Genomic DNA, 92,633 nt, shown 5'->3' on the forward strand with positions numbered 1-92,633 from the left:
TACATTAATAGGTGAAAAATAATAATTTATACGAAAAGAGCCTTTTATAAAGACAGGAGTGATATTATTTTGAAAATTGGCTTAGCAGGTATAGGTAAGTTAGGTGCGGCGATGATGACTCACTGGCATCAATCAAACTTTTCAATAGGTATTTTTCATCCCGACAGGTCAAAGGCAGAACAATTTGCTGAAAGGTATCCTAACGCAAATCCTGTGACTGTTAACGAGTTGAGACATTTAGATATTATTCTGCTCGCATTGCCGGCTGGAAAAGTGATTTCTTTTATGGATAGCATAATTCCAGAGAATTCTTCGATTACCTTCATTAATATGGCGACCGCGCTTCTAACGAAAGAAATTAAAGAAAGGTTCCCTTCCTGTAAAGTGTTTGGGTTGAAATACATGGGGCATTCAAGAGACTTAATGGAGAATGGAAAGGGATTATTTATTACTGAGGACCATCTCCCCGCTCCTGTCCAGGACCTATTCAGACCAGTAGGGGAAATCATAAAAGACAGTGAAGAGAGAGTAGCAGAAATAAATAAACTGGCAACCTATTATGCTGTCAAAACGGCTGTTGAAATTGAGAATGATTTAACAGGAAAAGGGTATCACCCAGCCTATGTTAAAAGGGCGCTGACTTCTCTGGCACCAGAAGTCATCCGGTCTTACAGCGAAGGCACTTTGGGGCATTTTGCAAAAGAGATTGTGAAGGAAATACAGGAATCTAATAAAAAAGCTGCTGATTAATTTTCAGCAGCTTTTCCTATTAGAGCAATCTTTCCAGCAAAAACAAATAGAACATTACGCAGGCAACATATACTGCCGCAAAAGGAAGATTCCAGCTGGAGACTTTGTAGGAATCGACTTTGATAATGTTAGACATGAGACCAAGAGTTGCATTATATGGACCTACTAAGAAGGCGGAAACCGCCCCGGACAGCATGGCGACTGTCAGGATATGAGGAGAAATTCCGATGGCATCCGGGTTTACTCCTTCAATCATCAATGCCAGGGAAACGGCTGGATGGAGGCCCAGAAAGGCCAGCCCTAAAGGAATCAAAGGCAGGAGAATCAGGAAAATCTCGACTCCGGCTACACTTATAAAAGCTGCAATCCAGTCAAAAAGAAGTTCATTTGCCTTCGAAATATTAATCGCTGAGATAAAAAAGCCTGTTGATAAAAAGATAAAAAATTGATCTTTCATACTCATAGCGAAGGAATTGAAATGATCTGACAGCTGATGGCCAAATTCTTTTCCTTTACGTAACAAAAGGGACCAGCTGAAAGCAAATGGAATGACGATTAGTGAAACAAGAATTAAGAATGGCAACGAAACTTGTGTCTCTGCAAGGGATACGAGGACATTAAAAATAGCGATTGCCACCAGGATTTGAAAAACCCTGCCCGGGCGGTCGTCATTGGTCACTTCCAGGGCTGCAGCTGTTTCATGAACAGATTCTTCTGAAGAGTGCGGGAGTTTCATTGGCTGAGACTGACGGGATCCAATAAACCAATCCATTGCTAATCCAAATATGCTTAGCGGAATGACATAAGGGAGGATGGACCCCCAACTGACCCCCGTCATCGTTATCACAATTCCCACAATAGGAGTTACAGGTGCCCAAATTAAAGGCATCGCAAACCCTCTGGATATGGCCCTGCTCATGAACCGCTCCTTATTCCTTACCGGGAAGCTCCCCAAAGCCGGCCTGATGGAATAATAGGTCATGGGCAGGGTGGCAAGATTCATGAAAATACTGAAAAAGTAAGAGATTCCAGAAGTCATCATATACAAATGACCAGATGTTTTTACACGTTTTTGAATGATAGCCTGGATACCTTCCCCGTATCGTCCCAGTTTAACAGGAATCCCCAAAATGGGTATTAAAGTAAACATGGTAAGCAAATCAAGCATTGGTCCAAAAGCAAAAATATACTGCTGCCACTCTGAGTTGCTTGTCCAGAGCAGGACTGCACCAAAAGTCAGGAAAACTCCCCCGAGAATCTGAACAAATTTCTTTGTCAGCCGGAATGTCAAAACGACGATGATAAAACACAAGATAGAAAGGAGAGAATCAATATTCCACTGCGGAAGCAAGGTGGACAGCAAATATAATGTGATCACTGCCATAAATAAAACTCTTAGCATATCAGACACCCTCATTTAATTGAATTCAAACTTAAATTGTATACCAAATCCTCGTTTTTTATCTATTTGTTCAAAAATCAGTCACAAATGTTCATTTATTTTGGTATTTGGTATACAATTTTATTGTAAATTTAAAAAATCCATCATATAATAATGATAACAGGTAAAAGAAAAAAAGGAGGCTGCCCCGATGTTCCATTTTCTATTTGGATCCAAATATGCAATTGAGAAAACTGAAAGAAAATTAGCCCGTTTAAGGAGAACATTAAAATTCTAATTTTGCCGCCATGCTTTGGCGGTTTTTTTCTTTTATATGTGTGAACAGCAAACCCGGAAGAAGATCGGCTTCCTCCGGGTTTAAAAAAATTTCTTATATTGCTACTTCATCAGATTTAACCAGCTTCGAATGAATGGAGTCTTCACTGTTGCCGGATGCCTTTACAATTTCATCCAATTCCTCTCTCGCTGCTTCCAGCGTTTCAAAACGTTCAAAGAATTTTACACCGATATGATTTACATACTCTTTTCCTTCATATTCTTCATATAGTTGTATTTTCATATTCTCATCCAAAACTTCTGCAATAGTGTATTTAGCCTTCAGATTTTCGAAAAAATAGAAATGATACGTCTCAACCACCTTTAAACCTTCGTTTTCAAGAATAGTCTGGAAAGTATCTTTATTTGTTAATACAATGTATTTACCCAATTAAAACACTCCTTTTTTATTTTAGATTTTCAAATATAAATAATAAATATGTAATTAGGCAGCATACCTCCCTTTCTTTTGGAATATTGTATACCACAAACTTTAAATGTATTTTATACTAAAATTTCAAAAGATACAATGATATATTCTAAATTTTTTAATTATTCGGTTAAAAACACCATACATACGATCCTTTCCAACTAAAAAAAACAAATTTGCTAATCTTCAAGAAAAATTGTATACTTTGAAAAAGTATCTAAATTTTTAGAATAAACTGAAAGGGGTAATAGTATGCCGAAGGTTACGCTACATGTGGATGGAAAGATAGTGGAGAAGCAGGTTAAGGATAATGCCAATTTGGTTGTTTTGGCAGGGATTCGCCAGTTTCCGGAATTAAAATATGGGTGTGGGATGGGAAGGTGCACAAAATGCACTTGTATCGTATTAGACGCGGGAGATGATCTCGGACCGCCAAATTGGAAGGAAGAAAAAATGCTTGGCGATAAAGTGAAAGAAGGGTACCGGTTAACCTGCCAGATGACTATTCAAAGCGATATAGAAATATCCCAGGAAAATATCTCTGTAAAACCTCCCAAGAAAACAACAGCAGCTATTACAAAATAGTATTTTTATTTTTGCCAATTCAAGGTATACAAAATACCGAAAACAAGCGGGGTATAAAGAAAATGAAATGTTATGATCTTACCAAGATGACGTGGAAGGAAGTTGAGAAATCCTTAGAAACTGCAGAATTTGCTATTATTCCTGTTGGAGCACATGAGCAGCACGGCCCTCATATGGAGGAAAGCTGCGATGCCGTGCTTGCAGAAAGAATGGCGACTAAACTGGGGCAAAGAATGTTTCCCTATGCGATTATCACGCCAACTGTTAACATGGGTGTTTCTGAACACCATATTCATTTTCCCGGTACAATCAGCCTTCAGCCGTCTACTTTGATTGCTGTTCTGAAAGATATGGTCTCTTCGCTGAAACAGCATGGCATCAAGAAGTTTCTATTTTTGAATTCCCATGGCGGAAACCAATCTACACTGAATCTCGCAGCAATGACTATCACAAAGGAATTAGAAGTAGAAGTCTACTATGCAAAGACCACAGCCTCTGCCAGGGAATCTATCGGGAAATATGTTAAATCCCCTCTATTTGGGCACAGCTGCGAAAGGGAAGTATCTGAAGCTCTGTATCTGGCTCCGGAACTGGTAAGAGAGGAACTTTTGGAAAAAGGAGAAATCAAGAAGGGCGGCAGATGGGAAAAGTTGCGTCCGGGGAAGGCAGTCCAGGGATTTTATTTTTACGAAGAAATGACTGGCAACGGCTGTATAGGTGATGGACGCAGAGGGAGCAGGGAAATAGGAGAACAAATTGTAGAAGAAGCCCTGGATAATCTTACTCAGGAGCTTTCCGAACTGCTTGATCTGAAAAAAGAGCTTTCTTATTAAATCTATCAAACTAGCAACCGAGAAAAAATAATCTTTAAAAAATTCTAAAAATTGTGTTTACATTTGAAAAAGAATAGGTTATGATTTCATTAAGGTATACCAAAGACCAAAAAAACAAGATTAATAGGCCGTATATTAGCAGCCTATTATTTTTTAAAGTGAGTTTGGTATACAAAATATCAAATGCCGATAGGCTACATAAATTTCGAGGAGGAGTTTACACATGCCAGAATTATTATCTAAAGATGAATTTCGCAAAGAACTAGAGGAAGCCATTAAAGGAAACCACAGTCAGAAAGCTCCATTCACTGTAGCTTGGGCTGAAGGAAAACTGGAAAGAAAGCATTTTGCAAGATGGGCTGAAAACCATTACCACTATGTAGGGCCTTTTGCAGACTACTTAGCGTATATCTACCACAACACTCCAACCGATCCGAAGTTTGAAGCAGCAAAAGATTTCACACTTCAAAATATGTATGAAGAAGAAATTGCGGCTGACCGCCATACAGACCTGCTGATTCGTTTTGCAGAAGCATGTGGAACGACTCGTGAACGCGTAATCAATCCAGAAAACATGGCAGCTACAACATTAGGCCTGCAAAGCTGGTGTTATGCAGTTGCGGCCCGTGAAAACTTCGTTGTGGCTACTGCCGCTCTTGTTGTTGGGTTAGAATCACAGGTACCGGACATTTATCGAAAGCAGACTCCTGCTCTTCGTGCACAATACGGATTCACTGATGAAGAAATTGAATTCTTCGATCTTCATATCGTATCCGATGAAATCCATGGAGAACGCGGCTATAAGATTGTTTTAGATCATGCCGACACTCCAGAACTGCAGCAGCGCTGTCTGGAAGTAGTTCGCACAGGTGCGAAGATGCGCCGCATGTACATGGATGGCCTATGGAGAGAATATCTTGAACAGGATCTTGGCTCTTTAGTAGAAGCAAAATAATATCTATTATCCAGGCCGTCACACTAAATCTTGTCATACGAGGTCTATGTGGCGGCCCTTTCTATAACCAGAGAATTTGGCGCAGTAAAGGGAGAAATAAACAGAGAGTAAGGTGATTTCATTTGATTACAACAAAAGTAGAAACTTTCCATAATTATATTAATGGTGAATGGCAGGAATCAGGGAGCCAAAAGAAGTTTTATAGTGTTAACCCGGCAAATACTGAAGATGTCGTCGGCGTTTTTCAGGCATCCAATGAAACAGATGTCAAGCTGGCGATTGAAGCCGCGAAGGAAGCATTCCCGGGCTGGGCAAAGGCAGCGCCATCCAAGCGTGCAGCCATTTTAAACAAAGCAGCAGCATACCTTGAAGAAAATGCCGCCCAATTTGCAGAAGAACTGACAAGAGAAGAAGGGAAGCATGTCAGTGATGCAAAAAATGAAGTGCTCCGTTCCGCACAGACTCTTCGTTATTATGCGGTTGAGGGACAAAGCTTCACAGGTGAAACCTTCCCTAATGATGATCCCAATATGAGAGTTTCAACGGAAAGAGAACCGCTCGGCGTTGTAAGTGTCATCACGCCATGGAACTTTCCAATCTCCATTGCTGCGAGGAAAATTGCTCCAGCCTTAATTACAGGAAACACCGTTGTGTTCAAACCTTCATCAGATACCCCTCTGATTGCTGTCCGGCTTGTAGAAGCACTGCACGAGGCAGGTATTCCAAAAGGGGTCTTAAACTTTGTTACAGGGAAGGCTTCTGATGTAGGTGATTTATTAGTCACCCATCCTGCCGTCAAAGCTGTTACATTCACTGGTTCGACAGCTGCAGGTGAGGATATCCACAGCAAGAGCTCTTTCACCACCCGAACTCAAATGGAGCTTGGCGGCAAAAATCCGCTTTTAGTTATGGAAGATGCTGACCTTGAACTGGCGGCTACATTAACAGTAAATGGCGGGTTTTCTTTAACAGGGCAAGCCTGCACTGGAACAAGCAGAGTCATTGTGATGAAGGAAGTAAAGGAAGCATTTGTAAACAAATTGATTGAAAAAACAAGTGCTCTTAAAATAGGAAACGGTTTTGAAAATGGAGTTAAAATTGGTCCGCTGGCAAATGAAAAGCAGCTGAACAATGTTCTGAAGTATATTGAGTTTGGAAAAGAAGACGGTGCAGATCTTGTATATGGCGGTGAACAGCTGACTGAAGGCCAATATGAAAAAGGATACTTTGTTCAGCCGGCCATTTTTACGAATGTTAAACCGAATCACCGTATTGCCAAGGAAGAGATTTTCGGACCGGTTATTGCCGTGATCGAGGCAGATACATACGAAGAAGCCATTGCGGTTGCGAATGACGTTGACTACGGATTATCTGCTTCCATCGTGACAAATAACTTAAAAACAGCCAGCCAGTTTACAAAAGATATTCAGGCGGGCACGGTAAAAGTAAACCGGACTACGACCGGAAACTTAATCAATGCCCCATTTGGCGGATTAAAGCAATCCAGCACAGCAACGTTCCGGGAGTCGGGAAGAGTCGGCCTGGAATTTTTCACTCAAGTAAAAACCGTTTATATCGGGTACTAAAACTAAAGGAGAATGAAAAATGAAAACTGCTTTAAAACTTGAACTGGAAGAAGCAAAATTGATGATTGAAGCAGCAAAGGAAAAATCTGCAGAAATAAATGTGTTCGAAACGATTGCGATTGTCGATGACGGCGGAAGTGTCATTGCCCTGGAACGCATGAATGGAGCAAGAATCACCGGCCCGGAAATTGCGATTGCTAAGGCATACACTGCCGCCGGCCACAAACGCTCCACCCACCTATTCAATAAAGAACCGAACGGGCCTGCCCTGCCTGGCAATGAAGCATTTGGCATCCAGCATATGCTTGATGGCAAATTTGCTGTGTTTGTCGGTGGGTTCCCAATTGTGGTAAATGGTGAAGTTGTAGGCGGAATCGGCATCAGCGGAGGAAACGGCGAGCAGGATACCGCTGTAGGGACTGCTGCACTAAAAGCCCTTCAATTTTACCTGGAAAAAGACGGCTATGAAGTTGTAACAGAAGCAGATATAAAAAAATAATAGAAAGGGACCTCATTCGTTATAAATAGATAGCGGAATGAGGTCCTTCTTCAGTCAAAAGCACCTATAAAAGGGGAGGATCGCATGAAGCCTTATCTTGAATTGGCGGTTGGATTTGCACGTACCGGTGTGACCGGGTATGGAGGAGGTCCTTCGACAATACCGCTGATCGAATTTGAAGCAGTCAAGAAATATAAGTGGATGACGGAGGAGGAATTTGGAGAGACTCTGGCGCTGGCCAATACATTGCCCGGACCGATTGCAACGAAGATGGCTGCCTATATCGGCTATAAAGTCAAAGGCAGCTGGGGTGCCACTGTAGCCATACTAACGCATATTCTTCCATCCATTATAGCCATGATTGCATTACTCGGGGTTTTATACTCCTTCCGCCAGTCCCCGATTGTCAGCGGAATGGTGCAGGGAGTGACACCTGTCATCGGTTTTATGCTGGCAGAAATGGCGTACCGTTTTTACCAGAAAGGCAGCCAGGGCTTAGGATTGCCTAAAAACCTTATATTGGCCGCAGTGTCATTAATTTTTGTGCAATTTTTGGAGTGGCATCCCGGTATTTTAATTGCAATCGTCTTAAGTACTGCTTTTTATATTGCCCACCGGAAAGAACAGGCGAATAAAAAGGCAGCTGAAGAGTACATGCCAGTAAGGGAGAAAAGTTCATGATCTATTGGGATATCTTTTGGGCATTTTTTATAGCGAATTTATTGGGTTACGGCGGGGGGCCAGCAACAATTCCCCTCATACAAATTGAAGTAGTCAATAACAATGGCTGGATGACACTCTCTGAATTTGGTGATGTTCTCGCCATAGCAAATGCGCTTCCGGGTCCCATAGCAACGAAAATGGCTGGTTTTATTGGCTATGAACTAGGCGGAGTATTGGGTGCGGCAGTGGCATTAGCCGCAACCATCCTGCCGTCCGCTTTGGCAGTGATTGTGCTGTTTAAGTTTGTGAATTTATTTAAAGATTCCCCTAAAGTGAAATTAATGACCAAATCTGTACAGCCGGTCATTGCTGTCCTTCTGGCTGTCATGGCTTATCAGTTCTTTATGTCAGCCTTCGAAAAAAGCGGAATGCTTCACCTTATGCTTCTTGCAGCTGTCAGCTATTTAACTTTAATCAAATTCAAGGTTCATCCTTCTCTTGTTATATTCGGAGCTTTATTTTATGGAGGGATCTTTTTATCTTAAACAGGCGGTGAAACAATGGAAAAAACATGGGAGGAAACCAACTTAATATCTATACGCGAACATGCGTATTTGTATCTGAAAAAACTTATTTTAGAAGGAGAATACCAGGCAGGAGACAGACTGGTAGAAAGAGAACTTGCAGCCAAACTTAACATCAGCCGAACACCGATCCGTGAAGCGTTATTCAGGCTGGAATCGCAGGGCTTCGTGAAAACAGTTCCCAGAAAAGGGGTTGTCATCTCCAATATCTCAGAGGATGAAGTATTGGAGGTCTTTACCATCCTTTCTTCTCTTGAGGTGCTGGCTGTAAAGTTGGCAGCGCAAAGAATGGATACAGGTACACAACAAGAACTGGATCACAAGATTAAGGAACTAATTGAGCTAAGTGAAAAGGATGAAGAAAACTTCAATTCTGAACATATTCAGATGAACAGGCTGATTAATAAGGCATCCAAGAGCCCAAAGCTATATGAAATCCTATCAGGCTTGATCGATTTCATTCACATGGCCGCCAATATGGGATATGAAACACCTGGGAGAAGAAAGGACTCATTAAAGGAACATATCGATATTATGAAAGCACTTCGCGACAAAGATGCCGAAATAGCGGAATACCTGATGAGAATTCATATTGAGAATTCGAAAAGGGCATACATGGCCTATGTGAACCGAATTAAAAAGAGAGGGACTGTTAAAAACTAAGAAATATTTAAAAGTTTAGTATTGTCTGAATATTGTTAATGTGGTATATTGTATACCAAGAACTAAGAAGCGAAATCACAGGGAGGAATTCATTCATGCCAAACATCCATTTTGTCAACAGCAACAAAACTCTGGAAGTGCCTGAGGATTCTAATATATTAAGAATGTCGCTCCGCTATGACGGTGATCTGCCAAATCGCTGCGGCGGGGGAATTTGCGGCACATGTGTTTTTAAAACGGAAGAAGGGTCCGAATATCTGGATAACGTGAAAATCCAGGAAAGAAGAAAGCTGGGAGAAGAGTGGCTGGAAAAAGGCTACCGTTTAGGATGCCAGACGTTTGTAACAAACGGGGATATTTCCATTTCCTGGGATGATAAAGTAACAGATCAGGTTAAAAAGAGAAAGCCGGATAAATTGAAGCAAGCCGTCTCTACAGGAAAATGAGATCCCGAAGACTGCATTCTGTAATGAAGGAACTTAGCTTCTGTACGTTACAGAATGCAAAATAAATTTCAAATAATATAGAAGAAGGTGAAATTATGTGGGTTTGCAGCAGTCATTTAAAAGAAGCCATGCAAATATTAAAAACTCCTCATATTCGAAAAGCTCCTTATGAAATTAAATGCTCACTTTGTGAAAATCATGCTTTCGCCAAAGTGTATTATACTCACCGCTCATTTAAATTCACTAAACAACTTTATTCTTCATTAAAACAAAGTGTTTCCCAGGAGGCATAGTGATGGAAGGGGTAAAAAAAGGAATTGAAGAAAGACTGGAAGAGCTGAATATCCAGCTCCCTGAATTGACTGATATCCGAATGCCTTTTGAACCGGGCGTTATCTCAGGAAAGATTGTTTATTTATCCGGGCAAACACCCAGAGTAAATGGTCTCCAGAAGTATACCGGAATTGTCGGGGCAGGCATTTCGATCGAAGAAGCAAAGGATGCGGCACGAATTTGTACCCTGAATTTGCTGGCAGCCCTTAAAGGAATCATTGGAGATTTAAATAAAGTGAAAAGAATCATCAAAATGGATGGATATGTTGCCTCAACAAGTGACTTTAAATATCATCCGATCGTCATAAATGCATCTTCAGAACTGCTGCATGATATTTTCGGCAAGGAAAATGGACATGCACGTAAAGCAGTGGGATTGGCTTCACTGCCGGGCGGGGCCCCAGTTGAGATAGAAATGATTGTTGAACTCGAATAATTTTCTTGAGAGGGCTGCTCAAATTAGAGCAGTTTTTTTATTTTATAAAAATAATTTCATAGATTCCATGTCATGGTAAAATGATTGAAGATATTGAAGATAAGAAGGAGGGTACTATGAAAAGAGCATTACTGCTAGTCGTAACTATTATTCTTTCTGCAGTATTTCTTATTGCATGCAGTTCAGCTGAAGAGAATAAGGACGATAAAAAGGAGTCTGATCAAAACAAATCAGCTGAAAATATGGAAGGGGCTGAGGGAGAAGATTCTCAGCAAACTGTAAAAAATTATCCTTCCATTCCCAAGTCTTTTAAAGAATCTGCAGAATATGACATGACAGGAGAATTTGCAGGAGAAGAGTTTTCAGAAGAGGCAAAAAAGAAGCTTAATGAGCTTTCTGAAATTAATAAGGATTCGTCAGAGGAAGAAATAGAGGCAATGGAACAGGAAATATTTGCGCTGTTTAAAGAAAATCTAAATTTGCCTCATTTGCCAATTGACCAATGGGAAGCAATGAAGTTTGCTGACCCAAGTGCCGGGGCGCAAGGTCCACAGGTTAAGGGAAATTATAATGTGGCTATATTGCTGGATTCTAGTGGCAGTATGGGTGCAATCGAGAACGGGCGGACAAGAATGGATTTAGCCAAAGAGGCCATTCAGCAATTTGTTGAGAGTTTGCCGCAAGAAGCTAATGTCTCTCTTAGTGTTTATGGACATGTAGGCACAGGGCAGGAAAAGGATAAAGAAAAGTCCTGCAGGAAGGTTGAAGAAGTTTATCCGCTTTCAGCTTATAACCCCGTTGAATTTTCAAGCTCATTAAATCAGTTTAAGCCTGCAGGGTGGACACCTATGGCTAAAGCGGCCGAGCAGGTGATGGACAATTTAAAAGAATTGGATGGAGAGAATAATACTAACATAATCTACATAGTCAGCGACGGGATTGAAACATGCGGAGGAGATCCTGTTAAAGTTATGGAAAGCCTTGGTGATCCAACCTTAAGCCTGTTGTCAATATCATTGGCTACCAGGTAGACAATGAGGGCCTTAATCAATTAAAGGAAATGGCAAAGGCCGCCAATGGCCAGTTTGTGAACGTTCAAAATGAGCAGGATCTAAAATCTGAATTTAACAGGACAGCGGAAATGGCTAAAGTTTGGTCTGAATGGCATGAAGACACCAATGCAGCCATTAATAATCTGTTTAATACTGTACAATCACAGTTGAACGATTGGCACAAGACAGAGCAGGAAAAGATGAACAGGGAACACAAAAATCTCCAATCAGCTGTAAATTATTTGAATGATCAAGAAAAAATTGATACAGATATTTTCTTAAGATATGATGATCATTACCGGGATTATTTTTTGACAGTGGATCAGGAGGCGCGTGATTTATTCTTAGAGCTCGATAGCCTAAATCGCAACTCATTCCTTGATAATTGGGATGAAATAACAGATCGATTTTTAGAAAATGTTAATAAGTAATTATATAAAAAGTCTGCTCAAAAAGTATTAGGAGCAGGCTTTTTCTATATAAAAGACTAAAAAGGATTCTCTTCACTTTTATCGAATTAAAGTATAACAGAATCTTTCATGTAATTTGTCTTAATAAAAATGGGGAATATTGAAATTCCCATCTTGTTTAAGTTCCTATTAAGGGAGCTGCAAATCCCCCAGGCAGCAAGTGTGTCGTGCGAAATTAACTGGCTTAATTTATATCCAAAAACAACAATTTAATAGAAAGACTATTTTTATTTATCGCAGTCTAACGGGCAGTAAGACCCCCACTTCAAGACTCAGAGGCTTAGTTGAACCAATCGTGTTCGTTGTGTCGATTGATCGATCGCTAGCGTAGATTTTAGCGACACTAGAACGCGATTAAAAATCAGTGGGGGATAAGGAAAACCCCCACTGATTAAAGTTTCACTTTATGAAAATCCTATTCAAGGAGGCTATCATGAACAATTTTTCTGTCAATCTATCAACCGTTTTTACTGAAGTTCCTTTTTTAGACCGTTTCAAAAAAGCCCGTGAAGCTGGTTTTGATCTTGTAGAATGTCAATTTCCATATGCATATACAATAGAAGAAATAAGAAATGAGCTTAAGCTCAATGATTTAACAATGGTTTTAAGTAACCTGCCTCCCGGTCACTGGGAAGAAGGGGACAGGGGACTCGCTGCAGACCCCAATCGCATAGAAGAATTCAGGAAATCAGTTGAAATCGGGATCCGTTATGCGAAAGGCCTTGGGGTAAAGAAGATTCATTGCATGGCGGGGGTACACTCGAGTAATAATCAGAATGTTTTTATTGAGAATCTCTCTTTTGCGGGCAATGCAATGTCTAAGCACGGAATTAACTTATTAATTGAGCCAATCAATTCATTCGACATGCCTGGCTATTTCTTAAATGATATCCGGCAGGCTGAAGAGATAATTAATAGTGTCGACTTGCCGAATGTGAAGCTGCAATTCGACTTTTATCATATTGAAAGAATTCATGGCCAGGCTCTTTCTTTTTTTCAAAAATATGCTGAGCTGGTTTCACATGTACAGATTGCAGACAATCCGGGCAGACATGAGCCGGGGACGGGAGAAATGAACTATAAAGAGATCCTCCTATATTTGCAGAAACACTATAAAGGCATTATTGGTCTTGAATACAATCCGCAAGGCAAAAGCGCTGACAGCCTTGCTTGGCTGAAAGAGGTGACCTCATGAAGATCGGGTTTATTGGAACAGGCGTGATGGGCTCCAGAATGGCCCGGCGGCTGCTAGGCCATGGTTTTCAAGTGGCAGTACATAACCGGACATTCCAAAAAGTAAAGCCACTCATAGAAAATGGAGCGATTTATGAAGAAACAGTAAGTGCGCTTTCCAAACAATGTGAAATTATATGCACGTGTCTTTCGATGCCTCAAGATGTTATGGCCGTTTATATGAGTAAAGAAGGAATCATTGACAATGCCAAGCCAGGAACGATATGCATTGACCTTACTTCTGTAGGGGCAGATACGAGTAAAACCATCTATGGGATAGCAGGTGCAAAAGAAATCAGTTATCTTGACTGTCCTGTCAGCGGCGGACCAGAAGGGGCCGAAAATGGCACTTTAACGATCATGGCTGGCGGCGGGGAAATGGCCTTTCAGAAAGTTAAGCCGGTACTTGATGTGCTCGGTGAAACTATAGAATATATGGGCCCTTCGGGGTCAGGCAGCATTGCCAAGCTGATTAATCAGTATCTTGTTGCTGTCCACTCGCTGGCTGCATCAGAGGCAATGGTCACCGGAGCTGCTTATGGATTGGACTCTGAACAGCTTTTTAATGTATTGAAGGCAAGCTATGGCGACAGCCGAATCCTCCGCAGGCATATGGAACAATACGTATTCGACCGCCATTTCACACCAGGTGGGGCAGTGAAATACGTTCACAAGGATGTCCGGCTTGCCAACCAGCTAATGCAGGAAGCAGGACTTAATCAATTCACAGGGCAGATGGCGGAAAAAGCATTCCAAACAGCAGCAGAGAAAGGACTAAGCGAGCAGGATATGTCGGCAGTCATAAAGCCACTGGAGGAAGAGGGAGGAATTATGGTTATGAGTAGAAATAACAAATAAAAATCCAACAATATCTATAAAGTATTTTCCAGCTTCTCTAAAGGAGCTTTTCTATTAAAATATCAGTATTTTCTGCTATAATAATAATCTGAAATAATAATAGAGAAACCGGGAGTGCAGCAATGAAGCGCAGAAAAAGCAAAAAGCGTATAAAACGCAGTTCAAATATAGCCTTACTGTTATTTTTTATGGTTTTGATTTTCGTCTTATTTGATCAATTCAAGCAGATTAATATAAAGGAAACTGCAGTTTCTTTGCTGCCAAATATGGTATCTAAAGACGTCCAGAATTACACACCTTTACTTGAAATGGAATTGAAAGAGGTCAATCTCGAAGAATACACACTTGTTCTGGCAGCGATCATGCAGCAGGAAAGCAAAGGGAAAGGCGGGGACCCCATGCAGGCCTCCGAATCAGCAGGACTGCCACCTAACTCCATTCAGGATCCGGAACAGAGCATCAAACAAGGTGTTAAGCATTTTAAGCGCGCTTTAGACTACGGCAATAACAAAAAGGTAGATTTTCCAACCATTATTCAGGCTTATAATATGGGAATCGGATATATTGATTATGTATCCCAGAAGGGCGGGAAGCATAGCGAGGAGATTGCAAAAGAATTTTCTCTTGCCCAGGCCGAAAAGAATCCGCAGATTTATAACTGCGGTGGCGACAAAAATAACTTCCGCTACCCATATTGCTATGGGGATTTCAGTTATACGACGAAGGTGACAAAGAGTATCGAAAGTTTAATTGCAAGCAATAATGAGGATATCCCGCTGCAATTCCAGGATATTTAGTTTTGTTTTAATCCTCTTCTTTTTGGAAGGGGTTTTTATTTTTATCCCGCTAGATGAAGTGATTGTTTAGAAATATAGATAAATGTTATATTTATTATTAATTAATAGATTTGCAGCAATAAAACATACACCTGATTAATTGAGTTATAAAATATTCATAAAGAAGGTGAGCACATGAATAAGCTTCGCAATAGGTGGGAGCCGTATTTGCATTATGGTCAATTATTTAACGCAGATAAGAATAAGGTGATTTATCGCCAGGGTGAAAAAGGTAAAGGCTTCTATTATTTACGTAAAGGTGAAATAAAGATTACCCTCCTATCTGATAAAGGAGATGAGCGTATTATCAATATAGTTCCCTCAGGCATGCTATTTGGTGAACATGGAATTCAAGGCGAACAATATCTTACAAGTGCGATTACCATACTTCCCTCTGAAATCTATTTCTTCTCTGATGATGTCTACACTACTATTTGTAAAAAGCATTCTAATGCAGCTGAAATTTATACCGATTCTCTTATTTATAAATTCCGGACGCTAGCAGATATAATCACCTTCATGGATAGTCCTGTTGAACACCAGATGGCCTATTATCTTATCAAATTGGCAGAAGAAAACGGGAAGGTATCCATGAATCAGACTGCATTTTCCAAATATATTGGGGCTTCAAGGATTACTGTAAATAAAGTGATTCAAAAATGGAAAAAAGCAAATTACATAACATTAATAAACAGGCAAATCCTTATTAAGGATATGAATAAATTAAAAGCTATCATCGATAATGATTAATATGACTGCTTGACTAGGTTTCTTAGGAAATCTGGTTTTTTTATGTAAAATTTTTTATTGTCTGTGTCTATAATGCCCTTCTCTTTCCATTCTTTTAAAACCTTATACACTGTTATTCTAGTTAAACCAGTACAACTGGAGAGATCCTGCTGTGATAGTGGTATTTCGTAATTTTTGAATTCATCACAAACATTCTGAAGAAGCAATGCAACCCTCTGTTCGGATGTAAGCGCATTCATATTTATCCGATCTAAAAGAATCTTCATTTTGTGTATGACACTTTTTGAAAAAAGCTGATTTAAATCCGGATATTGAACCATGAAATCTCTGAATTCCTCAGATGAGAAGTGATAGACAACGGAATCTTTTACCGCCACAGCAGTCGTAAAATGTTTTTTTTGGTCTAATGATTGAACTCCTAAAAGCTGATTAGGGATCACAATATTTAAGACTCTTTCTTTCTCAGTTGCTGTTACAGTAACAATTTTGACAAGACCTTTATGAAGAAAATAAAATCCATCCCCATTTGTTCCCTGAGTATAAATATGTTCTTTCTTTCTGATAAACCTCCTTTTACCCAACTTTAAGTAATCCTCCCAATGAAAAACATGTTCATAGACAGTAACCAAGTTATTCCCTCCTAATGAAAATGTGTGTGTAATCATCAGCGAAAATTTTTGTCTCAGAAATTACTATTATCATAGGGGAAATTGTAGAAAAAAACTATGGGATTTTAGACTATTTTAATTGTTTAGAAATTTTAAATTAATTTTATGTTAAATAGACTACAGTTACTTAAAAAATTTAATATTACAATTCAAACTGAAAATAACAAAAAGTTGGAGGTAAGATATGGGAATCAGAACTGGTGCTCAATATATCGAAGCTATTAAAAAGCGTAAACCCGAGGTTTGGATGGCTGGTAAAAAAGTAGAAGATGTATTTACAGAGCCTGTATTTAAACAGCCAATACTTGAAATTGCCAAATTATATGATATGCAGCATGAACCTGAATATATGGATAAGATTACCCATATTTGTGAGGAGACCGGAGAGAGAGTGAATAATGCTTTCCTCGTGCCGAAAAGCTTTGAAGATTTAAAGAAAAGGAGAGCAATTTTTGAAGCTTTTGCCAAAGCTACCTACGGATTGATGGGCAGAACACCTGACTTTTTAAATGTTGTCTTAACGTCGTTTTATCATAATGCCTGGTTTTTTGAGAAGTATGATAAATCCTGGGCAGAAAATGTACGGAATTATTATAAATATGTACGTGATAATGATTTATTTCTGACACACGCAATCATAAATCCTCAGAATGATAGAAGCAAATCTTCACATGAACAGAAGGACACTTATACTCATCTGGGAGCTGTAAAGGAAACTCCGGAAGGATTAGTGGTCCGAGGAGCTAAGATGCTTGCAACACTTGCACCAATTACAGAGGAGGTCATCATTTATTCCTTCCCTGGATTTAGTCCTGGAGATGAAAAATATGCATTAGCTTTTGCTATTCCACTTGATACACCAGGTATTCGTATTATTTGCCGAGAAGCCATGCAGGATGGAACACGTTCCGTCTTTGATCATCCGCTTGCTTCCCGGTTTGAAGAAATGGATGCGCTGCTTGTTTTTGATGACGTAGTCGTTCCATGGGATCGAGTGTTTTTATATAACAATATCGAAGCTGCGAACAAGCTGTATCCTCTGACAGGTGCAGGACAGCAGCCTGCACATCAAACGGGGGTAAGAGGACTGATAAAATTGCAATTTGCTACAGAAGTAGCTATGAAGCTAGCAGATGCAATTGGGGTAGATGGGTATTTAAATGTGCAAAATGATCTGGCCGAAATTATTCAATCACTTGAATCCATTAGAGCTTTGCTGGATGTAGCAGAGTATAACTACTCCATAACAGAAAATGGCGAGGCGATGCCTGATTATGTACCTTTGGAAACGATAAGGGGTTTACTGCCGAAAATGTACCCAAGGGCAATCGAAGTGATGCAAATAGTTGGAGCAGGCGGGCTGCTCATGTCCCCTACTGGAGCCGACTTTGAAAGTGCATTGAGAGAAGATATTGAGAATTACTATGTTGGCAGAGCAGGTGTATCTTCCCTAGAAAGAGTGAGTATTTTCAAACTTGCATGGGATTTATGCGGTGAGGCTTTTGGCCAAAGGCTGCTGCAGTATGAAAGATATTATACTGGAGATCCAATTCGCAAAAGAGGAATCTTTTTTAATAATTATAAACGCCTCCATACTCACGATATGGTGGATGAAGCATTAAAGGTATGTACGCTGGATAAAGAAGTTGCAGCTAACTAGTTCGAAAAGAGAGGGAGGGGGGGGCCAAGTGGAAACACATATCTATTCTTCTCTAGCATTGCCTTGTTCTGTCATTGCTGTGGGTGCCTTTGACGGCGTGCATCGTGGCCACCAGGAGGTAATAAAGCAAGCTGTTAAAAGAGGAAAATTTTTAAATGCACCCAGCCTTGTCTATACCTTTGACCCGCCGCCGCGTGTTTATTTTCAAGGAGCATACATGCTGAGTTCGATCCAAGAAAAATTACCGAAATTAGAAGTGCTAGGTGTTGATAAAGTGGTAATTGCTCGTTTTGATCATGTGTATGCTCAAGCAAGTGCTGAGGAATTTATAGAAACCTTATCAAAATTAAACCCGCTTGAAATTATCGTCGGGGAAGATTTCCGTTTTGGAAGGAATCGTGACGGAGATATTCATCTATTACAAAAGTATTTTACTGTACGGGTCATAGAACCAGTCTGCTGTTCAAGCGGGAATCGCATCTCATCTACAAGGATTCGGCAATTGCTGTCAAGAGGTGAGGTCCAGAGTTCCCACTCTCTTCTCGGCTGGCCAGCGGGAGAATAGAAAGGGGAACAAAAAATGAAATTGTTGGGTATATCCGGCACAATCATAGGTGCCAAAACAGGGATTGTCGTAAAAAAAGTTCTGGAAGAAGTGGAGCTGAAATATCCGGATATCGAAGTTGAATATTTAGACATGATGGATTATGATGTTCAATTTTGTGATGGCCGTGATCCTAATACTTATTCAGAAGATACAAAGAAGGTAATTGAAATGGTTTCTTCTGCTGACTTTTACATTATTGGTACTCCTATTTTTCAGGGGTCGATTCCGGGCGTCTTAAAAAACCTCTTTGACTTAATCAATCCCAATGATCTTAGGAACAAAGTTATGGGGTTTACTGCAAATGGGGGTACCTACCAGCACTACCTTGTTATTGAGAATCAGCTTAAGCCAATAGCAGGTTTCTTCCGTGCTTTTGTTGCACCAAGCTACGTTTACGCAAATAGAGATCATTTTAATGAAAAGAATGAACTCAGCGATCCAGACGTTCTGCAAAGAATTTCACATCTTGCTGATGAAGTGGTTCATATGCAAAAAACATTAAAAAAAGAATATGCGCAGGTCAATGAATAAAATTGAAGGGAGCAATTGATTATGAAAGTGAAAAGCAAATTTATGCCTATCAATCTAATGCAGTTTATTGAGGAAAATAAGGACCAATTAAAGCCGCCAGTCAATAATAAGGTCATTTGGAAGGATGCTGAATTAATGGTGATGCTGCTTGGCGGCCCAAATAAAAGACGTGATTTCCATGTGGATCCATCAGAAGAAGTCTTCTATCAAATCAAGGGCAGCTGTTATGTAGAGGTCATTAATGATGAAGGAAAGCGTGAAGTTATTGAAGTTAAAGAAGGAGAAATGTTCCTTCTTCCAGCAAATGTTCCGCATTCTCCACATCGTGTTGCAGATACGATTGGATTGGTTATTGAACGCAATCGTGCAAAAGGAGAGTTGGAGGATTTCGTTTGGTTCTGTGATGAATGTGACCATGAGCTCCACAGAGTCAAAATTCAGCTGACGAATATTGAAGTACAGGTCAAAGAAGCAATTGCTGAATTTAACAGCAGTAGGGACCTGAGAACGTGCGAACATTGCGGGCATGTCATGGCGCCGGAAGCGAGTGAATGGAAATGCGAGTAGACTTTCATACTCATATAATCCCAGAGAATTTCACTGAATTAACAAAAAATTTAATGGGAGATAAGTGGCCAGCTCTTGAGCGAACATGTGCCTGCGGTGCAAATATCATGGTAGGTGGCAAGGTGTTTCGTGAAGTGACAGATCAAGTATGGAGTCCTGAAAAGAGAATACATGACATGGAAAGAGAACATGTGGACATTCAAGTGCTCTCTCCTATTCCCGTAACCTTTTCTTACTGGGCGCCTGCTGAAGAGGCATCTATTCTTGCTCGAATACAGAATGATTTTATTGCAGAGACTGTAAGTCAAAACCCTTCTAAATTTATCGGTTTAGGTACAGTCCCTTTACAGGATGTGCAGGCTGCGATTCGTGAAATGGATCGATGCATCCATGAATTAGGCTTAAGGGGTATTGAGATTGGCACTAATGTAAACGGTAACAATCTGGATGATCCATCTTTAATCGAATTCTTCGAGATGGCTGAGAAGTGGGATGTGCCGCTTTTTATACACCCTTGGGAAACCTTGGGGAAAGAGAGAATGCCAAGGCATAATCTGATGTACACTGTTGGAATGCCAAGTGAAACTGCACTTGCAGGTGCAAGCTTAATTTTAGGTGGAGTGATTGAAAAATTCCCGCGTTTAAGAATTTGTTTTGCACACGGCGGAGGTTCTTTACCATACTTATTGCCGCGTCTTGATCAAGGCTGGAAGGTTTGGCCTCATTTAAGGCTGCTGGAGAAACCGCCTAGTTATTATGCGAAGAAGTTTTATTTTGATTCCTTGGTAAATGATCCTATTAATTTAAACTATTTGCTGCAGAATTTTGGGCATGAGCAAATCATTATGGGTTCAGATTATCCATTTCTATTAAGGGAAATACGGCCTGGTAAAGTAATAGATGAAACCCTTGATCTTACAGCTGAACAAACAGAAGCTATGCTGGGAAAAAATGCTCTTCGATTTTTAAATGTGCCTGCTAAGGTTGGGAGTTGAAAATATGGTTAATGGAACGGTAAGTCCTGAACAAAAATTAGAGGAGCTAGCGATCAAGCTGCCGCCAGTCCGTTCATCCGCAGGAAACTATGTCAGCTGTGTCCGAACAGGAAACCTTCTATTTACGTCTGGGCAAGGGACAGATGAATACCGGGGGCGGTTAGGAGAAGATCTCCCGATAGAGGTTGGGTATGAAGCGGCCAGACAATGTATGTTAAACCTATTGGCTGTTGTAAAACAAGAGGTTGGCGACCTTAACAAAGTAAAAAGAATCGTAAAAATTCTTGGCTTTGTGAATAGTGCTGATGATTTTACCGATCAGCCCAAGGTCATGAATGGCGCTTCAGATTTACTTGTTCAAATTTTTGGAGATAAAGGCCAGCACGGAAGGTCAGCTGTCGGTATGGCTCAACTGCCAAACAATAATGCCGTGGAAGTTGAGATGGTGCTTGAAATAGAGGGGCAGGAGGCGATATGAAATGACGCAATTACAGCAGAAGGTTATTAAGGACGCAAAACTCTTTATTAATGGAGAATACCGTGACTCAGTTTCAGGAGAGAGCTTTGACACCCTTGATCCTGCCACGAACCAAAAACTTGCATCTGTTGCCAAGGCAAATGAGGAAGATGTCAATCACGCAATTGAAGCAGCTCAGCGTACTTTTGATAGCGGAACCTGGAGTAAAATGCCGGTTGCTGAAAGATCTGAGATCTTATGCAGGATGTCTGACCTTATAATGGATCGAGCTGACGAAATAGCTCGTGTTGAAACACTGGATGTGGGAAAACCGATCAAGGAGAGCCGGGGGTTTGATATTCCGAGAGCGGCAGCAAACTTAAAGTTCTTTGCCGAAATGGCAAACTACATTCACCATGAACATTATGATCAGACAAAATATATGTCTTACTCCAAATACGCCCCAGCCGGTGTAACAAGTTTAATTATTCCCTGGAACCTGCCTTTTATGCAAATGACATGGAAGGCATCTGCAGCAATGGCAGCAGGAAATACAGTCGTTGTGAAACCTGCTTCCTATACACCATTAAGTGCAGTAATGCTCGGAGAAATTGCCAATGATGCCGGGCTTCCTCCAGGTGTGCTTAATATAATTACAGGTCCAGGAGGGACAGCCGGTACAGCAATGACCAAACATCCATCTGTACGGCGCATTTCGTTTGTAGGTGATAGCACAACCGGCAGAACGGTCATGAAAAATGCTGCCTCGCAATTAATCCCAGTTTCGCTGGAGCTTGGAGGCAAGTCTGCAAATATTGTGTTTGAAGATGCAAACCTGGATGAAGCCATTGAAGGTTCAATTGATGCTATTTTTAGAAACCAGGGTGAAATTTGTTTAGCAGGATCCCGTTTGCTTTTACAAGAAAGCATTTATGATCTTTTCCTCGACAAGTTTGTCCAAGCCGTTAAAAAAATCAAGGTGGGGGACCCGCTTCGTGAGGATACGGACATGGGGGCATTGGTTTCAAAAGGACATCTTGAAACAGTGGATGAGTATGTTCAAGCGGGAATAGCCGAAGGTGCTAAGCTTGCCATCGGCGGTAAGAAAATTACCTCGCTCGTTGAAGGCAATTTTTATGAGCCAACTGTCCTTTATGATGTGGATAATAAAATGAAGGTAGCTCAGGAAGAAATATTTGGTCCGGTTTTATCTGTCATTCCATTTAAAACAGAAGAAGAAGCTGTCCAAATTGCAAATGATTCTATCTATGGTCTTGCAGGTGTTGTTTGGACAAACGACCTCCGCCGTGCCCATCGGGTAGCATCAAGCATTAATTCAGGGTTATTTTGGATTAATTGCTGGTATTACAGAGATCTAAGAACACCTTTTGGAGGTTCAAAGGCAAGTGGAATTGGCCGTGAGGGAGGCCGCCATAGTTTCGAATTTTATACGGAAGCGAAAACCATCACCATGAAACTATAAAAGAGTGCTTAACCCGCACTCTTCTTTTCCTTAATTAACGATTATAAGAGAGAGTGAGTATATGAATCTGCTAATAAATGAAATTGTAGAAGATTTACTGGAAGCTGAATTAACGAAACAGGCAATGACTCCGCTTACTCAGAAATATTCAAACCTGAATGCAAGGGATGCATACCATATCCAACTGGAAGTGATAAAACAGAAAATTAGCTCAGGCCGCAGGATCATTGGCAAAAAGGTTGGACTGACAAGTGTGGCTATGCAGCAAATGCTTGGTGTAGATGAGCCTGATTACGGACATTTGCTTGATGATATGAAGGTAATGAGTGATGGAAAGGTTAAGATGAATGATCTGCTTAGTCCCAAAGTGGAGGCTGAAATCGGATTTATCCTTGGTGAAGATCTGAAGGGGCCAAATGTAACCTGGCTGGATGTAATGATGGCTACAAAGTACATAACTCCAACTCTTGAGATTATTGATAGCAGGATAGCCGATTGGAAAATTCAGCTGATTGATACAGTTGCAGATAATGGCTCCTCGGCAAAAGTTGTAGTCGGGAAGCAATTAACCGAAATAGACGGAATGGATATGCGCAGCATCGGGATGAGCTTGTATAAAAATGGCGAGTTGATCTCTACTGGATCAGGTGCTGCAGCACTTGGCCACCCAGCTCAGGCTATTGCATGGCTTGCGAATAAGCTCCATGAATTTGACATTACCTTAAAAGCCGGGGAACTCATTCTTCCAGGAGCTCTAAGCGGAGCGATAACAGCAGAAGCAGGTGATACTGTGTCCGCCCATTTCGGACGCTTGGGTTCTGTTTCAGTCACATTTGAATAATGAGGGGTGAATATTTTGGCTAAAATCAAAGCAGCAATCATCGGTTCTGGCAATATAGGCACCGATCTTATGTATAAGCTGGAAAGAAGTGACGTTATTGACCTCACAGCAATGATCGGGATTGATCCAGAGTCTGAAGGGTTAAAACGTGCAAAAGATTTGGGTTATCCAATTTTTTCAAATGGTATTCAAGCCTTAAAAGAAAATCCGGATTTGGCTGATATCGTTTTTGATGCAACGTCAGCGAAAGCACATATTAGACATGCGGAAGTATTAGAAGAATTAGGAAAACTGGCAATTGATTTGACTCCCGCTGCAAAAGGTCCATTTGTCAGTCCTGCTGTAGAAGCACCTATTCATAATGAAGCTTTAAATGTAAACCTGATAACTTGCGGAGGACAAGCAACCATTCCTATTGTTCATGCAATAAATTGTGTTGCTGATGTAGCTTATGCTGAAATCGTTGCAACTATTTCAAGCAAAAGTGCGGGACCGGGGACGAGGGCAAATATCGATGAATTTACAATCACTACCAAAAGAGGGATTGAGGAAGTTGGAGGGGCTGATGAAGGAAAAGCCATCATTATTCTAAATCCAGCGGAACCGCCTATCCTGATGCGAGATACCATTTACTGTGAAGTTAAAAATATGGATCAGGATGCAATCCTTAAATCGATAAATGAAATGGTCGAGACGGTTAAGGAATATGTACCTGGATATCGTTTGAAGCAAAAGCCGTTATTTGATGAAAATCGTGTGACCGTATTTATAGAAGTAGAGGGTGCTGGTGATTATTTTCCTATTTACGCAGGCAATCTCGACATTATGACAGCTTCCGCAACTCGTGTGGCAGAAAACTTCGCCAAAAATTTACTGGTTCAGAATGTAATAAGTGGTTGATAGAAAGGCATGGTGACACAGTTGATTCGAAAAAGTGACAAGCCTATTAAAATAACAGAAGTGTGTTTGCGGGATGGAAGCCATGTCGTTGCACATCAATATAATGAAGAACAAGTCCGTCGAGTTGTCAAAGAATTGGACGATGCCGGGATGCACTATATCGAAGTCAGTCATGGAGACGGATTAGGTGGTTCTACCCTTCAGTACGGAAGGTCACGTGTCAATGAAATGAAACTCATTGAGGCTGCAGTTGATGAATGCAAACAGGCGAAAATTGCTGTGCTGCTAATTCCAGGGATTGGAACCTGTCAAGAATTAAAGCAAGCTCATTCTATAGGAGCAGAATTAGTTAGAGTGGCCACTCATGTAACGGAAGCTGATGTATCTGCACAGCATATTAGCGCAGCACGAGAATTGGGAATGGAAACATTAGGCTTTCTGATGATGGCCCATATGGCACCAGTTGAGAAATTAGTTGAACAGGCAAAGTTAATGGAAAGCTATGGAGCACAAGCTGTATATGTAACCGATTCGGCAGGAGCCCTTTTGCCGCATCAAGTTCGTGAAAGAATTGCTGCACTTCGCGACTCCTTGAATATTGAAGTAGGGTTTCATGGCCATAATAATTTATCTGTTGCTGTTGCAAATACATTAGCGGCCATTGAAGAAGGGGCTACCAGGATCGATGGAAGTGTCCGCTGTCTGGGAGCAGGCGCAGGAAATACACAAACTGAGGTATTGCTGGCGGTTTTAGACAGGATGGGTATAAATGCCGGTATTGATCTCTATAAAATGATGGATATTGCAGAAAACACGGTAGGTCCGTTAGTTCCGAAACCGCAGGAAATTAATAAGGGCAGCCTGGTATTAGGCTATGCAGGAGTATATTCAAGTTTTCTGCTGCACGCAGAACGGGCAGGGAAGCGTTTTGGGTTGGATCCCAGAGATATTTTAATAGAGTTAGGAAAACGAAAAGTGGTGGGCGGCCAGGAGGATATGATTCTAGATGTTGCCTCAGAGCTGGCACAAGCACGAATCTTGGAGGTGTAATAATGACATTAACCAGTGGTGCAGACATGGAAATTGTGGAATATTTATATTCAGCTGAAAAAGAACAGCGGGAAGTGGTGAAAATAACGGATCGACTACCTGAATTAAGCTTTGAAGAAGCTTATTTGATTCAGGAAAAGCTGATTGAAAGAAGAGAAAAAGATGGTTCGCGGCGAGTGGGTTTAAAACTCGGATTAACCAGCAAGGCTAAACAGCAAATGATGGGTGTACATGAAGCGATTTATGGAATTCTCACTGACGACATGCTTGGCTTTGAATGGGAGCCAATCGATTTCAATCAATTCATTCATCCAAAGGCTGAACCTGAAATTGCTTTTATGATTGGTGAAGATCTGCAAGGAACAAGCGTTACTGCAGAAGATGTACTAAGTGTAACGAAATATGTTGCTCCGGCAATCGAAATTATTGACAGCCGGTATTTGGACTTCAAGTTTACTTTAGCAGACGTGATAGCAGATAACTGTTCGTCCTCACGTTTTGTTCTGGGCAGTAAATGGATGAAGCCGGATTCCGTAGATTTAGGTCAGCTTGGCATGGTGATGTCAAAGAACGGTGAAGTTGCACAAACAGGATCGAGTGCTGCAGTATTAGGTCATCCCGCAGCCTCTGCAGCTTGGGCGGTAAATAAACTTGGAGAATCCGGAAGGGGAATCAAGAAAGGAGATATTATTTTAAGCGGGGCAATATCCGAAGCCATTGCCTTTAAACCAGGTGACGCTGTTTCCGTTCAGTTTGCGGAATTGGGTTCAGTCTCTATTTCCTGTAAATCAGGTGCATAGTGAAATAGGATGTCCCTCGAATTCATTTTGTTTAAATTTTTCCTATTTAATCCGTGGGATATCAGCAGAAGATACAGTCAGTGTTACTGTATCCTTTGCTGGTTCCAAGGGAATTTTGGCAATGGTAAAGGATGATGGATATGGAGAAGAATCATAATCAAACCAATATTAATAGTTCTGGGTTAAAAAGAGACCTAAAAACCAATCAGCTGACAATGATCGCCATGGGGTGTGCGATCGGGACTGGGCTTTTTCTTGGCAGCGGACTTGCCATAAGTACTGCTGGACCAAGTGTATTATTAAGCTACGCGATTGGGGCGTTTATTGTTCTGCTCTTAATGGGATGCCTGGCTGAAATGTCTGTAGCACACCCTACCTCGGGTTCTTTCGGAACAATTGCTGAAAAATATATTAGCCCAATGGCTGGATTCCTTGTTCGCTATTCTTATTGGATTGGAAATGTGCTGGCTGTAGGTGTTGAGGTAAGTGCAATTGCCGTCTACATGAAATACTGGTTTCCCCAAGTTCCAGGAATGGTTTGGATATTATTATTTGCAGCAATCTTAATTTATGTAAATGCTACAAGTGTTAACACGTTTGCCACCTTTGAATATTGGTTTTCTATGATAAAAATTAGTGCCATTGTTGGATTTGTTCTTCTTGGATCCTATATCCTTTTTGGAACATCATCAGAACCAGATATTGGTGCAGGTAATTTGGTGGACAGTGGTGGCTTTATGCCGTTTGGCCTTTGGGGTATGTGGGTTGCGATCTTTATATCTCTTTTCAGCTTTTTAGGAACTGAAATGATAGCTGTTACTGCAGGAGAAGCAAAGGATCCTGATGTTGCTGTTCCTAAAGCATTAAAAGCAACAGTATTTCGATTATCCACTTTCTATATGTTGACTATAGGTATCATGTTGATGCTGGTTCCCTGGAAATCCGCAGGGGTTGAAGAAAGTCCGTTTGTAAAGGTCATGGAAATTCTCCAGATACCTGGTGCGTCAGGCATCATGAATTTTGTCATTTTGACAGCTGCATTATCAGCCATGAATAGTCAGCTATATGCATCTACACGCATGATGTATTCTTTATCTCGCGGAAAATTTGCACCGGCATTTTTAGCTAAAGTGAATAGAAAAGGGGTCCCAGTTAGTGCTCTTGCTATTTCAACACTTGGTATTTTTATCGCAGCAGGGGTAAATGCCTTACTTCCTGGTTCCTCTTATGCCTTTATGATGGGAATTTCCATGTTTGGTGCCATATTCACCTGGTTGATGATTTTTATCTCCCATCTGTTTTTCAGGAGAAAGTGGGAAAAAACAGGTGGTCGAAAGCTTCCTGTAAGAATGTTAGGTTATCCATTTCTTCCAATATTAGGCGCGGTACTTCTATTGAGTCTTATGATTTCTACATGGTTTACAGATTTTAGGATAATGCTCCAATTCGGTGTGCCATGGTTAATTTTCTTGTCATTGGCATATTGGTTCATGAAAAAAAGAGATGGAGCTCTTGTCGGAATGAAAGAATCCGCTGATATCCTCAATAAAGAGATTAGCTAGGCTGATAGACATTACTAAAGTATTCCATATAGATTAATAAAATGATAGTGTTCGCACTTGTTTCCATTAATCCTTAAAGGGGTGTTTATTAATGAAGAAAGTAAAAAGTATGGGGCTTATATTAATAGTAAGTTTATTGATTTTAGCTACTGCAGCTTGCAGCGGAAAGGGTTCTTCTGACACGGCTTCTACATCATCGCAGGGAGCAACTTATAATTTCAAGCTGGCACATATTACACCAACCGATCATATGTGGCATAAAGCAGCCGAAAAATTCAAAGAAGAGCTTGAGACCCGTTCTGGTGGAAGAATGAAATTGGAGATTTATCCCGCAAGCCAGCTTGGAACAGAGGCTGATATGGTTCAGCAAATTTCTGCAGGATCAGTTGATTTTGGTTTTATTACGGCTGCTTATTTAAGTTCACGTGCTGAAGCATTCACTGCATGGTTTTCACCGTACGCTTTTAAGGATCTGAATGAAGCAAATGAAGCCCGTGATACAGAGATTGCCAAGAAAATTCTTACAACAATGGACGATCAGGGAATAAAGGGGCTTGATTACTTATTTGCAGGAAGCCGGGTTATGTTATTTAAAGATAAAGAAGTTTTAAAACCAGAAGATATGAAGGGATTAAAATTTCGTGTAACACCTAGTCCTCCATTGCAGGAGTTTTATAAATCTTTGGGGGCTTCACCTGAATCCCTGCCGCTTCCCGAAGTGTATGCAGCTATTCAGACTGGTGTAATCGATGGCATGGATATGGATTTAGATGCAGCCATTACAAACAAGTATCACGAAGTAGTGGAATATGGGGCAGTTACAAATCATATGGTTTGGCCTGCTGTCGCAATGATAAATAAGGCTTCCTATGACAAAATGCCTGAGGAGGACCAGAAAATCATTGATGAAGCAATTAAAGCGGCTGCTGATTATTCAGCAGAAACTCGTTCCAAGCAGGAGGAAGATTTTAAAAAGACTTTAAGCGATGAAGGAATGAACATTTACGAAATTGATGCTGCATTGTTCCAGCCTTATATTAAAGAATTTGATAAAAAGTTTGGACAAGCTGATCCTTTAATTCAGGAATTCCTTGATACATTCCGCAAGTAAAATATTCAAAGGGGGGAAATGTGTGAATAAGCTAAGTGATATGATAGCCAGTCTTGAAAAAAAACTGGCTATCATCCTCATGTTTGCAATGGCGCTTATTGTTTCTTTAGCTGTAATCTTTCGCTCCGCCAATGCTCCGTTGTTTTGGGCTGGAGAGGTTTCAATCTTTCTGCTGATATATATAACGTTTATAGGAGGAAGCTTGGGTCTTAAATATAAGACTCAAGCTTCTGTATCACTGCTAACGGATATGCTGCCAGGAACTATTAACAAAGCGGTTTCCTTTCTTGCTCATATTTTAATGCTCATCTTTATGGCTATTCTTCTTTTTTATTGCTTTAAATGGATTCTTTCCCCATCCGTGGGAATTCAAAAATCGAGCGCCATTTTACTGCCAATGTGGATACCTTACTCCATATTGCCAATCGGTTTCCTGTTTGCAAGTATTCATTTGATAAGTAATCTCCTGGATGTGACAAAAAGGAGTGAAGCAAAATGATGTTTCTGGTCGTAATCGCTTTTTTTGTATTGCTGCTGATGGGAATCCCCATTTCATTGGTGCTTGGAATGACAACCATAGTTTATTTCATAGTAACGGGAAATTATGTGCTGCTTGAATCAACTCCCCAGAGACTATACTCTGGAATGGAAAATTTCGGGCTATTAGCGATACCTTTGTTCATGCTGACAGGTGAATTGATGAACAGGGGAGGGATTACGAATCGCTTAGTGGTTTTTGCAAGAATGCTGGTAGGGCACGTCCGAGGGGGATTAGCCTACGTTACTGTCATTGCCAATATGTTTTTAGCATCCATATTAGGATCTGCCAATGCACAGGCAGCAATGATGAGTAAAGTGATGGTTCCGGAAATGGAAAGGGAAGGGTACAATCGTGAATTTTCATCTGCCTTAACCCTGGCTTCTTCCATAGTGGCCCCTATTATTCCGCCAAGCATGATTTTTATTATTTATGGAACATTATCCGGAACATCAATTGGCGCTTTATTCATGGCTGGGATTATACCCGGGCTAATTTATGGTCTGGGCTTTATCTCTCTAATTGCGTACATAGGATATAAACAGGATTTCCCCAGGAGTAAGAAAGCTAGTGTAACACAAATATGGGCTGCTTTTAAAAACGTTTTGCCTGCAATGCTCATCCCCATAATCATTACATTTGGAATATTGAGCGGTTTATTTACTGCAACAGAATCTGCCGCAATTGCCAGTGTGGTAGCATTCATTGTAGGGTTATTCTTTTATAAAGAATTAAAGTGGAAATGTTTGCCTGAGGTGTTCGTGAACACTGTAATTGGAACTGCAACAGTAACATTCCTTATCGCCATGGCAAATATATTTGGATGGGTTATTGCATTTGAGCAAATACCTCAATTGATTGCGAATGCCATGCTGTCAATTTCTGAGAATCCATTCGTATTTTTAATTCTTGTGAACCTTTTTCTTTTAATAGTTGGAATGTTTTTGGATGGAATCGCAGCACTAATCATTTTAGTGCCTGTATTAATGCCGTTAGCAACAGGATTTCAGATTGATCCCATTCATTTTGGCGTCATTATTTGTATTAACCTTACTATTGGATTGCTGACACCTCCTGTAGGGACTGGCCTGTTTATCGTATCTTCAATCGCAGAAGTTAAATTTGAGAAATTAGTAAAGTCAGTAATGCCTATGCTTTTTCTGGGCATAACGATGTTATTAATCATTACTTATTGGGAACAAACTACCTTAATGATTCCAGCCTGGCTGGGTTTTTGATCTTGTGCGTGGAGGGTTAATATGCCAATTATTCAGGTTCATTTATTAGATGGAAGGTCAGATTCACAGCTGAAAGAGCTGATAAGCAGTTTGACTGAAGCAGCAGTGGGCTCACTGGAAGTTAATCCTAATCAAGTGAGAGTTATTATACAGCCGGTGCCTAAGACGCATTGGGGCGTTGGCGGAATCACAAAAGCTGAATTAGAGGATTCAAAAAATATCCAAAATCAATAAATAATCTAGCCCATTATATAAAGGAGCGCTTGGATAAATTCCTGGCGTTTTTTCGTTTTTTTACTTTGTATTATTGTTATTTCTATTTCCTGTATTTTTATATTTGAAAAGGTTTAAAAATATTCTCCAGGAGGAATTGTTCCTAGGGTAAACTGAAACGTTTTCAATTAAAGCAGTTAGAAGTAAGTATCGGCATTACTAAAATGCATGACTGTTTTTGGTTCATGAAAATTTTCGTCTAAATGTATAATTGGTTTACGTTCTTCATATATATTGGCTGTTGTCTGATTTTTCTTCATCATTGAAAAGTTATAGATTCATAAGTTTTTACATAAAAAGTGAAACCAAATTGCATTTCATTCGTCTATATAGACGTGCAGCATTTAGAAATGTGCAAAAGGGCTCACCCTGTTATTATCGTCATTAAAGAGCAGTTTATCTGGACATGCTTGACATTTTGTTAAATGCGAGTATAGTTATGTTCTTGTGCAGTGCTTTTTTTCCTGTTCATAGATTATTAATATTTATCAGGTAAACTAATAATTAGGCTGATTGCCAACTTTAAAATTTTAAATTACTAGTGAAATATGTTACAATAATGTGCTAGAAGGCAGGTGTATGATTTTGAATACTTTACTTCATAAAAGTCAGGATATATTGAATAAATATATAGGCTTTTTCTTTTTAGCAGTATTTCTGCTCTGGATGAAAACGTATATTACTCAAATGACACAATTTAATTTAGGCATTGAAAGTGCCTTGCAGCAGTTCCTCTTATTCATTAACCCGCTGGGATCTTCACTGCTGTTTTTAGGAATTGCATTCTTTTTTAAAGGCAGAAGAAAATATATCGCTTTGATGGTTATGTATTTCTTCCTGTCGTTCCTGCTGTTTGCAAATGCAGTGTACTACCGTTTCTTTAATGACTTTATTACACTGCCGACATTGACGCAGACACAGAACTTCGGTGATGTCAGCGGAAGCATCAGCTCACTATTACAGCCAACTGATATCTTTTTCTTCCTTGATTTCATCGTTCTTGCCGGCTTGCTTATTTTTAAAGCCGTTAAAATCGAAACAAAGGATTTGACTCGCCGCAGATCAGCAGCTTTAATCTATGCGTCGCTTGCCATTTCCTTTGCAAATCTGGGCCTGGCTGAAACAGACCGCCCTGAGCTTTTGACAAGAGGTTTTGACCGTAACTATATTGTGAAATATTTAGGCATGTACAATTATACGATCTATGATGCAGTGCAAAGCACAAAGGCCTCTGCACAAAGAGTTATGGCGGATAGCAGTGATACAACCGAAGTCATTAACTTTACTAAATCGAATTATGCTGATCCGAATCCGAAGTATTTTGGAAAAGCCGAAGGCATGAATGTGATCTACCTTCATCTTGAATCCATTCAGACATTCTTAATGAATTATGAACTGCATGGTGAAGAAGTAACACCGTTCCTGAACTCGCTGATTAAAGAAGAAAATACAACGTATTTTGATAATTTCTTCCATCAGACTGCACAAGGGAAAACAGCAGATGCTGAGTTTATCCTTGAGAACTCCCTATATGGGCTGCCGCAGGGTTCTGCTTTTACAACAAAAGGCATGAATACCTACAATGCAGCGCCTGCAATTCTGAAGGATAAAGGATATACTTCTGCAGTCTTCCACGGCAACTCCGGCAGCTTCTGGAACCGTAACGAAATTTATAAATCATTTGGATATGATAACTTTTTTGATGCAGATTATTTTGATTTGAAACCTGAAAGCATGGCTGACTACGGCCTAATGGATAAGCCGTTCTTTGAACAGTCTATGCCGTACCTGGAATCGCTGAAGCAGCCGTTTTATTCTAAATTCATTACTGTGTCCCATCACTATCCATATCATATGGATCAGGAGAAGGCGACAATAGAGCCCCATACTACTGGGGACAAATCAGTTGATAATTACTTCCAGACAGCACGTTATGCTGACGAAGCGCTTAAACAGTTCTTTGAACAGCTGAAGGCTTCCGGCCTGTATGAGAACTCAGTAATTGTCATGTATGGTGACCATTATGGAATTTCTAAAAATCATAATAAAGCAATGGAAAAAGTGCTTGGCAAGGAAATTACACCGTTCGAAAGTGCCGGTCTGCAGCGTGTTCCTCTATTCATTCGCGTACCTGGCATGGAAGGCGGAGTAAATCATGAATTTGGCGGTCAGATCGATCTGATGCCAACATTGATGCACTTGCTAGGTATTGATACTAAACAGTATCTGCAATTTGGTACAGACTTATTTTCAGAAAAACATGATGACCTTGTGCCGTTCCGTAACGGAGACTTCATGAGCCCAACTATTTCATCTGTTGACGGAAAGTACTATGACTCAAAAACGGGTGAATTGCTGGATGAAAGCCGTTTTGAAGAAGCGAAAAAACTCCAGGAAAGTGCTGAGCAGAAATTGGCGCTATCTGATAAAGTGGTAAACGGAGATCTTCTCCGCTTTTATAAACCTGAAAACTTCGAACCGGTGGATCGTTCAAAATACGATTACAAAGCAGAAAACAATGGGGTAATCAAAAAGAACGAAGAAGCTGAAGAAACCTCTGAAACTGAACCAGCTGATAAATAAATTTAAACTGCCTGCGGGAGATCCTGCAGGCAGTTTTTTTACGCATTTCTTTTAATCCAAGAAAAACAATCCCTCTGGACAAAATTAAATATACTTTAATAAAGTGCTTAACCACTGTTTTAATGTAATGCATATTTTATAATGATTCATATAGACGTACATACCGAGGAGGAGTAAAAATGAAAAAGCTTGCCGGCAAAAAAGTTGCACTTTTAGGTTCACGGAAAATAGACGATATCAGTAAATTGGTGGAGAATCAGGGAGGGATTGCTGTCAGCAGGCCCGCTCAGGGAACAGCACTTCTGAAAGATGAAAAACTCCAGGACCATGTAGAAATGCTGACTGAGTGCAACTTCGATTGGATTATTTTTACGACTGGGATCGGTGTTGAAACCATTTATCAAACTGCTCTTGAAATGAATAAAAGTGATGCCCTGATCAGCAGCCTGAAAAAAGCAAGGATTGCATCAAGGGGATACAAAACCGCCAATATGCTGAAAAAGCTTAATATCATACCTGCAGTTAGGGATGATGACGGCAGCATGGCAGGATTACTTCGAGAGCTTTCAGCACATTCTCTAGATGGTATGAAAGTAGCTCTGCAGCTTCACGGGGATCCGGCACCGCACCTTAAACAGTGGCTGGAAAATAACCAGGCCGACTATGAAGAAATTCTTCCATATACCCATATTCCTCCGGAAGAAAAAGTGATGAATCTGCTGTTGTCAGAGATCCTTGACGGAAAGTTCGATTCCATATTTTTTACAAGCACTCCGCAAGTGAGGAATTTATTCAGCTTCGCCCGGCAAAAGAATGCAGAAGTACAATTGAAAACCTGTTTTTCGGACCAGGCTGTTGCGTTATCAGTTGGAAAAGTAACTGCTCAAGCTTTACATGAAGAAGGGGTTGCAAGAGTCATTTTTCCGGAAGTCGAAAGGATAGGCAGTGCGGTAATTGAATTAGCCCGTTTCTATGCGGAAGAAGATATTAGGACTGATGTATAACTCATAAAGTACAGCATTTATAATGGAGCCTTTTTAGGCTCTTTTTCAATGACTAGATGTATATACAAATTTAAAAAATTCAACAAAAAATATTGAAAAGGCTTACACATCATGGTAATATTACAACGTAAACGTTTTCGTAACAAAAATTCAGTAACTTAAAGCAGGTGGGATATGTCCTATACCATCAAAGATGTTGCCAAAAAGGCAAATGTCTCTATTGCAACAGTCTCCAGGATATTAAATGGCCAGGGAGGTTATTCAGAAAAAACAAAAAGCAAGGTTCTAAAAGTAATTGAAGAACTGGGCTATCAGCCAAATGCAGTGGCAAGGGGATTAATTAATAAGAGAACCCATACAATAGGGGTGCTTTTCCCAAAGCTTTCGAGCTCATTGGTTACCGATCTGCTGGATGGCATTGAAAAGGCCGCAAATGATAACGGTTCCAGTGTGATTGTCTGCCATACAGAATCAAATGGCGAAAAAACGATGAAATATCTCCAGCTGCTTATTGAAAAAAGGGTAGACGGAATCATTTTCGCTAGTGAAATTTTAAAGGATGAATATTATCAATTTGTGACGAAAACCCGCATGCCGATGATTCTGCTTTCGACAGAGTCCTATGCGTACCCGGTGCCTTTTGTAAAAGTTAACGATTTTCATGCAGCATATGCAGCAGCTAAGTATTTAATCGAAAAGGGTCATACCAGAATTGGGATGATAAGCGGGAACAAGGATGATATTATCGCGGGGATTCCAAGAATTGAAGGCTTTAAGAAAGCTCTGTCAGATCATAACATACCTCTGGATTCTGAGAATATTGTGTTCAGCAGGGGTTTTACATTCCCATATGGTGTTGAGGGTTTGAAAAGGCTTGTCAAGCAGTTTCCGGATGTAACGGCAATATTTGCAGCAAGTGATGAAATGGCTATAGGTGCCTTATCTGCAGCATATCAGATGGGAATAAATATCCCAGATGACATTTCTGTTATAGGGTATGATAACTTGAATCTTGCTGAAATGTCCACTCCGCCGTTGACAACAGTAGGACAGCCTCTTGCAAAAATGGGTGAAGCCGCTGCAGAAATGCTTTTTTCCATCTTAGAAACAGGCGACACTCCGGAAAGCCGGATAATGCCGCATAAAATCATTGAAAGAATGAGTGTGAAAGAGAGAAAATAATAACTCTCTTTTTCTCAGATCAATTACGTAAACGTTTACGTAATTGATCTATAATACAAAAAAACACATAGGGGGATATACCATGTTTAAAAAAATGACCGCAGGTGTAATGGCATTAACTTTAGGAGCTTCTTTATTGGCTGGATGTTCATCTGATGGAGCAGATGACGGAAAAGTAACGCTAGAGCTCTTCTCTAATAAGTCAGAAAGCATCGAAACATACAAAGGGTTGATTAAAGAATTTGAAGCGGAAAATCCGGATATTAAGATCAAATTGGATGCACCGCCTGAAGCAGAAACAGTTTTGAAAACACGTCTAACCAAAAATGATCTTCCTGACATCATGTCTATCGCTGGTAATGCAACATACGGCGAGCTTGCCCGTGCAGGCGTTCTTGAGGATTTTTCAGGGACAGAGTTAGCTAAAACAGTTCAGCCATCCTATATCGACATGATCAATCGTCTGGTTGGACCTGAAGAAGAAGGCACTTTCGGTCTTCCGTATGCTACAAATGCAAATGCCGTAATTTACAACAAAGCGAAATTTGAAGAACATGGCCTTGAAGTCCCAACTACCTGGGATGAATTCATTGCCAGCCTTGACAAGGTTAAAGCTGCCGGTGACATACCAATCTACTTTACATTAAAAGATGCCTGGACAGGCATGATTGCATGGAACTCACTTGGCGCTAATGTAGCGGGTGAAGACTTTGCTGAAAAGAAAAACGCAGGGGAAACATCATTCACCGATAAATATGATGAAGTTGCAGACAAGATGGCTACATTAGTTCAGTACGGCCACAAGGACAATATGGGTGTCGCATACGGGGATGGAAACAATGCATTTGCGGCTGGGAAATCTGTTTTCTACCTGCAGGGCAACTGGGCAATCCCTGAAATTCTTAAAGCAAATCCTGAAATGGAACTTGGAGTATTCCCAATGCCTGTAACAAACGACCCTGCACAAAACAAACTTGTTTCTGGTGTAGATGTTCTTTTAGCAGTCAGCAAAGATACTGAGCATAAAGAAGAAGCGATGAAATTTGCTGAATTCATGATGAATAAGGATACAGCTCAAAAGTATATTGACGAGCAAAAAGCTTTCTCAGCCATTGAAGGAGTGTATCAGGAAAATCCGGTGTTTGAAGGAATCAAAGCTAACTTTGAAAATGGGACCATCACAAGCTTCCCCGATCACTATTACCCAGCAGGCATGGGAGCTGAAAACCTTGTTCAGGAATTCCTGATTAAGAAAGATAAAGAAAAATTCCTCAAGAAAATGGACAGCGAGTGGGAAAAAGTTCAAAACCGCTAAAGGCATCGGGCCAGGGGATCTTATGGATTTCCTGGCCTTCTAAAAAGGAGTTGTCATTATGAAAAAGAAAAACAGTGTGTTTCTCATCATCACGATACCCGCTTTCCTTCTTTTCTTCATTTTCCACAGCTTTCCTGCATTGCAGGGGATTTTTTACAGCTTTACAGATTGGAAAGGGTATGGAGATTGGAATTTTGTTGGTTTAAAAAACTACCTTAACGTTTTTAAAGATGAACGGGCAGGGGATGCTTACTTATTTACTTTTAAATTTGCCATTGTTGCGACCATTTTGGTCAATATCATAAGCCTTCTTGTGGCCATAGGGCTTAATTCCAAGATAAAGTTTCACAAAACGCTTCGGGCAATCTACTTCCTGCCTTACATTCTGAGTATCTTGATTGTTGGCTTTATCTTTAATTTTATTTTTGCTCATTTCCTGCCGCAGATTGGTGATGCATTCGGATGGGAATTTTTGACCCGCAATATTCTTGGAAACCCGGACCTTGCCTGGATCGGAATTGTCATTGTAGCCGTTTGGCAGGCAGTTTCATTTAATACCATTCTGTACCTTGCGGGGCTTGTAACGATTTCAGAAGATTTATATGAAGCAGCCAGTATTGATGGAGCCGGTGTCTGGACAAAGTTCTGGAAAATAACGTTTCCGCTCATCGCGCCTTTTTTCACCATCAATATGGTTCTGTCGTTGAAAAACTTCCTAATGGTCTTTGATCAAATTGTTGCCTTGACTGGAGGAGGCCCGGGAAAGTCGACGGAATCGATATCCCTGCTTATTTATCGGGGAGGATTTGAAGGCGGCGAGTTCGCCTATCAATCAGCCAATGCGGTTATATACTTCATCGTCATCATCGTCTTTTCTGTTATTCAGCTGAAATTCTTAAATAAAAGAGAGGTGGAAAACTAATGAATCGCAAAAAAACGAGCTGGATTGTGACCACTCTATTAATCTTAGGTTCATTGCTCATTCTTTTTCCACTGTATTTAACCATTACCATTGCGTTTAAAACACCGCCTGAAATGGCAGGAAATTTACTCGCTCTTCCTAAATCATGGTCATTTGACAACTTTGCACAGGCCATCGAAATGACTAATTTCTTTAATGCGTTTAAAAATAGTGCATTTGTTACAATATTTGTTGTTATCTTTACTGTGTTAACGAACTCGCTTGTATCTTATGCCATTGCCAGAAATCTTCATAAGAAGTTTTATAAGTTCCTATACTTCTATTTTTTAAGTGCGATGTTCATTCCTTTCCCAATCATCATGCTGCCGCTTGTTAAACAGACCAGTGCATGGGGAATGGATAATCTGGTTGGATTAATCATTTTGTATATCGTTTTCAACCTTTCTTTCAATGTGTTTATCTATATTGGCTACATCCGCGCCATTCCGGTTGAACTTGAAGAAGCGGCTATCATGGACGGAGCAACCACATGGGGTGTTTTCTGGAAAGTCATTTTCCCGCTTCTGGCACCAATGAATGCAACCGTCGCGATCATTACGAGCCTTGGTGCATGGAATGACTTTATGCTTCCGCTTGTCCTGCTCAGCGACCGGGAAATGGCCACACTTCCGCTGGTGCAGTACATTTTCCAGGGCCAATTCAGCACAGATTATAATCTTGCATTTGCCTCCTATTTAATGGCACTTGCGCCAATGATTATTGTGTACATCTTTGCTCAAAAATGGATCATAAGCGGTGTAATGAAGGGTTCAATAAAATAAAGATAAAATTATTCTTTGATCGGAGTTGTAAAAATTGAACAAAACATGGTGGAAAGAAAGCGTTATTTATCAAATCTACCCAAGAAGCTTCAATGATTCAAATGGGGACGGAATTGGCGATATCAACGGAATCACTGAAAAGATTTCATACTTAGCCGAATTGGGGATCGATGTTATCTGGCTATCCCCCGTTTACAAATCGCCTAATGATGATAATGGCTATGACATCTCAGATTACCGTAATATTATGGATGAGTTCGGAACTATGGAAGACTTTGACGGGATGCTGGCAAAAGCCCATGAACACGGCATCAAAATCATGATGGACCTCGTTGTCAACCATTCAAGCGATGAACACCAGTGGTTTCAGGAATCACGAAAATCTAAAGATAATCCGTATCGGGATTATTATATCTGGAAAAAGACGGACAATGGCGAGCCTCCTACTAACTGGGGAGCAGCGTTTGGCGGAAGTGTGTGGGAATATGATGAACAAACCGGCGAATATTACCTGCATCTGTTCAGCACAAAGCAGCCTGACTTGAACTGGGAAAATCCTGTTCTGCGAAATGAAGTGTATGAAATGATGCGTTTCTGGCTGGATAAAGGCATTGATGGTTTCCGCATGGATGTAGTCAATTTCATTTCAAAAGATACGAGCTATCCTCAGGGGAAGATCCGGGAAGGACACAAATATGGGGACGGCAGCGATTATTATATGAACGGTCCAAGAATTCATGAGTTCCTGCAGGAAATGAACAAGGAAGCCCTTAGCCCGTATGATACCATCACGGTTGGCGAGATGCCTGGTGTAACAGTTGATGAAGGCAAACTCTACACCGGCCGGGACAGAAATGAATTAAATATGGTATTCCATTTTGAACATGTGGGCCTTGGAGATGGACAATACGGCAAATGGGACCCCCGCCCCTGGAAATTGACTGATTTGAAAGAGATCTTCAACAAGTGGCAAAAGGGCCTTGAAGAAGATGGCTGGAACAGTCTGTACTGGAGCAACCATGACCAGCCCCGCGCCATCTCCAGATGGGGAAATGATTCAGAAGAATACCGTGTAACTTCTGGTAAGATGATTGCTGTTTGCCTTCATATGATGCAGGGGACGCCTTATATTTACCAGGGCGAGGAAATCGGCATGACAAATGTTAAGTTCAATGATATCAATGATTACCGTGATATCGAAACATTGAATGCCTACCATGATCTTACACCGGATTCCTTAACACATGATGAAATTTTTAAAGGCATTCATGAGAGAGGCAGGGATAATGCAAGAACACCTGTTCAGTGGGATGCCAGCCCGAATGCAGGCTTTACAGACGGAAACCCTTGGATCAAAGTGAACCCGAATTACGAGAAGATTAATGCAGAAGCAGTTTTAAAAGACGAAGACTCGATCTTCCATTTTTATAAGAAGCTCATTCAGCTTAGAAAGCAAAATGAAGTGATTGTATATGGAGCATTCGATTTAATAATGGAAGAGGATGAGCAGATCTTTGCTTTTACAAGGACTCTGGGTGATGACCAGCTGCTTGTGATCTGCAACTTCAGTGATGGAACACCGGACTTTAAGCTGCCGGGACATGTCCTTTATTCGTCTAAGGAACTTCTGATATCCAACTTGACTGCAGATGAAAATGAAGAAATTGATAACCTGACACTCAAGCCATATGAAGCTAGAGTGTATCGTTTGAAAAAATAAAGACAGGGCCTGTTTAGGGCCCTTTTTTACGAAGATTTGATGATAATGAGGTGGCCCTGTGAATAAAAAATGGTGGAAAGAAGCTGTTGTATATCAAATTTACTGGAGAAGCTTTTTTGATTCCGATGGTGATGGCTATGGTGATTTAAGAGGGGTTATAAAAAAGCTTGATTATATTAAGAATCTTGGCGTTGATGTGATTTGGCTGAATCCCTTTTATCAATCACCAGACCGGGATAATGGCTATGACATTTCAGATTATTATGGAATTATGGAAAAAGCCGGTGACATGGCAGCTTTCGATGAGCTGATCCATGAAATACATCAGCGCGGTATGAAGGTCATTATGGATCTGGTTGTAAACCATACTTCTGACCAGCATCCCTGGTTCGTGGAATCACGCTCCTCCAAAAATAATCCGAAAAGAGATTGGTATATTTGGAAGGATCCAAAGGATGGCAGGGAGCCAAATAATTGGCGCTCCTATTTTGCTTCATCCTGCTGGGAATGGGACAAAGCATCAGGACAATATTATTATCATTCCTTTGCAGTCGAGCAGCCGGATCTTAATTGGGATAATCCTGAACTGCGCCAGGAAATCTACAAAATGATGCGCTTCTGGCTGGATAAAGGAATTGACGGGTTTCGAATGGATGTGATTAATCTATTGGCAAAAAGAGAAGATTTATCAGATGCAGAGAACCCTTATGATATAAGCTACCTGGCCAATAACCCCGGTATCCATGACTATCTTCAGGAAATGCACCGGGAAGTCCTTCATCATTATGATGTGATGACTGTCGGTGAGATCCCGTTTGTTTCACCGGAAGAGGGACTGCTCTATGTGGATGAAAGCAGGAATGAACTGAACACTCTGTTCCATTTTCAGGTGGCAGATGAAATGCCGGTATGGGATATGCTCAGATTCAAGGAAATCCAATCAAGCTGGCATGAAGGCCTTAAGCAAAAAGGGTGGAATTCACAATTCCTTAACAACCATGATCACACAAGACAGGTTACCCGTTATGGAAATGATGGCCAATACCGTATTCAGTCTGCGAAGCTTTTGGCAGCAATGATTCATACCTTACCTGGAACTCCTTATATCTATCAGGGCGAAGAAATCGGCATGACAGGTGTGAGATTTGATTCCATTGAAGACTACAATGACATTGCTATGAAAAATAAATATCATGAAGAAATTTCAAAAGGGCGTGACCCTCAGGAGGTTTTTGAAAGCTTATTGCTTTTGAGCCGCGATAACTCCAGGACACCGATGCAGTGGAACGCAAGCAGCCAGGCAGGCTTTACAGCTGGTGAACCATGGATCAAAGTGAATCCGAATTATAAGGAAATCAATGTCGAATCAGCTCTGGATGATACAGACTCCGTATATTATTTTTATCAAAAGCTGATTGAATTAAGAAAACAAAACGAGGTAATGGTTTACGGGGATTATAAGGATCTATTGCCAGATGATGAACACCTATATGTATATACACGCTCCTATAATGATGTAACCTGGCTGATTGTTTTAAACCATGGCGACGAGCAGCAGGCGTTCACATTTGACGGCTTTGCAAATCGGGAAATCATTCTTTCTAATTATAAGAATGACTATGATAAAAATGAAGAAATACTGCTTCCGTATGAAGCAAGAATTTATGAAATTAGCTGAAATATTCCATGTGAATAATAACAGCCGGCATCCAAAAATGCCGGCTTTCTTCTATTGATAATTCATCTCTCCATCATTGGTTCTTCTGTCTGTTTTTTCGGGAGGAATCTTGGATAGCTGGTCCATAGGCTCCATCATAGATTCAAGAAGACTTCCTTTAGCTCGTTTTTCTACATCAATTTTGTTCTGCTGAACATTCTCGCGGCTGTTCATCATTTCACCTCATTTTATATTTTTTCATAGAATTCACTTCAAGCTTTGTGATTATTCCAAAATTCGAAAAGGCATAGGTTAAATTCCCTCTCAATGGAAATAATGGAATCTAAAAGATCTCTTGGAGAAGAATAATGACCAATATATTATTAATTGCAACACTTGCAATGATTTCCCTATTATATATTTTTTTAGGATTTATGCTTGTTATCGGCTGGCGCTGGATCATGAAGCGGGCAGTGAAGCAGGCAGGAAAAATTATTATGACAGACAGCTATCAGGAAAACCTCATTGAGCTTATTCCCGGTTTTAAGCATATGGGCATTCAAAATGCGCTTGAAAATAACCTGCGGGCCGAAACAGGTGATGTACTGCACCGCCCCTTTGGCTCATCGAAAAAATGGCCGCATTTTGAAGAAATTACGTTTATCCCTGCACAGACATCCCCTTTCCCTATTGACGGCGACGAAGATGTCGATGTGAAAGTGACGATTGGTCCAAAAGCGAAAAAGCCGATGAAAATCAAAATTCCACTGATGATTAGTGGAATGGCCTATGGAATCGCTTTAAGTGAGCAAGTCAAAATTGCATTGGCCACAGCTGCCAAGAATACAGGAACAGCCATCAATTCCGGTGAAGGCGGAATACTGCCTGAAGAGCTTGAAAGTGCGGGGAAGTACATTCTTCAGTTCTCCAAGACGGAGTGGGGTAAGGAAGAAAAGACTATTAAAAGGGCGGACATGATTGAACTTAAGCTGGGTCAGGGAGCTACACTGGGTATGGGCGGCAACATCTCCCCTGAAAATTTAACCGGTCGTGCAAGGGAAGTCATGGGGTTAAAGGAAAACGAAACCGCCCATATAATGGAACATTTTTTTGAAAAACAGACATTGAAGGATTTAAAAGAGCTGGTGGATGAGCTGCGTAAAATGTCCGGAGGTGTCCCGATCGGCGCAAAAATAGGGGCAGGCGGAAAGATTGAAGATGATATTGATCATTTAATCGAAATCGGGGTGGATTTTATCGCGGTTGATGGGGGACAAGGGGCTTCTGTCGGTGCACCTCCCCTATTGGCAGACGATTTTGGAATACCAACCCTGCATGCTATCACCCGTGCCTCAAACCATCTTGAAAAAAGAAAAAAGAAGGGGGATATAAGCTTAATTGTTTCTGGCGGTCTTTTTACACCAGGACACTTTTTAAAAGTCCTGGCGCTTGGAGCGGATGCGGTTTATCTGGGATCTGTTATGCTGTTTACTGTTTCCCATAAACAAACATTGAATGCTCTTCCTTTTGAACCGCCAACACAGGCTGTCTGGAACCAGGGGAAATTCAAAGATGTATTTAAAACGGAGGATGGGGCTAAGTCGGCGGAAAAGTTCTTGACCGCGAGCACCGAGGAAATCAAAATGGCTTTAAGAGCCATGGGGAAAAAGTCATTAAAAGAATTATCCAAGAAAGATCTTGTGGCTTATGATGAACTCACCGCGAAAATGATCGGAATCCCATTTTCCTTTGAACCATGGGAGGACCAATCTAAGAAGGTATAAAAAAAGCCTGGCACTTGTAAGCCAGGCTCTCTTTTTTATTCATTCATCAATATCTTTCTTGACCTTTGATTTTTTCTGCGGCTGAAACCGATGCGGATTTTGTGTTCTTAAATACACTGGCCTTAAAGGCTGAAACGGAAATCTGAGAAACGAATCCTTCAGATCCCGATACCTTGGCGGATAAAACGGCTCCATAAAAGGTCTGCCGAGAGATGTGAGCCTGAGCATATGTGTTAACAGAATACAGGAACAGAACAGCACGCCTACAAAACCCCATAAATTTGCGAATAATAAAAACGGAAATCTTAGAAAGCGGATGGTATTATTCATCTTATATACAGGTGTAGTAAAAGCGGCAAGAGCTGCAAGGGCGATAAAGATTAACAGGACATTACTTGTCAGCCCAGCCTGCACAGACGCAGTCCCAATAACAATCCCTCCTACGATACCGATTGTCTGCCCGACTTTCGTAGGCAATCTGGCTCCAGCCTCTCTTAATAGCTCTATTACCAGTTCAAGCATTAACGCTTCATAGAAAGGAGGCAAAGGAATATGCTGTCTTGAAGTTACCAGTGTCCCTAATAAATCCGTGGGGACAAGCTCCATATGATAAGTAAGCGTTGCAACATAAATAGACGTGATCTGTATGGAGAAAATAACAGAAAAGGCCCGTAATATTCTGGCAAAAGAAGCGATAGTCCAATTCAAAAAATAATCTTCAAAAGAACTGAAGAATTCAGAAAAAGTTGTAGGGGTAATCAGTACATGCGGTGACCCATCTACGGCTATCACTATTTTCCCTTCAGCAAGGACAGCGGCTGCCCTGTCCGGTCTTTCTGTATCCAGCAGCTGCGGAAAGGGAGAGTTCTTATTATCTGAAATCAGCTGTCCAATATAAGAACTGTCAGTGATTTCATCAAAGTCGATATTTTCGATTCTTTCTTTTACCATGCTGATATAATCTGTATTTGTAATTCCCTCAATATAGAGAACAGCCACCACTGTTCTCGATATGCTTCCAATAATATATTCTTCTATGATCAGTTCAGAGATGGGCAGCCGCTTGCGGATTAAATTTAAATTATTTTCCAGAGATTCAACAAATGCTTCCTTTGCTCCAATAACCGTTTGCTCTACTTCAGGATGTGTGATCTCTCTAACATAAGAACATTTAGCAGCCATAAAAGCCGCTTTTTGCTTCTCGGCTTCTGATGTAACCATCACATAGCCATTCAAAAGCATATGTTCTGCTTTTGAAAGATCTTCGCAAATTTGTATGCTTGCAGATGGCAAAAGCTTTTTCAAATCATCGATTTTGTTGAAATCACCAAGAAGAAGCTGAGGGAGCAAACTTTTTGTGATCATTTTTTGATCAGTCAGTGTTTTGAAATAAGTAAAAGAAAAACAGAGCTTTGTTTGTCTATTGCTATATTGTACTTTTTGAAAATCATGAGACCGTGAAAGCGACTTTTCCAGCTCCTCAAGTTCAATCTCTGACACAGGTCTCTTCTTTTTTAACTCTTTTTTCATTCAACGATCACCAGTTTTTTCGGCATTAAGTGTAGTGTTTCCGTTTTTGGAAAGATTATGAATGAATAGGGGGGATAGCTAAAAAAAGCCTCCCTCAGAATGAGGCAGGCCTGGGAATTATACCGGTTCTTCTTCCGGATGTTTAAAGCAGGATAAAACCAGACTTTCAAGGTTTTTAAATTCTTTGGCATCCATAAATGCTATACACCTGCTCAAAGATTGTAGTGCACTTTCAATGAGAAATTTTCTTGGTTTTTTCGAATGAATCATTTCTTCCTGGATAAAGTCCAGAAGATCCATGCAATCGTTCAGATCTTCCTGCTTGATGGACTTCTTCAAAGTCAATATGGATTTGCAGAGAATATACATATTTTTATGATCTGTCTGCCTAAATCTGTTTTCAATCAGTTCAGGATTCAGCAGGTAATCACCGGCTGAACTGACCTCTTCAACAACCTTCCTTATCCTTTCTACACTATAACGGACCACAGGATTAATGCTCGAAGAGAATTCAAAGAACTTTGTATAGTATTTTACGTTATGATGGAGGATGCCAAGGAACATCACAGCACAGTCCAGCAAATAGGGTTTCTTGTCCTCGCCAAAGATTTCAATAAACCGGCTGAAAATCCAATCCACCATCCTAAGCTGGCCTTCCTTAATAAACTGCTTGAGCTCAGGGTCATTTGAAACAAGTACTTCTTCAAAAAGGGCAACCAGCTTATTGGTCCGGTTCATATTCATCTGTAATTCGATCTGCTGTGTGAATACTTCTAAGCTGCTTGGGTCCTGGCCGATAAGAAGCTTATTGCGTTCTGATTCCATTTTTTCATGCAATGTTTTAAAAATGGAAATAAGAAGCTCGTTTTTTGAAGAAAAATAATTATAGAAGGTACCCTTAGATATCCCGCTGTAATCTAAAATATCCTGAATGGATGTAGCCTGAAAACCTTTATCCAGGAATAATTGATGTGCTTTTTTTATAACATGCATTTTCCTGTTATTCATCTATAATCACCTGTCATTTTATTTGAACTATGTGTATAACTTAATAGTACCTCATTGTATTAATTTACACAAACCCTCCATTTTACAAGGATTTTTTTGTTGCAAAAGTTGAACTCATGGTATATTATATGATTTATGTGTAACGACAGTATAAAAGAATGAACTGATTGTACAGGAGGAAATATAATGGAACACGCAATAGACACTAAAACAGACCGGCCGCCTTATGGGATTCTTGCTGTTTTAATGATCGGGGCATTTATTGCCTTTTTGAATAATACATTATTAAATATCGCCCTGCCATCTATCATGGCAGATTTAGAAATAGAAGCGGCAACAGTGCAGTGGCTGACTACCGGTTTTATGCTGGTTAATGGTATCTTGATCCCGGCTACTGCCTTTTTAATTGAAAAATATACAGTCCGCAGGCTATTTATTGTGGCAATGGGACTATTTACAATCGGTACCCTGGTAGCGGGTATTGCTCATGTATTCCCTGTATTGCTGACCGGCAGAATGCTGCAGGCATCAGGGTCGGCAATTATGATGCCACTATTAATGAATGTAATGCTGATCAGCTTCCCGGTTGAAAAACGCGGAGCAGCCATGGGTGTATTTGGATTGATTTTAATGTTTGCCCCTGCAATTGGGCCAACACTCTCTGGGTGGATTATCGAACATTATGATTGGAGAATGCTCTTCCACTTCCTTTCACCGATTGCGGGTGTCATTTTAGTTCTTGGAGCCGTCATGCTGAAAGACAAAAAGGAAAAAGTGAATATCCGTCTGGATATGTTTTCTCTTGTTCTTTCAAGTTTAGGGTTTGGCGGAATACTTTACGGGTTCAGTTCTGCAGGTAACAAGGGCTGGGACAGCCCTCATGTGTATTTAACAATTGCAGTCGGAGTTATAAGTTTGATTTGGTTTATTTTAAAACAAACCAAATCAGAACGTCCGATGCTTAATTTTGGTGTATATAAGTACCCGATGTTTGCATTATCGTCTGCTATCAGCATGACGGTAAATATGGCGCTATTCTCAGGAATGATTCTGATTCCGATTTATGTTCAGACATTAAGGGGGATTTCACCTTTGGATGCAGGATTGATGATGCTTCCAGGTGCCCTTGTTATGGCAGTGATGTCGCCATTAACTGGAAAGCTGTTCGATAAAATTGGGGGCCGGATTTTGGCGATCATTGGGTTAGCCATTACAGTGGGAACTACTTATGTATTCAGCAGACTGACTTTGGAAACAACCTACACACAGCTGATTATACTCAACTCAATCAGGATGTTCGGGATGTCCATGGTCATGATGCCTGTTTCTACTAATGGCTTGAACCAGCTGCCTAGAAGGCTTTATCCGCATGGTACTGCAATGAACAATACGCTGAACCAGGTGGCCGGTGCCATTGGGACAGCCTTATTGGTAACAGTTATGTCAACAAGAACGGAAACACATGCTGCGGAAATTGCGAAAGAAGCGATGAAAGGCGGGGCTGTGGCTAACGGCGGACAAATGACTGAAGCTGCTGTGGCGGAAATGCAGCAGCAGGTTCTAATGAAAGCCATGCTTGAGGGAATTAACGATGCTTTTTTCGTAGCAACCTTTATCGCTGCAGCTGCACTTGTTCTGGCCTTCTTCATTAAACGCGCAACACCAATGGAAGACTCGGTTGAAGAGCTAAAGCAGGAGAATATGGTGCCTAAATTGGCAAAAAGTTAATTTACTGGAGGGGATCTTGGGATTCCCTCTTTTTCTATAGGTATAAATGAAAAAGCCTGCAATGCTATTTAAGCATTTGCAGGCTTCTTATTATCTAATTTTTCCAACTAATTTAATTGATTGATGTCCGCTGTGAGGGTGAGGTGAAAAAAGAATATGATCCAGATACAGAGCTTCCAGCTTCCGGTCACTTAAATTAAGCAAGCTGTGATTATGCTGGAATTTGGAAAGTGATAATAATTTGCTGATAAGTGTTTCTCTGTTTAATGCCATGTAATGAACCCTCCTTTTTCTTTATTTTATTTTAATTCATATTTATCCGATTTGTCAACTTGGAATTAAAAAGTTTTGTTAAGATCTTAAATTGGTGCAAGTTATGAACACAGTTAAAAGCACAGGCACCTTGTCCTCTCCTTTAATACTATGTAGAGAAATGACTACAAGGATGTGATGAGTATGGAATTTTGTACCTCATGTAACTACCGGGAGGATTTGTGCAGATGTGAAGATCATGTCAATGAAATTCCCCGTTCGCACGACCAACACAGCCAGAGAGATCAAGCAAGACCTGATCATAATCATTATCCAAAGCCTCCTACTCCTTCTTTCCCTAAAAAAGAGCTTATTCATGATGAAGTTTGCGGCAATATAGAGCAAATTTGTGGAGACGACGCTGAAATATATTGGACTGCAAGAGGGATCAGAAACATGCCTGCAGCAACTATATCAGTTGTTAACAAAGGATCATGTGATATTAGTGTTCTTGCTTCTCCCAGTTTAAGAGGTGACTTAGAAGAGCTCTTTACAGTTTCAGCAGGTCAGACAAAGTCTACTACAATTGGCGCCTTGGCACGGATTGGTTTTGTCTGTTCAGGAAATGAAGTGTTTACTTGCAGAGGAACTTACTGTTTATCTCTTCATTATGAAATAGTATGTTAATACGTATCGTTAGGAGGAATTTATATGAGCTGTTCGAAAAGTTCGAATAACCTATGCTGTCCTGCAGCTGTAATTTTTCAGGCGGAACAGGCGGGATTGACGGACTCTCTGTGTGGCGCGCTCCGGCAGGAGATTTTATAGAAGGCACTTTTGAAATATTTAATTCTTCAGGCAGTCCAGGTTCCGTAACAGGGAATATTACTGCACCCGGCAGTCCGGAAGTTGGTCCGGTACCTCCCGGCAACTCAGCAGCATTGGCTGCTATCGCTCCAAGTGAATTTACTTTAACGGCACCGCCAAATGCCTCGGGAAAATTCTGCATTACTCTATATAAAAGGCTAATTCCATAATAATAAAAAAGGAGACCCAATGAATTTAAAATCAGGGGTTCTCCTTTTTAATTTAAAGAAGTTATTGGTTAAATGGGGAAGGATAGTGGATATTTAGACAATATTGCCCTTCGCAATCATTAGCACCTTGTCCAAGGCAAAGGATTTCAAGGGAATCAAATTCATTCTGCACGGTAAGGGATTTACTATTTGGAACACTGCCTTGTCCTTCCGGCTCAGGAATTGTTAAAGAACCTACAATTACACCGTTTCTGAGCAAATTAGCAACTAAATTGTCAGCGCATCCGCCATTATAAATGATAGTCATAGTCCCTACAACTGGAGCAAGGACATTATTTTGTATTGACCTCCAAACAATACGGTCAGGGCTCGCTTGGTTACCACAGTCTAATTCAAATGTTCCGCAAAATTTATCGCTTACTATGGGACGGCCTGCACCATTACCCCCATTCTCATCCGGACAACAGCAGCACATGCTATTACAGCTGGAACACATAAAAACTCAACCCTCCTTTTTCTACTATATTATTAGCTTGTTTCTTTTTTGTTTGTAGAAATGACCTATCACAAGAGCGAATTTTAAAGAGCTGTGAGCTCAGGAGTTATTTTCCAGACTTGATTTCTCTTCTGTTAAACTTAGGCTGGAACAAACGTCTGCACTCCGCAGGCGTTTTTCAAAATAGGTAAAAAGGTACAACTTAACTTGCAGAATGGCAGGAATACCCCTTTCCGCCGGTGAATACAATTAGAAAATGGAAACAGCTTTCTACATAGAGAAAGAAAGCTAATATTTAAAAAAAGCTGGGGGAAAAATGACTAAGCGAAAATGGGGAATAGCACTTTTGTTGATTGTCTGTTTCATAGGATTGGCCGGGTGTTCAGGAAAAGCTGCCGGCGATAATGAGCCGGAGAAAAAGCCTGCGGAAGAGAAGGCTAAAGAAGAAGAAAAGGCCCAAGAGGAGGCAATAGCAGAGGAGCAGACTCAGGAAGATAAGAAGGAAGAAATAAAGCCTGTTGTGGTTAATGTCATCGATCCTGATACAAAAGCAGTGCTAAAGACATTCAGCCCTGCTGAAATGGGATTTGGAGAGGATGATGAAAAATATAAAGCAGATCTTGCCAAATGGGCCAAAGAAATAGCGCGCGGGACGGATAAAATGAAAGGCTATGACCAAAGAATGACCCTAGACAAAATTGGTTCCGATGGCAATATCATTAAAGGGCAGTCTGAGGTTATTCTTGAAGAAAGCGAATTAGTGGATAAGATTTTTGCTGCTTCTGTAAGCGGCGGGGATGTTGAGCTGCCGCTCTATGTTTCAGAAAGCGGTTATGACCCTGCAGATGTGCCTTATTTAGGGGAAGTAGTCGTCGCATCCTATACTACCAATTTTAACAGCGGCGTGGAAGGAAGGACAAAAAACATTGAACTCTCAGCAGAAGCCATCAATAATATCATCCTTGGTGAGGGAGATCATTTTTCTTTTAATACAACAGTGGGACCCAGTGATGAAGCGCATGGATATCAGCCTGCAGAAGAAGCCCTTAATGGCAAGCTCGTAATGGGCATTGGGGGCGGTATTTGCCAAACATCCTCCACTCTTTACAATGCTGTCGATAAAGTCGGGGTCAGCTATGTTGAAAAACACCACCACTCAGTGACAGTAGGCTATGTTCCTAAGGGCAGGGACGCAACCGTTTCCTATGGAGGCAAAGACTTCAGATTTGAAAACACAACCGGCATCCCGCTTCTTGTAAAAGCAAACTTCGGAAATGGTGTCTTAACAATTGAAATCAGAACCGCAAAAAAGTATGAGGGAATGCTAAAGAACGCAGTTTAACTGTATTAGGCACCTAAGCCATGTTTCCGGTTTAGGTGCCTGAGTTGTTTTGCACTGAATAATTTATGAAAAATAAGCAAATAGCGGAGGGGTTTGTCCACACCTTTTCAGTCCCTTTTAATACAATGATATAGAAGATCTCCTCCCTAAGGATCTTTGGTCTGCATAGTCGCCGCTAATCTGCCAGCCGGATTAGCGGCATTTTCTTTGTCTTATTATGCAAATAATGGCGAAAGAAGGAGAATTTTCTGTGAATATTCGTCCAATAGGAAAAAAATGACTGACTTACCAGCTGTGTTCATGTTAAATTATAAGTAGAATATCCTATCCTATCTGGAAATGAGGAAAAGGCATGAAATTATCTGTGGCAAAAAAACTGTTTCTCGGGTTTTTGTCTGTTCTTTTATTATTTGGCCTTGTCGCCGGTTTATCAAATTATGAACTTGGTAATGTTAACAGAAATTATCAAAGTTTAATAGATGATAATGTCTCTGAAGTGATGCTTGTAAAAACTCTGAAGGCAGAGCTTATGAATGAAGCAGGGGGGATCCGCGGCTATCTCCTGACAGGCGACTCTACATATCTGAGTGACTATGAAAGTTCCCGCAAGAGGATGGAGCATCATATCAATAAACTGAATGAATTAGCCGGCAATAAGAAGGAGAAGGAATTGGCGAAAGAGCTGGAAATGCTCCATAATCGCTACCAGAGCATTATTGACAAAGAAATTAAGTTTAAGCTTGAGGAAAATAATGCTTATATGTCATTAGTTGAAACCTCCGATAAACAGGTCAGCCAGGATTTTAACAAAAAAGCGGATGAACTTGTAAAATTTTACGAATCCCAATTAGAAGCCGGAATAAATGAAACTGTCTCGGGCGTTAAATCTTCTCAGACGATTACATTAATTATTACAATTACAGCTGTTTTTGCTGCTATGCTGATTGCTTATTTTATAAGCAGAATGATATCCAGGCCGATTAATCTGGCTGCAGCAGCGATAGACAAGGTGGCAGGAGGAGATTTAAGTCAGACCACCATTAAAGTAAAAAACCGGGATGAAATAGGAGCGTTTATTTTATCATTAAATAAGATGGTCCAGGACTTGAGGTCTGTAGTCAGCCAGGTAAGAAGCACATCAGAACAAGTTGCATCAAGCAGTGAGCAGCTGGCGGCAAGTGCAGAAGAAAGTTCTTTGGCTTCTGAACAGGTAGCGGCTATTTCGCAGAAAAATGCTCTGGGGACTGAACAGCAGCTTCATCGTTTTAGAGAGGTATCTTCTTCAATGGAGGAGATTTCTTCCGGAATGCAGCAGATTTCTTTAAGCAGCGAGCTGATGCTTGAAGCGGCGGAAAAGGCTGATACTTTAACTAAACAAGGCACTAACTCAGTCGATAATGCTGTAAGGCAAATGAATGAAATAAATACTTCGGTAGGCAGCGCTGCTCAGCATATTTATACGCTCGAATCCCGATCACAAGAAATCAGCAATATCGTGGAATTAATCACGAATATCGCAGAACAGACAAATTTGCTTGCCCTCAATGCAGCCATTGAAGCTGCAAGGGCAGGTGAGCATGGCAGAGGCTTTTCGGTTGTCGCTGACGAGGTTCGTAAATTGGCAGAGGGTTCCAAGCAATCTGCCATTCAAATACAGCATATGATAGGGCTTGTTCAGGAAGAAACAAAGCAGGCCGTTCTGGCAATGGAAAAAGGAAATGAACAGGTAAGGGAGGGCCTCGAAGATACAATGGAAGCAAGTGCAGCTTTTGCTGAGATCGCTCATTCAATGGGTGATGTAACGTACAAAGTTGAAGAAGTCACATCCTCAATGGAAGAACTGACTGCCTTAACCACTCAGATAATTGATGTCATGTCAAATGTTCAGGACATTTCAGAAAAAAATGCCGCAGCTTCACAGGAAACTTCAGCTGCAACTGAAGAGCAGCTCGCCACCATGGAAGAAGTATCTTCATCAGCAGGGTCTCTTGCAAAACTTTCTGAAGAATTGCAGGAACTTGTTTCGAGATTTAAATTATAAGCTTATTTCGCTGTCCATCATACAGACTGGGCTGGAGAGTAAGAAATCAGAGTCAGATTCGAACATAAGAGGTTGCCTAGGACTAAAAAAGCACACACAAAACAATGAAACAAAATTTTTCTCTCCATCGTCTAACTGAGAACTGACAGAAACTATTAAAGTATCTGAAAAATTAAGTTGCATTTTAATGGTTTTGAAGATATGCTCAATCTAGGAGATGTACGGAAGGAGAATTGAAATTCTAAATGTGGCATAACTTGTAATCATTTAAATTTACTAAACGTCTGCCTGCTATTTTGAGGAGTGGTTGGTCTAAAAAATGATTTGTAACAAGGAATGCTTGCTGTGGGAGTTTCAAACCATAAATTCGCAGATACCTTGTTGTGTATCTGCATTTTTATTGGAATCCAATTCCCATGCCAGTCCCGGCAGGCCCAAATGACTTCCGTCCAGGAACTTGGCCAATGCCCGGCGAATTGGCTTATGCTTCTACCAAAGCTGCCATAAGGGCATTTTCCAGGTCGCTTTCAATAGAATTTGCTCATTTAAAGTTAAAACGAAAGCAAGTGACATTTACTTAACAAATTATAGCTATTTATATCATTTTCGATACAAAATACCCAAAAGGGTTAATTGATCTCTTCCAATGTGTATAAATAGAAGTTATAGAGGGGAGAGAACAATGTTAAATTTATTAAATGACCCTGATTTTGTGCAAAAGTGTGAAACTGCTTCCCCGCTTGATATGGTTAAGTATTCAACAGGCGGCAATATTAGAGGGTTGGAAAAAATCGCTTTGGGCACGCTCGCAAACAGAAAACAGCTGCCGCAAAATGTGGTTAATGTTCTGATCGTTTATTTTTTCAGCACGTTTGCCAATAAAGTATATGACCGAAATGATCTTGCCAGGCTTTATGATTACTGGGCATCGAATCATGTATACAGTTTTGGAAAAGCACAGGAAATGACTGCCGAAGATATAGAAAAAGTCCTGGCCGGCTTAAAATAATAGGATTATATAAAAAGTTCATCCCAATCATGGATGAACTTTTTTGATATAACCTATTTATTTTTATTGCCGTAAGCACCTTCTATAGTCTGCTTAATCATTTGATGTCCAAGCACCGCAACTCCTGCAGCCACGATTCCGTTAAGGAGCCCTTCAAATGAAAAGCCAAATGCAAGACTGCCTGCAGAAACCGATATCATTACAAGAATCCATACGATAGACCAATCTGGAACTTTGGGTGTCTGTTTCAATGCATACCCAATTACCCACAAAGCCGGGACCAGCATGTAATAATTCTGATTTAACAAATCCAGTAAGTTCAATCCATTCACCCCCCTGCTTAATGTTTTTATATAGTTTATGAAACCCATTTATAAGTTGTTTGTCTGCTTGTCTATAAAATAGAAGAAATTTAATTACCAAGCTTTGGAACTATTAAGCTTAGAGAAGACGGAATAGTTTGATAAAATGCCATGAAAGACGCGCAGAATAGTTGACATTCATTCCTATAAGTGCTAAATTTGAATCAGCCGTTATGCATCGTGTTATATTTTGCTAGCTGCTTTTTCAACCGTTAGGAAATGGTCTGGATGAGTAATGAACGTAAAGTAATAAGCGTGTATATGGTGAATTTACACATGGCTTTTTCTAGCCAATAGGAGGATTTTTTTCATGAAAAACGGTAAAGTAAAATGGTTCAATGCTGAAAAAGGTTTCGGATTCATCGAAGGTGAAGACGGAAACGACGTATTTGTACATTACTCTGCTATCCAATCTGAAGGTTTCAAATCTTTAGAAGAAGGCCAAGAAGTTTCTTTCGAAGTTGTTGAAGGTGCACGCGGACCTCAAGCAGCTAACGTAACTAAACTATAATCGACACACCCATACAAAAACAGCCTGGCCATTTGGTCAGGCTGTTTATTTTTTACAGAAATAACTTATTGGAAAATTTCATAATTCAACCATCAATACAGTATAAAAAAAACTTGAAGTTTAGCGAGTTTCCTGTATAATGTTCAAACGTGAGTTATTTTAGAATAATTTAATACTATTCACTTATCAAGAGAGACGGAGGGGCTGGCCCGAAGATGTCTCGGCAGCGGGCTCTGTAGAGCGCTGTGCCAAATCCAGCAAGCATAGATGCTTGGCAGATAAGAAGAGAACGATTGATAGATCAAGATCTCTTCTTGCTTGAAGAGGTCTTTTTATTTTGCTTGGAAAATCCATTAATAAAGGAGAATTCAATGAAAAACAGGGGCAATCCATGGGCTTTATTGCCGCTAGCCGCTTTCCTGCTTATATTTATTGGCAGCGGCATAGCAACAGGCGATTTTAACAGCATACCAATCATTGTCATTGTATCCGCAGCAGCTGGAATTGCTCTGGCAATGAACAGAAAAAAGCCATTCATGGAAAAAGTAGAGATATTCACAAAAGGTGCCGGACATCCTGATATTATATTAATGTCCATCATTTTTATCCTGGCAGGGGCTTTTTCTGGTACGGCTAAAGGAATGGGTGCAGTTGATTCGACTGTGAACCTTGCACTCTCTTTTATCCCGCAGAATCTCCTCATGGTCGGAATTTTTATCATTGCATGCTTTATTTCATTATCGATGGGAACATCAATGGGGACAGTTGTCGCTCTCGCTCCAATTGGTGTGGCCCTTTCAGCAGAAACAGATATTTCAGTAGCCCTGGCCATGGCAGCAATAATAGGCGGTGCCATGTTTGGAGATAATCTTTCTGTCATTTCTGATACGACGATTGCAGCGGTCAGAACTCAGGGAACGAGAATGACCGATAAATTCCGGGTGAATTTTTTAATCGTACTGCCTGCTGCTGTTCTTACCGCTGTAATTCTTGGGATTTTAACAGCAGGTCAGGAAAGTGTGGTGACCAGCGGAGATTACAGCTTTTTAAAAGTAGTCCCTTATCTTGGCGTATTGGCTGCAGCATTGTTTGGCATGAATGTAATTCTTGTGCTTAGCGGGGGTATCCTTCTTTCAGGCCTGATTGGAATGGCTGACGGCAGATATACGTTTGTTTCATTCCTGCAAATGATTGCTGAGGGAATGGCTGGCATGCAGACCCTTGCCATCATTGCCATCCTCATTGGCGGATTGGTGGAGATCATCAGGGTTAATGGAGGAATAGATTACTTGCTTCACGTGGCTACAAGCAAAATCAAATCCCGCAGGGGTGCTGAATTTGGTATTGCGTCACTAGTCTCTCTGACAAATCTATCTACAGCCAATAATACTATTGCCATTATTATTGCAGGGCCTCTTGCCAAAAAAATTGCAGATCAATATGAGATTGACCCGCGTAAATCAGCAAGTATACTTGATATATTTGCCTGCTTTGTACAAGGGACTATCCCGTATGGAGCACAGATGCTCGCTGCTTCCGGGCTCGCTGCCATTTCGCCGGTAAGCATCATGGCATATTCCATTTATCCATTATTAATTGGCATATGCGGTATTATTGCCATTTTGATCAACTTTCCTAAGCTGAAAAAGCAATAAATGAAAGAGCCTGCTGGGCTCTTTTTTCTTTGAACTATGCTGTGTTTCAGAAAAATTGATGATATAATTAGAACGAATGTTCTGTAAAATATTGCTGAGACTCTGCCGTTTTTTGATTTGGTATAATGGTAATATTGCAGAAAGAATCTGTGGCAAGGAAAAGAGGGTGTAAGATATGAAATTTATCCATACAGCTGATTGGCATTTGGGCAAGCTGGTCCATGGTGTATATATGACCGAAGATCAGCGTCATTTTTTGAATCAATTTATTGATGTGGTAGAGGAAGAAAAGCCGGATGCAGTCGTCATTGCAGGAGACTTATATGACCGGTCCGTACCTCCGACTGATGCTGTAGAATTGCTGAATGAAATTCTTTTTAAAATAAATGTTGAGCTTAATACACCTGTGGTTGCCATAGGAGGAAACCATGACAGTGCAGAAAGGCTGTCATTTGGAAGCTCCTGGTATAAACAAAGCAAGTTCTACTTGTCTGGAAAACTATCAAATGATTTTAAGCCTATACATATTAATGGTGTGAACTTTTATCCGGTTCCTTATGCTGAACCTGGAATGGTCAGGCATTTGCTTGATGATGACCGTGTACACTCACATGACGATGCAATGAAGGCAATTGTGAGCAGAATTGAAAAGCACCTGAATCCTAATGAGCCGAACGTTCTTGTCGGACATGCTTTTGTCCTGGGCGGTTCTACCAGTGATTCGGAGAGGACCCTTTCAGTAGGCGGATCAGGCTGTGTCCATTCAAGCTGCTTTGATCCTTTCTCTTATACAGCACTGGGGCATTTGCATAGTCCTGATGCCATAAAGCATGAAAAAATTCGGTATTCCGGCTCCCTCTTAAAATATTCTTTTTCAGAAGCCAAACAGGAAAAATCGATTTCTATTATAGAAATGAATGAAAATGGCGAATTTGATTTGCGTCTCCGTTCACTTAAGCCCCATAAAGATTTGAGAGAAATCGAAGGGCATTTAGATGAATTGATGGACCCGGCCTTCTATGAAAAACAGAATCTTGATGACTATCTGAAAATCACCCTTTTTGACGAAGGCGCATTGCTTGATCCAATTAATAAGCTGAGACAGGTCTATCCGAATGTTCTTCACCTGGAAAGAAGGATAGCCATTACAGATATGAAGAAAAAAAGCTCCTTCCTATCGATGAAGGAAGAGAAAAAGTCGGAGCTTGATCTGTTTAAACAATTCTATGAACAAATGACCACTTCTGAATTTACAGAGGATAAACAGCAGGTAATGACTGATGTGATCGAAAAAGTGCTTAGGGAGGAGGCCATGAAATGAAGCCATTAAAATTAACGATGCAGGCGTTCGGCCCCTATGCAGACAGTGAAAGCATTGATTTTACCGAACTTGGAAATCGGACCATGTTTGTGATCTCCGGAAAGACGGGTTCAGGCAAAACCACTATTTTTGACGGCATCAGCTATGCCATTTATGGAAAAGCAAGCGGAGAGGATCGGAATGGTCCTGAGCTTCGGAGCCAGTTTGCCAAAAATAATACACTAACTGAGGTTTCCCTCGAATTTATTTTAAGAAATAAACGGTATCATATTATAAGATCTCCTCAGCAGGAAAAGAAAAAAGAGCGGGGCGATGGAACAACAACAGTGAGTGCAAAAGCAGAACTGTATATATATGATGAAAATGGAGAGCAAAAGCTCCTGGCTTCAAATGTCAGGGATGTTGATGAAAAGATAAAAGAAATTATGATCATTGACAGCAATCAGTTCAGGCAAATTCTGATGATTCCCCAGGGAGAGTTCCGAAAGCTCCTGACTTCTGAAAGCAAGGATAAGGAAATCATTCTGCAGCGGTTATTTCATACTCAAATATACAAGCGCATCGAAGAAAAACTTAAAGAAGATGCAACTGAATTAAAAAGAACGGTAGAAGAACAGATTAAATTGAGAGATCAGTATTTTAATCATGTGCAGGCTGTTTACAGCGGGGAGCTGAAATCATACCTCGAAGCAGGAAGTGTCAATGACACACTGCTCATGCCGCTTCTTACAGAGGAAATTAAGGAGATGGCAGAAGGTCTTGCTGAGCTGACAGAAGCTGGCAGGAAAAAGAAGGAAAAGAGAGATCATCTTCAGCAAAAGCTCTATGAAGCTGAAATGGTGCTTAAACAGCTGAAGACGAAAGAAGAGCTTAAGCAACGGAAAGAAGAGCTTGAAGAACTGAAAGACCAATATACTGTCAAAGAGAATGCCATTGCTCTCGCCCAGAAAGCAGCCCTGCTTAGTCAACAGGAGCAGCTCTGCCATGAACTGAAGAAGGATCTGGATGCGGCACATGCCGATATTGAGGAACTTCAGAAAAAAATAGGCACTCTTGAATCTCTGCTAAAAGAAAAGCTGGAAAAATGGGAGTCTGAAAAGAACAGGGAGGAAGAAAGAAAACAAGCTGCCGAACAGGTTAATCACCTGCAAAGTATGAAAGAAGATATTCTCTCGTATGCAAAAGTGGAAAAGCTTGTCCGTTCTCTTGAAAAAAATCTTGAAAACCTCAGGCTTCAAAAAAAACAGAAAGATGAAGCCCTCCTAAACACTGATCTGCAAATAAAAACACTTGCTGCAGAAAAACAGGACATTGAAAAGAGCAGGCTCGCACAGTTTGAGAATGAACGAAACCTGGAGAAACTATCAGACGAAATAGAACGGCTTCATAGATATGAAGAGCTTCATAAAGAGCATCTCTCATCACAGAATGCTTTCAGCAAGAAAAAAAGTTATTTCGAGCAGACTTCGTCCAGGCTCACTGACGCCAAAATGCTTGTAGTTGAACTGGAGGGCAAATGGCTTCATGGGCAGGCATCAATCTTGGCTGAAAGGCTTCAAAACGGAGAGGCATGTCCAGTCTGCGGCTCAGACCACCATCCAAATCCAGCTGTCTCTCCTCAAGATATTCCTGATGAAAAAGATCTGAAGGAAGCAAAAAAACAGGCTGCTGAAATGGAAGCAGAGAAAGCGAAAGCAGAGTCTGCATTTTATGAAGCTCGGTCACAACTGAATTCCAGTGAAAGTGGATTAGCGGAATTAACAGCCCAAATACAGAAGTACCGTCCTGATTTTAAACCTGAAAGTCTGCTTGTGCTGAAAAATACACTTGCCGATCAAAAAAAGGATTTGCTGACACTTGATGCAGAGCTGAAGAAGAAATCTTTAAGGCTGGAAAACTGTACTGCAGAGTTAGAAAATTCACAGGAGATGAAAGAATCTCTGGCTGCAGAAATTGACCTTCTGCAAAGCCAAATAAATGACGCTGCCGTTATGCATGCGGAAAAGAGAAGCAACTTAGCGAGGATGACGGACACAATTCCTGAAAACCTGCGGTCTGTTCAAGCTTACGAATCAAGTTTTAAAAGAGCGGCTGAAAAACTTGAAATTATGCAAAGGCAGCTGGAAACTGCCCAGCAGATTTATCAAGATGCAAAGTCGGTTCATATGGCAGAGCAGGCAAAGCTCGAGACACTTCAAAAGCAGGCTGTTAAAATCGAGCAAAAGCTTGCAGCAGAAAGGAGGAATTTTGTACAGCGGATGAAGGACCAGGGTTTTGAAGTCTACGGAGAATACCGGGATGCCAAAAAATCAGTAGAACAAATCAGTCAGCTTGAAGGTGAACTTCGGGAATATCGGGAAGAAGTCCGTTCTATTAATGACAGATACGCTGAACTGGCGGGACTCTTAGAAGGGATTGAAAAACCTGACCTGGAAAGCTTGCAGCTATTATTGCAGGAAACGGATGATCAATTGAAACAGCTGCAGGAACAATATACAAATCTGTTTATGAAGAAAAAGCAAAATGAAGAGACATTGCAAAAAGTCAAAGAAATAAATGAAAATATGAAGACCCTTGAGGAAAGGTATAAAGTAATCGGACACTTATATGAAATTTCCAAAGGGCAGAACACTTACCGTATTACTTTTGAACGTTTTGTCCTGGCGGCATTTTTAGATGATATACTGAGGGAAGCCAACGGACGCTTATCGAAGATGACCAGCGGGAGATATATGCTGCTTCGAAAAACAGACCGCTCAAAGGGCAACGCACAAAGCGGCCTGGAATTGCTTGTGTTTGATCAATACACTGGGCAGGAAAGGCATGTTAAAACTTTATCCGGCGGGGAAAGCTTTAAAGCCGCGCTTGCACTTGCTCTTGGTCTGGCAGATGTGGTGCAGCAATACGCAGGAGGCGTGTCTCTTGAGACGATGTTCATTGATGAAGGATTTGGGACACTCGATCCCGAATCATTGGATCAGGCAATAGAAGCTTTGATCGAAATTCAGAGCAGCGGAAGGCTTGTAGGCATCATCTCTCATGTTCCTGAGCTGAAGGAAAGGATAGATGTGCGTCTGGAAGTTACTGCAAGCCAGACAGGAAGCCGTACACAGTTTCAATTTTTAAATTAGGATTCAGAAGAAAAAGGATAGACCTCCTATCCTTTTTCCCATACTATTAAAGTTGGTGATGACTGTTGAGGAAGAAAGTCGTTTTATCATGGAGCGGCGGCAAAGACAGCTGTCTGGCTCTGGATGTGCTGGTAAAACAGGGGTACGAGGTTGCATGTCTTCTGACAACGGTTCCGCAGGAAATTGGCAGAACCTTTGGGCATGGGGAAAAAAAGGAATTAATCCAGCTTCAGGCTAAAAGTTTATCCATACCTGCAGAGTTTATTTATTGTACCTTTGAAGATTACTCTGAACGTTTTGTGAGTGATTTAAGAAAAATAAAAGATACCTATGGGATTACAGGCATTGCATATGGGGATCTTTACTTGGATGGACACCGTGAATGGGGAGAAAAAACAGCGGCTGAAGCAGGATTGGATGCGGTATATCCTCTATGGATGGAGGAGAAAGATAGTTTTAAGGCTTTAAGTGCCTTTGTGGTTTCAGGCTATAAAGCCAAAGTCATACGTGTCAGGGAAGATGTGTTGGACGACTCGTGGCTCGGCAAAGAACTTGATCATGAATTTGTAAGCAGAATCGAAGCTGAACCTGTTTGTCCAATGGGTGAATCAGGTGAATATCATACATTTGTGTATGACGGTCCTCTATTTTCTAAGAGGATTCAGCTGGACTCTCCTGAAGTGATTCAGCTTGAGACAACAAAGAAATTGGAATTTGGCGAGTTTAGGCTCGCTGAAAATTAATAATAAACGTCAATGACGGGAATGTGCAGGTAACGAAATGATTGAAATTAAAACATCAGCAGTAAGCGATGGCGAACATAATAGAGGAGTCTTTGCTACTCGCGATATTAAGAAGGGTGAACTGATTCATGAGGCTCCGGTGCTTCCGTATCCAAATAATGAACATCAGCATATTGAAAAAACAGCTCTGGCAGATTATGCATTTGAATACGGGAAAAATCACAGTGCCCTTTTATTAGGCTATGGAATGCTTTTCAACCATTCCTACCAGCCAAATGCAGTATATGATATTAACTTTGACAACCATACATTTGATTTTTTCGCCTATAAAGATATTAAAGCAGGTGAAGAGGTTTTGATTAACTATAATGGGGAAGCAGAAAATGATGACCCCCTATGGTTTAATAAATAAAATAAATGGAGACTGAATCCTCCTTGCACGGAGAGCAGTCTTCCCCACAGAAGGGAGAGGGTAGTTTGTCAGGAGTATTTTCTCATGATTATAATGCTTTCCCTTTTTTGGTTTTTTCCGCATCTCATATTGCCATGATTGTGTTATTTGCAGCAGCAGCCGCACTTTTATTTATTTTCAGAAAAGGACTTTTCCGGCTTGATCAGAAATTCAGGCTGTATTTGTTTATGCTTCTTTTTACTTTGGAACTGCTTTACCATCTTTGGCTTTATCTTGGCGGCTATTGGGAAATCTCTTTTACTCTGCCGCTGCAGCTCTGCTCCATAAGCTTAGTTCTTTGCTTGATATTATTAGCAACGAAATCCAGTGCCGTCTTCCAGTTAGTCTATTATTTAGGAGTTACTGGCGCTTTAATGGCTATCCTGACTCCAGAATTGTTTTTAGGCTTTCCCCATTTTCGTTATTTCCAATTTTTTATTACTCATAATCTGATCATTTGGACAAGTCTTTATTTTGTGTTCGTGCATCAATACAGGCCAACAGGAAAAGGTATGCTTCATTCCTTTATCTTTTTGAATATCTGCGCTGGTGCGGCATTTTTCGCTAACAAACTGACAGGAGGAAACTATATGTTCCTGTCCCATAAGCCGGAAAATGCTTCATTATTAGATTACTTCGGTCCGTATCCTTACTATATACTGACACTGGAGATAGCGGCAGTATTCCTGTTTTTATTGCTATTGCTTCCATTTAAAATGATTGGCAAAAATAAAGCTGGAAAGGCGGAATCTGCATGAAACCTGTAAAAATAGGGATTGATGCCGGAGGTTCTTTGCTGAAGATGGCATTTGAAGAACAAGGACAAATCCATTATAAGAGCTATCGGATTGATGAGCTAGACAGTTCTATGAATTGGCTTAAGATGACTGCTGCTGATGCCGAAGTTGCCTTGACAGGTGGGAAGGCCGAATACCTTAAAAAAGAGTTTTTTCAAAATGCCCTGCTCTTTCCTGAATTTGAGTCTTCCGGTATAGGTGCATCCTATTTGCTGAAGCAAGATGGATTATCCAATGAGAATTTCATCTTAAGTATTATAGGCACAGGGACATCGATTTGCCTGAACAGAGACGGGAAAATCTTAAGGGTTTCCGGAAGCGGCATCGGCGGGGGCACATTGATGGGACTTGGACGGTTACTGACTGGTGAAAAGGATTTCTCCAGTCTCGTTTCGCTGGCTGGCAGCGGGAAAGCAGAGAATACAGATATAATGGTCAAAGATATTTATTCACCATTCGATCCGCCAATAGATGGAAGCCTGACTGCCAGCAATTTTGGGAAGATGAAGGATGGTCAAATAAGCAAGGAGGACAAAGCTGCCAGTTTAACTAACATGATCGCGGAAACAATTGTACTTCTAAGCACTCAGGCAGCAGTTCATCATCAAATTGACGATATAATTTATATAGGAAGCACGCTTCGGAACAATACCCCTTTAAAGCACCTTATAAAGAAGTATACCGTCATGGTTGGCAAAGACCCTGTCTTTATTGAAGAAGGAGCTTATTGTGGAGCATTAGGTGCGATGCTGTCATTATAAAACCAGAAGAATGAAAGATTCTATTTTTCAGGATAAAGTTGAAAAAGAACGCAATAGAAGCAGGTGGCAGATTGATGAAGAGATACTTTACAATCGGTATGGCTGGCCATATTGATCATGGAAAAACGACATTGACGAAAGCATTAACCAATGTGGATACAGATAGACTTAAAGAAGAAAAAGAAAGGCAGATATCTATAGAACTGGGATTTGCCCCTTTACATGAAGATGATGAAATTCAAATATCAGTAGTGGATGTACCAGGCCATGAACGCTTTATCAGACAGATGATTGCCGGAGTTGCCGGGATAGACTTAGTCATCCTGGCTGTCGCAGCTGATGAAGGAGTAATGCCGCAAACAAGAGAGCACCTGGAAATTCTCGATTTTCTGGGGATAAGAAATGGCATTGTCGCCATAACAAAAATTGATCGTGTCGATGAAGAGTTTGCCGATCTTGTAAAAGAAGAAATTCTTGAGGAGCTTAAAGGAACTGTTTTTGAAGATGTTCCATTTATTTTAACAGACAGCCTTTCAGGAAAAGGAATTGAAGAGTTAAAGCAGCTGATAATCCATACCTTGAAAGATCAGGATACACGGGATGCAAAAGGCGCTTTCCGTCTGCCTATTGATCAGGTATTCACAGTGAAAGGGCAGGGAACCGTAGTCAGAGGTACTGTTTATGAAGGGAAAATCGAAGAAGGGCAGCTGCTGAAAATCATGCCAAATGGCATCGAGACCAGGGCACGACAGCTGCAGGTGCATCATCAGTCTGCAAAAGCGGCATTTGCAGGACAAAGGGCAGCGATCAACCTTTCGGGTGTTTCGAAGGAGGATATAGAGCGGGGCGAAGTCCTCGTATCGTCTGAGCATTTCAGCGTCACTAAAACCATTGATGTAGCTGTAAGAATGGTAGGGGATTTAGAGCATATCGTCAAACAGAGAATGCCGATTAAATGCCATATTGGTACGGCAGAAGTCATGGGTAAAATCGTCTTTTTTGACCGTAATGAATTATTAAATGCAGAAGGAGAAATTCTCTGTCAGCTGCGTTTAGAAGAGGAAGTGGTCGCCAAAAGGGGAGACCGGTTCATTTTAAGACGGCCAAGTCCCCAGGAGACCATCGGCGGGGGCTGGGTTATCGACCCCAATGGAGAAAAGTACCGGTTCGGCCAAAAAACCATTGAGGATCTAAGCAGGAAAAAAGAAGGGACACCGAAAGATCGCATAAAAGCGGCGCTGTCAGAAGAGAAAGTCCTTTCTCTTTCAGAGATTACAGCAAAGACTTCACTTGATGAATTGACGGTTCAAAAAATTCTTAATGAAGAAGATTTCCTCGGCATCACCAGCAAGGAATTCACTTTAGCAGCCATCCATGAGGCAATAGAGGAAGAAATAGCTGACCGCCTCAATGAGTTCCATCTGGAAAATCCAATGAAGCAAGGGGCCAATAAAGCAGAACTGCTGCAGGCAATGCAAAATAAATACCCAAAAATGCTGGTTGAATTTGTTTTAAATTCAGGAATTGAAAAAAAGGCATTCCAACGAAAAGGACAGTTTTTACAGAATAAAGGTTTTCATCCTCATGTACCGAAAAGCTGGCAAAAACGCACGGATAATCTTCTTGCTGAATTAAAAAAAGATGGCTATAAAGTAAAGCCGTTTGATGAATATTATGCTTCTGCCGGGATCCCTGAGAATCTTAAAGGGGATTTAAAACGATATTTAGAAGACCAGGAAATCCTCGTACCGCTGGATGCACAAAACTATTGGCACGGTGATCATTTCAGAGCAGCAGTAGAAGAACTGAAAAAGAGCACAGCTGCTGAATTTGAAGTGGGCCATGCAAAGGAAGTATTGGGTCTTTCCAGAAAGTATATGATTCCTTTTCTTGAAAAACTTGATTCTTTGGGAATGACACGGAGAACAGAAAATAAGAGAATATGGGTGTAATTCATAAAAAGAGCACACGGATAATATATCCTGTGCTCTTTTACTGTGACAATATCTATAGAAATTATCTAAATGTTAGGTAATGGCCGACTCAGTTTACTGGTAATCCCATACATTAGTAGGGACTTAACTATATTGAGGTGAAAGATATGAAAGGAAGGAGAAAAAAAGGGGAAATTGTCTGCCGGATACAGCGGCCCCCAAATGGCTGTCCAGGTTTATTCCCTCCGAGTTTATGTACAAATCCCTCCATAATACTTGATAATCCAGGACATATAAGCTGTGAAGCCGCGATTACAGGACGAGTCATTTGTGATTTGGTGCCGGTCTCAGGTGTGACTGTGCAGCTAACCAGCTCTTTTGCCGGCGTTATTTTCGAGGATGACACCCTTGTAACAGATGAAAGAGGAAGATTTACAACAACCGCCACCGTAGCAAGAAATACTCCAATACAGCAAGGTGTAATAATATCCGCTTCAGCAACTGTTAATGGAATTGAAATATCAGATTCAATAACCACCAGTGCCGGCTGTATTGCATGCAGAAATCCTCGGATAACACTTATTACTCCTCAGGAGGTTGTTGGCTGTTCCGGCGGGCAATTAACAGGAGTGGTTACGTGCGATAATGTACCTGTTCCGAATGCGTCGGTTTCTTTTATTGTATCAGATCCGAGAAGCATTATTCTCGATGAAAATCCTACAACAACAAATGCCAATGGTGTGTACTCGGTTGATTTTGCACCGGTTTTTGGAATAACCGAAACGGTTACCATACGCGCAAGGGCTACGGTTGGAGGAACGACAGTCGAAACAGATTCTCAATCGGTGGAACTGAATTGCCATACCTGTGTCAATCCTGCTATTGATCTCTTTAATCCTGGCCAAATCAGCTGTTCCGGGCTAATAAGAGGGCGCGTGTAATGGTTTACCTGTTCCCAACACGATTGTTAATTTAAGAGGATCTTCTATACTTCAGTTCGCTGATGATAATCCCAGAACCGATGTGGATGGCATCTTTGAAACTTCTGTAACCATTCGGGTAGGTACAGAGATACAGGATGTAGAGATTAATGCATCAGCAATTGTGAATGGAAGATTTGTTGAGGATACAGAGTTTACGAGGGCAGGGTGTGTGGAATGCAGAAATCCTTTATTGACGATAATCACACCTGCTGATACTGTCACTTGTAATGGAGCACCTATTACTGGAAGAGTCACTTGTGATGGAGAAGGCATTGAGAATGTGACTGTATTCTTTAGGGTGGAATCGTCTGCAGGTCCTGTAACCGTTCTTCCGGATGTTACAGATGCTTTAGGATTCTATTCTACACGAATAACGCCTGGCTTCGGAGCAGTTGGCAATGTGACTGTTACAGCCTTTACTACGGTTGAAGGAATCCCTATTGAATCTCCTGCCCGTATTGTATCCGTTGATTGTCCAGGCTGCCGGATAGAGCTAAATAACCCGGGGCCGATCAGCTGTGAAGCATTAATCACAGGCAGGGTTCTCTGCGGACAAAACGAGCCGCAGCCTGGCATTACAGTTACTTTATCTACACCCGCAGGCAGTCCTTTAATTTTTGCTGATCTGAATCCTGTAACAGATGCAAACGGAGTTTTCTCAAGCATAGTAAGAGTGCGTTTTCCGACTCCGCAGACAGAAGGATTGGAATACACAGCTACAGCTGAGGTTAATGGAGATATTATATCAAACACCAATAGGCTCAGAGCAGGATGTATCGAGTGTGAGAATCCTCTCTTAACGTTGAATATCCCGGGAGGTGTAATAGGATGTGACGGCGCACTGCTCACAGGCCGCTTAACCTGTGAAGGAGATGGTCTTCCTAACTTTGCGGTATTTATTGATATTATCTCTGGAGCTCAGGATGTTTTCTTTATTGAGAATCCTGCGATTACCGGCCCGGATGGAAGTTTCAGTTCCCGTATCCTTCCGTCAGAAGGAGCGACAGGCACAAGAACAATCAGAGCGAGAGCTGAAGTAGTCGGCCAGGAATTCCATTCGGAAACACGAATCATTAATGTGAATTGTCCTCCTTCAGAGTGTCCTTGTAAATTTAATCTCAATACTCAAGGCGGTGCCCAGCCAGGTGCAAGGATTCGGGTTACCCGTTTCGGTGTACCGACCGATTTAGTTGGACAAATGAATATTAATGTGGCTCAATGCGGAGCAAGCCAGAATGATCGCTGTAATCCAGCAAACGATAATTTTAACTTCATCTTTAACGCCAGCAACGGGGATGTATATAACTTCACCCAGGGAAGAAGACGTTTCATTTCATGTGGAGATAATTTCAGAAGAGCAACCGTGGTAGGCACCATCCGAGGAAGATTAAACAATGGTCCGTTCAGAGACTTTGAAGTTACCATAACGGTGACACTTGATCCGGTCAGTAAAGTGGCTGAGTGGCAAATTCTTGCAACAGACGGAACAGCGACCCGGTTTGAAACCATCGTGCCGTGGCGTGCGCAGTCATCTCCGCAATCTTTTATAGCAGACTGTGAGTAAATAAGGTGTTTAGAAGGTCAGCCTGGGAGCTGGCCTTTTAATTTGTGAAGAAATAATTTAATTTAGAATTTTCGATATTAATGTGAAGAATATCCTGATTATTGTCATGAAATAGAAATGATAACCTGATAAATTAGGATAATATATCTATTAATTGCTCATATAAGGAAAATATATGAATTTATTATAAATATACCCAGAAACACCATTATTTTTAGATAGGATTTTACTAGAATTATTACTAATATTAGGATGTCAAAGAAATTTAAGGAGTGTACAACTTGAAGAAACAACTACTTACAATGGCTGCGACAGCTGGTTTTTTGATTACACCGTTCAATGGAGAAGCAAGTGCTCATGAAAATAAATATATCGTTCAGTCTGGTGACACATTATGGGGAATCTCACGCTCTAACAATCTTTCAATTGAAGAGTTAAAGACTTGGAATAGCCTTTCAGGTTCGTTAATATATAAAGGACAAGCCCTGAATCTGCTGGCACCGCACAGCCATAACGGTTCAACAAGCGGGCCGCAAAGCGCTGCAGTCAGCTACACAGTGAAATCTGGCGATACTTTATGGGGAATTGCAAAAGATCACGGCCTTTCTGTCAGTACACTTAAGAGTCTGAATGGAATCAGCAGTGACATAATACATCCAGGGCAAAAGCTGCAAGTTAAAGGTTCTGCTCAATCCGCTGCACCTTCTGCTCCTGCAGGCACTGGAACTTACACCATCCAAAGAGGAGACACTCTTTCCGGAATTGCATCTCGCCATAACTTATCGGTTTCACAATTAAAGGCAATGAACAGCCTATCTACAGATTTAATTTATGCCGGCCAGACATTGAAGGTATCTGGTGCTGCTGCAAGCAAGCCGGAAGAATCACAGGTAGCATCCCAATCAACTTCAAAGGTGAATGAGCTGGTTGAAGAAGCAAAGAAATATATTGGCTCACCTTACGAATGGGCAGGAAGCACACCTGCAGGATTCGACTGCAGCGGCTACCTGAACTATGTATATGGTAAAGTAGGAATCTCTATTCCACGGACTGTAGCATCCATTTGGAGTGCGACAAAACATGTTGCATCACCAAGAGTCGGGGATTTGGTATTCTTTGAAACTTACAAATCCGGCCCATCCCATGCCGGAATTTATCTTGGCAATTACAAGTTCATTCATGCCGGTTCTTCACGCGGTGTTGAGATCAGCGACATGAACAATTCCTATTGGAAGCCTCGTTATTTAGGGGCAAAAACAACTTTTTAATCAGTAAAAAGTACTCAGCACCACAGGGGCGCTGAGTACTTTTTTAATTAATCTCTTCGGTCATTGAATGTCTTTGACAGAGCTTCCTTTGCATCTCCCCATTTTTCCTGTGCCTGTCCCTTTACTTTATCCATGTTTCCTTCAGCTTCTTTGGATTCATTATTGGTCAGTTTGCCGTATTGCTTTTTTAATTCGCCTTTTAATTGATCTGCATTTCCATTTGTCTGGTCTCTGTTCATAAGTAACTCCTCCTAAATGCTGTTTGGTTTTTATATACCCTTGTCCTCATTTTTGAAACTAAAATTTAGACTGCGTTATTAAAGAAAACACGCCTTCATGCTGGAGGCGTGTCTTCTTATTACTCATTGCTGATTTTATTTTCAATCGATACAACTTTCATTTCCAATTTTTTTAAGATTTCCAATGCCTTCTCCAGCTCGGCGTCTTTTTTTCCGAATTCTGTAATAAAATGATCTAGCGTTTTTTTATCTTCATTTCTTTCAGTTTCATTTGGGTAAATTACATTTCCTTCATTATATGCTTTAATTTCTTTTCTTAATTCCTCCATTGCAGATTCAGCAGAGTTTTTATATCTTGCTGCGGTTAATAACTCTTCCTGAAGAATTTTTTCCTGTAAACCCTGCAAATTGTCAAAGGTGCCAGTCTTATTTAAAGTTTGAGAAACCTCTTTTATTTGTGGTCTATCATTTAATTGGATTAATTGTTCATTTTCCTTATACAACTCCTCTAATTTACAGTGCATTTCCCAAAACGTAACTTCCAGATCATAAACGCGGTTAAATAAGCTGTTGATTAAATCCTTATCTTCATTAATGACTAAAACGTCACCTTTATTTTTCTTACTGGTGGTCCTGTAAAGAGAGTCCTGCATAATATGCATATATGATTTTTGTTTTATGTTTTCTTCGGTCAATATAGCCAATTTCTTTCTTAAAGTATCATTTTTTCTGATTAGCTCCAGATTTTGATCATGCATTTCATTAATTCTCTCTGACTGGTCTTTTTCATATTCTGGACTGAGTATGGACTGGTACTTTGCTAATTCGGATTTAAGGTGGATGATTTTTTGCTGCAGCTGAATTTCTTTATCGGGAGTATGGTTGCGAAGCATTTTCATTCTCCTTTCAGAAAAGCATTTATCTCATTTTATGTAAATAGCCCTTAAAGTTTCTTTGAATTAAAAAAGACATGAGGGCCCTCATGTCTAAAGATATAAATTATAAGGTTATCATTGCAATGATCCTATTCGTGTGATAAAAATCCGTTCGTCAAATACTCATAGAAAATCGGGTGGAAATTCGTATATTACACTGAAACGCCTTTCGAGGATCCGGTACTATAGAAAATAGACTTTTAGTTGACATTTATTATTAAACTAGCAGAAATATCCCTATTCATTTAATAGTGAAGCGAAAGGAAAGATTTAAATCATTAACCTTTCTTACTTCTACTATATGCCGTGTGTAAAGAAAGGACAATGGCATTTACCCTATAGAGAACCCATTTATAAAAAAATAGACTATTATACTACTTTTTAAAAATAGGTTCTTTTTTTATAAAAATAGGTACTTGTTCTATACCAAAACTGGTTTCTTTCCATAGGATATAGTGTGATAAAAATACTCATTAGAAAGAAAGGAAGGAAAACATGAAGAATAAGCGTAAAATGATTAAAGGTTCTCAGCCGACTCCTACACCAACGCCGATTCCGATTGATCCAAATGATTTAGCTCCAGAATGTATCTTTGTCGAGAAGGTGTATGACTGGGTATTCTTTGCCAACAAATATGAAAACAAGAATTTCATACCTGACGAGGATTGCCGAGCTGCCGTCGCTGCTGCCTTGGCTGCAGGGCAAAGAGTTGATGTACAGTGTTCGGCTTCTGTAGACAATGTCCAATCTAATGCAACAATTCTGGAACACGGAAACCCTGGTCGAGTATTAATCGTCTGGACAGTTCCTGTAGAAGTAACGATCCTGGTAAACGGTGCATCAGTATGCACATTCACTGTCCGCACTCAATTCACTGATGAAATCATGCTGTGCGTACCAACAGGTATTACAGAAGCTAATATTCGCTTAAGAGCTTACCAGGTAATCTGCCAGACTTACGGAGCTCCGCTAATGGGTCCAGATCCATTCGGACCAATGATTCCAGTGAGAGTTGTATTATGTAAAGACGTTCAAGTACACTACCCTGTTAAACTTGAAGTTCTAGCAAAATTCTGCTTCCCGCGTCCAAATAATATTCCTGTGCCAAAACCAAGGGTTCAGTGTGACCTAAACCTGCTTGAATTCCCGCCGCAATGTCCGGGGTTATTCCCAGTAGCAAACTGTGAGTGCCAGGCTACGGCTATTACAAGAGGTGCTGATACTATAGCAGATATCGGAGGAGTAGATGTAACAGGTACTTCCAGTATCCGTGCAGAAATCTGTCAGGAGTGCTCACTTGGTGATAGTACGTTCACTTACTCCTTCACTGACACTGAGTTTGATGGACCTGCTCCAACACCAACACAGCCAGACTACAGCTTCACTTTCAGTCCTCTTACTTTCAACCAGCCGGTATGTGGTGACGATTCACTAACTGTTTCTGGTACAGGTAATAGAGATTGGGATGGAGACATTGAGAGATTCGTATTTGATCTGACAATTAATGACGATGATTCACTAGATGGAGAAAGTTTCCGTCTGGTCCTTAGAGACATCAACACTAATGCTATAGTATTTGACAGCGGAATTGTTGACGCTGCAGTAAACTTTGAAGAGTGCGACACATTTGCTGACCTATTAGATAACCTGGATGACTAATCTTTTCAGGAGGGGAGTAACTTCTCCCCTCCTTTTTATAATTTAAATTGTACCGTACATAAATATAACAGAATTGAGGTGAGAGAGATGCCGGTTAATAATCCTTTGAAATATCAAATAATCAATGTCAAAGAGGATATTAGTACCTTAAAAGGCATGCTTGAAGGGATAAGAGACGATCGAAAAGCTTTGAGATGCATAGCTGATGAAGCATTATTTTCCGGTTATTCCCCTGCATTTAGATCTCTTAAAAATGAAATCATACGAATGAAACAAACAGCTCTCAAAAGGGAAGCCAGGTTAAAGGAGATGGTATTTGAGAAAGATCTTGATATAAAAAAAATAAAATCAGAGCAACTTGATCTTTATCAGTATGCTCTCCATATTGAACATTTACAGGAAATGATAGAAGAGTCAGCTAATGGACCTATCTCTAATCAAAATATTAATAAAGATAAAGAACATAATATCGCACATAAACTATCAATGGAAGAAGTATTTTGCTGGATAGCAGACTTTTATGATCTTAAAGCAGTTACACAAAATGCCATTGAACACATAGAAAAATTACTCAATCAAATTGAGAATGCTGGTTTAACACACAGACAAGAAGAGTTGGAGCTGAATATGAATATCATAGGAAGGTGGTTGAAAAAAATGGGCTGGTTATTTTTCAGCAGGGAAAAGGAAGAACAGTATAAGGCGAAACTCACAGAGCTGCAAGAAGTTATTTCTCAATTGAGAGACGAACTTGTGCATTATAAAGGCACGTTTGAAGAGGTTCATGATCGATTATTGGAAAAGGAACATTCGGAAAATGAATTTAGAAACAGTGTAAAGGAACTAAATGACATTTACCGGCAATTTATTGAGGTGGAAAAAAAATATAAGGCCGAGTCTGTAGAGCTTAACCAAATGCTGACTCAATACAAGGAAAAAGACATAAAAAATGAAAAAATGATCCGAAAATTAGAAATTGAGCTGCAGGAATTAAAATTAAAAGAGCAGGATCTGATGGATAAAATAGAATATTCAGAAAAAACAACTAAAGTGAAAGAAGTTAAAACGCAGCGACCTTCTCAAGTGCAAAAATCAAAGCAGCAGAATAGAAAAATAGAAAAGCAAAGAAATCAAGATTTTGACAGGCATGGGTCTCTGCCAATTCCACCTCAATCAGCCACGACCATGTTTGACCCTTTTAAATATTCAAAAAAACAATGAGTAAATAAACAAGGAGTGTATATAATGAAACGTCAGGAAATTCAGGAAATGTATAAAAAATCAAAGTCAGTGGCTGTCGGCAGTGGAAGGAAGAAAAAAGCGGCTGCCAGACCAGTTCAACCCCAATATAAAAGATGCTGCGGCAGATAATTTATCAGGCATCAGAGGCGAACCCATCCGGTTATCCAGAAATGTTTATTCTGAAATGCTCGCTCATGGAGAAAAAGAATTACCTTTTGAAGCATGCGGGTTATTATCAGGTTCAGGGGAAATGATAAAAACAATTTGGAAGGCGATAAACAATAAGCGAAAGAAGAACTCTTTTGAGATAAATGAAGAACAGCTTTCATTGCTCCTAACCAAAATGGAAGAAAAGAAAGAATTCTTAGTAGGCATTTACCATTCACATCCTACAGCTCCGCCTGTTCCTTCAAGAGATGACATTCGCTTTGCATATCCGGATAAAGCTTACTTTATTATTTCTTATGCTAAGAAAAAGCCAATAGTAAAATGCTATAGAATAAAACAGGGCAAAGCCTTTCCGGTTAAGATAATCCTTGTAGATTAACCTGTCGGTCCAGCTTTAACCATTTGCTTCCGAGAAACGGTCAACATTTCAGTTGACCGTTATTACTTTTTCCCGAATGATTCTTCTCTTTTCAGGTTTATTGAAACGCGACCTATTTGCTAAGCCATAAAGACCTGTAACCCATTGTTTGAATATCATATGATTGCTCAGACATCAAGGTAACGGCGGCAGGTAAAGGGTTGTTTTGTCATATCCATCCTATCTGAACTCATACAATGAGAAAGGAATGAAAATACGGAAAAAGGTGATATCAATGAAAGTGAATGTATCGTACCTGGGTAAAGAAAAAGGAACCACTGATTTTTCCTCTTTGCCGTCATTGCTTTTATATTGTTCCAGACATGGACTGGACACGACTTGGTCAAGGGAAGAAAAAACACTATATATTGACTACCCTCAAAAAAATCAAACTCTTCTTCTCACAATGGAAGGAGGGGAAGATTCAGATGTGCTGCAGGAAACCTTATTTATGATGAAGGAACTGCTGAAGAATTCAGGAATGGTACTTAAAACTGAAATTGACCAGCAGAAGCACGAAGAGGATACCTTCCATGTTCATTTGGAATTCACTAACAGCGATAACATTGTGATTACATGTAAAAATTCAGATATCATTGCAGTTATTCAGAAGCATTGCAGGAGGAAAATTTCAAGCCGGCCATATGTCTTTTTTAAAACAGCTGGAGCACAGCATAAAGGCAGGGCTTCAATATCCTGTGAAATCCCAGTTAATTATACTGGTTTAGAAGAATTCCTAATTCAGCTGCAGGCTTCTATTCTGGAACATTGTATCGGCAGCAGTGAGCTCCTGAACTGGGTGGGGCTTGAAACCGTAGTTGAGCTCTTCGGCAGCGGGGCGCCTGAGAAGAAAAAGAATCGGCAGCAGAAAAGAGCTCCAGACACTCGTCCGGCTGAGGTGAAGCCACAGGTTAAAGCTGAGGGAGAGGCTTACTTTAATTATACGATTCGCCCGCATTCCAATAATGAAAAATACACCTTAATTACAGACCTCGTCATTAAAAATACGGGTACGGCTGAGCTTCATAATCCGATTGTCTGCCTTAGGGTTGACCCTCCGGCTCAGATAGAGATTGGCGGACAGATCCTCCCGCCGGAGATGGTGGAAGTATTGGCAGTTCAGGGAACAGAAGGAGCCCAGGGCTGGCAATATGCTAATGACGAATGGCTTCAGCAAGGTTATGAGAAAGGAGAGTTTTGGATCAGGCCAATTGACACCTTATCCATTGATCCTGAAGAATATAATGGCATTTATCAATTTCATTTAAATTTTGATAAATTGGAAAAGGGAACATGTACAGTTGAAGCATTCGTTTATTTCAGAGAACAAAATGTAACATTTAAGGCTATGAATGACATAAGCTTCGCTTTTTAGCATGGGAGAATCCATTATTCTGGATTCTCTTTTTTGTTTTGTAGTATTCTAGAATACTAAGCAGGAAATAAAGTTTGAGGATTGATCGGACATGCTGATAAAAAAAATTAATGGGCTGCTGCTGACGTTCTTAATAGCAAGCATTTTCGCGATGCTCATTTACCAATATTTAAAACCGGCGGATTTTAAAGAAGTTCCGCCCCCGACAGCAATTCATCCTCTTGTTGCTGAAAAGAAAGATGAACTTATTGCTCTGGCTGCCGACAAAGGCATTAACGCAGTCATCACCCAGGATTTCAGAAGCATAGCAGAACAGGATGCTTTATATGAAAAAGGCCGCTCTGCTGAGGGGAATATTGTTACCCATGCAAAAGGGGGGGAGTCCTACCATAATTTTGGCCTTGCGATTGATTTCGCCCTGCTGTCAGTGGATGGCCAGGTGATTTGGGATATGAAATATGATGGCAACGGCAACAGCCGGGCTGATTGGATGGAGGTCGTTGAAATAGCAAAGGACCTTGGGTTTGAATGGGGAGGGGATTGGACACAATTCAAGGACTATCCTCATCTTCAAATGGATTTTGGTCTTTCTATCTGGGAGCTTCAAAGAGGGAAGAGGCCGCCTGAAGCTGAATGATAATAAAAGAACTGCACTCAAATGAATGGGTGCAGTTTCTTTTTTGCTAAATGATCATTTCGGATTGTACATAGTGATACAGCAGTTTGGCCGTATTCTCAATTGAATCCTCATGTGTACGCTCAAATGCATGTGATGAATCAATTCCAGGGCCGATTAAGCCGTGAACGATATCGTGGCCGGAGCGGATAGCTGCTGATGCATCAGAACCGTAAAATGGGTAAATATCCAGTTTGTACACGATTCCATTTTCCTCGGCAAGCTGCACGAGATGCTTTCTTAATTCGTAGTGATAAGGGCCGCTCGCATCCTTCACACAAATGGAAACGGTATACTCATCGGTCGATTGGCCATCACCCATAGCACCCATATCAACAGCCAGGTATTCAACTGTCTCTGGTGTGATATTTGAATTGCCGCCATAGCCGATTTCTTCATTATTTGAGATGAGGAAATGCGTTGTGTACGGCAGCTCAGTGTTATCGGCTTTCAGCTGTTTAATCAGCTGAAGAAGAATTGCGACACTAGCCTTATCGTCAAGATGGCGTGATTTAATGAAGCCAGCAGGTGTCGTCTGCACACGCGGATCAAAGGATACAAAGTCTCCGACGCCGATTCCCAGCTCACGGACTTCTTCAGCACTCTTTACTTTTTCATCAAGGCGGATTTCCATGTTTTCCTGGTTTCTTTCAGCTTTCCCTGCATCTTTATAGACATGAACAGATGTCTGATGCATTAGTATCGTGCCGGTGAATTTTTTGCCAGATGATGTTTCGATTTCACAATACTCGCCTTCAATCGAGTTGTATTTAAATCCGCCGATCAAATCAATTTTCAGGCGTCCGCTTGGCTTTATTTCCTTAACAATCGCGCCAAGTGTATCAACGTGCGCAGTCAGCATTCTGTGATTTTTTTCGTCTTTTCCAGGAAGGGTTGCAATAAGCCCGCCTTTCCGGTTGCGCATCGTTTCCACATTAAGCTCGTTCAAAAACTTTTCTACATATGTAATCACTTCATTTGTATTTCCGGAAGGACTTGGAATTGAAACTATCTCTTTTAATAAGCTGATCGTTTCTTTTGTATTCGGGTATGCCATTCGAAAGCTCCTCTCAAATTATTCTCACGCAATTCTTATTATACTGTTATTTGTTGGCATACGCATGCCTAATAACTAAAAAACTGCCTTAACGGCAGTTCATTTGTTAAATCTCTTCGGATAGCAGGCTTTTCCTGGTCCTTAATCGGTAAAATCTTCTGAAGTCTTTTACCAGAACTTTTATAACAGAATAAAAAGGGATAGCAATCAGGATTCCAATAAAGCCATAAATCGATCCTGCAGCCATTAAGATAATAATCACTGTAAGCGGGTGGAGGTTAAGCCGTTTGCCCATCACATGTGGAGAGACGAGATTGCTTTCAAGAAGCTGTACAGAAATCAGTACCAGTATGATTTTTAATACCATTCCGGGTCCCTGCAATAACCCGATGAATATTGCAGGAATGATCCCGAGCACAGGACCAAGAAAAGGAACCACAGTAAGGAACATCGCAAACACAGCTAATATCAGTGCATAGTCCAACCCGATAATCTTATACCCGGCATACATCAACGCGCCATCGACGACTGCCACAATAAACTGGCCGGTTACATAGGAAAATAAGGTTTTGTCTATATCGCCCAAAATTCGCCGACCTTCTTCCTCGTGTTTGTCGGGCAGGTATTTTAAAAGAAAAGGCCTGAGCTTATGATCATCCTTGAGAAAGTAGAAAAGGATAAAGGGTACAACGACGATGACTGTGACAATGCTTGTAATGGTAGAAAACACCTTCATTACGTTTTCTCCTGCCCCAGATAAAAGTGTTTCCAGGAAGTTCAGTACTTTATTTTTGACACGGTCATAGGAGAACGTGCCCATATTATTTTCTTCAACAACTTTCTCCGTTTCATCTGATAAGTCCTCCATCTTAGCAGGCAGGCTTTCGCTGATTTCTGCTATCTGGCTGCCGATTGTTGCACCGAGCATATTAAATCCTAAATATCCTAAACCCAATACCGCTGCAAAGATAAGCAATATGCTGGCTGTTTTAGGCATAACCCTTGAAGCCAGCCTGACGAGGGGTCTTAGAATATAATAAAAAATACCGGCAATTAAGACCGGGAAGAAAATAGTTGCAATCAGGGCACGGATCGGCCATAAAAAGTAATCAATTTTCCCAAGGAGGAAAATGATGATTAACACGAAAATGGTGCCTGCTGCATATTTAAAAAAAGGTTTATTGATCCACATGCATTTACCCCAACCCTTATATATGTATTTACTACTCACTGTTCCTTTTTTTAAACAGTATTAAACACCGGTTTAAGAATCTATGGAAGAGGAATAGGTTAGAATGAACTATATAACAGGTGAGGGAATCTGCCGATGCTATTTTTTAAGAATGTAACGATGCAGGAAATACTGATGTTTCTATTGTTTGCAGGAGTGATACTGGCTGCCAAATGGGCAGTTAACTTACTGGTGAAAAAGAGAAGTGGCAAGTCGGTACAGAATGACCGGATCTTGCGGGGGTTTTCTTCACTTGTGAACTGGGCTGCTTTTTATGGAATAATCATTCTTTTCCTTTTTTATTTTTCAAGGGTGAAATGGCTTTTTTATACTTGGTTCACTGCAGGTGAAGTAGATGTAACGCTATATTTAATAATTATAGCGTTTTTGACAGTCTCGCTTGCAAATCGGATCGTAAAAGTATTCACCAAATATGTATTAACATCTGTTTATGAATTCTATGGAGTTGACCGCGGGCTCGGGTATTCATTCAACAGAATGATCTATTATACCGTCATGATTGCAGCGCTCGCCATCAGCCTGACAACGGTTGGGCTGGATTTAACAGCGGCGGCTGCCATACTGGGTGTTCTCGGTATTGGGATAGGTTTCGGCATGCGCAATATTGCCGGTAACTTTATTTCAGGCATTATCATCCTCTTTGAACGTCCGATTGAAATTGGGGAAGTAATTGAGATAAACAACAAAATCGGTAAAATAGAAAGCATCCGTCTCAGATCCACTATCATCCGCACAGCTAAAGAGGGAACTCTGATTGTGCCGAATCAATACTTTATTGAACAGATCATTAAAAACCGGACAGGCTCAGAAATGCTTGCCCAGGTTCAAATCAGCGTAGTGTACGGCACTGATACTGAGAAAGTCGAAAAGCTTCTGAGAGAAGCAGTGGACATGGAAATGCCGAAAATAAAAGGAGTCTTAACCGCACCTGCACCTGATATCCGATTTATCGATTTTCGCAGCAAAGCCATGGACTTTCTGGTAGAGGTCCCTGTTGCAAACTTTGAAGCCAAGCAGAAATTTGAAAGCCGGCTAAGGCATATCATTGCAGAGAATTTTTATCAGAACGGAATAGAGCTTGCCTCAGCACCGCTGCTGCCCGGTGAATGACGGTGCAGGTTAAATAGAGAAAGAACGAAACCACCAGCCGCTCTGGACTGGTGGTTTTCAAAGTGAAATTATTTTCCTAACAAAGCCTTCACTCCAAGATAAAGAATGGCAAGACCAAAGATGATCATAGCCAGACTGCCGACAATGGTGAAGAAGCTGGCAATACCTGAAGTAATAACTGCAGAAACAGGTACCATTGTCATGCCGTAGCCAGCAAGCATACATGCAAGATATAATAATGCCAATTGATACATTATAGATCCCTCCCTTCCATACTAACGTATGAAAAGGAAGGAATCTTGCTTGGTCTAATATCCCGAATGCTCCGAATAACACAAATTCTTTTGAATTATTTATTGATTCCGCTTTGCTTCCTGTACAGCTATGATTTTCAGAGCAGTTAATTCTTCATCCGACAGTCTTTCAGTTAAAAGACTGTATAATTCATTTTGCTCTTCAGCAGTCAGTCCGCCTTTTACTTTTGAGACACTCTGCCGGATTTCATCAATTGAAAAGCTTTCTGAAATCTTCTCTACAGCCTCTTCTTTTGTCTTGATCGGCAATGATGTCTTTTGAAGATCTGCAGTTTTTAATTCATCCATACTGTTTCCAAGCAGAGCCTCTACGTTCGGATCACTTGCTAGCATTTCAAGATCATCCTCAGTGATGCTGCCGGCAACTTCTGTCATTACTTTATTTGATATGAAATTCATTGAAGCAAAATAAATGAGAAAACCCAATAGAATAAAAGATCCTCCAGTGATTGACCAAAAAATAATTTTTTTCAAGTTTTGGGGCTGCTCAAGAAATGAACAGTTCCGTTCACACTCCTCTCATTTTCTTTCTTCTTAAATTTTATAAGGTTATTTCCTTCTTTTGCAAATCTTTCTTTTACTCAGAACGTATGTGCTATAATAAGTGAATAGGAAATTAAGGGGCCGTTTCAATGGATAATAAGATAAAAATATCAGTAAGATCGCTGGTTGAATATGTATACAAGAGCGGCAGCATTGAAACAGGCTTCCGTTCTGCAGTGCCGCTTACAGAAGGAACAAGAATTCATCAGAGAATTCAAAAGCTTTATGGGGAAGAAGATCAAAAAGAAGTGTATCTGCATGCTGGATTACCTTTCAATCACCTTGACTTTCAGCTTGAAGGAAGATGTGACGGGCTTATCACCCAAAATGGACAACGAATTATTGATGAGATTAAGTCTGTATCTATCCCATTATCACAAATTGATAAATTTGCTTATCCTGTTCATTGGGCTCAGGCTAAATGCTATGCTTTCATGTATGCGAAAGACCATAATATTTCTAAAATGACAGTTCAATTAACATATGTACATGCTAAAACAGGTGAAGTGAAAAGATTTCAGCACAGTTATTCTTTTGGCGAACTGGAAGAATTTATAGTGCATCTTCTCGAATCGTATTCTCCTTACGCAGAATTGAGGGTTCGACATCAAAAGAATTTAATAACAGGTCTTCAGGAACTGACTTTTCCCTTTCCGGCTTATCGAAATGGCCAGAGGAAACTTGCAGGGGCAGTATACAAAACCATTGCTGAAGGGAAAAACTTATTTGCCAACGCACCTACAGGCATCGGCAAATCCATTTCCACCCTTTTTCCAGCATTAAAGGCCATCGGGGAAGGACATATTCAGAGGATCATCTATGCCACGGCTAAAACCATTACCCGTCAGGCTGCAGAAGGGGCCATTAGCCTGATGAGGGATAAAGGATTGAATCTTAAATCGGTCACAATAACGGCCAAGGACAAAATTTGCTTTAAGGAAGAAACCAAATGCCACAAAGACAGCTGCGAGTTTGCCAATGGATATTACGACCGGATCAATAATGCAATACTTGACCTCCTGACAAAGGAGAACATGATAACCAGATCGACAATTGAAAAATATGCGATGAAACATAAAGTCTGCCCTTTTGAATTTTCATTGGATGCTGCATATGCAGCTGACATTATTATTGGTGATTACAATTATATTTTCGATCAGAAGGTCTCGCTGAAGCGATTGCTGGAAGAGGAGAAAAAGAAAACGTCGCTCCTGATCGATGAAGCACATAACCTTGTGGACCGCGGAAGGGAGATGTATTCAAGCGCGCTTGAGAAATCAGCCTTTCTTCAATTGAGCAGAAGCTTTAAGGGGAAGGATAAAGGGATACAAAAAAGTGCAAAACAGATTAATGGAATTTTTATTGCATTAAAAAAGAAATGTGGTGAAAATCAGGAAATCGCAGAAGAAAATCCCCCTGAAGAACTGTTTGAAGTTCTTGAGGAATTTGTTCAATATGCCGAAGACTATCTGGGGCAAGACAGAAACAATATGGAAGAAGAATTGCTGGAAGTATTTTTCGCTGCGCAGAACTTCGTAAGAATAGGCAAACTGTATGATGAAAGGTTTGTAACGTATATTCAAAAGCAGAGAAATAATCTGAACATCAAGCTATTTTGCCTCGATCCATCGAATCTTCTGCACAAGGCCAGAAAAGGATATAAGTCATCAATCTTTTTTTCTGCTACTTTAATGCCTCTTAATTATTATTTGGATATGCTTGGCTATCAAGAGGAAGATTTTATTTTATCCGTTCCTTCTCCTTTCTCAAAAGATCAGGCTAAGGTTTACATTCAGCCGATTTCAACAAGATATCGCGACCGGGAAGGGTCTATCAGACCTATCGTCAGTACTATTAAGAGCATGTTAAAGGAACAGAAGGGCAATTACTTGATCTTCTTTCCATCCTATCAATATATGGAGGATGTCTATCGTCGATTGCTCGATGAGGAACTGCCGGTACATACAATCATTCAAAAAACTGGAATGGATGAAGGGGAGAGGGAAGAGTTTTTGGATGCATTTCAGCCAAATCCTTCTGGTACTCTGTTGGGTTTCGCCGTCATGGGCGGGATTTTTTCAGAGGGAATTGATTTGCAGGGAGATCGGCTGAACGGTGTTTTCGTGGTGGGTGTAGGGCTTCCACAGTTAGGGTTTGAACGCAACATTATGAAAGCATATTTTAATCAGCAGGGAAAAAACGGCTATGATTATGCCTATACTTATCCCGGAATGAACAAGGTTTTGCAAGCAGGGGGCAGATTGATCCGCTCTGAGAACGATACAGGAATGATTGTTTTAATGGATGACAGGTATGTGCAGGCTAAATATCTGGCCCTGTTGCCAAATGAATGGAGAGATTTTAAAGTATTAAGAAGGTAAAAACATCCTGCTCAAAGAGCAGGATGTAAGCTTATTATTTTGTTATGACAGGACCTTTCGGGGCCTGCATTTTTCCGAGCGCTCTTTCGAAAACCGGATAAAAGAATTGTACTACAAGTCCAAGTGTCAATGTTACCACGATTGTGCCCACTCCGATTGCACCTCTGAATAAAAACGCAAGCAGCAAAGCAAAGCTTTCACTGATGATCCTTGAATTCCTTAAGTTTAATCCGAATCTTGAGTGAATGGCTACCATTAATGTATCCATCGGGCTTGCCGGAAATTTAGCCTGAAGATAGATGGCAACTCCCATTCCCATCGAAAGGATTCCAAGGAACAATAGAATTGATTGCATCGCCAATGTCTGAGGTGAAAGGTCACCAAAAATGATGAGAAGCCAAAAGTCAATCAGTGCGCCAATAATCAGAATGGAAATGGCTGCAAGGACTTCAGGCTTTTTTTTCATTAGAAAGGCATTTATAAAAATGAGCACGATTCCATTTATAAAAACAAAGGTGCCAACTGTTAAGTTAAACATTTGTGACTCACCAACAGCCAGGGCATCCCATGCAGAAGCTCCGAGGTTTGATCTGATAATCAGGGCTACACCCATTGTCAGGATCAGCATCCCAATAACAAAAAATAATAGACGTTCTTTCATGAAGACTCTCCAATCCAACTATGTTTAATTTTAGCTTGGCCCTTTTGAACATCAATACTCCTTCAGCATTGAAATTATGAAGGGAAAATTCATTTTACCATTAAAATATATTGAGTAACAGGTAATTTTATTGAAAATTGTTGGTTTTTGCAGGAAAAAGGCGAAAGATATAAAGGAGATATCCGTTTTCTTTGATTTGAAATTGTGCTATATTATTTTACATTCGTTCACCATTTATTAATGCAGCTACAAAATTTTTACATAATAAAAACTTAGCCGCTGCTAAGTTTTTCGCATGTGTACAATTTAAGAGGTGAAACCACACTAATGAGAAAGTTATTCAAATCGCCTGACAAATTGCCGAAAAGAAGTCTTGCTGTATTCTTTCTGACTGTTATCCTTTTTTGGCTGAAAACGTATGTAGCCTATCGCATTGAATTTAATTTAGGGATTAATAATGACATACAGCGATTTCTTCTGTTTTTGAATCCGTTAAGTTCTACACTGGTATTCCTGGGATTCGCTTTGTTTTTTAAAGGGAAATGGCAATCCGGCATGCTAATTGGCTTGAATTTATTCTTATCCTTCCTGCTTTATGCAAATGTTGTTTATTATCGATTCTTTAACGACTTTATCACTGTTCCTGTTCTCATGCAGGCAAAAGTAAATGGGGGGCAGCTCGGAGATAGCACACTATCGTTAATGTCTCCGTGGGATATTTTTTATTTTACAGACACCATTCTGCTTCTTTTCCTGGCAGTTAGGAAATGGTACAAACCTGGAAAGAAAATTAGCCGAAAACCGGCGTTGGCTGTTATGGCTGCAGGGATTATTGTCTTCTTCATCAATCTTGAAATCGCCGAGAAAGACCGTCCTGAGCTGCTTACACGTTCCTTCGACCGCAATTATTTGGTGAAATACCTTGGAGCATACAATTTCACGATTTATGATATGGTCCAAAACGCCAAGTCTGCCAGCCAGCGAGCTCTTGCGGATACGAACGATGTGACTGAAGTAGAGAACTATGTTAAAGCAAAATATGCACCTCCGAACCCTAAATACTTCGGAAAAGCCAAGGGCATGAATGTTATTTATGTATCCATGGAATCACTTCAGACTTTTATTATAGACTACAAGCTAAATGGTAAAGAAGTTACCCCATTCCTGAATTCACTTGCACATAGCAGCAAGACATTCTACTTTGATAACATAGTCAACCAAACCGGACAGGGAAAGACTTCCGATGCTGAGTTTATGATGGATACATCACTATATCCCATGTCACAGGGAGCTGTTTATGTAACGAAAGCTCAAAATACATTCCATGGCACACCTGCTATTTTAAAGCCGCATGGCTATACTTCAGCAACTTTCCATGGAAACTACAAGACATTCTGGAATCGTAACGAAATGTATAAAACCATGGGATATGATAAGTTTTTTGATGCCGAGTATTACGATATGAACGATGAAAACACGAAAAACTATGGTTTAAAAGATAAGCCGTTTTTTAAGGAATCCATGCCGATGCTGACCAGTCTTCCACAGCCGTTTTATACAAAATTCATTACTCTTTCTAATCACTTCCCCTTTAAAATGGATGAGTGGGATACTGAATTTCCTGCAGGAGAAACAGATAATGATGTGGTGAATCATTATTTTCAGTCAGCGAACTATATGGACCAGGCACTCGAGCAGTTTTTTAACGATTTAAAGGATTCCGGATTGTATGATCATACAGTAGTTGTTCTGTATGGCGATCACTACGGGATTTCCGAAAATCATAATGTGGCAATGGCTAAGGTGATCGGAAAAGAAATTACGCCATTCCAATATGCCAAGCTTCAAAGAGTGCCAGTGTTCATACATGTACCTGGAGTGGATGGCGGCATTGTCCACAATGTCGGCGGACAGGTAGATGTGCGACCGACATTACTTCACCTGTTGGGCATTGATACAAAGAATCACCTTGAAATGGGATCAGATCTTTTATCAGAAAAACACCGTGAAGTTGTCCCATTCCGAAACGGCAACTTTATTTCACCGGCATATACCCAAATTGAAGAAACCTGCTATTATACGGAATCCGGAGAAATAGCTGAGGCTAATGCATGTAAGTCACTTTCCGATCAGGCGAAAAAAGAACTGGAAATGTCAGATAACATTGTTTACAAAGACCTCCTGCGATTTTATAAGCCGGAAGGATTTGTTCCAATCAACCGGAATGATTACTCATATGTAAAGAAAGAGCTGCCATTTAAAGAGGAAAGAAATGGGCCGGGTATACAGAAGTAACATTTTAGGAGCGGAGAGATAACTCTCTGCTCTTTTTATGTCCGATATTGGCAGTTTACTATCGAAATGGAGGGGTAGAGTATCTTTGTATAGAGTTTATAGAAAGGATGGATATAATGTACACCCAATCTTATGAAGAATGTATTCAGGCTTGTATAGAGTGCATGGAAGCCTGTAATGTATGCTATGACGCTTGCTTAGGGGAAGAAGATGTTCAAATGATGGCAGATTGTATTCGGTCGGACAGAGAGTGTGCGGATATCTGTGCCTTTGCAGCTAAGTCAATGCAGTCTAACAGCCCTTTTGCCAGACAAATTTGCACTCTATGTGCAGACATATGTGAAGCGTGCGGAAATGAGTGCAAAAAACATGACCACTCTCACTGCCAGCGCTGTGCTGAAGCTTGCTTTAAGTGTGCGGAAGAATGCCGTAAAATGGCTGCTTAAATTAGCAGACAAAACAGACATCCAGAAGGGTGTCTGTTTTTAATCCAGGTTATTTACAATATTTGATTATGAAGGTTGTACATATTTTCCTGCCAGGGGAGTATTAATTTAGAATTTTCCATACCTGTTTCATAATTTCTGCACAATTTATTGCCATACTAACTTCATGAAGAAAAGGAGGAATTGAATATGTTATCAAGAAAAAAATTCGCCATTTGGTTTGTTTCTCTGGCTGCCGCGCTAACTCTAACTGCCTGCGGCGGAAATGACGGGGATACTGGACAGGAAGGTACCAGCAAGGAAGAGAGCACAACGAATAAAGAAAGCAGCGGCCATTCAGGAGACCATTCAGACATGGATCATTCTGGATCCGGAGATGTTCCAGAAGGAATAAAGGAAGCTGAAAACCCTAAATATGAAGTTGGGAGCAAGGCCTTTATAACAGAAGGACATATGGAGGGAATGGAGGGAGCGGAAGCAACCATTGCAGGTGCATATAATACAATCGTATATACGGTATCTTATACACCAACCACTGGCGGTAAAAAAGTTGAAAACCATAAATGGGTAGTTCACGAGGAGATTGCAGATGCAGGTAAGGAACCATTTAAAGAAGGTGACGAGGTAACATTGAATGCAAGTCACATGAAGGGAATGGAAGGAGCAACTGCCGAAATCGATTCTGTGCAGGAAACAACTGTCTATATGGTTGACTTTACAACAGCTGACGGGCAGGAAGTAAAAAATCACATGTGGGTAACAGAAAACGAGCTTTCTCCTGCTGAATAATATAGAAAGTTAAGGAGCTTATCTGCAGAAGATAAGCTCTTTAACTTAATTTATAATTTTTATATAAATAGTAAATTAAAAAGAAGAACGCAATGAAAAGAAAAATGACTATTTGCAGCTCCCTTTCAAATTTTAGTATATGTGAAACAGCAAAGGCTTCCATGAACAGTGCAGGTACTTTACCGATCGTGCTGGCAATGCCAAAGGGCAGAAGCCTCATTTTGCTGTATGCAGCTGCCAGTGTGACTGCACCTGATGGGACAAAAGGCAAGACCCTCAGCAAAACAATCATGTAGAAAGCAACAGGACCCTCCGCATTCTTTAGCTTAGAAAACAAATTGTCATTCTTAAGCTGGGGAAAAGAGGCGGTTAGCTTGGTAATTCCTTTGCGGTAAAGAATAAAACTGATAATTGCTCCAGCTGCTTCACCGATAATTAATATGATAAGACCGAGTTTTAAATCGAAAACGACAACTGTGCCCGCAGTAATAAAGGCACTGGGAAGGAAACCGGTTATAGCTGCTGCAATGTTCATAGAAATGCTGAAACATGCTGCCAGTATAGGCTCATCTGAAAGCAAGCCGATGATATCAGCAAACATCTGGTTCTATGGCCAATCTGTTTATAATGTTACTTTTTACAATTCTCATCATTTGCTTCCCCCTTTCATTCTATTATATTTTAAAAACTTTAAGAAGCTAAGCTGTAATGTATATGTTTTAATAGGAATGTAGAAGGTAAAATAAAAATGATAATAGCAAACGAAAGAATTTCAGGAGGTATTACAATGAGCGAATGTAAATTGGATCACACACCGGAAGATGTACAAAATAAATTTCAACAGCAGAGAAGTTTCCTTCCGGAAGATATGACGCCGCTGTTTCAGGCATTTTTCCTAGAGGAGCATACTCAGGATATTTTAAATGAGGTCTTCCATCTGCTGAAAAAATTTGATCTTGCTTCTGAAGAAGAGCAAACAGAGCGTGTCAGCAGGCTTTACCTTGTATTAAAGAATGTATAATGTTGAATTGCCGCATCTGACTTATGCGGCAATTTTTTATGTGCATTACAATTTTTTTGTAGCTATTAAAATTTTATTTTAACTCTTTTGTTTTTATGTTATTATGAATTTGAAGAGAAATATAGATTAGTATAATATTGAAAGCGATTTCATAAAAGGAAGTGACAAAGTTGAAGGAATGCCATAGACCTGTTTTTGATTTGGCGATCCGGACTGCAGATATGCTTGTGCGAATGTTTGGTTCCCGCTGTGAAGTGGCCGTGCACGATTTCAGCGACTTAAAAAAATCGCTTATCCATATAGCAGGAGATATAACAGAAAGAAAGATCGGCTCACCCATCACCGACCTTGTATTGAATGAATTAGCAAAACATAAAAATGATGTAAATGATATTGCGAATTATAAAACACAGTCCAAAAAAGGAAATGTCATGAAATCATCTACGATTTTTCTCCGGGATGATGAAAATAAAGTAATCGGCGCACTATGCCTAAATTATGATATAAGTCTGCTCATGCAATTCGGAGGAGAAATTGAACAATTTATCAGCTTTGATGAACATTCGTCTAAATCGGAAACCTTTTTTAATTCTGTGCAGGATGTTATTCACGAGATGGTAGATCAGGTTCTTCAGGGATTTAAGAAGGCACCTTCATTGATGACGCTTGAAGAAAAAGTTGAGTGTGTACGCCAGCTTGAAGACAAAGGGACATTCCTCATTAAAGGAGCAACTGATTATGTCGCATCTGTTCTGGGGGTTTCAAAATTCACTATTTATAATTACCTTCAGAAAATCAGAACGATAAATGAGCTCCAGCCGGAAGGCAGCCCTGGAGCATAAATAAGACGAGTTATTAAAATAGATGCTGTTAGCAAAACAGCTATATCCATTTCCATTTATATACCTTAAAAGTAAAGGGGCATACAAAATGAAATACAGATCAGCATTTGATATTATCGGCCCGGTTATGATCGGCCCATCAAGCTCTCATACAGCTGGAGCCGCACGTATTGGACGTGTTGCCCGGACTCTTTTTGGAAAACAGCCGTCCAAAGCAGAGATTTCCTTATATGGTTCTTTTGCAAAAACCTATAAAGGACATGGCACGGATGTGGCAATTGTCGGCGGTATCCTTGACTTTGATACCTTTGACGAGCGCATCCCTTCCGCCCTGCAATTAGCTAAAGATGCAGGGATTGAAGTCATTTTTACAGTTGAAGATACCGTAACCGACCATCCTAATACTGTAAGAGTCAAGCTTACTGAAGGAGACCGTGAAATCGAACTTGTGGGAATATCCATCGGCGGCGGAACCATTGAAATAACTGAACTGAATTCCTTTGAACTTAAATTATCCGGTGAACATCCTGCCATTTTAGTTGTTCATAACGATCAGTTTGGAGTTATCTCCGCTGTAACGAATATTTTATCCAAGCACCAGATCAACATCGGCCATATGGAAGTTTCACGCAAGGAAAAAGGAAAAATGGCCATCATGGTCATAGAAGTGGATCAGAAGATCGGCCAGGAGGTAATGACGGAGCTTGAAGGGCTTCCGAATATAACACAAATTATTAGAATGGTTGACTAATAGTTAGCTGGTCATCAGGAGGGAAAGACTAATGTTATTTAGAAATGTTGCTGAGCTTATAGAGCTCGCTGAAAATAAAGGTGTAAAAATAGCCGAAATCATGATTCAGCAGGAGATAGAAGTAACCGGATTAACACGTGATGAAATTATTGCCAAAATGGACCGCAACCTGACTGTCATGGAACAGGCAGTTGAGAGGGGACTGAAAGGGGTAACATCTGTAACAGGACTCACAGGCGGCGATGCAGTTCTTCTGCAAAAGTACATTCAGAGCGGAAAGGCTTTATCTGGAAATATTTTATTGGATGCTGTAAGCAAAGCGGTTGCAACCAATGAAGTAAATGCAGCAATGGGCACAATCTGTGCAACACCGACAGCCGGTTCAGCGGGTGTGGTTCCAGGTACTTTGTTCGCTGTTAAAGAAGTCCTCAAACCAACACGTATGGAAATGATCGAATTCCTGTTTACTTCCGCAGCATTTGGCTTTGTTGTGGCAAACAATGCCTCCATCTCAGGTGCTGCTGGAGGATGCCAGGCTGAGGTGGGGTCTGCAAGCGCCATGGCGGCAGCTTCCATTGTAGAAATGGCAGGCGGAACGCCAAAACAGGCCGCTGAGGCCATGGCAATTACATTAAAGAATATGCTGGGCCTTGTATGTGACCCAGTCGCCGGACTAGTAGAAGTTCCATGTGTAAAACGGAATGCCATGGGTGCTTCCAATGCGATGACAGCTGCGGATATGGCACTCGCCGGAATTACGAGCAGAATTCCATGTGATGAAGTCATAAATGCAATGTTCCTAATCGGACAATCCATGCCTTCAGCACTGAGGGAAACAGCTGAGGGAGGACTCGCAGCAACACCTACCGGCAGAAGACTGCAGGAAGAGATTTTTGGTAAGAAGCAGTAATTTTAATTAATTCTTAATAACACCAATTCATTAGTGAATTGGTGTTTAAATTTGGAAAGAAAAAAGGTATGCTTATTTAGGTGAATTTTATAAAGAGGAGACTTAAGAGTTTGAAAGTTATAAGATGGACTATTATTACTATTGTTATTGTGTTTATGCTTTTAATGAGCATAGCTGCTCCTGCTGCATTTATCGGGTTAGCAGTCTTTTTAATTGGTTTATATTTAAATAACCAGCACCGTAAATATAAAATAAATTTTAAAAAATCGGGCTGGATTATGGCAGCAGGCTTCATTTTATCCATATTTCTAGCAACTGCAGATTCCGATGCAACCGATACTGTAAATGAGCCTGAGAAGGAACAGATACAATCAGAAGAGAATGAAGCAGATAAAAAAGCTGAAGAAGAAAAGCTTGCCCAAGAAAAGGCTGAAAAAGAGGAAGTGAAAAAGCAAGCTGAGGAGCAAGCACGGCTAGAAGCAGAACAGGAAGAAAAACAGAAGCAGGAAGAGGCTGAAAAGCAAAAACAGGAGCAGGAACAAAGACAGGCTGCAGAGAGCTTGGGCCTGGAATTAGTTACCGTTGGCAGAGTAGTGGACGGTGACACAATTGAAACCTCTGACGGCAGGAAAGTCCGCCTGATTGGAGTAAACACTCCCGAATCAACAACAAGAGTGGAAGAATTCGGGAAAGAAGCGAGCCAATTCACCAAATCTGAGCTGGGTGGCAAGAAAATCTGGATGCAAAAAGATGTGTCAGACACCGATCGATATGGCCGCCTGTTGAGAATTGTTTGGCTCGACATCCCGGCGGATGATATGGAAGAAGATGAAATACGTGAAAAAATGTTTAATGCCCATTTGGTTTTAAAAGGGTATGCGGAGCCATCCACCTACAATCCGGATGTGAAATACAGTGAATACTTCAGAAAATTCGGCAGGGAAGCAAGAGAATCCAGTAAAGGGTTATGGGCCCTTGGAGATGAAGGAACGACAAAAGGGGATCTGGATTCTGAAGCTGTGAGTGGTTCTTCAAGTAATACCGGTAAAAGCGGGTCGAATGACAGCAGCGGTACAGCCGGCAATTCAACTTCTTCAGAAAGCTCAGAGTCCTATCAAAACTGTACAGAGTTAAGAAAGGTATATCCTAATGGTGTGCCATCTACACACCCTGCATATGACTCAAAGCATGATCGAGATAAGGACAATTATGCATGCGAACGATAAGAGAAGGGCTGGCTCCAGATATAGAGCCAGCCTCTTTTAATTTAAATTGGGCACTCGCCATATGATGCAAAAATTAAAATGGCCAAGTGTTCTATGAGGTTCTTTTATGGTGGCCATTCATTTTTATAAGCGAGCCTCGTTTAATCCAATAATGAAAGTTTTCTGCAGGAAAAACTCCGCGTCCATTCGATCTGTCCATTTGAATGACAACGCTGTTCTGGGTCACCTCAAGAATTTTAAGTGTTTGGGAACGGTAAAGATTTGGCATGAATGTACTTGTGATTTCAAATTGCATATCCTTATCCAGGTCCAATGGTGGTACCTCCTGATTGTTTTATTAAAATTATTATCCCCATTCAAAATTTTTCTATCCAATTATTGGCCGGTATATTTTTGGTCCATACTCTAAGAACTTATAAGATAAAGTGAAACTTCAATCAGTGGGGGTGTT

At 40.6% G+C, this 92,633-nt stretch carries 92 protein-coding genes, 2 pseudogenes and 1 riboswitch; of the genes and pseudogenes, 76 read left to right on the forward strand and 18 right to left on the reverse strand.

Annotated features, from left to right (window positions below; genetic code table 11):
- The first annotated feature begins 69 nt into the window (after positions 1–69).
- The gene (locus CHI10_RS01560; protein ID WP_095242525.1) at positions 70–750 is read left to right on the forward strand and encodes an NAD(P)-binding domain-containing protein; all 681 of its coding nucleotides are present in this window, start codon (positions 70–72) and stop codon (positions 748–750) included.
- Between the two features lie 19 nt (positions 751–769).
- Here the strand turns inward: CHI10_RS01560 and CHI10_RS01565 are convergent, their stop codons facing one another.
- Together CHI10_RS01565 and CHI10_RS01570 are read right to left on the reverse strand one after the other, a co-directional pair.
- A complete protein-coding gene (locus CHI10_RS01565) occupies positions 770–2,134 on the reverse strand; it encodes a hypothetical protein (protein ID WP_286136758.1) in 1,365 nt (454 codons plus the stop codon).
- A gap of 388 nt (positions 2,135–2,522) precedes the next feature.
- On the reverse strand, positions 2,523–2,858 hold the full coding sequence (locus CHI10_RS01570) for a hypothetical protein (RefSeq protein WP_095242527.1): 336 nt from the start codon (positions 2,856–2,858) through the stop codon (positions 2,523–2,525).
- Between the two features lie 291 nt (positions 2,859–3,149).
- On the opposite strand from CHI10_RS01570, the gene CHI10_RS01575 reads away from it, so the two are divergent.
- From CHI10_RS01575 to CHI10_RS01655, 16 genes are all read left to right on the forward strand, one after another.
- Positions 3,150–3,482, forward strand: coding sequence for a 2Fe-2S iron-sulfur cluster-binding protein (locus CHI10_RS01575; protein ID WP_095242528.1), 333 nt, complete (start codon positions 3,150–3,152; stop codon positions 3,480–3,482).
- 62 nt (positions 3,483–3,544) lie between these two features.
- A complete protein-coding gene (locus CHI10_RS01580; RefSeq protein ID WP_095242529.1) occupies positions 3,545–4,315 on the forward strand; it encodes a creatininase family protein in 771 nt (256 codons plus the stop codon).
- A gap of 223 nt (positions 4,316–4,538) precedes the next feature.
- Complete coding sequence (locus tag CHI10_RS01585) at positions 4,539–5,270, forward strand: iron-containing redox enzyme family protein (protein WP_095242530.1); 732 nt, start codon at positions 4,539–4,541, stop codon at positions 5,268–5,270.
- 122 nt (positions 5,271–5,392) lie between these two features.
- The gene (locus CHI10_RS01590) at positions 5,393–6,856 is read left to right on the forward strand and encodes an aldehyde dehydrogenase family protein (RefSeq protein ID WP_095242531.1); all 1,464 of its coding nucleotides are present in this window, start codon (positions 5,393–5,395) and stop codon (positions 6,854–6,856) included.
- Between the two features lie 19 nt (positions 6,857–6,875).
- Positions 6,876–7,355 (forward strand): GlcG/HbpS family heme-binding protein, encoded by a 480-nt coding sequence (locus CHI10_RS01595; protein WP_095242532.1) that lies wholly within the window; start codon positions 6,876–6,878, stop codon positions 7,353–7,355.
- Between the two features lie 84 nt (positions 7,356–7,439).
- Positions 7,440–8,036 (forward strand): chromate transporter, encoded by a 597-nt coding sequence (locus tag CHI10_RS01600; protein ID WP_095242533.1) that lies wholly within the window; start codon positions 7,440–7,442, stop codon positions 8,034–8,036.
- Positions 8,033–8,563, forward strand: a complete 531-nt coding sequence (locus CHI10_RS01605) for a chromate transporter (RefSeq protein ID WP_095242534.1) — start codon at positions 8,033–8,035, stop codon at positions 8,561–8,563. Before CHI10_RS01600 ends, CHI10_RS01605 begins: the two co-directional genes overlap by 4 nt.
- A 15-nt stretch (positions 8,564–8,578) precedes the next feature.
- Positions 8,579–9,265, forward strand: a complete 687-nt coding sequence (locus CHI10_RS01610) for a GntR family transcriptional regulator (RefSeq protein WP_095242535.1) — start codon at positions 8,579–8,581, stop codon at positions 9,263–9,265.
- A 95-nt stretch (positions 9,266–9,360) separates the two neighbouring features.
- The gene (locus tag CHI10_RS01615; RefSeq protein ID WP_095242536.1) at positions 9,361–9,711 is read left to right on the forward strand and encodes a 2Fe-2S iron-sulfur cluster-binding protein; all 351 of its coding nucleotides are present in this window, start codon (positions 9,361–9,363) and stop codon (positions 9,709–9,711) included.
- A gap of 295 nt (positions 9,712–10,006) precedes the next feature.
- Entirely contained in the window at positions 10,007–10,480 is a 474-nt protein-coding gene (locus tag CHI10_RS01625; protein ID WP_095242538.1) for a RidA family protein, read from the forward strand.
- 116 nt (positions 10,481–10,596) lie between these two features.
- Positions 10,597–11,511 carry a VWA domain-containing protein gene (locus tag CHI10_RS01630; protein WP_179288924.1) on the forward strand — a complete coding sequence of 305 codons (915 nt, stop codon included), beginning with the start codon at positions 10,597–10,599 and terminating at the stop codon, positions 11,509–11,511.
- Positions 11,512–11,621: 110 nt separating this feature from the next.
- Complete coding sequence (locus CHI10_RS01635) at positions 11,622–11,963, forward strand: hypothetical protein (protein WP_142301755.1); 342 nt, start codon at positions 11,622–11,624, stop codon at positions 11,961–11,963.
- A 472-nt stretch (positions 11,964–12,435) separates the two neighbouring features.
- Positions 12,436–13,197 carry a hydroxypyruvate isomerase family protein gene (locus CHI10_RS01640; protein WP_095242541.1) on the forward strand — a complete coding sequence of 254 codons (762 nt, stop codon included), beginning with the start codon at positions 12,436–12,438 and terminating at the stop codon, positions 13,195–13,197.
- Positions 13,194–14,093, forward strand: coding sequence for an NAD(P)-dependent oxidoreductase (locus CHI10_RS01645; RefSeq protein WP_095242542.1), 900 nt, complete (start codon positions 13,194–13,196; stop codon positions 14,091–14,093). The genes CHI10_RS01640 and CHI10_RS01645 overlap by 4 nt, the downstream gene beginning before the upstream one ends.
- 122 nt (positions 14,094–14,215) lie before the next feature.
- Positions 14,216–14,890 (forward strand): lysozyme family protein, encoded by a 675-nt coding sequence (locus CHI10_RS01650; protein ID WP_095242543.1) that lies wholly within the window; start codon positions 14,216–14,218, stop codon positions 14,888–14,890.
- A gap of 174 nt (positions 14,891–15,064) precedes the next feature.
- Entirely contained in the window at positions 15,065–15,679 is a 615-nt protein-coding gene (locus CHI10_RS01655; protein WP_095242544.1) for a Crp/Fnr family transcriptional regulator, read from the forward strand.
- On the opposite strand, the gene CHI10_RS01660 is transcribed toward CHI10_RS01655, so the two are convergent.
- The gene (locus CHI10_RS01660) at positions 15,676–16,308 is read right to left on the reverse strand and encodes a Crp/Fnr family transcriptional regulator (RefSeq protein ID WP_095242545.1); all 633 of its coding nucleotides are present in this window, start codon (positions 16,306–16,308) and stop codon (positions 15,676–15,678) included. The genes CHI10_RS01655 and CHI10_RS01660 overlap by 4 nt on opposite strands.
- Before the next feature lie 223 nt (positions 16,309–16,531).
- On the opposite strand from CHI10_RS01660, the gene hpaB reads away from it, so the two are divergent.
- The 24 genes from hpaB to CHI10_RS01780 all read left to right on the forward strand — a co-directional run bounded on the left by hpaB (position 16,532) and on the right by CHI10_RS01780 (position 42,185).
- Complete coding sequence (hpaB, locus tag CHI10_RS01665; RefSeq protein ID WP_095242546.1) at positions 16,532–18,007, forward strand: 4-hydroxyphenylacetate 3-monooxygenase, oxygenase component; 1,476 nt, start codon at positions 16,532–16,534, stop codon at positions 18,005–18,007.
- 28 nt (positions 18,008–18,035) lie between these two features.
- Positions 18,036–18,572: an FAD synthetase family protein gene (locus tag CHI10_RS01670; RefSeq protein ID WP_095242547.1), complete on the forward strand. Its 537-nt coding sequence runs from the start codon at positions 18,036–18,038 to the stop codon at positions 18,570–18,572.
- Positions 18,573–18,587: 15 nt separating this feature from the next.
- On the forward strand, positions 18,588–19,145 hold the full coding sequence (locus CHI10_RS01675; RefSeq protein ID WP_095242548.1) for an NADPH-dependent FMN reductase: 558 nt from the start codon (positions 18,588–18,590) through the stop codon (positions 19,143–19,145).
- Positions 19,146–19,166: 21 nt separating this feature from the next.
- The gene (locus CHI10_RS01680) at positions 19,167–19,712 is read left to right on the forward strand and encodes a 3-hydroxyanthranilate 3,4-dioxygenase (RefSeq protein WP_095242549.1); all 546 of its coding nucleotides are present in this window, start codon (positions 19,167–19,169) and stop codon (positions 19,710–19,712) included.
- Positions 19,697–20,707, forward strand: coding sequence for an amidohydrolase family protein (locus CHI10_RS01685; protein WP_179288925.1), 1,011 nt, complete (start codon positions 19,697–19,699; stop codon positions 20,705–20,707). Before CHI10_RS01680 ends, CHI10_RS01685 begins: the two co-directional genes overlap by 16 nt.
- A 4-nt stretch (positions 20,708–20,711) precedes the next feature.
- A complete protein-coding gene (locus CHI10_RS01690) occupies positions 20,712–21,185 on the forward strand; it encodes a RidA family protein (RefSeq protein ID WP_095242550.1) in 474 nt (157 codons plus the stop codon).
- 1 nt (position 21,186) lies between these two features.
- The gene (locus tag CHI10_RS01695; protein ID WP_095242551.1) at positions 21,187–22,647 is read left to right on the forward strand and encodes an aldehyde dehydrogenase; all 1,461 of its coding nucleotides are present in this window, start codon (positions 21,187–21,189) and stop codon (positions 22,645–22,647) included.
- A gap of 61 nt (positions 22,648–22,708) precedes the next feature.
- Complete coding sequence (locus tag CHI10_RS01700; RefSeq protein WP_095242552.1) at positions 22,709–23,488, forward strand: 2-keto-4-pentenoate hydratase; 780 nt, start codon at positions 22,709–22,711, stop codon at positions 23,486–23,488.
- A gap of 15 nt (positions 23,489–23,503) precedes the next feature.
- Positions 23,504–24,388 (forward strand): acetaldehyde dehydrogenase (acetylating), encoded by an 885-nt coding sequence (locus CHI10_RS01705; protein ID WP_095242553.1) that lies wholly within the window; start codon positions 23,504–23,506, stop codon positions 24,386–24,388.
- 21 nt (positions 24,389–24,409) lie between these two features.
- The gene (dmpG, locus tag CHI10_RS01710) at positions 24,410–25,438 is read left to right on the forward strand and encodes a 4-hydroxy-2-oxovalerate aldolase (RefSeq protein WP_095242608.1); all 1,029 of its coding nucleotides are present in this window, start codon (positions 24,410–24,412) and stop codon (positions 25,436–25,438) included.
- 2 nt (positions 25,439–25,440) lie between these two features.
- Positions 25,441–26,238 (forward strand): 2-keto-4-pentenoate hydratase, encoded by a 798-nt coding sequence (locus CHI10_RS01715; RefSeq protein WP_095242554.1) that lies wholly within the window; start codon positions 25,441–25,443, stop codon positions 26,236–26,238.
- 140 nt (positions 26,239–26,378) lie between these two features.
- Positions 26,379–27,800, forward strand: coding sequence for an amino acid permease (locus CHI10_RS01720; protein WP_095242555.1), 1,422 nt, complete (start codon positions 26,379–26,381; stop codon positions 27,798–27,800).
- A 91-nt stretch (positions 27,801–27,891) separates the two neighbouring features.
- Positions 27,892–28,911 carry a TRAP transporter substrate-binding protein gene (locus tag CHI10_RS01725; protein ID WP_095242556.1) on the forward strand — a complete coding sequence of 340 codons (1,020 nt, stop codon included), beginning with the start codon at positions 27,892–27,894 and terminating at the stop codon, positions 28,909–28,911.
- Between the two features lie 22 nt (positions 28,912–28,933).
- Positions 28,934–29,410, forward strand: a complete 477-nt coding sequence (locus CHI10_RS01730; protein WP_095242557.1) for a TRAP transporter small permease — start codon at positions 28,934–28,936, stop codon at positions 29,408–29,410.
- Complete coding sequence (locus CHI10_RS01735) at positions 29,407–30,687, forward strand: TRAP transporter large permease (protein ID WP_095242558.1); 1,281 nt, start codon at positions 29,407–29,409, stop codon at positions 30,685–30,687. Before CHI10_RS01730 ends, CHI10_RS01735 begins: the two co-directional genes overlap by 4 nt.
- A gap of 21 nt (positions 30,688–30,708) precedes the next feature.
- On the forward strand, positions 30,709–30,921 hold the full coding sequence (locus tag CHI10_RS01740; RefSeq protein WP_095242559.1) for a 2-hydroxymuconate tautomerase family protein: 213 nt from the start codon (positions 30,709–30,711) through the stop codon (positions 30,919–30,921).
- Positions 30,922–31,539: 618 nt separating this feature from the next.
- Positions 31,540–33,543: a lipoteichoic acid synthase gene (ltaS, locus tag CHI10_RS01745; RefSeq protein WP_095242560.1), complete on the forward strand. Its 2,004-nt coding sequence runs from the start codon at positions 31,540–31,542 to the stop codon at positions 33,541–33,543.
- A gap of 179 nt (positions 33,544–33,722) precedes the next feature.
- Positions 33,723–34,547: a uroporphyrinogen-III synthase gene (locus CHI10_RS01750; protein ID WP_095242561.1), complete on the forward strand. Its 825-nt coding sequence runs from the start codon at positions 33,723–33,725 to the stop codon at positions 34,545–34,547.
- Between the two features lie 174 nt (positions 34,548–34,721).
- Complete coding sequence (locus tag CHI10_RS01755; protein WP_095242562.1) at positions 34,722–35,729, forward strand: LacI family DNA-binding transcriptional regulator; 1,008 nt, start codon at positions 34,722–34,724, stop codon at positions 35,727–35,729.
- Positions 35,730–35,811: 82 nt separating this feature from the next.
- Positions 35,812–37,044 (forward strand): ABC transporter substrate-binding protein, encoded by a 1,233-nt coding sequence (locus CHI10_RS01760; protein WP_095242563.1) that lies wholly within the window; start codon positions 35,812–35,814, stop codon positions 37,042–37,044.
- Positions 37,045–37,102: 58 nt separating this feature from the next.
- A complete protein-coding gene (locus tag CHI10_RS01765; protein ID WP_035330521.1) occupies positions 37,103–37,966 on the forward strand; it encodes a carbohydrate ABC transporter permease in 864 nt (287 codons plus the stop codon).
- Positions 37,966–38,787 carry a carbohydrate ABC transporter permease gene (locus tag CHI10_RS01770; protein WP_095242564.1) on the forward strand — a complete coding sequence of 274 codons (822 nt, stop codon included), beginning with the start codon at positions 37,966–37,968 and terminating at the stop codon, positions 38,785–38,787. Before CHI10_RS01765 ends, CHI10_RS01770 begins: the two co-directional genes overlap by 1 nt.
- Positions 38,788–38,821: 34 nt before the next feature.
- Positions 38,822–40,507 (forward strand): glycoside hydrolase family 13 protein, encoded by a 1,686-nt coding sequence (locus CHI10_RS01775; RefSeq protein WP_095242565.1) that lies wholly within the window; start codon positions 38,822–38,824, stop codon positions 40,505–40,507.
- 58 nt (positions 40,508–40,565) lie between these two features.
- Positions 40,566–42,185: a glycoside hydrolase family 13 protein gene (locus CHI10_RS01780; RefSeq protein ID WP_095242566.1), complete on the forward strand. Its 1,620-nt coding sequence runs from the start codon at positions 40,566–40,568 to the stop codon at positions 42,183–42,185.
- Between the two features lie 51 nt (positions 42,186–42,236).
- Here the strand turns inward: CHI10_RS01780 and CHI10_RS22170 are convergent, their stop codons facing one another.
- Positions 42,237–42,401: a hypothetical protein gene (locus tag CHI10_RS22170; RefSeq protein ID WP_179288923.1), complete on the reverse strand. Its 165-nt coding sequence runs from the start codon at positions 42,399–42,401 to the stop codon at positions 42,237–42,239.
- A gap of 131 nt (positions 42,402–42,532) precedes the next feature.
- Here CHI10_RS22170 and CHI10_RS01785 point away from each other — a divergent pair, with 131 nt between their 5' ends.
- Complete coding sequence (locus CHI10_RS01785) at positions 42,533–43,948, forward strand: FMN-binding glutamate synthase family protein (RefSeq protein WP_095242567.1); 1,416 nt, start codon at positions 42,533–42,535, stop codon at positions 43,946–43,948.
- A gap of 39 nt (positions 43,949–43,987) precedes the next feature.
- Here the strand turns inward: CHI10_RS01785 and CHI10_RS01790 are convergent, their stop codons facing one another.
- Positions 43,988–45,478, reverse strand: coding sequence for a spore germination protein (locus CHI10_RS01790; RefSeq protein ID WP_095242568.1), 1,491 nt, complete (start codon positions 45,476–45,478; stop codon positions 43,988–43,990).
- A 117-nt stretch (positions 45,479–45,595) separates the two neighbouring features.
- Positions 45,596–46,486, reverse strand: a complete 891-nt coding sequence (locus tag CHI10_RS01795; protein ID WP_095242569.1) for a TetR/AcrR family transcriptional regulator — start codon at positions 46,484–46,486, stop codon at positions 45,596–45,598.
- A gap of 186 nt (positions 46,487–46,672) precedes the next feature.
- Here CHI10_RS01795 and CHI10_RS01800 point away from each other — a divergent pair, with 186 nt between their 5' ends.
- Positions 46,673–48,214, forward strand: a complete 1,542-nt coding sequence (locus tag CHI10_RS01800; RefSeq protein ID WP_095242570.1) for a DHA2 family efflux MFS transporter permease subunit — start codon at positions 46,673–46,675, stop codon at positions 48,212–48,214.
- Positions 48,215–48,304: 90 nt separating this feature from the next.
- On the opposite strand, the gene CHI10_RS01805 is transcribed toward CHI10_RS01800, so the two are convergent.
- Entirely contained in the window at positions 48,305–48,487 is a 183-nt protein-coding gene (locus tag CHI10_RS01805; protein ID WP_095242571.1) for a hypothetical protein, read from the reverse strand.
- A gap of 183 nt (positions 48,488–48,670) precedes the next feature.
- Between CHI10_RS01805 and CHI10_RS22105 the strand changes: the two genes are divergently transcribed.
- Positions 48,671–49,153, forward strand: coding sequence for a DUF3992 domain-containing protein (locus CHI10_RS22105; protein WP_142301756.1), 483 nt, complete (start codon positions 48,671–48,673; stop codon positions 49,151–49,153).
- A gap of 411 nt (positions 49,154–49,564) precedes the next feature.
- Here the strand turns inward: CHI10_RS22105 and CHI10_RS22835 are convergent, their stop codons facing one another.
- Positions 49,565–49,999, reverse strand: a complete 435-nt coding sequence (locus CHI10_RS22835; protein WP_353615955.1) for a DUF3992 domain-containing protein — start codon at positions 49,997–49,999, stop codon at positions 49,565–49,567.
- Between the two features lie 316 nt (positions 50,000–50,315).
- Between CHI10_RS22835 and CHI10_RS01820 the strand changes: the two genes are divergently transcribed.
- The 5 genes and pseudogenes from CHI10_RS01820 to CHI10_RS01830 all read left to right on the forward strand — a co-directional run bounded on the left by CHI10_RS01820 (position 50,316) and on the right by CHI10_RS01830 (position 54,391).
- On the forward strand, positions 50,316–51,341 hold the full coding sequence (locus CHI10_RS01820; RefSeq protein WP_095242574.1) for a VanW family protein: 1,026 nt from the start codon (positions 50,316–50,318) through the stop codon (positions 51,339–51,341).
- Between the two features lie 352 nt (positions 51,342–51,693).
- A pseudogene (locus CHI10_RS22920) lies at positions 51,694–52,440 on the forward strand (CHASE3 domain-containing protein); the annotation flags it as partial.
- Positions 52,435–53,382 carry a methyl-accepting chemotaxis protein gene (locus CHI10_RS22925; protein ID WP_483294943.1) on the forward strand — a complete coding sequence of 316 codons (948 nt, stop codon included), beginning with the start codon at positions 52,435–52,437 and terminating at the stop codon, positions 53,380–53,382. The pseudogene CHI10_RS22920 and the gene CHI10_RS22925, both read left to right, overlap by 6 nt.
- A 461-nt stretch (positions 53,383–53,843) precedes the next feature.
- A pseudogene (locus CHI10_RS22570) lies at positions 53,844–53,930 on the forward strand (SDR family oxidoreductase); the annotation flags it as partial.
- A 134-nt stretch (positions 53,931–54,064) separates the two neighbouring features.
- Positions 54,065–54,391: a hypothetical protein gene (locus tag CHI10_RS01830; protein ID WP_095242576.1), complete on the forward strand. Its 327-nt coding sequence runs from the start codon at positions 54,065–54,067 to the stop codon at positions 54,389–54,391.
- A gap of 53 nt (positions 54,392–54,444) precedes the next feature.
- On the opposite strand, the gene CHI10_RS01835 is transcribed toward CHI10_RS01830, so the two are convergent.
- On the reverse strand, positions 54,445–54,714 hold the full coding sequence (locus tag CHI10_RS01835) for a phage holin family protein (RefSeq protein WP_095242577.1): 270 nt from the start codon (positions 54,712–54,714) through the stop codon (positions 54,445–54,447).
- Positions 54,715–55,063: 349 nt separating this feature from the next.
- Here CHI10_RS01835 and CHI10_RS01840 point away from each other — a divergent pair, with 349 nt between their 5' ends.
- The 12 genes from CHI10_RS01840 (at position 55,064) to CHI10_RS01895 (ending at position 69,872) form a co-directional block, all read left to right on the forward strand.
- A complete protein-coding gene (locus CHI10_RS01840) occupies positions 55,064–55,264 on the forward strand; it encodes a cold-shock protein (protein ID WP_009334826.1) in 201 nt (66 codons plus the stop codon).
- Between the two features lie 180 nt (positions 55,265–55,444).
- A riboswitch (SAM riboswitch) is annotated at positions 55,445–55,549 on the forward strand.
- Between the two features lie 86 nt (positions 55,550–55,635).
- Positions 55,636–56,919 carry a Na+/H+ antiporter NhaC family protein gene (locus tag CHI10_RS01845; protein ID WP_095242578.1) on the forward strand — a complete coding sequence of 428 codons (1,284 nt, stop codon included), beginning with the start codon at positions 55,636–55,638 and terminating at the stop codon, positions 56,917–56,919.
- A gap of 175 nt (positions 56,920–57,094) precedes the next feature.
- Positions 57,095–58,240 (forward strand): exonuclease SbcCD subunit D, encoded by a 1,146-nt coding sequence (locus CHI10_RS01850; protein WP_095242579.1) that lies wholly within the window; start codon positions 57,095–57,097, stop codon positions 58,238–58,240.
- Positions 58,237–61,371 carry an AAA family ATPase gene (locus CHI10_RS01855; RefSeq protein WP_095242580.1) on the forward strand — a complete coding sequence of 1,045 codons (3,135 nt, stop codon included), beginning with the start codon at positions 58,237–58,239 and terminating at the stop codon, positions 61,369–61,371. The genes CHI10_RS01850 and CHI10_RS01855 overlap by 4 nt, the downstream gene beginning before the upstream one ends.
- A gap of 65 nt (positions 61,372–61,436) precedes the next feature.
- Positions 61,437–62,114: a Dph6-related ATP pyrophosphatase gene (locus CHI10_RS01860; protein WP_095242581.1), complete on the forward strand. Its 678-nt coding sequence runs from the start codon at positions 61,437–61,439 to the stop codon at positions 62,112–62,114.
- A gap of 37 nt (positions 62,115–62,151) precedes the next feature.
- Complete coding sequence (locus tag CHI10_RS01865) at positions 62,152–62,526, forward strand: SET domain-containing protein (protein WP_035330469.1); 375 nt, start codon at positions 62,152–62,154, stop codon at positions 62,524–62,526.
- A gap of 65 nt (positions 62,527–62,591) precedes the next feature.
- Positions 62,592–63,323, forward strand: coding sequence for a YwaF family protein (locus tag CHI10_RS01870; protein WP_142301757.1), 732 nt, complete (start codon positions 62,592–62,594; stop codon positions 63,321–63,323).
- Entirely contained in the window at positions 63,320–64,123 is an 804-nt protein-coding gene (gene coaW, locus CHI10_RS01875) for a type II pantothenate kinase (RefSeq protein ID WP_095242582.1), read from the forward strand. Before CHI10_RS01870 ends, coaW begins: the two co-directional genes overlap by 4 nt.
- Before the next feature lie 74 nt (positions 64,124–64,197).
- Positions 64,198–66,075, forward strand: a complete 1,878-nt coding sequence (gene selB, locus CHI10_RS01880) for a selenocysteine-specific translation elongation factor (RefSeq protein ID WP_095242583.1) — start codon at positions 64,198–64,200, stop codon at positions 66,073–66,075.
- 149 nt (positions 66,076–66,224) lie between these two features.
- Positions 66,225–66,998 (forward strand): hypothetical protein, encoded by a 774-nt coding sequence (locus tag CHI10_RS01885; protein ID WP_095242584.1) that lies wholly within the window; start codon positions 66,225–66,227, stop codon positions 66,996–66,998.
- Between the two features lie 82 nt (positions 66,999–67,080).
- Positions 67,081–68,604 carry an Ig-like domain-containing protein gene (locus CHI10_RS01890; protein WP_095242585.1) on the forward strand — a complete coding sequence of 508 codons (1,524 nt, stop codon included), beginning with the start codon at positions 67,081–67,083 and terminating at the stop codon, positions 68,602–68,604.
- Positions 68,605–68,885: 281 nt separating this feature from the next.
- A complete protein-coding gene (locus CHI10_RS01895; protein ID WP_095242586.1) occupies positions 68,886–69,872 on the forward strand; it encodes a C40 family peptidase in 987 nt (328 codons plus the stop codon).
- Between the two features lie 47 nt (positions 69,873–69,919).
- Here the strand turns inward: CHI10_RS01895 and CHI10_RS01900 are convergent, their stop codons facing one another.
- Positions 69,920–70,111: a CsbD family protein gene (locus tag CHI10_RS01900; protein ID WP_035330463.1), complete on the reverse strand. Its 192-nt coding sequence runs from the start codon at positions 70,109–70,111 to the stop codon at positions 69,920–69,922.
- A 119-nt stretch (positions 70,112–70,230) separates the two neighbouring features.
- The gene (locus CHI10_RS01905) at positions 70,231–70,869 is read right to left on the reverse strand and encodes a hypothetical protein (protein WP_142301758.1); all 639 of its coding nucleotides are present in this window, start codon (positions 70,867–70,869) and stop codon (positions 70,231–70,233) included.
- A 672-nt stretch (positions 70,870–71,541) separates the two neighbouring features.
- On the opposite strand from CHI10_RS01905, the gene CHI10_RS01910 reads away from it, so the two are divergent.
- The 5 genes from CHI10_RS01910 (at position 71,542) to CHI10_RS01930 (ending at position 76,545) form a co-directional block, all read left to right on the forward strand.
- Entirely contained in the window at positions 71,542–72,705 is a 1,164-nt protein-coding gene (locus tag CHI10_RS01910) for a BMQ_0737 family morphogenetic spore coat protein (protein ID WP_095242588.1), read from the forward strand.
- Positions 72,706–72,792: 87 nt separating this feature from the next.
- Positions 72,793–73,926 (forward strand): hypothetical protein, encoded by a 1,134-nt coding sequence (locus CHI10_RS01915; protein ID WP_095242589.1) that lies wholly within the window; start codon positions 72,793–72,795, stop codon positions 73,924–73,926.
- Positions 73,927–74,008: 82 nt separating this feature from the next.
- On the forward strand, positions 74,009–74,494 hold the full coding sequence (locus tag CHI10_RS01920; RefSeq protein ID WP_286136811.1) for a M67 family metallopeptidase: 486 nt from the start codon (positions 74,009–74,011) through the stop codon (positions 74,492–74,494).
- 274 nt (positions 74,495–74,768) lie between these two features.
- A complete protein-coding gene (locus CHI10_RS01925) occupies positions 74,769–75,908 on the forward strand; it encodes a hypothetical protein (RefSeq protein WP_095242590.1) in 1,140 nt (379 codons plus the stop codon).
- A gap of 151 nt (positions 75,909–76,059) precedes the next feature.
- Positions 76,060–76,545 carry a M15 family metallopeptidase gene (locus CHI10_RS01930; RefSeq protein WP_483294944.1) on the forward strand — a complete coding sequence of 162 codons (486 nt, stop codon included), beginning with the start codon at positions 76,060–76,062 and terminating at the stop codon, positions 76,543–76,545.
- 46 nt (positions 76,546–76,591) lie between these two features.
- Here the strand turns inward: CHI10_RS01930 and CHI10_RS01935 are convergent, their stop codons facing one another.
- Both CHI10_RS01935 and CHI10_RS01940 read right to left on the reverse strand, forming a co-directional pair.
- The gene (locus CHI10_RS01935) at positions 76,592–77,641 is read right to left on the reverse strand and encodes a M42 family metallopeptidase (RefSeq protein ID WP_095242592.1); all 1,050 of its coding nucleotides are present in this window, start codon (positions 77,639–77,641) and stop codon (positions 76,592–76,594) included.
- 106 nt (positions 77,642–77,747) lie between these two features.
- Positions 77,748–78,833, reverse strand: coding sequence for an AI-2E family transporter (locus tag CHI10_RS01940; protein WP_095242593.1), 1,086 nt, complete (start codon positions 78,831–78,833; stop codon positions 77,748–77,750).
- 135 nt (positions 78,834–78,968) lie between these two features.
- On the opposite strand from CHI10_RS01940, the gene CHI10_RS01945 reads away from it, so the two are divergent.
- Positions 78,969–80,003, forward strand: a complete 1,035-nt coding sequence (locus CHI10_RS01945; protein WP_095242594.1) for a mechanosensitive ion channel family protein — start codon at positions 78,969–78,971, stop codon at positions 80,001–80,003.
- Between the two features lie 68 nt (positions 80,004–80,071).
- Here the strand turns inward: CHI10_RS01945 and CHI10_RS01950 are convergent, their stop codons facing one another.
- Both CHI10_RS01950 and CHI10_RS01955 read right to left on the reverse strand, forming a co-directional pair.
- Positions 80,072–80,257: a hypothetical protein gene (locus tag CHI10_RS01950; RefSeq protein WP_076256247.1), complete on the reverse strand. Its 186-nt coding sequence runs from the start codon at positions 80,255–80,257 to the stop codon at positions 80,072–80,074.
- Positions 80,258–80,356: 99 nt separating this feature from the next.
- Complete coding sequence (locus CHI10_RS01955; protein ID WP_095242595.1) at positions 80,357–80,791, reverse strand: hypothetical protein; 435 nt, start codon at positions 80,789–80,791, stop codon at positions 80,357–80,359.
- A gap of 158 nt (positions 80,792–80,949) precedes the next feature.
- Here CHI10_RS01955 and CHI10_RS01960 point away from each other — a divergent pair, with 158 nt between their 5' ends.
- Positions 80,950–83,241, forward strand: coding sequence for an ATP-dependent DNA helicase (locus CHI10_RS01960; protein ID WP_095242596.1), 2,292 nt, complete (start codon positions 80,950–80,952; stop codon positions 83,239–83,241).
- Positions 83,242–83,275: 34 nt separating this feature from the next.
- Here CHI10_RS01960 and CHI10_RS01965 read toward each other — a convergent pair whose 3' ends face one another.
- Positions 83,276–83,902, reverse strand: a complete 627-nt coding sequence (locus CHI10_RS01965; RefSeq protein WP_095242597.1) for a YczE/YyaS/YitT family protein — start codon at positions 83,900–83,902, stop codon at positions 83,276–83,278.
- Between the two features lie 327 nt (positions 83,903–84,229).
- On the opposite strand from CHI10_RS01965, the gene ltaS (CHI10_RS01970) reads away from it, so the two are divergent.
- The 3 genes from ltaS (CHI10_RS01970) to CHI10_RS01980 all read left to right on the forward strand — a co-directional run bounded on the left by ltaS (CHI10_RS01970) (position 84,230) and on the right by CHI10_RS01980 (position 87,432).
- On the forward strand, positions 84,230–86,197 hold the full coding sequence (gene ltaS, locus CHI10_RS01970; RefSeq protein ID WP_095242598.1) for a lipoteichoic acid synthase: 1,968 nt from the start codon (positions 84,230–84,232) through the stop codon (positions 86,195–86,197).
- A 116-nt stretch (positions 86,198–86,313) separates the two neighbouring features.
- A complete protein-coding gene (locus CHI10_RS01975; protein ID WP_095242599.1) occupies positions 86,314–86,643 on the forward strand; it encodes a four-helix bundle copper-binding protein in 330 nt (109 codons plus the stop codon).
- A gap of 189 nt (positions 86,644–86,832) precedes the next feature.
- The gene (locus CHI10_RS01980; RefSeq protein ID WP_095242600.1) at positions 86,833–87,432 is read left to right on the forward strand and encodes a YdhK family protein; all 600 of its coding nucleotides are present in this window, start codon (positions 86,833–86,835) and stop codon (positions 87,430–87,432) included.
- Positions 87,433–87,472: 40 nt separating this feature from the next.
- Here CHI10_RS01980 and CHI10_RS01985 read toward each other — a convergent pair whose 3' ends face one another.
- Positions 87,473–88,033, reverse strand: coding sequence for a VTT domain-containing protein (locus CHI10_RS01985; protein WP_095242601.1), 561 nt, complete (start codon positions 88,031–88,033; stop codon positions 87,473–87,475).
- Positions 88,034–88,219: 186 nt separating this feature from the next.
- Between CHI10_RS01985 and CHI10_RS01990 the strand changes: the two genes are divergently transcribed.
- From CHI10_RS01990 to CHI10_RS02010, 5 genes are all read left to right on the forward strand, one after another.
- The gene (locus CHI10_RS01990) at positions 88,220–88,453 is read left to right on the forward strand and encodes a group-specific protein (RefSeq protein WP_095242602.1); all 234 of its coding nucleotides are present in this window, start codon (positions 88,220–88,222) and stop codon (positions 88,451–88,453) included.
- A gap of 170 nt (positions 88,454–88,623) precedes the next feature.
- The gene (locus CHI10_RS01995) at positions 88,624–89,295 is read left to right on the forward strand and encodes a helix-turn-helix transcriptional regulator (RefSeq protein WP_286136820.1); all 672 of its coding nucleotides are present in this window, start codon (positions 88,624–88,626) and stop codon (positions 89,293–89,295) included.
- An 88-nt stretch (positions 89,296–89,383) separates the two neighbouring features.
- Positions 89,384–90,046, forward strand: coding sequence for an L-serine ammonia-lyase, iron-sulfur-dependent subunit beta (gene sdaAB, locus CHI10_RS02000; RefSeq protein WP_095242603.1), 663 nt, complete (start codon positions 89,384–89,386; stop codon positions 90,044–90,046).
- Positions 90,047–90,077: 31 nt separating this feature from the next.
- Positions 90,078–90,956, forward strand: a complete 879-nt coding sequence (gene sdaAA / locus CHI10_RS02005; RefSeq protein WP_095242604.1) for an L-serine ammonia-lyase, iron-sulfur-dependent, subunit alpha — start codon at positions 90,078–90,080, stop codon at positions 90,954–90,956.
- Positions 90,957–91,066: 110 nt separating this feature from the next.
- A complete protein-coding gene (locus CHI10_RS02010) occupies positions 91,067–92,182 on the forward strand; it encodes a thermonuclease family protein (protein WP_095242605.1) in 1,116 nt (371 codons plus the stop codon).
- A gap of 91 nt (positions 92,183–92,273) precedes the next feature.
- On the opposite strand, the gene CHI10_RS02015 is transcribed toward CHI10_RS02010, so the two are convergent.
- Positions 92,274–92,495 carry a hypothetical protein gene (locus CHI10_RS02015; RefSeq protein ID WP_095242606.1) on the reverse strand — a complete coding sequence of 74 codons (222 nt, stop codon included), beginning with the start codon at positions 92,493–92,495 and terminating at the stop codon, positions 92,274–92,276.
- Positions 92,496–92,633 lie beyond the last annotated feature (138 nt).

This window comes from Bacillus sp. 7894-2 (genome assembly GCF_002272225.1).
In the GTDB taxonomy this organism is placed as follows: Bacteria; Bacillota; Bacilli; order Bacillales; family Cytobacillaceae; genus Cytobacillus.

Bases quoted from the DNA above. Each gene is read 5' to 3' on its own strand.
- CHI10_RS01685 (WP_179288925.1), top strand. From the start codon at position 19,697: ATGGAAATGCGAGTAGACTTTCATACTCATATAATCCCAGAGAATTTC.
- CHI10_RS01975 (WP_095242599.1), top strand. From the start codon at position 86,314: ATGTACACCCAATCTTATGAAGAATGTATTCAGGCTTGTATAGAGTGC.
- CHI10_RS01750 (WP_095242561.1), top strand. From the start codon at position 33,723: ATGAAAAAGCTTGCCGGCAAAAAAGTTGCACTTTTAGGTTCACGGAAA.
- CHI10_RS01925 (WP_095242590.1), top strand. From the start codon at position 74,769: ATGAAAGTGAATGTATCGTACCTGGGTAAAGAAAAAGGAACCACTGAT.
- CHI10_RS01565 (WP_286136758.1), bottom strand. From the start codon at position 2,134: ATGGCAGTGATCACATTATATTTGCTGTCCACCTTGCTTCCGCAGTGG.
- CHI10_RS01610 (WP_095242535.1), top strand. From the start codon at position 8,579: ATGGAAAAAACATGGGAGGAAACCAACTTAATATCTATACGCGAACAT.
- CHI10_RS01585 (WP_095242530.1), top strand. From the start codon at position 4,539: ATGCCAGAATTATTATCTAAAGATGAATTTCGCAAAGAACTAGAGGAA.
- CHI10_RS22105 (WP_142301756.1), top strand. From the start codon at position 48,671: ATGGAATTTTGTACCTCATGTAACTACCGGGAGGATTTGTGCAGATGT.
- CHI10_RS01790 (WP_095242568.1), bottom strand. From the start codon at position 45,478: ATGAAAAAAGAGTTAAAAAAGAAGAGACCTGTGTCAGAGATTGAACTT.
- CHI10_RS01910 (WP_095242588.1), top strand. From the start codon at position 71,542: ATGAAGAATAAGCGTAAAATGATTAAAGGTTCTCAGCCGACTCCTACA.
- CHI10_RS01575 (WP_095242528.1), top strand. From the start codon at position 3,150: ATGCCGAAGGTTACGCTACATGTGGATGGAAAGATAGTGGAGAAGCAG.
- CHI10_RS01755 (WP_095242562.1), top strand. From the start codon at position 34,722: ATGTCCTATACCATCAAAGATGTTGCCAAAAAGGCAAATGTCTCTATT.
- CHI10_RS01930 (WP_483294944.1), top strand. From the start codon at position 76,060: ATGCTCATTTACCAATATTTAAAACCGGCGGATTTTAAAGAAGTTCCG.
- CHI10_RS01580 (WP_095242529.1), top strand. From the start codon at position 3,545: ATGAAATGTTATGATCTTACCAAGATGACGTGGAAGGAAGTTGAGAAA.
- sdaAA (WP_095242604.1), top strand. From the start codon at position 90,078: ATGTTATTTAGAAATGTTGCTGAGCTTATAGAGCTCGCTGAAAATAAA.
- CHI10_RS01940 (WP_095242593.1), bottom strand. From the start codon at position 78,833: ATGTGGATCAATAAACCTTTTTTTAAATATGCAGCAGGCACCATTTTC.
- CHI10_RS01935 (WP_095242592.1), bottom strand. From the start codon at position 77,641: ATGGCATACCCGAATACAAAAGAAACGATCAGCTTATTAAAAGAGATA.
- CHI10_RS01625 (WP_095242538.1), top strand. From the start codon at position 10,007: ATGGAAGGGGTAAAAAAAGGAATTGAAGAAAGACTGGAAGAGCTGAAT.
- CHI10_RS01595 (WP_095242532.1), top strand. From the start codon at position 6,876: ATGAAAACTGCTTTAAAACTTGAACTGGAAGAAGCAAAATTGATGATT.
- CHI10_RS01695 (WP_095242551.1), top strand. From the start codon at position 21,187: ATGACGCAATTACAGCAGAAGGTTATTAAGGACGCAAAACTCTTTATT.
- CHI10_RS01795 (WP_095242569.1), bottom strand. From the start codon at position 46,486: ATGAATAACAGGAAAATGCATGTTATAAAAAAAGCACATCAATTATTC.
- CHI10_RS01855 (WP_095242580.1), top strand. From the start codon at position 58,237: ATGAAGCCATTAAAATTAACGATGCAGGCGTTCGGCCCCTATGCAGAC.
- CHI10_RS01690 (WP_095242550.1), top strand. From the start codon at position 20,712: ATGGTTAATGGAACGGTAAGTCCTGAACAAAAATTAGAGGAGCTAGCG.
- CHI10_RS01945 (WP_095242594.1), top strand. From the start codon at position 78,969: ATGCTATTTTTTAAGAATGTAACGATGCAGGAAATACTGATGTTTCTA.
- CHI10_RS01900 (WP_035330463.1), bottom strand. From the start codon at position 70,111: ATGAACAGAGACCAGACAAATGGAAATGCAGATCAATTAAAAGGCGAA.
- coaW (WP_095242582.1), top strand. From the start codon at position 63,320: ATGAAACCTGTAAAAATAGGGATTGATGCCGGAGGTTCTTTGCTGAAG.
- CHI10_RS01990 (WP_095242602.1), top strand. From the start codon at position 88,220: ATGAGCGAATGTAAATTGGATCACACACCGGAAGATGTACAAAATAAA.
- CHI10_RS01820 (WP_095242574.1), top strand. From the start codon at position 50,316: ATGACTAAGCGAAAATGGGGAATAGCACTTTTGTTGATTGTCTGTTTC.
- CHI10_RS01720 (WP_095242555.1), top strand. From the start codon at position 26,379: ATGGAGAAGAATCATAATCAAACCAATATTAATAGTTCTGGGTTAAAA.
- CHI10_RS01650 (WP_095242543.1), top strand. From the start codon at position 14,216: ATGAAGCGCAGAAAAAGCAAAAAGCGTATAAAACGCAGTTCAAATATA.
- CHI10_RS01830 (WP_095242576.1), top strand. From the start codon at position 54,065: ATGTTAAATTTATTAAATGACCCTGATTTTGTGCAAAAGTGTGAAACT.
- CHI10_RS01715 (WP_095242554.1), top strand. From the start codon at position 25,441: ATGACATTAACCAGTGGTGCAGACATGGAAATTGTGGAATATTTATAT.
- CHI10_RS01915 (WP_095242589.1), top strand. From the start codon at position 72,793: ATGCCGGTTAATAATCCTTTGAAATATCAAATAATCAATGTCAAAGAG.
- ltaS (WP_095242560.1), top strand. From the start codon at position 31,540: ATGATTTTGAATACTTTACTTCATAAAAGTCAGGATATATTGAATAAA.
- CHI10_RS01605 (WP_095242534.1), top strand. From the start codon at position 8,033: ATGATCTATTGGGATATCTTTTGGGCATTTTTTATAGCGAATTTATTG.
- CHI10_RS01615 (WP_095242536.1), top strand. From the start codon at position 9,361: ATGCCAAACATCCATTTTGTCAACAGCAACAAAACTCTGGAAGTGCCT.
- CHI10_RS01770 (WP_095242564.1), top strand. From the start codon at position 37,966: ATGAATCGCAAAAAAACGAGCTGGATTGTGACCACTCTATTAATCTTA.
- CHI10_RS22835 (WP_353615955.1), bottom strand. From the start codon at position 49,999: ATGTGTTCCAGCTGTAATAGCATGTGCTGCTGTTGTCCGGATGAGAAT.
- CHI10_RS01985 (WP_095242601.1), bottom strand. From the start codon at position 88,033: ATGTTTGCTGATATCATCGGCTTGCTTTCAGATGAGCCTATACTGGCA.
- CHI10_RS01635 (WP_142301755.1), top strand. From the start codon at position 11,622: ATGGCTAAAGTTTGGTCTGAATGGCATGAAGACACCAATGCAGCCATT.
- CHI10_RS01840 (WP_009334826.1), top strand. From the start codon at position 55,064: ATGAAAAACGGTAAAGTAAAATGGTTCAATGCTGAAAAAGGTTTCGGA.
- CHI10_RS01675 (WP_095242548.1), top strand. From the start codon at position 18,588: ATGAAATTGTTGGGTATATCCGGCACAATCATAGGTGCCAAAACAGGG.
- CHI10_RS01645 (WP_095242542.1), top strand. From the start codon at position 13,194: ATGAAGATCGGGTTTATTGGAACAGGCGTGATGGGCTCCAGAATGGCC.
- CHI10_RS01805 (WP_095242571.1), bottom strand. From the start codon at position 48,487: ATGGCATTAAACAGAGAAACACTTATCAGCAAATTATTATCACTTTCC.
- CHI10_RS01765 (WP_035330521.1), top strand. From the start codon at position 37,103: ATGAAAAAGAAAAACAGTGTGTTTCTCATCATCACGATACCCGCTTTC.
- CHI10_RS22170 (WP_179288923.1), bottom strand. From the start codon at position 42,401: ATGATGAACAGCCGCGAGAATGTTCAGCAGAACAAAATTGATGTAGAA.
- selB (WP_095242583.1), top strand. From the start codon at position 64,198: ATGAAGAGATACTTTACAATCGGTATGGCTGGCCATATTGATCATGGA.
- CHI10_RS01700 (WP_095242552.1), top strand. From the start codon at position 22,709: ATGAATCTGCTAATAAATGAAATTGTAGAAGATTTACTGGAAGCTGAA.
- CHI10_RS01960 (WP_095242596.1), top strand. From the start codon at position 80,950: ATGGATAATAAGATAAAAATATCAGTAAGATCGCTGGTTGAATATGTA.
- CHI10_RS01845 (WP_095242578.1), top strand. From the start codon at position 55,636: ATGAAAAACAGGGGCAATCCATGGGCTTTATTGCCGCTAGCCGCTTTC.
- CHI10_RS01850 (WP_095242579.1), top strand. From the start codon at position 57,095: ATGAAATTTATCCATACAGCTGATTGGCATTTGGGCAAGCTGGTCCAT.
- CHI10_RS01760 (WP_095242563.1), top strand. From the start codon at position 35,812: ATGTTTAAAAAAATGACCGCAGGTGTAATGGCATTAACTTTAGGAGCT.
- CHI10_RS22925 (WP_483294943.1), top strand. From the start codon at position 52,435: ATGGTCCAGGACTTGAGGTCTGTAGTCAGCCAGGTAAGAAGCACATCA.
- CHI10_RS01965 (WP_095242597.1), bottom strand. From the start codon at position 83,902: ATGAAAGAACGTCTATTATTTTTTGTTATTGGGATGCTGATCCTGACA.
- CHI10_RS01640 (WP_095242541.1), top strand. From the start codon at position 12,436: ATGAACAATTTTTCTGTCAATCTATCAACCGTTTTTACTGAAGTTCCT.
- sdaAB (WP_095242603.1), top strand. From the start codon at position 89,384: ATGAAATACAGATCAGCATTTGATATTATCGGCCCGGTTATGATCGGC.
- hpaB (WP_095242546.1), top strand. From the start codon at position 16,532: ATGGGAATCAGAACTGGTGCTCAATATATCGAAGCTATTAAAAAGCGT.
- CHI10_RS01630 (WP_179288924.1), top strand. From the start codon at position 10,597: ATGAAAAGAGCATTACTGCTAGTCGTAACTATTATTCTTTCTGCAGTA.
- CHI10_RS01740 (WP_095242559.1), top strand. From the start codon at position 30,709: ATGCCAATTATTCAGGTTCATTTATTAGATGGAAGGTCAGATTCACAG.
- CHI10_RS01950 (WP_076256247.1), bottom strand. From the start codon at position 80,257: ATGTATCAATTGGCATTATTATATCTTGCATGTATGCTTGCTGGCTAC.
- CHI10_RS01600 (WP_095242533.1), top strand. From the start codon at position 7,440: ATGAAGCCTTATCTTGAATTGGCGGTTGGATTTGCACGTACCGGTGTG.
- ltaS (WP_095242598.1), top strand. From the start codon at position 84,230: ATGAGAAAGTTATTCAAATCGCCTGACAAATTGCCGAAAAGAAGTCTT.
- CHI10_RS01800 (WP_095242570.1), top strand. From the start codon at position 46,673: ATGGAACACGCAATAGACACTAAAACAGACCGGCCGCCTTATGGGATT.
- CHI10_RS01865 (WP_035330469.1), top strand. From the start codon at position 62,152: ATGATTGAAATTAAAACATCAGCAGTAAGCGATGGCGAACATAATAGA.
- CHI10_RS01655 (WP_095242544.1), top strand. From the start codon at position 15,065: ATGAATAAGCTTCGCAATAGGTGGGAGCCGTATTTGCATTATGGTCAA.
- CHI10_RS01885 (WP_095242584.1), top strand. From the start codon at position 66,225: ATGAAAGGAAGGAGAAAAAAAGGGGAAATTGTCTGCCGGATACAGCGG.
- CHI10_RS01725 (WP_095242556.1), top strand. From the start codon at position 27,892: ATGAAGAAAGTAAAAAGTATGGGGCTTATATTAATAGTAAGTTTATTG.
- CHI10_RS01980 (WP_095242600.1), top strand. From the start codon at position 86,833: ATGTTATCAAGAAAAAAATTCGCCATTTGGTTTGTTTCTCTGGCTGCC.
- CHI10_RS01785 (WP_095242567.1), top strand. From the start codon at position 42,533: ATGACCAATATATTATTAATTGCAACACTTGCAATGATTTCCCTATTA.
- CHI10_RS01735 (WP_095242558.1), top strand. From the start codon at position 29,407: ATGATGTTTCTGGTCGTAATCGCTTTTTTTGTATTGCTGCTGATGGGA.
- CHI10_RS01905 (WP_142301758.1), bottom strand. From the start codon at position 70,869: ATGCATGATCAAAATCTGGAGCTAATCAGAAAAAATGATACTTTAAGA.
- CHI10_RS01680 (WP_095242549.1), top strand. From the start codon at position 19,167: ATGAAAGTGAAAAGCAAATTTATGCCTATCAATCTAATGCAGTTTATT.